Origin of the sequence: Mesorhizobium sp. M8A.F.Ca.ET.161.01.1.1, from assembly GCF_004792105.1 — a bacterium.
GTDB lineage: Bacteria > Pseudomonadota > Alphaproteobacteria > Rhizobiales > Rhizobiaceae > Mesorhizobium.
The window spans coordinates 19,600-134,942 of record NZ_SRTD01000013.1; the positions used below are offsets into that span (position 1 = coordinate 19,600).

The 115,343-nt window shown below is 61.5% G+C and carries 88 protein-coding genes, 10 pseudogenes and 1 riboswitch (1 of these 99 running past the window's edge); of the genes and pseudogenes, 43 read left to right on the plus strand and 55 right to left on the minus strand.

Annotated elements, in window-relative coordinates:
* The 4 genes and pseudogenes from EN804_RS25790 to EN804_RS38850 form a co-directional block, all read right to left on the minus strand.
* Positions 1-1,142, minus strand: a 1,142-nt coding sequence (locus EN804_RS25790; RefSeq protein WP_135921692.1) for a beta-ketoacyl-[acyl-carrier-protein] synthase family protein, incomplete at its 3' end; no start/stop codon positions are given.
* Positions 1,143-1,424: an acyl carrier protein gene (locus tag EN804_RS25795; RefSeq protein WP_126057635.1), complete on the minus strand. Its 282-nt coding sequence runs from the start codon at positions 1,422-1,424 to the stop codon at positions 1,143-1,145.
* A gap of 1,218 nt (positions 1,425-2,642) precedes the next feature.
* Positions 2,643-3,167, minus strand: a complete 525-nt coding sequence (locus EN804_RS38845) for a transposase (protein ID WP_245265439.1) — start codon at positions 3,165-3,167, stop codon at positions 2,643-2,645.
* A 91-nt stretch (positions 3,168-3,258) separates the two neighbouring features.
* A pseudogene (locus EN804_RS38850) lies at positions 3,259-3,633 on the minus strand (IS110 family transposase); the annotation flags it as partial.
* A gap of 701 nt (positions 3,634-4,334) precedes the next feature.
* Between EN804_RS38850 and EN804_RS25805 the strand changes: the two are divergent.
* Entirely contained in the window at positions 4,335-5,252 is a 918-nt protein-coding gene (locus EN804_RS25805) for a LysR family transcriptional regulator (protein WP_024505887.1), read from the plus strand.
* 48 nt (positions 5,253-5,300) lie between these two features.
* Here EN804_RS25805 and EN804_RS25810 read toward each other — a convergent pair whose 3' ends face one another.
* The 11 genes from EN804_RS25810 to EN804_RS25860 all read right to left on the minus strand — a co-directional run bounded on the left by EN804_RS25810 (position 5,301) and on the right by EN804_RS25860 (position 17,216).
* Positions 5,301-6,104 carry a TIM barrel protein gene (locus EN804_RS25810; RefSeq protein ID WP_024505888.1) on the minus strand — a complete coding sequence of 268 codons (804 nt, stop codon included), beginning with the start codon at positions 6,102-6,104 and terminating at the stop codon, positions 5,301-5,303.
* Positions 6,105-6,268: 164 nt separating this feature from the next.
* Positions 6,269-7,330, minus strand: a complete 1,062-nt coding sequence (locus EN804_RS25815; protein WP_024505889.1) for a LacI family DNA-binding transcriptional regulator — start codon at positions 7,328-7,330, stop codon at positions 6,269-6,271.
* A 272-nt stretch (positions 7,331-7,602) separates the two neighbouring features.
* Positions 7,603-8,889, minus strand: coding sequence for a dicarboxylate/amino acid:cation symporter (locus EN804_RS25820; RefSeq protein WP_126063813.1), 1,287 nt, complete (start codon positions 8,887-8,889; stop codon positions 7,603-7,605).
* A gap of 377 nt (positions 8,890-9,266) precedes the next feature.
* Positions 9,267-10,028, minus strand: a complete 762-nt coding sequence (locus EN804_RS25825) for a sulfotransferase (protein WP_024505871.1) — start codon at positions 10,026-10,028, stop codon at positions 9,267-9,269.
* Between the two features lie 289 nt (positions 10,029-10,317).
* The gene (locus tag EN804_RS25830) at positions 10,318-11,106 is read right to left on the minus strand and encodes an ABC transporter permease (RefSeq protein ID WP_029356621.1); all 789 of its coding nucleotides are present in this window, start codon (positions 11,104-11,106) and stop codon (positions 10,318-10,320) included.
* Positions 11,107-11,109: 3 nt separating this feature from the next.
* On the minus strand, positions 11,110-12,024 hold the full coding sequence (nodI, locus tag EN804_RS25835) for a nodulation factor ABC transporter ATP-binding protein NodI (RefSeq protein ID WP_024505873.1): 915 nt from the start codon (positions 12,022-12,024) through the stop codon (positions 11,110-11,112).
* A gap of 260 nt (positions 12,025-12,284) precedes the next feature.
* On the minus strand, positions 12,285-13,610 hold the full coding sequence (nodC, locus tag EN804_RS25840; protein ID WP_032899868.1) for a chitooligosaccharide synthase NodC: 1,326 nt from the start codon (positions 13,608-13,610) through the stop codon (positions 12,285-12,287).
* A gap of 15 nt (positions 13,611-13,625) precedes the next feature.
* Positions 13,626-14,285 carry a chitooligosaccharide deacetylase NodB gene (gene nodB / locus EN804_RS25845; RefSeq protein ID WP_126057632.1) on the minus strand — a complete coding sequence of 220 codons (660 nt, stop codon included), beginning with the start codon at positions 14,283-14,285 and terminating at the stop codon, positions 13,626-13,628.
* Positions 14,282-14,872, minus strand: a complete 591-nt coding sequence (locus EN804_RS25850) for a NodA family N-acyltransferase (protein WP_024505875.1) — start codon at positions 14,870-14,872, stop codon at positions 14,282-14,284. The genes nodB and EN804_RS25850 overlap by 4 nt, the downstream gene beginning before the upstream one ends.
* Before the next feature lie 853 nt (positions 14,873-15,725).
* Positions 15,726-16,934: a beta-ketoacyl-[acyl-carrier-protein] synthase family protein gene (locus tag EN804_RS25855; protein ID WP_135921655.1), complete on the minus strand. Its 1,209-nt coding sequence runs from the start codon at positions 16,932-16,934 to the stop codon at positions 15,726-15,728.
* Entirely contained in the window at positions 16,935-17,216 is a 282-nt protein-coding gene (locus tag EN804_RS25860) for an acyl carrier protein (RefSeq protein ID WP_126057635.1), read from the minus strand.
* Between the two features lie 370 nt (positions 17,217-17,586).
* On the opposite strand from EN804_RS25860, the pseudogene EN804_RS38115 reads away from it, so the two are divergent.
* Positions 17,587-17,715: pseudogene (locus tag EN804_RS38115) on the plus strand (LysR family transcriptional regulator); the annotation flags it as partial.
* Positions 17,716-17,819: 104 nt separating this feature from the next.
* Here EN804_RS38115 and EN804_RS25865 read toward each other — a convergent pair.
* A pseudogene (locus EN804_RS25865) lies at positions 17,820-17,966 on the minus strand (multicopper oxidase domain-containing protein); the annotation flags it as partial.
* 993 nt (positions 17,967-18,959) lie between these two features.
* Between EN804_RS25865 and EN804_RS37340 the strand changes: the two are divergent.
* The gene (locus EN804_RS37340; protein ID WP_024504272.1) at positions 18,960-19,229 is read left to right on the plus strand and encodes a hypothetical protein; all 270 of its coding nucleotides are present in this window, start codon (positions 18,960-18,962) and stop codon (positions 19,227-19,229) included.
* A gap of 594 nt (positions 19,230-19,823) precedes the next feature.
* Here EN804_RS37340 and EN804_RS25875 read toward each other — a convergent pair.
* Positions 19,824-20,765, minus strand: coding sequence for a TauD/TfdA family dioxygenase (locus EN804_RS25875; RefSeq protein ID WP_127389303.1), 942 nt, complete (start codon positions 20,763-20,765; stop codon positions 19,824-19,826).
* Here EN804_RS25875 and EN804_RS38120 point away from each other — a divergent pair.
* From EN804_RS38120 to EN804_RS25890, 3 genes and pseudogenes are all read left to right on the plus strand, one after another.
* Positions 20,671-20,877, plus strand: a pseudogene (locus EN804_RS38120) (pyridoxal-phosphate dependent enzyme); the annotation flags it as partial. The gene EN804_RS25875 and the pseudogene EN804_RS38120 overlap by 95 nt on opposite strands.
* 275 nt (positions 20,878-21,152) lie before the next feature.
* Positions 21,153-21,316 (plus strand): annotated as a pseudogene (locus tag EN804_RS25885) (thioredoxin domain-containing protein); the annotation flags it as partial.
* 41 nt (positions 21,317-21,357) lie between these two features.
* On the plus strand, positions 21,358-22,812 hold the full coding sequence (locus EN804_RS25890; protein WP_024504270.1) for a glutamate synthase subunit beta: 1,455 nt from the start codon (positions 21,358-21,360) through the stop codon (positions 22,810-22,812).
* A gap of 464 nt (positions 22,813-23,276) precedes the next feature.
* Here EN804_RS25890 and EN804_RS38125 read toward each other — a convergent pair whose 3' ends face one another.
* Positions 23,277-23,642: an extracellular solute-binding protein gene (locus EN804_RS38125; RefSeq protein WP_245454714.1), complete on the minus strand. Its 366-nt coding sequence runs from the start codon at positions 23,640-23,642 to the stop codon at positions 23,277-23,279.
* 1,054 nt (positions 23,643-24,696) lie between these two features.
* On the opposite strand from EN804_RS38125, the pseudogene EN804_RS25900 reads away from it, so the two are divergent.
* Positions 24,697-24,917, plus strand: a pseudogene (locus EN804_RS25900) (insulinase family protein); the annotation flags it as partial.
* Between the two features lie 57 nt (positions 24,918-24,974).
* Positions 24,975-26,033 carry a class I SAM-dependent methyltransferase gene (locus EN804_RS25905; protein WP_024504268.1) on the plus strand — a complete coding sequence of 353 codons (1,059 nt, stop codon included), beginning with the start codon at positions 24,975-24,977 and terminating at the stop codon, positions 26,031-26,033.
* Between the two features lie 606 nt (positions 26,034-26,639).
* Here EN804_RS25905 and EN804_RS25910 read toward each other — a convergent pair.
* Genes EN804_RS25910 through EN804_RS25920 form a run of 3 tightly spaced genes read right to left on the minus strand, consistent with a single transcriptional unit; the run spans position 26,640 to position 31,218 of the window.
* A complete protein-coding gene (locus EN804_RS25910) occupies positions 26,640-27,695 on the minus strand; it encodes a hypothetical protein (protein WP_126057630.1) in 1,056 nt (351 codons plus the stop codon).
* Entirely contained in the window at positions 27,692-29,758 is a 2,067-nt protein-coding gene (locus tag EN804_RS25915; protein WP_126057629.1) for a hypothetical protein, read from the minus strand. The genes EN804_RS25910 and EN804_RS25915 overlap by 4 nt, the downstream gene beginning before the upstream one ends.
* Before the next feature lie 2 nt (positions 29,759-29,760).
* Positions 29,761-31,218, minus strand: a complete 1,458-nt coding sequence (locus EN804_RS25920) for a metallophosphoesterase (protein WP_135921656.1) — start codon at positions 31,216-31,218, stop codon at positions 29,761-29,763.
* A gap of 59 nt (positions 31,219-31,277) precedes the next feature.
* Between EN804_RS25920 and EN804_RS25925 the strand changes: the two genes are divergently transcribed.
* Positions 31,278-31,607 (plus strand): hypothetical protein, encoded by a 330-nt coding sequence (locus tag EN804_RS25925; protein ID WP_186815491.1) that lies wholly within the window; start codon positions 31,278-31,280, stop codon positions 31,605-31,607.
* Positions 31,608-31,628: 21 nt separating this feature from the next.
* Here EN804_RS25925 and EN804_RS25930 read toward each other — a convergent pair whose 3' ends face one another.
* Positions 31,629-34,313, minus strand: a complete 2,685-nt coding sequence (locus EN804_RS25930) for an AAA family ATPase (protein WP_126063811.1) — start codon at positions 34,311-34,313, stop codon at positions 31,629-31,631.
* A 671-nt stretch (positions 34,314-34,984) separates the two neighbouring features.
* Here EN804_RS25930 and EN804_RS25935 point away from each other — a divergent pair.
* From EN804_RS25935 to EN804_RS25945, 3 genes are read left to right on the plus strand one after another with little or no spacing between them, the layout of a single operon-like run.
* The gene (locus tag EN804_RS25935; RefSeq protein WP_126057627.1) at positions 34,985-40,948 is read left to right on the plus strand and encodes a DUF3320 domain-containing protein; all 5,964 of its coding nucleotides are present in this window, start codon (positions 34,985-34,987) and stop codon (positions 40,946-40,948) included.
* 13 nt (positions 40,949-40,961) lie between these two features.
* The gene (locus EN804_RS25940) at positions 40,962-42,086 is read left to right on the plus strand and encodes a DNA repair exonuclease (RefSeq protein ID WP_126057626.1); all 1,125 of its coding nucleotides are present in this window, start codon (positions 40,962-40,964) and stop codon (positions 42,084-42,086) included.
* Positions 42,083-44,716: an ATP-binding protein gene (locus EN804_RS25945; protein WP_126063810.1), complete on the plus strand. Its 2,634-nt coding sequence runs from the start codon at positions 42,083-42,085 to the stop codon at positions 44,714-44,716. The genes EN804_RS25940 and EN804_RS25945 overlap by 4 nt, the downstream gene beginning before the upstream one ends.
* 21 nt (positions 44,717-44,737) lie before the next feature.
* Here the strand turns inward: EN804_RS25945 and EN804_RS25950 are convergent, their stop codons facing one another.
* From EN804_RS25950 to EN804_RS38130, 3 genes and pseudogenes are all read right to left on the minus strand, one after another.
* Positions 44,738-45,115, minus strand: coding sequence for a DUF5615 family PIN-like protein (locus EN804_RS25950; RefSeq protein WP_126057625.1), 378 nt, complete (start codon positions 45,113-45,115; stop codon positions 44,738-44,740).
* A gap of 4 nt (positions 45,116-45,119) precedes the next feature.
* On the minus strand, positions 45,120-45,770 hold the full coding sequence (locus tag EN804_RS25955) for a DUF433 domain-containing protein (protein WP_126057624.1): 651 nt from the start codon (positions 45,768-45,770) through the stop codon (positions 45,120-45,122).
* Between the two features lie 533 nt (positions 45,771-46,303).
* A pseudogene (locus EN804_RS38130) lies at positions 46,304-46,826 on the minus strand (SMC-Scp complex subunit ScpB).
* A gap of 898 nt (positions 46,827-47,724) precedes the next feature.
* On the opposite strand from EN804_RS38130, the gene EN804_RS38855 reads away from it, so the two are divergent.
* From EN804_RS38855 to EN804_RS26020, 11 genes and pseudogenes are all read left to right on the plus strand, one after another.
* Entirely contained in the window at positions 47,725-48,186 is a 462-nt protein-coding gene (locus EN804_RS38855; protein ID WP_306283303.1) for a hypothetical protein, read from the plus strand.
* Between the two features lie 662 nt (positions 48,187-48,848).
* A complete protein-coding gene (locus EN804_RS25970; protein ID WP_245454713.1) occupies positions 48,849-49,076 on the plus strand; it encodes a hypothetical protein in 228 nt (75 codons plus the stop codon).
* A 121-nt stretch (positions 49,077-49,197) separates the two neighbouring features.
* Positions 49,198-49,314: riboswitch (TPP riboswitch) on the plus strand.
* Positions 49,315-49,417: 103 nt separating this feature from the next.
* Positions 49,418-51,253 carry a phosphomethylpyrimidine synthase ThiC gene (gene thiC / locus EN804_RS25975; RefSeq protein ID WP_126063809.1) on the plus strand — a complete coding sequence of 612 codons (1,836 nt, stop codon included), beginning with the start codon at positions 49,418-49,420 and terminating at the stop codon, positions 51,251-51,253.
* Positions 51,250-52,251, plus strand: a complete 1,002-nt coding sequence (gene thiO, locus EN804_RS25980) for a glycine oxidase ThiO (RefSeq protein ID WP_126057621.1) — start codon at positions 51,250-51,252, stop codon at positions 52,249-52,251. Before thiC ends, thiO begins: the two co-directional genes overlap by 4 nt.
* Complete coding sequence (thiS, locus tag EN804_RS25985) at positions 52,220-52,417, plus strand: sulfur carrier protein ThiS (protein WP_126057620.1); 198 nt, start codon at positions 52,220-52,222, stop codon at positions 52,415-52,417. The genes thiO and thiS overlap by 32 nt, the downstream gene beginning before the upstream one ends.
* Before the next feature lies 1 nt (position 52,418).
* On the plus strand, positions 52,419-53,192 hold the full coding sequence (locus EN804_RS25990) for a thiazole synthase (protein ID WP_126057619.1): 774 nt from the start codon (positions 52,419-52,421) through the stop codon (positions 53,190-53,192).
* Positions 53,189-53,794, plus strand: a complete 606-nt coding sequence (locus EN804_RS25995; protein WP_126057618.1) for a thiamine phosphate synthase — start codon at positions 53,189-53,191, stop codon at positions 53,792-53,794. Before EN804_RS25990 ends, EN804_RS25995 begins: the two co-directional genes overlap by 4 nt.
* Entirely contained in the window at positions 53,785-54,600 is an 816-nt protein-coding gene (locus EN804_RS26000) for a hydroxymethylpyrimidine/phosphomethylpyrimidine kinase (protein WP_126057617.1), read from the plus strand. The genes EN804_RS25995 and EN804_RS26000 overlap by 10 nt, the downstream gene beginning before the upstream one ends.
* Positions 54,601-55,227: 627 nt before the next feature.
* The gene (locus EN804_RS26010; protein ID WP_245454712.1) at positions 55,228-55,452 is read left to right on the plus strand and encodes a DUF982 domain-containing protein; all 225 of its coding nucleotides are present in this window, start codon (positions 55,228-55,230) and stop codon (positions 55,450-55,452) included.
* Positions 55,453-55,983: 531 nt separating this feature from the next.
* Positions 55,984-56,616 (plus strand): Hsp20/alpha crystallin family protein, encoded by a 633-nt coding sequence (locus EN804_RS26015; RefSeq protein ID WP_126057616.1) that lies wholly within the window; start codon positions 55,984-55,986, stop codon positions 56,614-56,616.
* Positions 56,617-56,645: 29 nt separating this feature from the next.
* Positions 56,646-57,428: pseudogene (locus EN804_RS26020) on the plus strand (sensor histidine kinase); the annotation flags it as partial.
* Between the two features lie 298 nt (positions 57,429-57,726).
* Here EN804_RS26020 and EN804_RS26025 read toward each other — a convergent pair.
* Both EN804_RS26025 and EN804_RS26030 read right to left on the minus strand, forming a co-directional pair.
* A pseudogene (locus EN804_RS26025) lies at positions 57,727-58,009 on the minus strand (transposase); the annotation flags it as partial.
* Positions 57,909-58,121, minus strand: a complete 213-nt coding sequence (locus EN804_RS26030; RefSeq protein ID WP_126057615.1) for a hypothetical protein — start codon at positions 58,119-58,121, stop codon at positions 57,909-57,911. The gene EN804_RS26030 and the pseudogene EN804_RS26025, both read right to left, overlap by 101 nt.
* 122 nt (positions 58,122-58,243) lie before the next feature.
* Between EN804_RS26030 and EN804_RS37350 the strand changes: the two are divergent.
* A pseudogene (locus EN804_RS37350) lies at positions 58,244-58,757 on the plus strand (transposase); the annotation flags it as partial.
* A gap of 314 nt (positions 58,758-59,071) precedes the next feature.
* Here EN804_RS37350 and EN804_RS26040 read toward each other — a convergent pair.
* Positions 59,072-61,654 (minus strand): EAL domain-containing protein, encoded by a 2,583-nt coding sequence (locus EN804_RS26040; RefSeq protein WP_135921657.1) that lies wholly within the window; start codon positions 61,652-61,654, stop codon positions 59,072-59,074.
* A gap of 422 nt (positions 61,655-62,076) precedes the next feature.
* Here EN804_RS26040 and EN804_RS26045 point away from each other — a divergent pair, with 422 nt between their 5' ends.
* From EN804_RS26045 to EN804_RS26050, 5 genes are all read left to right on the plus strand, one after another.
* Positions 62,077-64,548 carry a hypothetical protein gene (locus EN804_RS26045; RefSeq protein WP_245455307.1) on the plus strand — a complete coding sequence of 824 codons (2,472 nt, stop codon included), beginning with the start codon at positions 62,077-62,079 and terminating at the stop codon, positions 64,546-64,548.
* Complete coding sequence (locus tag EN804_RS38700; RefSeq protein WP_245454709.1) at positions 64,529-65,440, plus strand: shikimate kinase; 912 nt, start codon at positions 64,529-64,531, stop codon at positions 65,438-65,440. Before EN804_RS26045 ends, EN804_RS38700 begins: the two co-directional genes overlap by 20 nt.
* Positions 65,409-65,870 (plus strand): hypothetical protein, encoded by a 462-nt coding sequence (locus EN804_RS38140; RefSeq protein ID WP_245454879.1) that lies wholly within the window; start codon positions 65,409-65,411, stop codon positions 65,868-65,870. The genes EN804_RS38700 and EN804_RS38140 overlap by 32 nt, the downstream gene beginning before the upstream one ends.
* A 655-nt stretch (positions 65,871-66,525) precedes the next feature.
* Positions 66,526-66,681, plus strand: coding sequence for a hypothetical protein (locus EN804_RS37355; RefSeq protein ID WP_167531541.1), 156 nt, complete (start codon positions 66,526-66,528; stop codon positions 66,679-66,681).
* Between the two features lie 15 nt (positions 66,682-66,696).
* A complete protein-coding gene (locus EN804_RS26050; protein ID WP_135921658.1) occupies positions 66,697-67,119 on the plus strand; it encodes a hypothetical protein in 423 nt (140 codons plus the stop codon).
* 621 nt (positions 67,120-67,740) lie between these two features.
* On the opposite strand, the gene recQ is transcribed toward EN804_RS26050, so the two are convergent.
* A complete protein-coding gene (gene recQ / locus EN804_RS26055) occupies positions 67,741-69,585 on the minus strand; it encodes a DNA helicase RecQ (protein WP_135921659.1) in 1,845 nt (614 codons plus the stop codon).
* 204 nt (positions 69,586-69,789) lie between these two features.
* Entirely contained in the window at positions 69,790-70,272 is a 483-nt protein-coding gene (locus EN804_RS26060) for a hypothetical protein (protein WP_135921660.1), read from the minus strand.
* Between the two features lie 175 nt (positions 70,273-70,447).
* Between EN804_RS26060 and EN804_RS26065 the strand changes: the two genes are divergently transcribed.
* Complete coding sequence (locus EN804_RS26065) at positions 70,448-71,869, plus strand: coniferyl aldehyde dehydrogenase (RefSeq protein ID WP_135921661.1); 1,422 nt, start codon at positions 70,448-70,450, stop codon at positions 71,867-71,869.
* A 154-nt stretch (positions 71,870-72,023) separates the two neighbouring features.
* Here the strand turns inward: EN804_RS26065 and EN804_RS26070 are convergent, their stop codons facing one another.
* The 8 genes from EN804_RS26070 to uxaC are packed head-to-tail and all read right to left on the minus strand — an operon-like array spanning position 72,024 to position 79,080.
* Entirely contained in the window at positions 72,024-72,362 is a 339-nt protein-coding gene (locus EN804_RS26070) for a cupin domain-containing protein (RefSeq protein WP_135921662.1), read from the minus strand.
* Between the two features lie 10 nt (positions 72,363-72,372).
* A complete protein-coding gene (kduD, locus tag EN804_RS26075; RefSeq protein ID WP_135921663.1) occupies positions 72,373-73,137 on the minus strand; it encodes a 2-dehydro-3-deoxy-D-gluconate 5-dehydrogenase KduD in 765 nt (254 codons plus the stop codon).
* A complete protein-coding gene (gene kduI, locus EN804_RS26080) occupies positions 73,134-73,985 on the minus strand; it encodes a 5-dehydro-4-deoxy-D-glucuronate isomerase (protein WP_135921664.1) in 852 nt (283 codons plus the stop codon). Before kduI ends, kduD begins: the two co-directional genes overlap by 4 nt.
* A 22-nt stretch (positions 73,986-74,007) precedes the next feature.
* The gene (locus EN804_RS26085) at positions 74,008-74,781 is read right to left on the minus strand and encodes a FadR/GntR family transcriptional regulator (protein ID WP_127275634.1); all 774 of its coding nucleotides are present in this window, start codon (positions 74,779-74,781) and stop codon (positions 74,008-74,010) included.
* Between the two features lie 12 nt (positions 74,782-74,793).
* Entirely contained in the window at positions 74,794-76,074 is a 1,281-nt protein-coding gene (locus EN804_RS26090) for a TRAP transporter large permease (RefSeq protein WP_127275635.1), read from the minus strand.
* Positions 76,075-76,077: 3 nt separating this feature from the next.
* Positions 76,078-76,665, minus strand: a complete 588-nt coding sequence (locus EN804_RS26095) for a TRAP transporter small permease (protein ID WP_167531540.1) — start codon at positions 76,663-76,665, stop codon at positions 76,078-76,080.
* Positions 76,662-77,639, minus strand: a complete 978-nt coding sequence (locus EN804_RS26100; RefSeq protein ID WP_127275636.1) for a TRAP transporter substrate-binding protein — start codon at positions 77,637-77,639, stop codon at positions 76,662-76,664. Before EN804_RS26100 ends, EN804_RS26095 begins: the two co-directional genes overlap by 4 nt.
* Before the next feature lie 34 nt (positions 77,640-77,673).
* Complete coding sequence (gene uxaC / locus EN804_RS26105) at positions 77,674-79,080, minus strand: glucuronate isomerase (RefSeq protein WP_135921665.1); 1,407 nt, start codon at positions 79,078-79,080, stop codon at positions 77,674-77,676.
* A gap of 200 nt (positions 79,081-79,280) precedes the next feature.
* Here uxaC and EN804_RS26110 point away from each other — a divergent pair, with 200 nt between their 5' ends.
* Positions 79,281-80,789 carry a mannitol dehydrogenase family protein gene (locus EN804_RS26110; RefSeq protein ID WP_135921666.1) on the plus strand — a complete coding sequence of 503 codons (1,509 nt, stop codon included), beginning with the start codon at positions 79,281-79,283 and terminating at the stop codon, positions 80,787-80,789.
* Between the two features lie 144 nt (positions 80,790-80,933).
* Here EN804_RS26110 and EN804_RS26115 read toward each other — a convergent pair whose 3' ends face one another.
* The 8 genes from EN804_RS26115 to EN804_RS26155 form a co-directional block, all read right to left on the minus strand.
* Positions 80,934-81,341 carry a F0F1 ATP synthase subunit epsilon gene (locus EN804_RS26115; RefSeq protein ID WP_127873378.1) on the minus strand — a complete coding sequence of 136 codons (408 nt, stop codon included), beginning with the start codon at positions 81,339-81,341 and terminating at the stop codon, positions 80,934-80,936.
* Positions 81,342-81,452: 111 nt separating this feature from the next.
* Positions 81,453-83,033, minus strand: a complete 1,581-nt coding sequence (gene atpD / locus EN804_RS26120; RefSeq protein ID WP_189524574.1) for a F0F1 ATP synthase subunit beta — start codon at positions 83,031-83,033, stop codon at positions 81,453-81,455.
* 70 nt (positions 83,034-83,103) lie between these two features.
* A complete protein-coding gene (locus EN804_RS26130; protein ID WP_127275642.1) occupies positions 83,104-83,991 on the minus strand; it encodes a F0F1 ATP synthase subunit gamma in 888 nt (295 codons plus the stop codon).
* A 46-nt stretch (positions 83,992-84,037) separates the two neighbouring features.
* Positions 84,038-85,567, minus strand: a complete 1,530-nt coding sequence (atpA, locus tag EN804_RS26135) for a F0F1 ATP synthase subunit alpha (protein ID WP_127275643.1) — start codon at positions 85,565-85,567, stop codon at positions 84,038-84,040.
* The gene (locus tag EN804_RS26140) at positions 85,567-86,127 is read right to left on the minus strand and encodes a F0F1 ATP synthase subunit delta (protein ID WP_135921668.1); all 561 of its coding nucleotides are present in this window, start codon (positions 86,125-86,127) and stop codon (positions 85,567-85,569) included. Before EN804_RS26140 ends, atpA begins: the two co-directional genes overlap by 1 nt.
* A 246-nt stretch (positions 86,128-86,373) precedes the next feature.
* Positions 86,374-86,769, minus strand: a complete 396-nt coding sequence (locus EN804_RS26145) for a DUF4345 family protein (protein ID WP_127275645.1) — start codon at positions 86,767-86,769, stop codon at positions 86,374-86,376.
* A gap of 94 nt (positions 86,770-86,863) precedes the next feature.
* Positions 86,864-87,559, minus strand: coding sequence for an aspartate/glutamate racemase family protein (locus EN804_RS26150; protein ID WP_135883278.1), 696 nt, complete (start codon positions 87,557-87,559; stop codon positions 86,864-86,866).
* A gap of 50 nt (positions 87,560-87,609) precedes the next feature.
* Complete coding sequence (locus EN804_RS26155; protein WP_135921669.1) at positions 87,610-89,793, minus strand: primosomal protein N'; 2,184 nt, start codon at positions 89,791-89,793, stop codon at positions 87,610-87,612.
* A 91-nt stretch (positions 89,794-89,884) separates the two neighbouring features.
* Here EN804_RS26155 and fsa point away from each other — a divergent pair, with 91 nt between their 5' ends.
* Positions 89,885-90,541, plus strand: a complete 657-nt coding sequence (fsa, locus tag EN804_RS26160; protein ID WP_127275648.1) for a fructose-6-phosphate aldolase — start codon at positions 89,885-89,887, stop codon at positions 90,539-90,541.
* An 80-nt stretch (positions 90,542-90,621) separates the two neighbouring features.
* Here the strand turns inward: fsa and EN804_RS26165 are convergent, their stop codons facing one another.
* The 3 genes from EN804_RS26165 to leuS form a co-directional block, all read right to left on the minus strand.
* Positions 90,622-93,108 carry a DNA translocase FtsK gene (locus EN804_RS26165; protein ID WP_135921670.1) on the minus strand — a complete coding sequence of 829 codons (2,487 nt, stop codon included), beginning with the start codon at positions 93,106-93,108 and terminating at the stop codon, positions 90,622-90,624.
* Positions 93,109-93,439: 331 nt separating this feature from the next.
* A complete protein-coding gene (gene lptE, locus EN804_RS26170) occupies positions 93,440-94,018 on the minus strand; it encodes an LPS assembly lipoprotein LptE (protein ID WP_135921671.1) in 579 nt (192 codons plus the stop codon).
* Complete coding sequence (leuS, locus tag EN804_RS26175; RefSeq protein ID WP_127873374.1) at positions 94,005-96,629, minus strand: leucine--tRNA ligase; 2,625 nt, start codon at positions 96,627-96,629, stop codon at positions 94,005-94,007. The genes lptE and leuS overlap by 14 nt, the downstream gene beginning before the upstream one ends.
* Positions 96,630-96,782: 153 nt before the next feature.
* On the opposite strand from leuS, the gene EN804_RS26180 reads away from it, so the two are divergent.
* Together EN804_RS26180 and EN804_RS26185 are read left to right on the plus strand one after the other, a co-directional pair.
* Complete coding sequence (locus EN804_RS26180; RefSeq protein WP_135921672.1) at positions 96,783-97,445, plus strand: YggS family pyridoxal phosphate-dependent enzyme; 663 nt, start codon at positions 96,783-96,785, stop codon at positions 97,443-97,445.
* 101 nt (positions 97,446-97,546) lie between these two features.
* Positions 97,547-98,596: an aldo/keto reductase gene (locus EN804_RS26185; protein ID WP_135921673.1), complete on the plus strand. Its 1,050-nt coding sequence runs from the start codon at positions 97,547-97,549 to the stop codon at positions 98,594-98,596.
* A 56-nt stretch (positions 98,597-98,652) separates the two neighbouring features.
* Here the strand turns inward: EN804_RS26185 and EN804_RS26190 are convergent, their stop codons facing one another.
* A complete protein-coding gene (locus tag EN804_RS26190) occupies positions 98,653-99,558 on the minus strand; it encodes a LysR family transcriptional regulator (protein WP_135921674.1) in 906 nt (301 codons plus the stop codon).
* Positions 99,559-99,696: 138 nt separating this feature from the next.
* On the opposite strand from EN804_RS26190, the gene EN804_RS26195 reads away from it, so the two are divergent.
* Complete coding sequence (locus tag EN804_RS26195) at positions 99,697-100,878, plus strand: MFS transporter (RefSeq protein WP_135921675.1); 1,182 nt, start codon at positions 99,697-99,699, stop codon at positions 100,876-100,878.
* Positions 100,879-100,932: 54 nt separating this feature from the next.
* Positions 100,933-101,967: an aldo/keto reductase gene (locus EN804_RS26200; protein WP_135921676.1), complete on the plus strand. Its 1,035-nt coding sequence runs from the start codon at positions 100,933-100,935 to the stop codon at positions 101,965-101,967.
* A gap of 126 nt (positions 101,968-102,093) precedes the next feature.
* Here EN804_RS26200 and EN804_RS26205 read toward each other — a convergent pair whose 3' ends face one another.
* Positions 102,094-102,366 carry an usg protein gene (locus EN804_RS26205; RefSeq protein ID WP_023784217.1) on the minus strand — a complete coding sequence of 91 codons (273 nt, stop codon included), beginning with the start codon at positions 102,364-102,366 and terminating at the stop codon, positions 102,094-102,096.
* Between the two features lie 306 nt (positions 102,367-102,672).
* On the opposite strand from EN804_RS26205, the gene acs reads away from it, so the two are divergent.
* From acs to EN804_RS26220, 3 genes are all read left to right on the plus strand, one after another.
* Positions 102,673-104,628, plus strand: a complete 1,956-nt coding sequence (acs, locus tag EN804_RS26210; protein WP_135921677.1) for an acetate--CoA ligase — start codon at positions 102,673-102,675, stop codon at positions 104,626-104,628.
* A gap of 8 nt (positions 104,629-104,636) precedes the next feature.
* Entirely contained in the window at positions 104,637-105,383 is a 747-nt protein-coding gene (locus EN804_RS26215) for an MOSC domain-containing protein (protein WP_127873369.1), read from the plus strand.
* 155 nt (positions 105,384-105,538) lie between these two features.
* A complete protein-coding gene (locus EN804_RS26220) occupies positions 105,539-106,357 on the plus strand; it encodes a sugar phosphate isomerase/epimerase family protein (protein ID WP_135921678.1) in 819 nt (272 codons plus the stop codon).
* 22 nt (positions 106,358-106,379) lie between these two features.
* Here the strand turns inward: EN804_RS26220 and EN804_RS26225 are convergent, their stop codons facing one another.
* The 3 genes from EN804_RS26225 to EN804_RS26235 all read right to left on the minus strand — a co-directional run bounded on the left by EN804_RS26225 (position 106,380) and on the right by EN804_RS26235 (position 110,704).
* The gene (locus EN804_RS26225; RefSeq protein ID WP_135863311.1) at positions 106,380-107,648 is read right to left on the minus strand and encodes a cyclopropane-fatty-acyl-phospholipid synthase family protein; all 1,269 of its coding nucleotides are present in this window, start codon (positions 107,646-107,648) and stop codon (positions 106,380-106,382) included.
* A gap of 361 nt (positions 107,649-108,009) precedes the next feature.
* Positions 108,010-109,488, minus strand: a complete 1,479-nt coding sequence (locus EN804_RS26230) for a pilus assembly protein (RefSeq protein ID WP_135921679.1) — start codon at positions 109,486-109,488, stop codon at positions 108,010-108,012.
* A gap of 346 nt (positions 109,489-109,834) precedes the next feature.
* A complete protein-coding gene (locus EN804_RS26235) occupies positions 109,835-110,704 on the minus strand; it encodes a transglutaminase family protein (RefSeq protein ID WP_127277740.1) in 870 nt (289 codons plus the stop codon).
* 165 nt (positions 110,705-110,869) lie between these two features.
* On the opposite strand from EN804_RS26235, the gene EN804_RS26240 reads away from it, so the two are divergent.
* Positions 110,870-111,535, plus strand: coding sequence for an HAD-IA family hydrolase (locus EN804_RS26240; RefSeq protein ID WP_127277741.1), 666 nt, complete (start codon positions 110,870-110,872; stop codon positions 111,533-111,535).
* Between the two features lie 60 nt (positions 111,536-111,595).
* On the opposite strand, the gene EN804_RS26245 is transcribed toward EN804_RS26240, so the two are convergent.
* Positions 111,596-111,814 (minus strand): DUF1674 domain-containing protein, encoded by a 219-nt coding sequence (locus EN804_RS26245; RefSeq protein WP_127277742.1) that lies wholly within the window; start codon positions 111,812-111,814, stop codon positions 111,596-111,598.
* Between the two features lie 105 nt (positions 111,815-111,919).
* Here EN804_RS26245 and htpX point away from each other — a divergent pair, with 105 nt between their 5' ends.
* The 3 genes from htpX to EN804_RS26260 all read left to right on the plus strand — a co-directional run.
* Complete coding sequence (gene htpX / locus EN804_RS26250) at positions 111,920-112,939, plus strand: zinc metalloprotease HtpX (RefSeq protein WP_135863317.1); 1,020 nt, start codon at positions 111,920-111,922, stop codon at positions 112,937-112,939.
* Complete coding sequence (locus tag EN804_RS26255) at positions 112,936-114,324, plus strand: RsmB/NOP family class I SAM-dependent RNA methyltransferase (protein ID WP_189522216.1); 1,389 nt, start codon at positions 112,936-112,938, stop codon at positions 114,322-114,324. Before htpX ends, EN804_RS26255 begins: the two co-directional genes overlap by 4 nt.
* Positions 114,325-114,471: 147 nt before the next feature.
* On the plus strand, positions 114,472-115,343 hold the 5' portion of the coding sequence (locus tag EN804_RS26260; RefSeq protein ID WP_135921681.1) for a heparinase II/III family protein. The gene runs 853 nt beyond the window's last position; the window shows 872 of its 1,725 coding nt (coding positions 1-872); the start codon lies at positions 114,472-114,474; its stop codon lies beyond the right edge, outside the window.

Consider the following 115,343-nt stretch of genomic DNA (forward strand, 5'->3'; position numbering starts at 1 on the left):
CGCACCTTGCGCTCGCGCGGCACATTGGGTGTGATGTCGAGGTCGCAAGCGGGATCTGGCTCGCGATAGTTGGCGGTCGGCGGCACGACGTCCTCTTGGATTGCCATCACGCAGGCGATCATTTCAAGCGCGCTCGCTGCGCCGAGGCAATGCGCGTGCGTGGACTTGGTGGAAGAGATGGACATCGAATAAGCGTGGTTTCCAAACACACGCTTGATCGCCGCCGTTTCAGTCTGATCATTGCTTTTGGTACCGGTGCCGTGCGCGTTGAGGTAGTCGACGTCCTCGGCATTCAGCCCGGCATCGGCAAGGCAGGCGCGCATCGCCGACGCTGGCCCCTCGACAGATGGCGCGGCAATGTGGAAGGCATCGGCGGAAAGGCCGACGCCGGCGATCTCGGCAAGAATTGTGGCACCACGCCTCGTGGCATGCTCGTAGCTTTCCAGCACGGCCATGCCCGCACCCTCGCCCAGCACCAGGCCCTTCCTATCGGCGGAGAAGGGCCGGCAGGTATCGGGTGAAAGCACGCGCATTGCTTCCCATGCTTTCAGCACGCCCCATGCGAAGGGTGCGTCGCTGCCTCCGGAAACCATTACGTCGGCCCGGCCCAGCTTGATCTGGTCCACCGCCGAGGCGATCGCATGGTTGGCCGAGGCACATGCGGAGGTCACCCCGAAGACCGGCCCGCGCAAGCCGAGGCTCAAGCTCACCTGGCCGGCGGCGGCGCTTGGCATCGTTTTGGGTACAGCGAGGATGCCAACTCGCCTCGCGCCGTCCAAAAGGAGGGCCCGGTAAGTTTCCTCCATCACATCCCAGCCCAAGCCGCCGACGCCCACTGTCGCGCCGAAGCGATGGGCATTCCCCTCGTCGCAGGAAAGTCCGGCCTGCCGCATGGCTTCGCGCGCTGCAAGCACGGCGAGCAAGCTGAAGCGGGCCATGGAGACGAACTGCTTGCGATTGATGTCGTGCTGGGGCAGCGCCTTGATCTCAGCGCCGGTCATGCCCTCCAGGTCATGAAGCTCGGAATTGGCGATCGGGCCGATGGCGGAGCGGCCTTCGCGCATCTCTTTCCACATAGAGGCGGCGTCGGTGCCCAGTCCGCACAGGCCGCCCACTCCGGTGATAACGACGCGCCTGTCCATTCAAGCCTCCTTCGCAAGCAAGCCGCGGACGGCTTCCACGACGTCGCCGACATTCTTGAGATTGGACCAGGCATCGGCCGTGTTCATGTCGATCTTGATGCCGTAGGCCTGCTCCACATCCCAGAGGACGTCCGCCAAACCCAGCGAATCAAACCCGAGCGCGTCCAGTTCCGTGGCGATTGTTATCTCGCCGACGAATGACGTAGGCATTCCCTCACCGCTCTCCGACTCGGCGCGTTTCTTGATCAGGGCAATGACGTCCGTTGCGAATTGATCGGCCATTCTGTTTCCTGTCTTTCTTTCCCGCGTTTCGACCTGGACGCGGCTCAGTTCCTGAGGCGCGCCGCGTCGCGAAAGCCATCACGCTTGGGCAACTGACAAAGCCCAATGCTCATAAAGCCGGATCAGGTCCGGCCGGTGTGTGGCGTAGGTGCAGTATGACGATGTGAGCCGCTACACCGTGCGCGTCTCCCAGTCTGTCCATAGGCTCGGAAGAAGTCGGACCCGGTCAGTTGCAACTCCCTTTCCCAGCACTCCACTGCCCGGTAGAGCGCATGAAAAATCTCCTTTCGGGCGGTTTCTTAAGACGCTCGCCACGCCATGAGGCAGTGGGGGCATCGGTGTGCGTCAGGTGCTTCTGCCCATGCAGGATTCCAGAACATTGATGAAATCGTTTGTTTCGATGAAAGGCATCCACACTTTGGATAGTTGACCACGCGTTTCAAAGATCGTGAACTACATCTCGTCGTTGTGCTCGACGCACTCCCGACAGAGCGCAACCTCATGGGCGCGGCATGCAGGATTAACCGAGCCCAGCCGGTCATGAGTGCGGCCGGCGCTCGGCTGCTCGATTATTTGCGCGATAAGCTCGCGACCATGTCCGCGGAGGTATTCAAACTTAACGCTGCGTCCGGGAGCTCTTGCCCTCCAGTTCGCGACGCTCTCCCGCCCATCCAGTGCTCGTTTATTTCGTCGGATAGTTTGACCCGGCTCTACCGAATCGCCGCTTCAGGATCATTCTTCCCGATTTCGTCACGCTCGTATTTTCTGCCGCGTCCTACACCGATTGGGCGCGAACAAAACTGAGCGCCTTGGAACCCGAACCCGTGCGTCGTGACCGGGAGCATCCGGGGCGAACTCATCCGCTCGGGGGCATCGCATCACCGGACGGCGACAGGCACGGTCGACCGGCATCTCGGCATCGGCTGGGAATTCGTCCATGGTCTGCATTGGCGACGACGCTTCCTGAGGCCACGTAGCCCTTATGCCAAGCTGGGCGCCCGGTTTGCGGCATCCGTGCCTACCCTCTTCGGACCTCGTGGGTTCCAACCGGCGACGAGGCGTGCATAGGCGCCCTCGGCCTGCTCCACCCAGCGGCGCTCTTCTTCCCGGTGGCTCTTTATGTTGTAGGCGTGCGCTCCCTTTTGGCCGCGCACAGCCTTGCTCCCGGCCTTGAGTTCCACATCGCGCAAGCTTCTTGGCATGCAGGGAGGGTCGAGCCTACGCGTAACTCTCGCCCTTCTCAACAGATGACAGATCACGACAGAGAGTTTGCGTGCGGTTGCCACGGCCGCGACATGCTGTCCGCGCCGGGCTCGCACGCCGCAGGGAGAAGGCTCGCAACGGTCCGGGAGCACGAGCGGCCGCCCAGGCCGCCTCGACGAGCATGCCGCGCGCATGACCACGGCCCTGCTTGGTGATCCGCCCATGGTAGGCCGGACCTGGCCGGACTGCTGGACGCTTGGGTTCAACCCGAGATAGGTCACGAGCTTCTGCGGATCGTCGAAGCGCGACACGTCGCCGATCGCCGCCCTTCATCGCCAGCGCGACGGTGATGTCGACGCCGGGAATGGTCATCAGCCGCTTCACGCCTTCATCCTCGAGAGCCGAGCGGACAAGATCGCGTTCGATGACCTGGAGGTCTTCGCCCAATCGGTCGAACTCGCGCAGATGCCCATCGATCGCGAGGCGCTCGTCCTGCGGTACGACCTGCTCGATTACCAGGTCCGACCCTTGGCGCCGCACAGGTCGGCATGCGGGCAGGACGGATCAGGTGGCTATGAAGGATCGACTGGATGACGCTCTTCAATCGAGATCTCTGTCGGACAATCTGATTGCGCCGTGTCACCTGTCGACGCAGAGCCTGCGTCGGCTCGTCCGCAATCCAGACTTCTGGCAAGAAGCCGCTGGCATAGAGCTGCGCAAGAACGTCGGCGTCGATCGTCGTTTTGATCTTGGCATAGGCAACGATAAACACCTGTTTCGGCTTGGCGATCCCCACCTTCTTCACATGCGGCGCAATCACAGCTGCAGCGGACGTCGCGCTGCCGGTGGCCTCGATCACCCCGACATCGTTCGGCGACAGCTTCGCGGCGAACGCCGCCAGCAGATCGCGCCGCATGTCGACGCGGCCGAGTCGCCTGAGCCTGCCCTCCTCCCATGCCACTGCTTCGGCGAAGGCGCGGTGAATATCCAGTCCGATGATAAGCATGCCCGTTCCTCCTTCTTGGCTCGGTCAAAGACGGGAGCTGGCGGGCAACACGACATCTACTGATCCGCGCTCGCAGCGCATCCGGGAAAGTCGCCAGGGGCGGCCATGTAACGAGCTCGGGCTCTCAGCCCACGGTCTATTGACGGCCTGCCTGCACCTTTGTGCTCCCGGTGCCCCACGTCCCGGATGGGCTCACCATAAGGGCGTTCCAAAACAAGAACAGCAGGACGAGAAGACACCACAGATCACATACCGGATAGCGGCAAGGCCAAGCGCTTCGTTCAGATAGGCTTGCGCCAATGGGCTTAGGCCGAGCCTACAACAGCTCTCAAAAACGCTGCCGGACTGCTGCATTGGCTCGCCGATACAATTGGCACAGGCCTCACGGCAGCTTAGGATCAAACCGCCCATCAGTCGCCTCGGACTGGAAAGGTGCACCCTATTAGATTCCACGCCCAGCTAGGTCGGGGCCGCCGAAGACGCTGGTTGATAGCCCGGCGCCATCGGCCCGGCGTTTCAAACTGCCAATCTCTGACCTGCACAGTACGAACGATTGCTCGCTTCGGCAGATCACGCGGCTCATATGTCGGACCTTAACGTCATCCATCATAAACTTTTTGCGACAAAAGATTGCAAGAATGCTAAATTGTTAAAGTCGTTTGTTTCGGTTAAAGGCATCCATCCCATGGATGGCTGATGACATGCGTTTCAAAGGACTTGATCTAAATCTCCTCGTTGTGCTCGACGCACTCCTGACGGAGCGTAATCTCTCGGCGGCGGCACGCAGGATCAACCTGAGTCAGCCCGCCATGAGTGCGGCCGTCGCCCGACTGCGCGATTATTTCCGCGATGAACTGTTTACGATAAGAGGTCGCGAACGATTTCTAACCCCGCGTGCGGCAGCATTTGCCCCCGCAGTTCGCGACGCTCTCCAGCACATCCAGTGCTCGATTATTTCTTCGGATCCGTTTGACCCAGCTCGAGCCGATCGCCTCTTCAGGATCATTCTTTCCGATTTCGTCACGCTCGTGTTTTTCGAAAAGCTTGTGGAGCGTATTTCACGGGAAGCCCCCGCCGTCAGCTTCGAACTGCTGCCTGTCGACGATAGCCCCGATGAGCTTCTCCGGCGCGGTGACGTCGATTTTCTAATTCTACCGGATATGTTCACGTCGAGTGTGCATTCAAGCATTGCGCTGTTTGACGAGAAGCTCGTGTGCGTAGGCTGTCCCACAAACAAGCAGCTGCCACAGCAGCTTACATTCGAGAGATACATGTCGATGAGGCACGTCGCGGTCAGGTTCGGGCGTACGATGAAGCCGTCTATCGAGGAATGGTTTTTGCTTGAGCATGGCCTTAAGAGACGTGTCGAGGTCGCCGTGCAGGGCTTCAGCATGATTCCACCTATGGTGTCCGGCACAGCTCGTATAGCGACCATGCCCTTACGGCTGGTCAGGCATTTCGAAAAAACGTTCCCCCTGCGGGTTATCGAACTTCCGCTGCCATTTCCCACATTCACCGAGACCCTCCAATGGCCGGCCCTCCACAATAGCGATCCGGCAAGCATCTGGATGCGGGAGATAATGATACAGGAGGCATCTCGGATGGCTGCCCCGCTGTGAACCCTCGGAAAATTCAGGCGCACCTATAGTCACTACACCTGTCACCATCTACTTTGACGACAATAGCCCTCGCCGGATAAAGTCGATGCTGGCGGCAAGTGCGCCTGCGAGATCGTCCAGAGAATGGACTTCCTCGATCAGCTCGAACGAGAAAGGTCCCGCATAGCCGCCATCCAGCAGCGCCTGAATCTGGCTGCCATTGTCGGAACCTGCAAGAAAGCGATCGGGGTAAATCCAGAAGGTCGGGTCGTTTACGCTTGAAATGTGCACCAGGCCGGTAAGCTCGCAGAACAGGCATGTCTCCCCGGCCAGGGTGTGGTGGAACGTGTCGTGCACGAGGCGAAAGACGGACTGGCCATCAACCGCGGCAACGGCCTCGGCCGCTTCCTTCTTTGATCGAAGCGAGCAGGTTCGGAAACCCAGCGGCTCGATGAGACCGATCAGACCCCGCGACTGGAGGATTGGCTTGATCTCGTTTAGAGCGAAACGAAGATTGTCCTGGCGCTCGCTATTGGTGGGCCACGAGCTGCGGTTGGCCGGCACCAACACGAGCGTCTCTGCCCCGCACGCCGTCGCATAATCGGCGAGGTTGCTTGCCTCGGCCTGACGCGTTGGAGTCCAGTCGTTGAACCGCTGCAAGGCGTTGACAGAGATGATCGTGACGCCCGCTTCGGTAGCGGCAAACCGAACGTCCGCAGCCGGAATGCCGCGTGCGACAGGATTGCTGAAATGAGGGTAACGGATTTGGACGTCGGTCAGGCCTTGGTCACGGGCAAGCGCGAAAAGCGCACTGACGTCAAGGCGGGGCGCCGCCATGTGATCGAGTGCAAAGCGGGGCGATACCTGGCGCATTGCTTGACTTTCCTTCCATGAAGCGCGGCTGCCATTTCGGCATCCGGCTTCTTTCAAGACGGAACCACGCCGGTTCACAGATCGGACAGAGACGGCCGAGTCAATCGAGCTTTCCTTTCATCGGTGAAAGGAAAATGGGCGCTCATGATAGAAATCCATCAAGGTCAAATATTTTCCGGAAGATAAATGTCGAACGGCAGAAATGTCTGCCCCGGGCTCTCCGCGACGCCGGCTTTGATGGCCCGCTCCATTGCCATTATCAGCTCCTGGCAAAGTCGGCGCATTGGCGTGCCGACCGCCATCGTCAAGATGTCATCCGCAAGCGCCCCACGTGACTGCGGCGTCATTTCACTCACGATCGCGACGAGATCCTGACCGCTCCCCTCTTCTCGGAGCGCGGAAATTGCTCCCTCTATACCCCCGCCGGCCATATAGAAGCCGACGAGCTCTGGTTCCCGCTGCATAAGATCCAGCAATTTTTCGTAAGTGAGCTGCCGTTCATCAAGGTTCACGAGCGGATCAAGCACCTCGAATTTGGGCGCGTTCTCACGAAAATAGGCACGAAAGGCCGTTTCCCGCGTCGCATGCGCCTGGAAGCGATGGCTTCCGACAAACACCGCCACCTTGCCGGGCCGTTTTGCGGCCTTGGAAAACACCCAAGCGGCAGTCCGTCCGACCTTGCTGTTGTTGAGGCCGATGTAGCCCTCGCGCACGCCATCGGCGAAGTCGGATAACAGCGAAAATACCGGGATACCTTTCGCCTTGAGCTCCTCGACTGATGCTGTGATTTTCGGGTGATCGGCCGCCACCATGGCGATCGCCTGGCAGCGGCTTCCAAGGTCCTTAAGAAGCGGGAGCAGGTCACGCGGCAAATGTGACTGCGCGAACTCGATGATCGGAAGGCCGTGGAAGGATTTAGCCATACTGACCGACTCTTCAATATTGCGAGCGAAATCTTGGTAAAAATCGTGGGCAGGTTTTCTCAAGATGAAGCCCAGCTTGTAGTGCGGCAGGTGCTGCTGCAAGCGCTGTTTGATGAGACCGGCAGCATGATAGCCGATCGCGTGCGCGGCCGCATGGACCCGCTGGGCGGTCTCCTCTCGCACCGGAAGGCGGACGTTCAGAACCCGATCGACTGTTGCTACGCTGACTCCGGCTTCGCGGGCGAGATCGGCAATTGTGACGCGCTTTCCCCTAGCGATTCTGATCGGCCGGTCCTCCGTCATCCGGTGCGATCCCGCGACGGCTTGGGGCGGCAAGCTGAAATAGTTACCACACCCCACGGTTGATAACGCATTCGACGAACAGCGCTCCATGCGGACCCAGATGAGTTTCCGTGAACCGTTCGTTTGCTTAGGGGCTTCATGGTGTTGTATTACTCTCCGCGTTAGTACACTATTTCCAGCGCTCTTTGGAGGCCGGCAATTCGACTGCTGTGAAGGCCGTGACTTACACGTCGCGCTATTGCTTGCTTGCGGGGAGCCCGTTTGATGTAACCCTAACCGCGGAAAGCGGCTTCCATCCGGGACTGGTCCAATTCGCCTTCCCAGCGAGCGACAACGAGCGATGCCACCGCATTACCGACTAAATTCGTCAGCGCGCGGCATTCCGACATGAAGCGGTCCACGCCAAGAATTAGAGCCATTCCGGCAACGGGAACACTCGGCACGACAGACAGAGTAGCGGCCAATGTGATGAAGCCGGCGCCGGTGACGCCTGCCGCACCCTTCGAGGAAAGCATCGCAATTAGCAGCAGGAGGATCTGATCGGCAATTGACAAATCTGTGTTCGTCGCCTGCGCGATGAAGAGGGCGGCGATCGTCATGTAGATATTGGTGCCGTCCAGATTGAATGAGTATCCAGTAGGGATGACGAGACTTACGACCGAACGCGCGGCGCCGGCCTTCTCCATCTTCTCCATGAGCGAGGGCAGCGCGGCCTCCGAGGAGGACGTTGCCAGGACAAGCAGCAGCTCGTCCTTGATGTAGCGGACAAGAGAAAAGATCGAGAAGCCGTTGCAGCGGCAGACCACGCCGAGAACCCCGAACACGAAGAGGAAGGCGGTCAGATAGAACGTCGCGACCAGTATCGCGAGGTTGGCCACCGAACCGATTCCGTATTTGCCGATCGTAAAGGCCATAGCGCCGAAGGCGCCGATGGGTGCAGCCTTCATCAGAATGCCGACGAGCTTAAAAATGGGGGCGGTGAGCGCCTGGAGAAAGGTAACGACCGGCCTGCTCGTCTCTCCGGTCATCGCCAGAGCAATGCCGAACAAGACCGAGAAGAACAAGACTTGCAGGATGTCGCCTTCCGCGAAGGCACTGGCAATCGTTGACGGGATGATGTTCATCAGGAAGCTGGTCACGGACTGCTCGTGAGCCGTGGCCACATAGCCCTTAACGGCTTCGACATCGAGCGAGGCCGGATCGATGTTGAGGCCGGCGCCAGGCTGAACGATATTCGCGACAATCAGCCCGACAACGAGTGCAAGCGTCGAGAAGGTAAGGAAATAAACCATCGCCTTGGCGGCAACTCGGCCGACCTTCTGCAGATCGCTCATGCCGGCAATGCCGGTCGCAATTGTCAGGAAGATGACAGGTGCGATAATCATCTTGATGACTTTGATGAAGGCATCGCCGAGCGGCTTCAGGCTTTGGCCGGTTTCCGGATAGAGGTAGCCAATTGCGGCTCCAAGGACCATGGCGGCAAGTACCTGCACGTAGGTCCGGGCAAAATGGCGCTTGCGGGGCGCTGCGATCGCGCGGGGGACTCTTGGAACCAACATCGTTTCTCTCTCCCTGACCGGATCGGGGTGGGGGCTCCTCCTTCTCCCATGCTGCGCTCCGGTCGAGCGCTGCTGTCATCTCGGAGCAAGCGCCGTGCCAACTGGACGCCTGTCCCGTCCAGCGAGATTGGTGCAGTTGCGCACTGGAACCCTCCACCTTGCCGGAATTCTGCACTCGAGGCTCGCCAAAGATCGCGTCTGAGGAAGTGCTTCATCAGAGAGGGAATTGACCAGGTCGCCTTGCGCCCGTGCCCTTTGATGTTCGCCGCAGATCGACTGCCGGTTGCCTTGGTGACTTTGGTTTGTCAGTTTTGGAACGGAATGCGCGCAAACTGCAGGATATCCTACACGCCCATCAGAGCACGCGGTACAAGCGATTAAGCGTAGGAGCGCATTGAATCTCCGAGGTCAAAAAATCTTGAATAAGGTCCGCGTGCGAAGTGAATCCGCAACTCGTCAAAGTTCTCCACCGTTTGATCAAGCGGTCGCGTTTCCTGGCGCTGCAAGATGGCGTTATCTGATGGCTCAAGCGCTGGAACGCCCAGGAAATCCCAAACCGCTCCCAAGCATTGGGCAGGTTCGTGAAGTAGGCTCTCGTATTCCATTACAAGCAGGTTGGTCGACGTGAAGGAGTCCATAACGCGAGCGTGAAAATCGTCGGCGGCTTTGAAATAAGCCTCACAGTCGGCGATTGACAACCTGACGCTCGGTGGCCGAGCGGTATCGTTGTCCGAGCTGAACTTCAGCCACTGACCGCTTTCCCTGGCCTGCACAAAGGATCGGAGCGATTCCAATACGTTTCGGCGAACAACGAGGATGACCTTGAGTGCTGGCCAACGAGCTAATTCCGCAAAGAATGCTGGACGCTCGCGAAACTGAGGTTCATTGATCTTGCAGCCAAGATGCGTCACATTCTTGTAGTCGCGCATAGGGCAGCGCACATAGGCAAGCTCAAGAAGCTCGCGATCCGTGCCTAGCAGGCGATCCGTGCTGGGCCAATTGGGATCATATTCGTTTAGCAACTCACCGTTACTCAGAACGGTCGGATGCTCGTTTAGCAATTCTTCTAAATAGTGTGTTCCGGTCCTTGGCATAGCAAGGATCACAAAAGGCTCAGGAGTTGGTTCGTTGTGGGTCATTGCATGTGTATCCAACTAAATAATGGCCGCGACGGTCTGGGGACGCGCACAAGAAGCTTGGCTGCTATCGCTTGAACGCTCCGGGTGGGTCCGCGCGCCTCACCACCCAGCCTGTACTCCGAGGTGTGGTCGCGAAGATGGGCGCGTGCCTGCAGCGGCTGGGTGGCGCCCGGCTTCGGCGTTGTTGTACCACTCGCGATTCCTGGCACACGCATGCCTCCGGGCCGCTGGGGGCAGTTTGCAATCCGGCATTGCGGACCTCCTTCTCGTTGATGGGCGTAGGTAAGCGTCAACGCATTAGTCGTCGATGAAACAGTCCAGCCGACAGAAAAAAAGGCAATACAGCGAACATGCAAAGTGCGCCTATATGCAGCCCTACATTGTCGCCCAGGCGGCCGAGCATCACCGGACGGATTAGATCGATAGAATTCGCCAGCGGCGAGAAGGCCGCAATCTGCTGAAACACTCCTGGCAATTGGCCGACTGGAAAAACCGCGCCCGAAAGGAACAGCATGGGTGTGATGACAAGCGTCTGATAGAAAATAAAATAGTGATAACTGGGCGCGAGCGCGATGACGAGCATGGCCAGGCTCGCAAAGGCGAACCCGGTGAGAGCGATGACCGGCAGCACGTAGAGAACCGACGTCCACGCGGCATAACCTAGCGCGGCGGCAACAATCGCAATTGTCGTACCGGCCAGAAAGGCCTTTGTGGCTGCCCAGGTCAATTCACCGAGAACGATGTCGCCGAGGGTAAGTTGTGTGTGCAGGATTGCTTCCCAAGTGCCCTGATCGCGCATTCGACCGAAAACCGCGTAAATTGTTTCGAAGGTTGATGCTGTCATCGCGCTCGTCGCAACCATGCCGGCTGCCAGAAAGGCGATGTAGGATGCACCTTCGATGCGGCCTACCAACAGTCCAAGGCCAGTGCCGAGCCCGAAAAGGTAAATCATCGGATCAGCAAGGGTGCCGAGCATTGAAGCAAATGCCACCTTCTTCCATGCCAGATGATTGCGGCGCCACACCGCGATCCAGTTCCAGGCGTTGGCGGGTAGAGCGGCCGCAAAACGTTCACCCATTGCTCACTTCTCCATCTCACGTCCGGTTAACCTCAAGAAAACGTCCTCCAGACTGGGTGGACGCTCTAGAATACGCAGACCCGCTCGACCGCGAAGCTGGATGCGCACATCCTCCGGCTCAGGCGCATAGCAAAAGAGCGTCTCGCCGCTTACCTCGACACGCTGAACGTACGGTCTGATCAGCGAAATCAGCTCCTGTGGATTGCCGCCGAAGATCTCGATCACGTTGCACCCAATGTACTCGTCGATCAGCGCATGAGGACTGCCCTCGGCGATCTTGCGTCCCCGCTCGAGAACACACAGCCGATCACAAAGCCGCTCAGCCTCTTCCATGAAATGGGTGGTCAAAATGATCGTTTTTCCGCTCGCCAGCAGGAAACGAAGTCGCTCCCAGATCAGATGGCGGGCATGCGGGTCGAGGCCGGTCGTGGGCTCATCCATCACAAGCAACTGGGGGTCGTTGATCAGAGCACGTGCCAGCGTCAGGCGCCGCTTCATCCCGCCGGATAGCAGGCCGACACGTGAATCCGCCTTGCTCTCAAGGCGAGCGAACTCGAGGAGCCGTGGGATGACGGCGTTGATCTCTCTTGTACTCATGCCGAAGTAGCGCCCGAACACCAACAGGTTCTCGCGTACCGTAAATTCCAGGTCGAGATTGTCGAACTGCGGGACCACGCCTATGCCCTTGCGGGCCAAGCGGCTGCGTGCCGGCACTGGTAGACCGAGGACTGTTATATCACCCGCGTCAGGCCGGGTCATACCGAGGAGCATACGCGCAATCGTGCTCTTGCCTGCGCCGTTCGGCCCCAGCAGACCGAAGCACTCTCCCGATGCAACGGTGAAGGACAGCCCGTCCACAACGAGCTTGTTTCCGAATAATTTGGTTACGCCGGTAAGGTCGATTGCTACATTGGACATGCGTCTATCTCAAGCGGAATGAGTCCGATTGGCCACCGGCAGCTTACTTGCGAATTCTGGTTCAGAGCAGGCCACCGCCTTGAGATGGCACCTTTGGAAAGTCGCGGCCGGAGCGACGCGTGTATCGCTTCCGCCAAAGAATAACGTCAAGATGCCACGTGTCGCTTCCAGATAGTTCCCGTTCTGACCATAGGTAACTCGAAAGCTTCACCCCGTGTCGACTGACACAACTTACTCGGTCACTCGGCGCTGCAAGGCCGTCAGACTTCACCAGCTGTGAGCGAAAGATCTGCAGTATGAAGTGACTCCGCAATTCCAGAATTGCCCGCAGCATTTGCTCCGGCAAGCGGCATCGCGCTTGTGATTTCCTTTGTGCTCCTGTTGGGCAGGGGAACACTTTTACGCGACAGCCAATCGCTATTGCTCAATGTACACAGGGCGTAAGCCTTCAAGGGGATCAACAGGAATATCCTGATTAACGCGTGCATTGAATAGCCGATGAATCGAAGCTGCCGAGTGCGGAAAGATAACACCGTAGATCTGATTATGGTCATCGTGACAATAGCCAGCACCGTCCACCAATTTACTGTATGTGAAAATAGTAGCTCACCGAGCGCCGTTACTACCGCGATGCCGAGCAACAATGGGCCGAGATTCTCTCCCATCACATCCAAAGTTAGATAGCGATCCAGGCCACGCAGTAGACCTCGCGCAAGCATCGTGTCCCGGAAGGTGCTTCGTGCCCAGCGGAGTTGTTGGCGCAAATAAGGTCCCATCTTGTCCGGAACGACTGTCGCCGCGACGGCACCTGGAACGTACTCGGTTCGAAAGCCTGCTTTCAGCATGAGGATCGTAAGATGACGGTCTTCACCGAAGTCGCTTGGTTTCCCCCTGAACAGCTGCGTCTCGTATTGATCCAGCAGAGAAAGGAGACAAGACCGGCGGTACATTGCACATGGGCCGCAGCAGCACATGACCGCACCAAAGCGACCTTGCGCCGCGCGCTCCTCATTGCAAGCCAGCCAGTATTCCATATCGATCAATCGGGTCAACCAAGTGTCGCTGCGGTTGTATGCCGTCAGCTGGCCCATGGCCGCTCCGACCATGGAATCCCGCATTTTTACTGCAAGCTTTGTGATGACGTCGGACGCAAGTGTCGTGTCAGAGTCGACGCTGAGCACGAAATCTCCAGATGAGCGGCGGATGGCGGCGATCTGCGCCTTGCGTTTGCCAACATTCTCGCGGAGCAGAATGAAATTGAATCTCGGGTCGCCCTCGTAGGCGTGATGTACCGGGATGACGGCATTACGATTTCCAGAACCGTCGTCAACCAGATAGACCTGAAATGTTCCGGCGTAATCTTGATTTGCAATGGAAGCTAAACACGCCGCGAGTGTGCGCGGGTCCTCATTGTAGCAGGGGATAATGACATCCACGCTCGGCCAACGGTCGGATCCGAACAAGCTTTCCGACGGCGGCGTAACATTTTCCGGTTGGGAGTAGACCGCTTGCATGCCTCTGTAAACAGTCGAGAGCACCGCATAAGACGAAACGGCAACAGTACTGGCTGTGGTGAGAAGGTCCATAGGATCTCTGTTTGTTCAGGGGTGTTGAGGAAGTGATCGGATTACAAATCCGCGGCCGTGCAATTCTGGAATTAGGCGTGACAACGCTGTCACCGTCTGGTCGCGCAGACTGGCTTGATTGCCTGGTTGCAATTCGTCGGGAGCGCACCCGTCGTGCAACAGCACGATTGCGCCCGGCCGGATATCGGCGAGCACTCTGTCGACGATGGCGTCAACGCCGGGGCGAGACCAGTCGCGTGGATCAATGGACCAATGGACGGGCGCCAATGCCGCACCCGCTGATGCAGCGATTACTTCTTCGGTCCAGATGCCATACGGTGCACGAAAGTACCGAACCATGGCCTGCGGGCAAGCCATCCCTATGACTCTGTTTGCCTCAACTATCTGGCAGTCGACTTCGACGGACCCGCATTTGGCCAGGTCCGGATGAGTCATCGTGTGGTTGGCTATACCGTGCCCGTCTGTAATAATTCGGCGAACGAGTTCCGGCTCGTCGGCCGCGTAGGCCCCAACAACGAAGAAGGTCGCCGTCACCTGATGTTGCGCCAGCACATTGAGTATCTGCGGTGTGAAAAATGAATTGGGACCATCGTCAAACGTCAGATAGACGCTGCGCTCTGCAGTGCCATCGGCATTGTCACTCTGCCCTTCGCATATGTAGTCCAGAGGCTTCATAGTTCCGGACCGTTCCGGTCGATCAGGGTACCGGACGGCCACTCGTCCATCGAGCGTCCGATCGGCGAAACCAACACGAGTACGTCTTCCAGGCGCGTGGGCGGCAGGTCGGGATGCACATCTGGACGGGTCGATCGTACGCGAACGCCCGACACAATGTTCGCGAGGCCGGCTCTGCAGAATCTTTCGACATGGTTTCGCAGCGCGTGCCGAACCGTGCCGAAAGCGAATGGAACACCCAACTGATGGAGCACTGGGTACGCCACGCGCATCGAAAAACCGATTCCGAGCCCTTCAAGATCCGGACGAACCGCGTACAGGCCCAATTCAGCGACGATCAAGTCGACCTCGCCAACTTTGATGAAGCGCCGCAGCATGCCGATGTGAGCCGCTACCCCATGCGCGTCGTAGCCGATTGCGCGGAATTCCGGCCTCGCGCCGGCCCAACTGCGGCCGCCTTCGAATGGCTCCGCGTTGAAGGCGCCAGTCCGTCCATAGGTCTTTCGAAAAAAGTCGGAGAGTTCGACATGGTCGGCCAGTTGCAGCTCATTTTCCCAGCACAACTTCCAATCGACATTCGGGCGCATGGAAGACCTCACCTTGGAGCTGTCTGGTTGAGATAAATGTCCAAGCATTGGTTAAATAATTGGCATCGCACCAACGGGGCGTAACTTGTGGAGACCGCCGAAAGACCAAGCCGTAATGCAGATGCGACTGACTTTGTGCGCCCCGCACACCAGATGATGCTCCTCGGATCCAACGCAACCATGGGAACTACCTATCTTTCCAACTTGAAGCGCCTCTATGGGACCTGCAGCAAAAACGGTAAAATCCTTTGTTTAGATGAAAGGTATCCACGCTTTGGATAACTGGGCGAATGCGTTCCATATGGCTGGTCAATTATCGTCGTCACGCTCGAGGCACTTCTGACGAAGCGCAAAGCTCACGCCCGCGGCACGCGCGGCCGTTGCCGGGCCGCGCGATTATCTCCGTAAGAGCCGAGCGGAGCTCAGACACGACGATTGATCAGAATCTGATTCGCGGGTTCAGTATCTCTTTCGTGTATCCAGCTCTGGGCTGTCCTTTGGCGGGAGTTAGGTTCGCCCAGGTTCTGAGCCTGGGGCGTCGGCCCGTTCGCCGCACAGGCTCCTTCGCACATCGTCGAGGCCGAGAAAGAGGGGGCCACACAGCTCCCCCTGTACTTTCCACCACCCGACACCAGCGCTCACCCAGGGCGCCGGCCTTGCTCACCTCAACGGATAGCGCACTCGCGCCGCTTCACGATTAAAAGAATTCTACAAGCAGATGCCTGTTTGATCGTGAGACGTCCGCTGCCAATTCCCGCATCGCAGAGGCAGCCAATAGCGCTCGCTTCACATAGTGGTCCGGCAAGCAGCTAGATACGACAGGTGACCTCAAATGAGGCGTCTTGCATGGCTTCTACACCTGCCTGAATGCCAGAACTGCGTTCGTACCGCCCATGGCGAAGGCGTTGCTCATGGCGACGCGCACCTTGCGCTCGCGCGGCACATTGGGTGTGATGTCGAGGTCGCAAGCGGGATCTGGCTCGCGATAGTTGGCGGTCGGCGGCACGACGTCCTCTTGGATTGCCATCACGCAGGCGATCATTTCAAGCGCGCTCGCTGCGCCGAGGCAATGCGCGTGCGTGGACTTGGTGGAAGAGATGGACATCAAATAAGCGTGGTTTCCAAACACACGCTTGATCGCCGCCGTTTCAGTCTGATCATTGCTTTTGGTACCGGTGCCGTGCGCGTTGAGGTAGTCGACGTCCTCGGCATTCAGCCCGGCATCGGCAAGGCAGGCGCGCATCGCCGACGCTGGCCCCTCGACAGATGGCGCGGCAATGTGGAAGGCATCGGCGGAAAGGCCGCCGCCGGCGATCTCGGCAAGAATTGTGGCACCACGCCTCGTGGCATGCTCGTAGCTTTCCAGCACGGCCATGCCCGCACCCTCGCCCAGCACCAGGCCCTTCCTATCGGCGGAGAAGGGCCGGCAGGTATCGGGTGAAAGCACGCGCATTGCTTCCCATGCTTTCAGCACGCCCCATGCGAAGGGTGCGTCGCTGCCTCCGGAAACCATTACGTCGGCCCGGCCCAGCTTGATCTGGTCCACCGCCGAGGCGATCGCATGGTTGGCCGAGGCACATGCGGAGGTCACCCCGAAGACCGGCCCGCGCAAGCCGAGGCTCAAGCTCACCTGGCCGGCGGCGGCGCTTGGCATCGTTTTGGGTACAGCGAGGATGCCAACTCGCCTCGCGCCGTCCAAAAGGAGGGCCCGGTAAGTTTCCTCCATCACATCCCAGCCCAAGCCGCCGACGCCCACTGTCGCGCCGAAGCGATGGGCATTCCCCTCGTCGCAGGAAAGTCCGGCCTGCCGCATGGCTTCGCGCGCTGCAAGCACGGCGAGCAAGCTGAAGCGGGCCATGGAGACGAACTGCTTGCGATTGATGTCGTGCTGGGGCAGCGCCTTGATCTCAGCGCCGGTCATGCCCTCCAGGTCATGAAGCTCGGAATTGGCGATCGGGCCGATGGCGGAGCGGCCTTCGCGCATCTCTTTCCACATAGAGGCGGCGTCGGTGCCCAGTCCGCACAGGCCGCCCACTCCGGTGATAACGACGCGCCTGTCCATTCAAGCCTCCTTCGCAAGCAAGCCGCGGACGGCTTCCACGACGTCGCCGACATTCTTGAGATTGGACCAGGCATCGGCCGTGTTCATGTCGATCTTGATGCCGTAGGCCTGCTCCACATCCCAGAGGACGTCCGCCAAACCCAGCGAATCAAACCCGAGCGCGTCCAGTTCCGTGGCGATTGTTATCTCGCCGACGAATGACGTAGGCATTCCCTCACCGCTCTCCGACTCGGCGCGTTTCTTGATCAGGGCAATGACGTCCGTTGCGAATTGATCGGCCATTCTGTTTCCTGTCTTTCTTTCCCGCGTTTCGACCTGGACGCGGCTCAGTTCCTGAGGCGCGCCGCGTCGCGAAAGCCATCACGCTTGGGCAACTGACAAAGCCCAATGCTCATAAAGCCGGATCAGGTCCGGCCGGTGTGTGGCGTAGGTGCAGTATGACGATGTGAGCCGCTACACCGTGCGCGTCTCCCAGTCTGTCCATAGGCTCGGAAGAAGTCGGACCCGGTCAGTTGCAACTCCCTTTCCCAGCACTCCACTGCCCGGTAGAGCGCATGAAAAATCTCCTTTCGGGCGGTTTCTGTTCTGCCCATGCAGGATTCCAGAACATTGATGAAATCGTTTGTTTCGATGAAAGGCATCCACACTTTGGATGGTTGACACGCGTTTCAAAGATCGTGAACTACATCTCGTCGTTGTGCTCGACGCACTCCCGACAGAGCGCAACCTCATGGGCGCGGCATGCAGGATTAACCGAGCCCAGCCGGTCATGAGTGCGGCCGGCCGGGTCGGGCGATAGGCAGTCATGCCCTGCCCTTCCTGCGGGTCAAGCACTCCGAAAAAACATTTCCCCCATAAATGCTAGATCTTCCGTTGCCTTTTCGCGGGCTTCTGCGTGAGGTGAGGCACGCCATCCATGGCATGTGGCACACGCACGCGATGCCAGTGCACGGTCGTTTTCTCGGCAAGGCCGTTCTCTACCTCGACCCGCACGCGCTCGCCCTGACGGACCCGGATTTCCGGGCCTGGAACGGGCCTTCGGCGCGCAATCGAGCCCGGTTCACCCGGCCCAATGGCGTCCACTTTGGGGGCGCATGCACTGCAGACCCGCTGGACCTGATCCGGGAGAGGATGGGCGCGGCGATTGGAATAGCTATGAAAGCGCATCGGACCGTGGAACTGCGCGCGCAGACTTTCGGAGGAAGGCTCGCTTTTAAACGTTATCGTGCAACTCTGACCGTTCTTCGCCTTGGCGGGTGCCGCGGAAGAATCCCGGGTTCTGCGAGCGCTGCGAGAACACCTGCGGTCGATCCTGTACCACAATCTCGCGAAGCTCGATGCTCTCTACAAACGATGTCTTGGATTCTCACGCCCTTATTTCAGCACTTCGCTCGCTTGCCCGACTCGGCCGCGGTCAGCCTTCACCGCCAATTTTATTGGCGCAGCGACGTTCCTATCGGTTCAGGCGAAGCTTCTTGAACCTGCCGCTCTCTCGTTGCCCTGGCACGATTAATCGTCCTCTCAGTCTGTCATTGGCGGAGTCGCTCCTGAGGCGCGCGCCGGCGAGTTCGAGGAGCGCGTGGCTATCTCCTCGGTCCAGCCGGATTCCGCTGCGCGCTCAGCCAATTCCTGGAAGGCCGATTCCAAGGCGAGCTGGCATTGAAGGCCGCGGTCCGGATGGTCGACTAGCTTGGTTCCACGATCGCAATGCTTGATCGCTTCATTGCAGGCCATGGGCTCTCGCCCTCTCCTTTTGCCACACGAGGCGCCAGCTCACGTGTTGTGCGCCCCGGCAACCGCTTTCACCAGCCGCTCCAGCGATCCCGCGCGCTCCAGCTCCGCAAAGAATGATGCGGCGTGACGCTACCCAGCCGGTGCTTCTCGGCCATTTGCACACATAGGGATAGTCGACCATGAAATCGGACCGAGGCGAGGCGTTGGACGTTTCAGTCTTGGTCTGAATGCGCCGCCCACGAGCCGATCGGCCTTCTCGATGATTTGGCGCACCCTCGTTGTCGACAAGCCATGTTCCTGAGCCAGGTCGGCGAAACTCTTGCCCTTCAGAAAGCCGTCGACCAGGGCTATGTTCCTATCGACGGTCGGCTAAATCCCAGCAGGCGCGCGCAGTTTTCCGGCATCATTCCGTTTGTTCATCCGCTTGTCCGCGCCCCCTGCAAATCCTACCGGGCCAAATCGGTGCTTGGAAGACCCACTCATGTCATGGCCTCGGGAAAGTACAAGGCCGACGGTTATGTGAATACGAAAGATGCTGGCGATCACCATGATCGTTGGTGACCGCTGACCTCCCCAATGTCGGCTTCGACGGCACACCGGGAGCTCTCGGCAATGTTGAATAATTCCGTTTGAAGATGGTTGACTTCGTCGTCGAGGCTCGATCCATCAGGATCGGTATCGACGATTCTATATTTGAGAAACCCAAATTCGTTTGACTCGCGCAATTCGCTGTACGGCGTATCATCGCAAGCGCGGGATTCCGACATCCTGCGAAGTGCCCGCGTTGCTGGAATCGATTTTGCGGAAGTAAAAAGGCCCCGGCGCTGGGTCGGCGCGCAGGGCCTTCAGGCATGTACGAGCTACCAGCATGTCCAGTTATGATCGTGCGCTATCATAATGAACAAACGGTGAATGATCGCTATCCGAGGTGCAGGGCGGGCGAGATGGTGGGGCGGTGGGGGACCTGTACCGCTGCAGCGGGGCCACGAGCAGCGACTCGAGCCATGCGCCACGCTGCAGGACCTCGATTTCGGGCCAAGCCTCGAGCCCGCAACTCGCCTTGCTTCTCGGAAATCATAAGGCTTTGTGGGGCGGTTAAGCAGCGCGATATGGCCGCGGCGATACGAAGTTTTCATCTTTACCCTGTTCAGACGGTCAGGCTGCCTTCGCCGCCGGCTTGGCTGCCTTGACATGGGTTATACTGCGGCGACCGTCGACGCCGATCGGAACGTCACCGTCAACCGTAGCGCGACGCACAACCCGGTGCTGGTCGCCATAGTCGTTGACCGCATAATGCTGGTTAGCACGGTTGTCCCAGATAGCGACGTCGCCTACTTGCCAGCGCCACCGCACGGTATTTTCCGGGGCAGTGACGTAGGACTGGAACACCTCGTAGAGTTTGGCGGAATCGCTCTTGGAAAGGCCGACGAGGCGCTGCACGAAATTGCCGAGCAGCAGCGACTTCTCCCCGGTTTCCGGATGGACGCGCACGACCGGATGCTCGGTCTCGTAGATCGTCGATGTGAAAACTTCCTCGAAGTGCTTCTTCTCTTCGGCTGTGGCGCGCGGGCGCACGGCTGCGTAGTCGTAGGCATTGCTATGAATAGCCCACAGATTGTCCGCCAATATTTTGAGCGGCGCCGGCAGATTCTCGTACGCGGCGTGCGTGTTGGACCAGATCGTGTCGCCCCCCGCCGCCGGAATGACGACGCCACGTAGGACCGAGAATTTCGGATAGGCATCGACGAAAGTCACATCGGTATGCCACTGGTCTGCCCTGCCACCGCCACGGCCGGAATCGAGATTGAGGATTGAGGCCGTGCCGGCTGCCGGCCCCTGCGTGGGATGAGGTACAAGGTTACCCAGACGCCGCGCGAACAATTCCTGCTCCGCATCGTCGAGATGCTCCTGGCCGCGGAAGAAGATCACCTTGTGTTTTAGAAGAAGCTGGTTGATGGCTGCTATCGCTGCGTCCGAAAGGTCTCCACCAAGGCGAACTCCTCTGATTTCAGCTCCAACACGGCTGGTCAGCGGTACAACGTCGGAGTCAGGAATTCTCTTCGTCAAGCTCGAAAGCCAAAATCCCGGCGGATCGATCAAGGATCGCATTGCGTTGTCGATGATCGTTAATGCCGAACAGCGTGGCCAGCTCGCGCCGGGCGGTACAATCATCGAAGCGACCGCTGGCAACACAGGGCTCGGCCTGGCCTGGCGGCACGAAGCGCGTGATCGCGTGTCCAAAAGCTGACAGCGTCAGACAAATGTCAGGTTCATTACAACCAACATCTGGGCACTGACGAGGTTTTTCGAAGCAATGGGCGCTAACTGCGCGCTGAGCGCGTTGGCATGGCTTTTGAGACTGAGTGACTGTGACTGCACTTAATGGGGCAAGACGAGCGATGCGCTCCTCCCTGAACCCGTGTGCCGTCTCTGAGAGGAAACCAGCTCGTGCAGAAACCTTTGGAAATAGCTTTGGACCGCAACGTGGTATTGCAGATGGAGTCCCCGGCTCCTTCGATTAGAGTCGAGAACTGGCTGCATGGCGAGCCCCTCACGAGCTTTGAGCCCGGCAAGTGTACATAGTCGAATTTTGGGCAACTTGGTGCGGCCCATGTGTGGACGGGATGCCCCATCTGATCCAGCTGCAGGGCGTCGCCAGGCGCGCCATCTGGACAGCAGGAGCTGGACTATGGGCAAGGTAACAGGCTTTCTCGAAATCGACCGGCAGGTGCACAAGTACCAGCCGGCCTCCGACCGCATCCGGCATTTCCGTGAATTCACGCTGCCGATGTCGGACAAGGAGGTCGAGAAACAGGCCGCGCGCTGCATGGATTGCGGCATTCCGTTCTGCCACGGGCCAACGGGCTGTCCCATCCACAACCAGATCCCGGACTGGAACGACCTCGTCTACAATGGCGACTGGGACAATGCGATCCGCAACCTGCATTCGACCAACAATTTCCCGGAATTCACCGGCCGCATCTGCCCCGCACCTTGCGAGGAAGCCTGCACGCTGAACCTCGAGGACATTCCCGTCGCCATCAAGACGGTCGAGCAGGCGATCGCCGACAAGGCTTACGAGACCGGCCATATCAGGCCCTATCCGCCGGAGAAGAAGACCGGCAAGCGCGTCGCCGTCATCGGCTCCGGCCCGGCCGGCATGTCGGCTGCCCAGCAGCTCGGCCGCGCCGGCCACGACGTCCATGTCTATGAGCGCGAGAGCCGGCCCGGCGGGCTGATGCGTTACGGCATTCCCGACTTCAAGATCGAGAAGCACTATATCGACCGGCGCATCGAGCAGATGCAGGGCGAGGGCGTCACCTTCCATTGCGGCGTCAATGTCGGCGTCGACAAGCCGGTTGCCGAGCTGCTCGCCGAACATGACGCGGTGCTTTATTGCGGCGGTTCCGAAACGCCGCGCGCGGCCGGCATTCCCGGCGACGATCTCGGCGGCGTGCATGACGCGATGCCCTATCTGGTGCAGCAGAACAGGCGTGTCGGCGGCGAACCGATCCAGTCGGTGGCGTGGCCGTCGCATCCGATCCTCGCCGGCGGCCAGCATGTGGTCGTCGTCGGCGGCGGCGATACCGCGTCCGACTGCGTCGGCACCGCCTTCCGCCAGGGCGCGGTCCGCGTCACCCAGCTCGACATCCGTCCGCAGCCGCCGGAAAAGGAAGACAAGCTTTCGGTCTGGCCCTACTGGGCGACCAAGATGCGCACCTCGTCCTCGCAGGCCGAAGGCGCCGAGCGCGAGTTTCAGGTGGCGACGCTCGAGTTCATCGGCGAAGACGGCCAGCTGACCGGGGTCAAATGCTGCGAGGTCGACGAAAAGCGCAAGCCGATCGCCGGCAGCGAATTCGTCATTCGTGCCGATCTCGCGTTCATCGCCATCGGCTTTGCCGGGCCAGCCGCTCGCGGGCCGGTGTCGGAACTGGCCGGCCAGATGAAGATCGCCATTGACAGCCGCCGCTCGAAGAATGTCGAGGCCAATGACCGGGACTACAGGACCAGCGTCGAAAAGCTCTATGCGGCGGGCGACGTGCGGCGCGGCCAGTCGCTGGTCGTCTGGGCGATCCGCGAGGGCCGCCAGGCGGCGCGCGCCATCGATGAGGCGCTGATGGGATCGAGCGTGCTGCCGCGCTGAGTCCGTCTCGAGACCCTACTTGTGCGGCCACCTGAAGGCGCTTTCCGCCCTTCCGCTGCCCCGGGCAGCTTACGGACTGATCGCCGTGGTCGTTTCGGTTGTGGCCCCGGCCGCAGGCTGCCGCCTTGGCGGCCAAGAAAAATCGTCGGCGCGGCCGGGCGAAGCAGCGCTGGGTTTAAGTGCTTGGGGTGACACGGCGTGATCTCCGCCGTTGGCGGGAACAGGGCAGTGCAATAGTACTGCCCTGTTCCTTTTGATCAGAGGCCAGTGCGGATTTCTTCGGCAAGCGCCCTCAACGTCGTCTCGACGTCATCGCCGTTTGCCATCTTCTGCATCGCCACGGCCCATGCGTTCATGGCTTCGCCGAAGCCGACACGCGGTGTGAAAGCCAGCGCGGCTTGATCCTGTATCTTTTTGAAGCTGTCAACGAAGTTGTTGAACTCGGGCTGCGAAGCGTACTTAGTCTAGGTATCGTCCTGCCAGGTCGACGTGCGCGGCGGATTGACGAGCTGGCCAGCAAGGGCACCCTTGAGCGCCACCTGCTTGGAGGTGGCCCACGGGATGAACAGCCAGGCCGTGCCCTTCTTTTCGGAAGCCGCGTTCATGGCGAGAGCCCAGATCCAGATGTCAGAATCCAAGCTCGTGGCGCTCGGTGCGTGCAGCGGCGGAGCGAAGGCGATCTTGCCGGATGCCGGCTTCCCCGCAACATCGTTCCAGAAGCCGAACATTTTTGAGTCGATCGTCATCGCGGTGCGGCCGGACGAGATGCCGTCCACGACCTGGTTCCAGTTATCATTGGCGAAGGAAGGAGCCGCGCACTTCTTGATCATGTCCGAATGTAGTCGTATCCAGCATCGGTAAGCTTCGGATCACTCAGGTATTTGTCCAGCAGGCGCCACTCGGAGCGAGGTCCTACGCGGGCTGAATGCCAGTGCCGAACACATCCCATGCTGGCGACTTCGTCGTCAGTTGGATCGTCATCTTGTTCCAGTAAGAATCGTCTGGGTAGAGTTCCGGCGTGACCTTGATGCCGGGTCAGCTTCTCGAACTCCGGAAAGTTGCGCAGCGAGAGCATCCGCATAGGGGTGGATGTCGTAGGCCCAAGTTATGCTGGTCCCTTCGAATTGACGCCAGTTCACGGTGTCGGCAGCGGCCGAATTAGTGAGCGATGCCGAAACGGCAAGAAACGCCAAGTCAAAAGCAAGCTGTTTGCGTAGCGACGCGCACCTGTAACGAGTACGGGGAATGAGCGACCCATGTAATCCTCCCTGGGGCATTTTGCCAATTTTTGGGTCCACTCCTCCATCCCGAGTTTGCTCATAGCCACAATAAGCGGTTTCCAACGACCTCGCTCTGAATGCACCAGGCCAACTGGGTAAAAACGGGTAACCGGCACTTAAAGGCGATGTAGTATCGCCACCAGAAATACTGCTCCGTGGTGCTGGCCTTTGCCTGGGGGCGCAACACGGCAACTACCCGCTCAAAACGGTTGGTCCTCTACCTCTTATTCACCGTCGCTTTCCTCGCGGCCTAACCCGGCCGGAATATCCGTTGCCAGAAAAAGGCCTCGCGGCCGGTTCGAGGCGCATCCCTCCTCCGAAGCAGCACGCTCAAGTATCGTCACAAGCCCCGAGCGCTTCGCGTTCGGCGATGTCCAAATTCCGACAATGTCGGATACAGTCAGATCTACTGGATTGCGTTTGAATGGTTTTCTCATTTGGCACAGTACATGCGGGTCATCCGCAAAACACGTGACCGACCAACAAGAGTTCGCATGATCACCTTACCACAACATACAGCCGCCGCGGAACAATCACTTGGCCCCTGATCGCCCGCCCCGGCACCACAACCGGAGTCATCGATGTTCTGACAGGCTGCCCAAGGATACCTGCTGCAACAGGGCTTGCCCTGGTGACGACCACTCCGGCTCCGCCGGTTACCGACGAGGGCAAAGTGACGGATTTCCTGCTTTTCAACGGCATGGAGGTGGCTGTCATTCCCGACCACCGCGCCGCTCGTCACCGATATGGTCTGGTGCAGGATCGGCAGCGCGGATGAGCCGCCGGGGATATCTGCATGTCTTCGAGCATCTGATGCTCAAGGCGCCTCATGACGAGCACGGCTCCGTCGCCTGGAGAGATTGAACCCAAAGGGAGATTCAGATGTCTGAAGCGAATCAGGAAAAGTTGGACGCATTCTTGGGGAAAATGGTCGGCGATCTCGGTGCGATCGCAACGGGCGCGGGAGTCCTGCTGGGGGACAGACTCGGCCTGTTTAAGGCATTGCGCGAAGGCGGCAAGATGACGGCCGCCGAACTTTCGACACGCACCGGCACCCAGGAACGCCTCGTAAGGGAATGGCTTTCCGGGCAGGCGGCGGCGGGTTACGTCGACTACGATGAAGCGAGCGACAAATTCTATCTCAACGCCGAGCAAGAGCTGGTGTTCGCTGATGAAGACAGCCCGGCCTTCATGGCAGGCGCATTCGAGTTCCTGTCCGCGCTGTGGCTCGATGAAGAAAAGGTGAGGCAGGCATTCCAGTCCGGCAAGGGCGTCGGGTGGCACGATCATAGCGCGTGTCTGTTTCGCGGTACGGAACGGTTCTTCCGTCCAGGCTACAATGCCAATCTGATCGACTCCTGGCTGCCGGCCTTGGAGGGCGTCGTCGAGAAGCTCGAACGCGGCGTGGACGTCGCGGATGTTGGATGCGGTCATGGTGCATCGACCGTGCTCATGGCACAGGCCTTCCCCAATTCGCGCTTCGTCGGCTTCGACTATCATGCCCCCTCGATTGAGCGCGCCCGCAAGGCGGCCGAGGTAGCCGGCGTCGGCGTTAACACGCGGTTCGACGTGGCGGCCGCCAAGAGCTATCCCGGAACGTATGACCTCGTCACATTCTTCGATTGCCTTCACGACATGGGCGACCCGACGGGCGCCGCCACCCATGTCCACGGATCGCTCAAGCCGGACGGCACGTGGATGATCGTCGAGCCGTTCGCGCATGATCATCTGGCGGCGAACCTCAATCCCGTCGGCCGCGTTTACTATGCCGCTTCCACTTTCGTGTGCACGCCCGCATCCGTGTCGCAGGAAGTCGGGCTCGCGCTTGGAGCCCAGGCCGGTGAGGCGAGGCTGCGCAAGGTTGTGACCGGCGGCGGCTTCAAGCGATTGCGTCGCGCCGCGGAGACACCGTTCAACATGGTGCTGGAGGCCCGCCCTTAGCGTGGCCGTCGCCAGAAATTGCAGCTCATCGCATTTGATTGAAGATCACCGCCAAAAATCCGGACGCATCGGGGACATTTTCAAGGCGCCTGGGTTCACGCAGAGGTCGCTGCCGAGTTGTGTGCCAAGAGTCCCATACGTTGCGGCTCAGAAAGGACCCGACGCACGGCTACGAACATGCCCATAGTGATGGCCGCTATAATCACATATGCCCACCATGGCGCGTTCACAAAGCTGGTAAGCCACGTCGCACCGAACGCGCTTACGACAAAAACGAGAGCCTCGATAAAATGACTGAGCCTGTACACATTCAGTCGTCTCATCCTCATACCACCCATCCAAAGACTGAGCTTGTTGCGCTACTGCGACAGAGCCTAACATATTGGAGAGCGCTCACTATTTCTATGCTAAACAGTCTCGCCTGAGTATATGTTTTGAGTCGCTAATTATGGAATTCTGCCAGTCTGCATTTCCCCTGATCTGATGTAGAGCAGCTTCTAAGTGGGAATTAGTCCCCCATCGACCGGATCGGGCGACACGAACATGCGCTGAAGGCTTGGCGGAACGGCTACTGGGACCATGATGCTACTCGAATGCAAGATCGTGTCAGAACGTCCCGGGAAGGCTGCAGGCAGGGGATGTCAGGTCAATCAGCCTATAGATATGATACCGCCCATTCGCTGAGACTTCACGATGGGCATAGGAGGTGGGAATTCGTGCCTTGAGATGGACGCGGCTGTCGGAGCAGGCGAGCACGGCAGCAGCGATGGCCTGAACCTTCGGGCCGCTGACAAAAACGTTCACCACCGCACGCGAGCCGAACCCGTCGAGATACGTCTCGAAAGCATCGAGGTGGGCCATCAGCCCGAAAGCCTGGATGTCGCGAACTTCGCCATCTTCGAGCCGGTGGGTTTCACGTACCTTGGCCACCTGTTGATCGAGCAAAGCATCGATATGCGCATTCTTCTCGCTTCTTGGGACGAGGAGCGAGATCCGTTCCGGACTGACGATATCGATCAATCCGTAGAATACGTCGGCATCTCCTCCGATCCCCACGAGCAGGACTTTCTCTTCGCCCATTCCTCCGCTGCCTTGAAGATGAGGGACGGTGACGTATCGGTCCAAGCCGCTGGAAAAATCCTCTTTGCCGATCGCGTTCCCGTAGATACCTTCGGCGTACCCGAATTCGAGAGACTGAATCGACATTTTCTTGAATGCCACCGCAATCAGCCATTGGATGTAGATTCGCGGCATCGTCGAGCACTCGACGAAAACCTTCCGCAGGCTTCCTTCGTATGAGCCACATGAAGCGGCCATCTGAGTGAGCAGGTGATCGAGGAGATTGATGTTCTTCTGATACTCGATGGAAGGCTCGAGGGTGATCGCAGTCACTTCGACGCCCCATCGGGTACCCATAGCGATGAGCTTTCGCCGGTTTTCTTCGACGGCTGGGACGTTCGCTTCCTTCAGAGCAAAGTCCAGAACCACGATTTTGCCGACCTTCAGGTCAAGATGGTTTTCGAACGCGGCGAAACGCGTTTCCCATCCAAGCGCGACGATCGCGATATCTGCCTCCATCGTTTCGCAGGTACCTGCATCTCTCGCCTTCTCAGTGACGGCCAGATGGCCGAAGACTCGATACTCGACAGTTGAAGCGGTCATTCGAGATCGCTCTCGAAAAGCGAGTGCTGGAATTCGGTCTTGAGTGCGGGCCGCGCGACGAGCTCCTTAAACACCGAGTCGGCCCAGTCTTCTGGGAGCCGATGCCTGGTAAAAAGCAGGTCGACCATCTGCGCCGCAGGGATTGTGTTGATTTCGTACGGGCCGCGATAGGAGAACCCGAAGTAAGGTGCAAATCGCCGATGCAATCTGATCAGCATCTCCTTCGATGCGGGGTCGGCGCGGTCCACCTCAAAGTTGCCGGCGGCGGAGACCTCCCGGATAAACCCATCCCTTTCCGCCCGACGCAGGACCTCGTCCAGTTTTCCGCTGGGTTGCTCCAGTCGGTTCACCAGCGAGCGCATTTCCTTTAGATCAACCCTGAAAATGCCTCTCTCTGTCGTTCCTAGAGCATTTTCTTCGGCAAACTCTGTCTGGAGGCGAGCGGTCAGGTAACCCAACGCCCGCACCATGCGCACGCTCTCTTCTTCGTACGGATGTGAAAGCGCCTGAAGTCCATCAAGCTTCCGTTGAGAGGCGGCGTTCACAGCCTGTCTCTGCTGTTCGAGATGAATCTGTAAATCCGAGTTGATGAATTCCACCAGTTTTCGTGGATCACTGGAACTCGGAACACTGCGGCGGAAGATCTCTCCCATTATATCAAGGAAATCGCGTATACAGACGTCGCTCAATGATGTGATGATCTGGTGCCCTACGTACGGGTAGTCATGCAGACGCAGCATCTGGCACGCTTTCAGAAAAGCCCATCCCTGTTTCCGGGCGATCGACCTCTTCAGATTTGAAGCATCCGCCTTGCTCATGGGCCGGCGCTTGATTTCCGGGTTCATGAGCGCGAGCGCCAGCCCTTCGGCATAAGGGCGCGCTTTTCGATCAAGAAGGAATTGCTGCTGATCCGCCGTCCTCAAATTCACGGAGAGGAATTCACGTGCTGCATCAGCGAGTGCCACAAGCTCTTCTCTGCCCTCGGAATGACCCGATATGATAACCCGCTCGATGATGTCATTGACGGAAAGCCGCCCCAGCCGGTTTTTGAGCGAAAACGCGCTGAGCGCATCGTTGCGCTTGAGATCACTCCGCAGATGGTCAGGAAGCGCATAGTAGAGCCGAAGCGACGACACGTTCTCGCACAGCGTGGCGAACTCCCTCGGATCGACTGAATCAAGATTCTCGACGTCCCGGTCAGCATTCGAGAGCGACTGGCCGGGTATGATCGTCCGGATCGTGTCGTAAAGGCCGCCGATGTAGGCGAGGACCCATTTCACATTGCCGCGCGTCTTCCTCACCAAGGTGTTCAGGAACTGCTGTTGGAGCGGTGTCAGTGCCTCACAGTCGTCAATCAGGATCTTGAAGAAGGGCGCCCTGTCACCGGCGAAAGATGGGCCATTTAAAAGTGGGGTGATCGCGGTCGCGACCTTGTTAATGATCGCGCCAGGGTCTGTCGCTCTGAAGCCGGTCGCTCCCTCATCGGCGGCAAAGAAGAACGCGTTGAAGCATTCGTCGACGTACCGGGTTATCCCACCCCGCAGCTCATCTATGCTGAAGAAGTCGAGACGGGCAGGTTGGGGTATGAAGTGCAGCACTTCGCGATGCAGTGCCAAGGCGACGTCCCTATCTTCAGAGGCCCGGTATTTCAAGTGGCTGTCGCGTCTGAGCTGGCTGATGCTCTCGAGCAGGCGTTCGACTATCTTCAGCTCCAGATAGTGAGAGAAGATTACGAATTGCCGCGGGATCACGGCGGCCGTGTCGAAGCGTATCCGCTCCGGAATGAGGTTCAGAACCGCGTTGTCGATTAGGGGCGAAAATGTCTCATTGAGCTGGAAGAAGACGCCATACCAGCCGAGCTTGCCGACTTGGTCCGCGAGACTTTTGTCTTCGAGGATATGAACTGTGGAAAGCGAGCGAAGAATACTGGTCTTGCCGCTGCCTCTCGTCCCTGCGACGAAGACCGGCTTGGCGGCGGCAGAAATCAAGGCCGACTTCTGACTGAACCACAGTATCGGGCGACTTTCGTACTCGATCCTGTTGGGGCCGAACGGATTCTCCATCTCTATTCGTCCCTTACCTTAATGCGCCAAGCCGAGTTTGCCTTCGTGAGGCCGTCTATCTCGACGAAGCGCGCCGCTTGGAGCATCAGAAGAGAGTCTTCCAAATCTAGCCCGAGCTCGGCGGAGGCGGCAATCTCAGTGATCTCGTCCCAGAAGAGTAACCCATTCCCGCGCCTGGTGGCATGGTCGCGCAGTCGGCGCATCAGGTCAAACGTGTCGTTGTTCAGAAAGGCCTTGCCGTTGGACATAGTCGAGATGAAGCAATGTTCGCCTTCCATGACCGTCCCGTCGGCGACATTGGTGCGGTAGGGTATAAGTCGGATGCCGACGAGCTCTCCCTGATCGGTCGTGAAGAAGACGAGCTCATTGAAACCTGACTGTATCTCTGGTGCTGAGATGCAGATCAATTTGCCGTCCGGAAACCTTGGATCGTTGACGATCTCGACCGGATCGGCATGTATGTGTCCATGCAGGTAGACGATAGGCTTGTTGCCCTGCAGCAGCTGAGTTCTGACAAATCCGCTGTTGAGCATCTCCGCGTATGGCGTAATGCGCGGAGTCTTTTGTGGCAGCAGATTGTGATGGCCGATCATGATGCCGTAACGCATGTCGGGCTGCTGGAGCAATTCCTGTAGGCCTGCAAGCATCTCACGCGAGATGTATGGCGTGTCCATCTGACCGTAATACTCGTCGTCGGACGCCTCCTTGTCTGGATCGCTGGGAGGTGTCGCGGGCGAATGTCCCGAGGTGTCCGGCGAGCCGAGATCTACAGGTTCTGTAGAAGGACCGAGTGCCTCGAGACGATCACGAAGGAACGCGGGAAGGTTCTGAAGCTCCCAACTGCCTATCGCTGTGTTGACGAGGATGAAGTTTGCGCCTGCGGATCCTGTCGGAAGTCTGAAGTGCACGGGTTGGTCCACGGGAACGGTCTGCCAACCCAAGCGGGCGGCTAAACTCGCCATTTCGCTGAATTTCTCAGTCGGTCCAAGTTCGCGCGCGTCATCACGGTTCACATCGTGATTTCCCGGTACGAATATCAACGGAAGCGCCTTTGAACTGCGCCCCTGTGCGCGGCAGAGCAACGTGAAATGCTGGAATGCCGAAGCAATGAAAGTCTTGTCGCCACGGCTCGTGAAATCCCCCATGAAGGCGATCGAATCCAAGGGCTCCGAAGTCGTCAGCCGCCGAAGCTTCGTCAAGACGGCACGCAGCGAAGACGCGCGTAGCTTCTGCGTTATTTTCGGAGCGAACTTGCTATCCTTGGCATCGATGTTGCTAGAGGAAGGATGCCAATCCGGATAGTGAATATCGCCTACTTGAAGGATTCGCACCCGTCGCATAACTCGCCCCCCCGCCGAGAGCCATAGACTAATCCGTTCGCTTTTGCCAAGCGCGAAACGATCATCCGACCGCATCGCCTGGAAAGCGCGTTTATCTTTTTGTTGGTAATGGAGAGGCACGACGCAATTGTGCCCCCGGTTGCTTGTCTGCCCACCAAATGGGCACTCAATCTGGGCGCATGGCTTATGATTTCTCGAGTTTGTCCCATAACGAGTTTGAGGATTTGGCCCGCGACCTCGTAGGTCGCGAGATCGACAAGCGTTTCGAGGCCTTTCCCGAGGGACCGGACGACGCGATGGATGGTCGACATGCCCTTGCCGGCGGCGACATTGTGCAGGCGAAGCACTACCAGCGGTCAGGCTTCTCGGCGCTGAAATCCAAGATGAAGAGCGAGCGCACAGCCATTGATGGCTTGGCGCCCTCGCGATACTTCCTCGTCACGTCGGCTTCGCCCGCGGCAGGCGGACACCGGCATGCGCAGCAGGATGAAGCCAGTGAGGGCCAGTAATACACGACAATAGTCATTAGGCTAGAGTACAGTCGCCTTGGGAGGCTGTTCGAATTCAATCCGGCGCTTTTCGGCATCCTTTTTTCGTTTGGTGGTGTCGATACGATATTGGTCAATTCCATCAAGATCGCTCTTCATATCGTTTGGTGTTGGAACTGGAATGGCCTTGGCGGACGCCATGTCATGTCCAGAACGCTCCGAAACTCGCTTCATGGCCCAATAGATTCGCTTGTGGTCTTCGTCCTCGACCACCACACCCTTCAGGCTCTGTGTCTTGACATCGCTGTTAAATCGCTCGACGACTTTACCGAGCAGGATTTCTTCAACGAGCCTCTCCCAGGTTTCCCGAAGATCGCTGTAGAAATCCTTCGCTGACCTTCGCCAAGCATCGGTGGTGAAATCAGTGGCGCCGTCGAAGCTCTTCAGGCGCGTCTTGAGAGTCTCGATGCGCTTCGTGACAGACTGTGCGATCCACGGCTCGTCAGTTTCGCTAATCAAGCCAAAACCGGCAGATTCGGACTTGTTGATGTAGTTTCGAACAAGGGGAATCGGCGGATTGGCCTGCGCAGCTGCGTCAACCACCTCGTTGAAGAACAGAAGATTATGGGTGAAAATAATAATCTGACGTCCTGTGGCCGCTTCTTTTACGAGCCTTGCCGCGACCCGCCTGATCCGAACATGGTCGAGAGATGACACGGGGTCGTCGATGATCATGCCTTGACGCGATGTGTCTCCTCCGACCTCGGCTAAGAAACAGGCCAGGGCAAGCGCGCGCTGCTCTCCTTCGCTTAAGACCTTGCTGTTTGAGATCGCTTTTGCCGCGTTGAGCCCGACCTCGAAATAGCTCTGCCCATCTTGACTACGATCATTAACTGCGAACGGGATGTGCGTTAACGCCAGAGTCTCAATCTCGGCGACGACGCGCTTTTCGAGATCCTGCATGACGAGGCTTCGTCGAAGCGACGTCATCTGCCGTGACACCGAGCCTGTTTCGACAGCATCGCAGCATGAGAGAAGCTTGCGCCGCTCTTCGAGATTCGCCAAGCGCGCGAGAACGATGGTGAGATCGTCGCCCAGTTTTTTCCGATCCTTGAGTGTATCGCGACGAGCTCGATCGGTAGCGCGGTTCCCGTCGTCGGCCGCTGCCTTGTCGTCCGTCAGCGCTTCGGCCTCTAGCGCCTCCGCCTCCGTTCGGAGTTTCGATGCAACTGGCGCCGCAAGTTGCGGGAACGCAGCGTACTCGGACAGCGCAGCCGCAACGACAATTGCATCACGCCTTTTACCTGCCTCGACATAATATGCCGAGATCAGGGCCACCATCGCCTTGCGTGCGGCGGACAGATCGCCAAACTCTCCGAGAGCCGCCTCAACCGCCTCCCCGGTCGCAATGGTGAGTCCTTTGATTTGGCGCAGGGCCTCTTCATGGGCAATAGATGCGACTTGCGCCGCCTTATTTGCGGCGCCCGTTACGAAGTCATTGAAGGATTGGATCCGCCCCGCGGCGTCCGCCGTCATCGGCTCCTGGCAGAGCATGCAACGATCGCCTTCCTGATCTGGCAAGTGCTGATGATCGATGCCAGTGACGCTCGCTAAATAGGCTCGTGCATGGTCGAACATATACCGCCAGGGAGAAAGCCCAACGCCGCTCAACGGCATAGTCGCGAACGCTCCTGAGGCGGCAAGTTGTGCAGCCTGCGCTGTAGAATCGGCTGTTGCATATAGATTGCGATAAATCTCGAGGGCCGCCGCTGAGAGAGCCGCGTCGATCTGTTCAGATGCAGTCAGCAGTTTTTCCAAGGCCGCCTTGGCACGCCGACGCTTTGTCGCCATCGTTGAAGGGTCGCTTGCCAGAGCCTGTTCGAGGCCAGCGAGATCAGCCATGTCCTGCTCTGAGAGGGCAGCGAGGTTTTTGATTTCGGCTGCGGAAGGCATCACGTCCTTTGACTTGATTTCGAGACGAGCCAGCAGCTTTACGACCGCGCCGGCAGCTGTGTACCCACTCGGCAATGGTGTCTTTAGGTTCTTTTCGATCGCTTTGATTTCTTCCCGGAAGTCGGCTTCGAGCTCGGTGCGGTGACGTCCATGGCTTTCGAGAAGCGCGATGGCTGCGGGCAGAAAACCGATACGGTTTTGCTTATCGACGTAGAGGCGAGCGTTCGCGGAGTCGAAAACGGAGATCCGTGCAATTGACGCGGGGGGCAGCGTTCCGTCCTTCCAGGTTATGGGGGTCGGTTCCGTAGCACCCTCTTCGAGAAACCGGACAAGCACTTCGGCTGGCGGTTTGGTGCCGATCTCGAACACGTTGCCAAGAAGATCATCCGCCGTCAGACTACGGCAAAGCTTCTTCGCGATCCGGCAATAGCCGCTCTTTCCGCTTCCATTGTCGCCGTAGATAATGGTGATGCCATCGGTGGCGAAACGCAGTTGCTGCTCTTCGGCGAGGCGGTTCAAATGCTTGACGGGGCCGAGTGAGCAAAGCACCGCGCGCGGCTCGTTCGAACTGTTGGCCCTCAAATGCTCCGCCGAGAGCGGAGAGCATTCGGGCAGATCAGCGGTAAATCCACCGACGTGGCGGACCCGAGCTGTTACACCGGCCTTATCCTCCTGCTCGAGGTTGAAGCCCGGCCGCGCGGCGTGTCTTCTTAAGGCATCCCTAATCCAGTCGGGCTGCTTATCCGCCCATTCCAAAAGTCCAACCTCGGCCATTCCTGCCCCCCGAATCTTACCATCATTATACTTATTGATTAGTCCAGATTCGATGAATTCGCTTGTCTGGACAAATTTTCCTCGCGATCGCACATAGAGTGCTGGAGATGTACCCAATAAATGACCTCCCCCCGCGCCGCTAGGTCAGCAAACAAATGCTTCAGCGATCAAACGTCTCCACAACGACATCAGCAATCAAAGGCATTGGACCGCGCGCACGAATTTAGGTAGCCGGCAACGCGTACGAGGAGATAGAGCTGGAAGTGCGTGCCTTTCGATAGTCTATGGGCGGAATTCGACCGCCTCACCGATAGGCCGATCGAGGTTCGCCGTCACTGTCGGGCTGGGTCCGAGTCCGCGATAGGCGCCACGACAGCGCTCGCGATAGGCGCGCAACGCTTGGTCCATGGCGCCCGGACCGCCACACATTTGCGGATGACGTCCTGCCCGTCTTGGGTTTCAGCAGCGTGCGCCGGCGCTCCGATTTCCGCGACTTTTGGATCCCCTCCAATCGTGACGACCGATTATCGCCTGTCTCCATTTCGACCGTTATCTGGGCGGTAACACTTTTAGAAATCTATGCTGCTGGACATAAGCGGCGACCATACCGAGAATTTACTTTCAAATTCTGGCGGCAAAGTTCTATCGTAAATGAAAATAGGGGATGGGGTATGGAAACGAGTTCGGAGACTGGCGATGCTGCCGGTATATCAGCCGCGCCCGTAATAGAAGTCGTGGCGGACATCGCCGCCAGCTTTACATATGCGTCCTTCCAAAATGCTATTCCGGTGATCCGGTCTATCGCGCTCAACAACCCGACCCAGCAGGGTTTCGAAAAATGCACTCTCGAGCTGACATCGAACCCCCCTTTTTTGCGCGCCAAAAGCTGGACAATTGATCGGATCGTTGCTGGCGACCGGCTTCCCTTAAGCGATCGAAAAATCGATCTCGACGCCGGCTATCTGGCCGGTCTCAACGAGGCTGAGCGCGGGGAGATAACGTTGCGCCTAACCTCAGGAGGCGCAGTGCTGGCCGAGCAGCGCGTTGCGGTGCGCCTGCTTGCCCGCGACGAATGGGGTGGCGTCGTCGATATGGCGCAATTGCTCGCCGCATTCGTCATGCCGAACGACCCGGCGATCGCAGGACTGCTGCGTTCCGCAGCGGAGCTGCTCGCAGCGCATGGTCATCCTTCCAGCCTCGATGGCTATCAAAGCGGCAATCCGCAACGCGCATTCATGCTGGCGGCCGCAATTTATTCGGCCATTGCTGGCCTATCGCTGCATTATGCAGAGCCACCTGCGAGCTTCGAAAGCCGCGGCCAAAAAATTCGACGTCCCTCAATTATTACGGCAGAAAAGCTGGCAACCTGTCTCGATACCAGTCTGTTATTCGCGTCCGCCCTGGAGGCGACGGGCTTGCATCCCGTCGTTTTGATGTTTCAGGGACACGCGGCCGTCGGCGTCTGGATGACACAAAGGACGCTCGCCAACGCCATTGAACCCGATGCCATGGAGGTCCGCAAGGCGCTGGCATCGCGCGAACTCATCGTGTTTGAGACGACAGGCGTGACGCATCGGCCGGCGATGACGTTGGAGGCTGCCCAACACGCAATCGAACAGCGGCTCGACGAAACGCAGGTAGCCACCTTTGTCGCAGCCATCGATATACGCCGCTCGCGCAGCGGCGGCATCACACCGCTTGCTTCGCACGAACCGACGCGCCGCAGCGTGGATGCAGAGGCGGCAACCGAAATCGCGTTGCCGTTGCCAGCCGCACCGGCCGTGGTAGCCCTGCCGGTCGAGATCGTCGAGGTAAAGCCGACGACAGCGGCCGGACGGATCGACCGCTGGCAGAAAAAGCTCCTCGATTTGACACTGCGGAACCGCCTGCTCAATTTTCCGGACTCCAAGAAGACAATTCCGTTTCTTTGTACTGACGTCGGCTACCTCGAGGACCGTCTGATGGCAGGCGCTTCGATCCGGCTGATTTCGCTCCCCGAACAGAATCCACTGGGCGAGCGGGATGCTGTCCTCTATCGCGAGGTGCACGGACGTGACCTCCAGCGTGGCTTTGCCGCGGAAGCGCTTCTGCGCGACGAGCTCCCGTCGACGCTCGATGGGCGTCAATTGGAATCCCGGCTGATCGATCTTTACCGGCAAGTGCGCAACGATTTTGCCGAGGGCGGCGCGAATACGCTCTTCCTGGCGGTCGGCTTCCTGCGCTGGAAGAAGAAGGCCGAGGACGAGCGCAGCTATCGCGCGCCATTGCTGCTCGTACCGGTCAAAATCGAGCGCCGCAGCGCAACATCGCATTTTACCTTGCGCTTCCATGAAGATGAACCGCGATTCAACGCAACCTTGTTGCAGTTTCTCGAACGCGACTTCGAGCTCAAACTGCCACAGTTTTCCGGTGAGCTGCCCGAGGACGAAAGCGGCGTTGATGTGCCGAGGCTGCTCGGTCTTATGCGCCAGGCAGTGCGCGACGTCCCCGGCATGGAGGTGGTGGACGAGACGGCGCTGTCGACCTTTTCCTTCGCCAAGTTTCTCATGTGGAAGGATCTGGTCGAGCGTACCGATGCGCTGCGCGAAAACCGTGTCGTGCGCCATCTGATCGACACGCCGGAGATAGCTTTCGAGGGCAATGGCGCATCATTCCGCGACGAGCGCGAACTCGACCGGCACTATGCCCCGTCCGACATGGTTTTGCTGCTGCCGGCCGACTCCTCACAGACCGCCGCAAGTCTTGCCGCCGCTGAGGGTCGCGATTTTGTCATCATCGGTCCTCCCGGCACTGGCAAGAGCCAGACCATTGCCAACATGATTGCCAACTGTCTTTCAGTTGGCAAAACCGTGCTGTTTGTGGCCGAGAAGACGGCGGCGCTCGATGTGGTGTATCGCCGCCTGCGCGAACATGGCCTGGGCGCGCATTGTCTCGAACTCCATTCCAGCAAGGCGGACCGACGCAACTTTCTCACCCAGCTCAGGATCAGCTGGGAAAGCGGCGTGCGCGTGGACGCAGCGGAGTGGATTGCGATCAACGAGCGGCTTCGCGTCCGTCGCGACGAACTGAATGCCTATGTCGAAGCGCTGCATCGGCACCATGTCAATGGTCTGACGCCTTATCTGGCGCTCGGCATCGCTCTCAAGAACAAGCGGCAGCACGCTCCGAGATTGTCCTGGCCATCGCGCGATTCCCATGACGAGGCAAACCGGCTGGCGCTGGAGCATATTGCCGCCGAAACAGGTCTCGCATTTCAGTCGGTGGAGATGCGGTCGGTCTTGCGTCTTATAGATGTCACCGAGTGGACGTCAGGCTGGCAGGACAATTTGCTCGAAGGGGCAAAGACCCTCAAGAATGCGTCCGAGGTTCTAGCGACCGCACTCGACGCCTTCCTGGTGAGCATCGGCCTGCGCGCCAAAGGCGACGCGTCAAAAGCGGAGCTCGAAGCGCTGCGAAAACTAGCAGCGGCACTCCAGGACAGTGCCGGCTATGACGTCAGCATTGTCTTTGATCGAGATTTCGCCCAGTTGCGGGGAGCCCTCGCCACTCTCAATGAGGCAATCGGAGACTATCGCAAGTCTCGCAAGGACCTGTCGGCCCGCTATGACGAGGCTGCCGTTGCGCGCATACGGGTGGAGGACATAGAGCAGCAATGGCAGCAGGCCGCTTCTGCATTCTGGCCAAACAGTCAGTTGGGCAAACGCAAAGTCCAGAAGCTGCTTCAAGGCTATGTCACAGAGGGGGTAGCCGATCCTCAGCACGACTTGCTGCTGTTGCGCCTGATGCAGGACCGCCGGGCCACTGTCGAAGCCAACATCCTATCTGGGAAGCCGATCGGATTTGCCGCACTTGATACCGACACCCACCGTATCGATCAGATACTCTCGATGGCCGAAAGGCTTCGACAGACGCTACGCCTGCCCGGCCTCGGCACGGAGGATTTCAAAGCGCTCCTGCAAGCAACCGCCCCGAGCCTGCGAAGCGGTGCAGCAGATAGCACGATGCGCTATGGGGCAGCCCGCTTCCTTGCGGCTTCTGCAGCATTCGAGGCTGCCAAGACCCAATTTGCGATCCCTGCTGGAAAGACGCCTTCTTGGGCAGAACATGATAACCCGCTGACCGAATTGACGACTGCGATGGGAGACTTGCTCGACGCCCGTCATCTTCTCCGGGACTGGACTTCGTGGTGCGGCATTCGTCGCAGGGCTGTCAGTCACAATCTGGGAGCGTTGGTCGACGATATCGAGGCGGGTCTAGTGCGACCAGCTGAAGCTCAATCCGCGTTCCGCCTGGCCTATGTACGCTGGTGGCTGCCGGCCACGCTGGATGCCGATCCGGTGCTGCGGAATTTCCGTCGCTTCCAGCACGAGCACGCCATCGAAGATTTCCGGGAAATCGACGATCTTGTCCGCGCTCAAGCAAGCCTTCGCGTCATCAGTGCCATCGCTCATGGTTTGCCGGCTGTGCAAGGCGTCCCGCGCAATTCCGAGTTGGGCCTGTTGCGCCATCAGATGGAATTGCAGCGGCCCAGCCGGTCAATCCGCGAGATGATTGGCGCGATGCCGACGAGCTTTGCCAAGCTCGCGCCGTGCATGCTGATGTCCCCTCTTTCAATCGCTCAATATCTACCGCCCGACCAAGCCCTGTTCGACGTGGTGATTTTCGACGAAGCATCGCAGATCACCACCTGGGACGCCGTCGGTGCCATCGCGCGAGCCCATCAAACCATAATCGTAGGCGATCCCAAGCAGTTGCCGCCCACCAATTTCTTTGGCCGCAACGAGGAGGACGAGGAAGTCGTCGAACACGAAAAGGATCTTGAGAGCATTCTCGACGAAGCCAAAGCGGCCGGCATCCCGGTACGTGACCTGCGCTGGCATTATCGTAGCCGCAATGAGTCGCTGATCGCCTTTTCCAACCATCACTACTATCAGAACCGGCTCATCACATTCCCTTCGCCAACGGTGGAAGATCGGGCAGTTCAGCTGCGAAAAATCACGACCGGCATCTATGACCGTGGCAAAAGCCGCACCAATCGAATCGAAGCCCAAGCGGTAACCGACGAGGCGGTCAGCAGGATGCGGCGTTGGCTGGCCCTACCGGAAAAGGACCGACCCACGCTCGGAGTCATCACTTTCAACGCGCAACAGCAGTCGCTCATCCTCGACCTTTTCGACAAGGCACGCCAGACAGAGCCGGAGCTTGAATGGTTCTTTGCCGACGAGCGTATTGAGCCCGCCATCGTCAAGAATCTGGAAAATGTCCAAGGGGACGAGCGTGACATAATCCTGTTTTCGATCACCTTTTCGCAAGATAATGCCGGCAAGCGCAGCATGGATTTCGGCGCGCTGAATCGGGACGGCGGCGAACGCCGGCTGAATGTCGCGGTGACGCGTGCGCGGCAGGAACTGATCGTATTTTCAGGTTTTGCCGCCGACCAGATCGACCCCAACCGAACCAAAGCGATCGGCGTACAGCATCTCAAAGCCTTTCTCGATTTTGCCGAACGCGGCGCTGTGGCATTGCCAGCGCAGGAACGCGGATCGGTCGGAGCCCTGGAATCCCCTTTCGAGGAGGCCGTCGCTGCCGAGCTTGAGAAGCGCGGATGGACCATCGTTCCTCAAGTCGGCATTTCGGGCTTTCGAGTGGATATAGGGATCCGGCATCCCGATCTCGCCGGCGCCTATCTGGCTGGGGTCGAATGCGACGGCGCGACCTATCACAGTTCTGCCACGGCGCGAGATCGAGACAAGGTCCGCGAGCAGGTCCTGCGCGGCCTCGGGTGGAACATTGTCCGGGTATGGTCAACCGATTGGTGGTTTGATCTCGAAGGTTGCACCGAGAGGCTTCATGCCAGCCTGGCCGCGCTGCTCGAGGAAAGCCGTCGCAAACAGGCTGAACAACAGGAAAGTGAAGCCGCGATCCATTGGGACATGGGACATAAGGTCGACCCCATGGACCCATTGCCAGCCGAAGACCTAGCATCGGCCGGCGAACCGGAACATCCGTCGATAAAATCAGAGCCAGAACTTGTCGCCGCTCCCCTCGCGACGGGAGAGCGCCCATCGGCATCTGCAGGAATTTTGCCTGCGGCCGCGCATTCGACGCATGATACCGTACCGACGGGCGGCCGTTATCGCCTGACTGATCTAACCGGATTTTCCACCAGCCCGGATCAGTTTTATGACTTCGTCTACCGAGGCACGCTGCGGTCCATGGTCGACGCGGTGATCGAGCAGGAAGGACCTCTGCGAGATGACGTCCTTGCGCAGCGCATCGCACGGGCGCATGGCTGGCTCAGAACGGGCAACAAGATTCGGGAGCGGATCGACCTGCATCTGCGCGAGTTCGATAGAACTGAAGAATCCAGCGGCAGCTTCCTATGGAAGAGAGGGACGGTGGTCGACCTGCTTGATTATCGCATGCCGTTCGATGCCGATGCCCGCCGGTCCATTGCCGACATTCCAATCGCCGAGCTGGCCGCTGTCGTCGTTGCGAACGAGGACATTCTGGAACAGTCCGACCCCGCTCTCGACCTTGCACGTCTGCTCGGTGTCGAGCGACTTGCGGCGATTTCACGCTCCCGGCTGGATGAAGCCATCGATCGCGCCCAGCGCAACCTGGCATCGACATAGTCTCGGAGACTCCATGTTTCGATTCATCCACAGCTCCGATCTTCATATCGGCAAGCGGTTCGGCAACATGCCAGAGGATCTGCGCGGGCGGCTCCGTGAAGCGCGCCATGGCGCGATCAGCCGGCTGGCAGAGCAGGCACGCGTCCATGGTGCATCCACCATACTTCTGGCCGGCGATACGTTCGATACCGAAACGCCCACTCCAGCGATGTTGCGGCAGGCCATGGCCGAGATGAGCCAGAGCGCGCCTCTGCGCTGGATATTGCTGCCTGGCAACCATGATTCCCTGTTGGCTGATCAATTGTGGAGTGCAGCGGACAGCGTTGTGCCGGACAATGTCCTGCTGGCGACGCGGCCCGAAACCCTGACCATTGGCGCGGACGTGGCGCTGCTGCCTGCACCTTGCACCACCCGCAGACCCGGTCGCGACCTTACCGAGTGGATGAACAGCGCCGCGACGCCGCAAGGCGCCATCCGGCTCGGCCTTGCTCATGGCGCTATTCAGAACTTTTCCGAAGATTCAGCAGCGTCCGATGTCATTGCACCAGATCGCGCGACTAAGGCCGGCCTCGATTATCTGGCACTTGGCGACTGGCACGGACCCGTCACCATCAATGAGCGCAGCCGTTATAGCGGTGCGCCCGAACCTGACCGTTTCAAGCATGATACACCCGGTCAGGCCCTTGTCGTTTCCATTGCCGGGCCTGGCGCCGTGCCCGAGATCGTGGCCGTTGAAACAGCTAGCTTTTCCTGGAAAACCGCTCCCCTGCATCTGCTGTCTGGCGACGACAGCGCCGCGGCATTTGAAGCGTTGCTTCCACCGGCTCATCTGCGGCGTCAGACTTTGCTGCGAATTGCCGCGTCTGGCCGGGTGCGGTTAAGTGGGCGAACGATCCTTCAAGCGGCGATCGCGGTAGCCGCGCCCGACTTCGCCTATCTGGAACTGGACGGGGACGGGCTCGCGACCGACTGCGAAAGTGGCGATTTGGATCGGATCGACCGCTCTGGTGCCCTTCGCGAGGCAGCGCAGGCACTGTTGGATGAAAGCAGCGACGAAACCCGGTCGGCTGTCGAACGCGACATATCGCGAGAAGCACTGGTTCGGTTGTTCAGCTATTGCGAGGCGATGGGATCATGAAACTTACGGCCCTTCGGCTCCACAACGTCAAACGGTTCGCCGGGCAAGGCGTCGCCATCGAAAACATCGGCGACGGCGTCAACGTGCTTTGCGCGGTCAATGAGTTCGGCAAATCAACCTTCTTCGAAGCGCTGCACGCACTCTTTTTCCAGCCTCACACGGGCACACCCGAAGGCGTGCGACTGTTGCGGCCTTACAGTGGGGGCAATCCGGTGGTGGAGGCCGACATCACCACTTCAGAAGGACGCTATCGACTTGCCAAGCAGTTTTATGGCGGCAGGCTGGCCAGCGTTATTGACCTCGACGGCGGGCGACTGTTGGCTCAAGCCGATGAGGCCGAAGCCTTTATCGGCAAACTAATCCATGGCGGAAGCGCAGGACCGGCAGGATTGCTCTGGGTTCGCCAAGGGGTCACCGGCATCGAAAGGCGCAGCAAAAGCGAGGAGGACGGCGAAAAACGCGTGCGCGAAAGCCTACTGTCCTCGGTTCAGGGGGAAGTTGAAGCCCTGACCGGCGGGCGACGCATGGCCGAAATCGCCGCGGCATGTGAAGAAGAACTCTATAGCCTGGTTACGTCAACGCTGCGTCCCAAGAGCGGCGGTCTCTATGCGGCAGCGCTCGACGAGCGTGACAAGCTGGTGAAAGACGAGCAGCGTCTCAGCGCCGAAGTCACCGGTCTGCGCGATTCGCTCGACAAGCGGCGCATGGCGTTGGCGCGTCTGTCTGAGCTTGAAAACCCCGAAGAAGGCGCCACTCGGCGGGAAGCCATCTCGGCCGCGGAAGCCGCAGTCGAGGCCGCCAAATCGCACAGCGAAGCCTTGAAAGCCGCCGAGGCGGAAGCTGCCCTTGCCGCAATTCACCACGACGCGGCGCAGCAGGCCCTCGATAGTTTTCGGACCGCGCTCAAACGAGCCACGGATTTGCGCCAGCAGTCGACGATTGCGCAGCTTCGCCGCAGTGAGGTTCTCGATCGGCGCGCTTCTGCCATTGCCGAAAACGAACAAGCGATGGGCGAAGTTCAAGCAGCCGAACTGGAAGAGCGCGAAGCACGCGAATTGCTCGCGCGGCTGGATGCGACTCTTTTGGCGCGTGACGCTGCCGAACAACTGGCCGGCTCGGACAACCGGTTGAAACAAGCCGAAGTCGCCAGAACCCAGATCGAAGATGGAGAGGCAGCACTGGCGATGCTGGCGGTGCCGGAACAAGCTGTCGAGCAACTCCAGGCGCTCGAAATCGAGATCGCCAGCCTTCGTGCAGCTCACCTGGCAACCCTGCCGACGCTATGCATGGAATACCGGGACGGCGCCGCCGATTTGGTGACCATCGATGCCAAGCCCTTGCCCCATGCAGAAGACCAAAGCTTTGCTGGCACCGTACGCCTGGATATTGCCGGCATCGGAGCCTTGACCCTGCGATCGAATCGGCCGCAGCAGGCCGACCGGACCATCGAAGACGCCGAAGCGAAGCACCGCAGCCTGCTTGCGTCCCTCGGTGTCGATAGCCTCAGGACGGCACGCCAGCGCCTAGTGGAAGCGCGCGACAAAGCTACCGAACTGGGCTTGGCGCGTCAGCGACTTGCCGATCTCGCGCCCAAGGGGATACAGCAATTACACGAGGAGCTTGCTCGTCTGAGTGCCCTCGGGGCCGGGGACCTCGAACTCAAAGTCGATCCAGAACAGATCCGGCAACATCATGCCGCAGCCGAGCAGCGTGTGGCGACAACACGCAACAGCGTGCGCGAGGCCTTGCCTTTGCGCAGCCATGCCGACGAGGCTGTCATGGCTGCGGAGACGGCTTATGTCACCATCCAGGCGGAACTGACCAGCCTCGAGGTCATATTGGGACCCGATGCAGCGCGCGAGGAAAAGGGGCGCTTGCTGCTCACCGAGGCCACCGCACGACAAAAGCTGCGCGAAGCGGCCGAAATGCGCGCTGCTCCCCTGCGCGACGGCGCTCGCGATCTCACCAGCGCTGAAGCCGTTCTGCGCCGCGCCCGTTCGGTTCAGGATGCCGCCACACAGGAAGCAAGTCAGTTGCGTGTAACCCTGGCCGATCTCAATGGCCATATTCGCACTCGGTCCGACGACGCGGTGGAAGAAGCTTTGCGCGAGGCCACAGAAAAATTGGAAATCGCTGGAGAGCGAGCGAGACGCTTCGAATTCGAAAAAGCCGTCCTCGACCGGCTGCGCACGACGCTGGTCGCTGCGCGCTCGACGGCACGCGATCTTTATCTGAAGCCGGTCATGTCCGAGCTGCGACCGCTGCTTGGATTGCTATTCGATGACATCTCCATAGTGTTCGACGAGAACACACTGTTGCCACAGACCGTTCGCCGCAATGGTCAGGATGAGGATGTCGATAGGTTGAGTGGCGGCATGCGAGAACAGCTTTCGGTTCTGACACGTCTGGCCTTCGCCCGTTTGCTTGCCCGCGACGGCCGACCCACACCGGTTATCCTGGATGACGCTTTGGTTTATTCCGATGACGACCGCATCGAGCGCATGTTCGACGCTTTGCATCGTCAATCACACGATCAGCAGATTCTCGTTTTCTCCTGCCGCCAACGCGCGTTTGCAAAACTCGGCGGTAACATTTTGCAGATGAGCGACTGGCAACCGGGTCGGTCATAAGCGGAGATCGCGCAGCCTCAGCTAGGGCGACGGCAGATCGTATCGTGTTACGATTGCAATGCCGTTTTCGATCTCGATTTCGATAACTTCATTAATCAGGAATTCCTCTGGGCCAAGATCCTCGAGGAGAGCATCGAAGAGCTCTCTCTGTTTTTCAGGCCCGACCTGAGGGACGACGATAATCAGGCCGGCGTGAACCGGTTCTTTGGCATAGAGCTTCCTGAAGTCCTTAGCATTGTTGGTGACGAAGGTGAAATCCTCATCGATAATGAGCGGCATGAGGTCCCAGTCGGTTTCGCCGCTTAGCCCAAGCCAGTTGACGTGGTTTGCTTCATGTCCGCGTTCTTGGGCTACCGCAACCAGAGACGTGTGCAGGCACTCATCGATCAGAAACCTCACGAGGTCACACGCGTCTCGACCTGGCCGACGGACCTGGGTCGCCCTTCAAAACCACGCGCTTCGACGACTTTATTTTCACGCCCTGCTCGACCAGCTTCTTAGGCCGCCCACGAACCGGGTGCGCGGCGACCCACATTCTGGCGAGCTCAATCACGCGCGGCGTTAGCTTCGGATATCCCTCCAGAACCTCCGCTTCATCTGCGCCCTGCGCTAGCATCGTCGTGATCATACGAACAGGGATGCGGGTTCCTTTGAAGACAGGCTCTCCGCCCATCACCCCTTTAACGCGGCCGATGGCGGCCTCCGCTTCATCAAGATCCACGATGCGCGCTTTGAGCTGTTTACGTGCCTCGGCGACGTCGACGATCAGCAGGTCGTCGGCCCTTACGGTCTTGGCCCTTGGGGCAGCTTTGATTTCCTCGAACAGGCGGTAGCGACGATCAGCGGGCAATGTCGCACCCACGCCATACCAAAGCTTGAGCCGCAGCAAATCCTCGCCGGTCAATGCCCGTCGGACGACCCCACCGATGCGCCGAGCAGTGCTTGGCACAGTATCGACAATGCGTTTGTCGATCGCATTGTGCACGGCCTTGATTCCTATCCCGCTGACGGCGGCTGCCTCTGCGGGGGTGTAGATGCGAGCAAGTGTGCCCATTATTCTTCTCCTTATAAAGAATAATATAGGCCGTTTGACCCCCTCCGTAAAGGCACGCGTCTTTGGAATCACGGCGGTTAGCAAAGGCGGTGGTGAGCCGAGAGGCCTCACAAACCCTTGGGGCTCGAGATGGCAGACTCGGCGCAGTATAATTGCGCTAACTATCGAATTTGCAGTTGGCGACAAACGACACACGAGTTCGTCGCGGACTTTTAACTCTGCGAAGGCGCGTCTTCGAGCGCTTTGAAACCCTACACCCATCTGCAGGCCATCTGTATCAAGCTTTGGACCAAAACCGTTTCCATCGCTCACGAGCGTTCTCTCTGGGGGTCTCAAGTGGGGCTTGCCCATGGCCACGAATTTTTGGGCGACAGCGGTGCAGAGGCCGCATACCGCTGCCTGCTTGACGTCGCTGACCGTGTCCATGTCCGAAATTTGCCTACAAATTTCGGACGCCCTTGGGCGCGCTAGATTCGCTATGGAAAGCTGGAAGCACTCGCAAGCCCGGTGGCCACAGCGTCTGCAGCGCCAAGCTATTCCTCCGTATCCAAACCCGCATCCTCATGGCCACTAGCCAACTCTGGCATAATTTCACCAGCAAGCAGCTCATCTCTGCTCAGCAGCCCGGCATCCTCGAGCGCCTCGCAGTCCGGGAGATCGCGAAGCGTGTCGAGGCCGAACTCGAGCAGGACGCTTTTGTCGTCACATAGGTGTAGGGAGCGCCGGGCGTCGGACTGCGCGGGTTCGACGCGATCAGGCCGGTGCCGCAGATGGCCGATCAGGTCGCGACTGATTACTTCCCGAAAACCGACGACAATTCGGCGCGGGTAATCGGCTGGAAGTGCCGATGCACATCAGCATCAGCACGTCCGACCACGTCAGGTCCACGGCACGCCCGCTGCTTCCGCAGGCGCGGATGGCATCGGCATAGGCCGGCCGTGTCAGGTGCTTCCAGCCGCCGGCGACAGCGACGAGGTCATAGGGCCGTCCGCGCAGCTCTCGGATGTCGTCGATGAGAAGGTCACGGGCGAGCTCGCGGGAGAGACTGCACCGCAAGCGCGTCCCGCGCGCGCGAACTGCTCGATCAACTGATCTCAGACGACGACGAATCTCGTCCAGATTCCAAAAGCGGTGGCCGCAGCGGCGCTTTGCGGGCTCGCGTTACCACAGATCGCAGAACTGTGATCTCGCCTTGTGCCCGAGACCGCAATCTGGGCTCGCGACGAAGCATATCGCTTGCGATCATCAAAGGACGCGTCGACGCCGTCGGTTGCCTTTTCCACCGCCGCCTCACACATCGTGTTGGGGCTGAAGAGCTACCTGCAAATCCTCGCAACGGGCGCGGCCGCATCCTTGATTTTACAAATTGACACGTCTTGGTTTTTAGAAAATGCCACGTGCGATGATGGCGCCAAAAAAAAATGTCACGCGAGATGATCATGCCTGAGGTAAATGGTCCGCCAAAGTTGGGAAAGGTATACCGGTTGAATGGTGGATAGGTACGCCGGATAAAAAGGGCTTCGGGTTCCGGAAGACGAACTAATCGACGGATAGGCGCTGCTCGTGAGGGAAACTGCATGCGCATTACGGTTATGACCATCCAGGGATGTCGGATATGATCTTGAATAGTGACATTGCAGGCCAAAGAGCGGCCGAGAAGCTAGCAGAGGGCCTGAAATCGCAGGGCAAGCAGCAATACGAAGAAAGGTCGAGGGAACGCGAACGAGATGTGTCTCGTTAGGTCGCACGTTGCACCAGGGGTGCGTCGGAAGGCACTCCGCCGTGTCCTGAAGAGGTAGCCTGCACTTGAGAATAGCCACGGTGGTACCTTATTTTCGGCTGTGAAGCACACGAGACCCGCGACGTGAGACCCAGTTGCTCAATACCCAGTTGCTGGGTGAGCGTGCATGACTGCCAACGGAAGGTCTTGCACGCACCCTCGCGATCTTGAGCAATGGTCGCCATGACTTTCTTCTTGCAGGCTTTTGAGTGGCCCAGCCTGCAATCACCAGACCCCACCGACTCTAAAGAGCGTGGCAGACGGGATAGTCGAGGTTGCCCGGCACAATTACGCTCAAGGCTTGCGCCGCCCAGAGGACACGCTGAAAAGGCAGCATGGGCGCGCAAGCACGCCATTCACGAGAGGTTCGACATGAAGACTATGCAAGAAAAAGACATTCCGGCATTCGTGCAAGCAGTTGTGGAGGCCGGCTGCAACATTTGCGCGATTGGCAACTTGGGATATGTCTTTGGCGATGCTGATTTGACGCCGGCGCAACGGAGGTCCGTCGAGCCACAGCTGCGCAGGATTGCTGAGATCTACGGCGAACGCGATCATCTCATGGACGAGATAGCTGTATATCTGCGGTCGATCGGACGCCATGTCGAGGTTGAGCCGAAGACAGGTGTTTCCTGATGGCCGCGATCGATCGCGTTCCGTAGTCGCCATTTCTATTGGGTAACGAGCAGCCGTCTTCCAACCTCTGAAACAAAAAAGAGGTGACCCCCAAAGGCCGCTCTCGAGACCGCAAGTCTGAGCCGCTAACGCATTGCGATAACCAGGCTGTCCGAACTGGGCGTCGATGCCTTCCTCGACCAGGTCGCGGTAGGCGGCGATCTCATCTACCGCATGCATAGCCAAGCCAGAGAAGTTTTCGGCAGCGGAATTCTCGGTCGCTTCCCCTTTTATGACTAGAGGGTGCGGCCGATCCGGCCGCGACGATCTCGCAGGGATTGCCATATACGGCAACACGAACACCGGCGGATCAATACTCGGATAATGGCGGCCGGCTATGTAGCGATCGATCGCGCACCAACATATCAATGCAATAGCTTAGTTGCTTTCAAAGGCGGGTCTCTACGAACTGCAAGCAAGCTAAACGATTGCGTCAACTCTTCCTCGCAGAGCGAAAACTCCGCGCCCACGCGATTTCTCTGCTGGAACAGCGGCACATCCTCAGCGCCAGGACACGGCCGCCGCCGTCGGGTTTTACGAAGCCGGTGATTGCATAAGTTGCCCGCAAGATATCATTGGTATCGGGAACGCCGCCGATGCCGCATCCTGAATAGAGCGGCCGCTTGCACCTGCCAGCCCGACGACCAGATCATATCTGCAACTCCATCTACCTGGACGTGGTGCAAATCACCTCGCTGAAGCCGCAAATCGTCGCCTTCGACCAGGATAACCACATCCGTGACCGCCTGAGCTACTCGGTCGATCTCGACGCACATGGCCGATACAGTTTTTCCATCCTTCACGAAGCGAATGAGACTTTGGCCATTCCAGCCCTGGTCTACGGGGCGTGACTTGTCCCCGATGCATGCGCGAGCTCTCCGCTCGGCCGGCCGCCGGACGTCGCCACCGGCCGAAGGCGCCCGAAGGCGCCCGAAGGCGCTTGACAAAGCAGCACCGGCCCATTCAACTTGAGGCATTCACCAGGGGAGTCCCGGTAAGGGGCTGAGATACTGCTGGCTTTCGCGGCGCAGTGACCCGTTGAACCTGATCCAGTTCATACTGGCGTAGGGACGGTGCAAGCGCTTTGCGGGAGTTTACGCCCGAGGTCCTGCTGCAGCAGGTCTACAGAAGCGTCTTTTCATCCTTCCGGCACAGAACTGGGTCTCCAATGCATGAGCAAAGGAGCCTCACGATGAATGCCCTCACCCCCGCCGTGTCGACGGGACCACTGCCCGCCTCGCGGAAAATCCACAAGCCCGGCGTCCTCTACCCGCAGATCAGGGTGCCGATGCGCGAGATTTCCGTCCATCCGACGGCCGGCGAACCGCCCGTCACCGTCTACGATCCGTCCGGCCCCTACACCGATCCATCAGTCCAAACCAGCATCGAAAAAGGCCTTGCCCGGCTTCGCCACGAATGGGTCACGGCGCGTTGCGATGTCGAAGCCTATGACGGCCGCCACGTCCGGCCGGAAGACAATGGATTCGCCACCGGCGAGCGCCTGACACCGGAATTTCCGATACGCAATCGGCCGCTCAAGGCCAAGCAGGGCAAGGCGGTGACCCAACTTGCCTATGCGCGCGCCGGCATCATCACGCCAGAAATGGAGTTCGTAGCCATCCGCGAGAATCTCGGCCGCGAGGTGATGCGCGGCAAGCTGCAACGCGACGGCGAAGCCTTCGGCGCGGCGATCCCAGATTTCGTCACACCCGAATTCGTGCGCGACGAGGTGGCGCGCGGACGCGCAATCATTCCCGCCAACATCAATCATCCCGAGAGCGAACCGATGATCATCGGGCGAAATTTCCTGGTGAAGATCAACGCCAACATCGGTAACTCGGCTGTCACATCGTCGATGGCCGAAGAGGTCGAAAAGATGGTGTGGGCGATCCGCTGGGGCGCCGATACGGTGATGGACCTGTCGACCGGCCGCAACATCCACAACATCCGCGACTGGATCGTGCGCAATGCACCGGTGCCGATCGGCACGGTGCCGCTCTATCAGGCGCTCGAAAAGGTCGGCGGCATCGCCGAGGACCTCAACTGGGAGGTCTATCGCGACACGCTGATCGAGCAGGCCGAGCAAGGCGTCGACTATTTCACCATCCACGCCGGCGTGCGGCTGCACTACATACCGCTGACCGTCGACCGGGTCACGGGCATCGTCTCGCGCGGCGGCTCGATCATGGCCAAATGGTGCCTGCACCATCACCGGGAGAGCTTCCTCTACGAGCATTTCGAGGAGATCTGCGACATCGCCAGAGCCTATGACGTTTCCTTCTCGCTCGGCGACGGCCTTCGTCCCGGTTCAATCGCCGATGCGAACGACGCGGCGCAATTCGCCGAACTGGAAACACTTGGAGAACTCACCAAGATTGCCTGGGCAAAGGACTGCCAGGTGATGATCGAAGGCCCGGGCCATGTCCCCATGCACAAGATCAGGCAGAACATGGACAAGCAGCTCGCAGTGTGCGGTGAGGCGCCGTTCTACACGTTGGGGCCGCTGACGACCGACATCGCGCCGGGCTATGACCACATCACCTCAGGGATAGGTGCCGCCATGATAGGCTGGTTCGGCACCGCAATGCTTTGCTACGTCACGCCGAAAGAGCATCTCGGCCTTCCCGACCGCAACGACGTCAAGATTGGGGTGATCACTTACAAGATAGCCGCCCATGCAGCCGATCTGGCGAAGGGCCATCCGGCAGCGAAAACCAGGGATGATGCCCTTTCGCGCGCGCGCTTCGAGTTCCGCTGGGAGGACCAGTTCAACCTGTCGCTCGACCCCGAAACCGCACGGTCCTTCCACGACCAGACCTTGCCCAAGGAGGCGCACAAGCTGGCACATTTCTGTTCGATGTGCGGGCCGAAATTCTGCTCCATGCGCATTTCCCACGACATCCGTGCCGAGGCTCAGAAGGAAGGCATGGCGGCAATGGCGGCAAAATACCGGGAGGGCGGCGATCTCTACATGCCGGCGGACGAGACTGGCGTACCGGTCGTGCCGGAGGCTCCCAAACCATCATGAGGGTGCTCGTCAAAGGGGCCGGCGTTGCCGGCCTCACCGTCGCTTTCGAACTCGCCGCCCGCGGCGCGACGGTCACAGTCGCCGAGATGCGGCATGGCCTTGGCGGCAACGCGTCGTGGTTCGCCGGCGGCATGCTGGCGCCATGGTGCGAGCGCGAAAGCGCGGAGCAGCCGGTGCTGGATCTCGGACGCGACGCTGCCGACTGGTGGGATGCGGTGCTGTCGGGTCAGGTGACACGGGCCGGGACATTGGTCGTGGCCGCGCCGCGTGATGCCGGTGAGCTTGACCGGTTCGCCAGTCGCACGTCAGGGCATAGGCGCGTCGATGAAAACGAAATTGCGCTCCTGGAACCCGACCTCGCCGGCCGCTTCCGGCGTGGATTGCTCTTCCCCAACGAGGCTCACCTCGACCCACGCCAGGCGATGGCGGCACTTCATGACAACCTTGCGACCATGGGTGTCAAATTCCACTTCGGCTGCGACGCCCGGCCTGTTTCGGGTTTCGCCCGTCAGATAGACTGCATGGGAATGGCAGCGGCCGATGACAGGCTGCGCGGTGTTCGCGGCGAAATGCTGATCCTTCGCACGCCTGATGTCTCGCTGTCGCGGCCGGTCCGTTTGCTTCATCCACGCTTTCCGCTTTATGCCGTGCCGCGCACCGATCACCGTTTCATGATCGGAGCGACGATGATTGAAAGCCAGAGCGCCGGACCGGTGACGGCGCGTTCCATGATGGAGCTGCTGGGCGCCGCCCATGCCCTCCATCCGGCCTTTGGTGAGGCCGAGATCGTTGAAACCGGTGTGGGTGTCCGTCCGGCATTTCCCGACAATTTGCCACGCGTCGAAACAGACGGTGAGATCATCGCGATCAACGGTCTTTATCGTCACGGTTTTCTCCTCGCCCCCGCCATGGCGCGCCAGGCTGCCGGCCTGGTTTTCAGTCAAGACAGAACCAAGGAGCATGCTCATGAAACTGATGGTCAACGGCGAGGCGCGTGAGATTGCCGCCACCACGCTGGCCGAGTTGCTTGCCGCGCTCGACTATGAGGGCGATTGGCTCGCCACCGCCGTCAACGGCGACCTCGTGCACAAAGCCAACCGCACGGAGTTCCAGTTGAGCGACGGCGACCGGATCGAAATCCTCTCGCCCATGCAGGGCGGCTAGCATGTTGGAGCTTTATGGAACCGAGCTTTCGTCGCGCCTGCTTCTCGGCACCGCTCAATATCCTTCGCCGGCCATCCTTGCCGATGCAGTCAAGGCGTCGGGCACGTCGGTGGTGACCGTCTCGTTGCGGCGTGAGATGGCGGGCGGTAGAGCCGGCGAACAATTCTGGTCGTTGATCCGCTCGCTGGGCGCCAGAATCCTGCCCAATACCGCCGGCTGCCTCTCCGTCAAGGAAGCCGTCACCACCGCGAAAATGGCGCGCGAGGTCTTCGGCACCAACTGGATCAAGCTCGAAGTGATCGGCAATCACGACACGCTACAGCCGGATGTGTTCGGTCTGGTTGAAGCCGCCCGCATCCTGTGCGAGGACGGCTTTGCGGTATTCCCCTATACCACCGACGATCTCGTTGTCGCCGAGCGGCTGCTGGAAACGGGCTGCAAGGTCCTGATGCCGTGGTGCGCACCGATCGGTTCCGCCTTGGGACCGGTCAACATGACGGCGCTGCGCTCGATGCGCGGATATTTCCCTGGCGTCCCGCTGATTGTGGATGCGGGGCTCGGACGGCCGTCGCACGCGGCCACCGTCATGGAACTCGGCTTTGACGCCGTGCTCCTGAACACAGCGGTCGCCAAGGCGGCATATCCGGTCGGCATGGCGCGTGCTTTCGGTAAGGCGGTCGACGCCGGTCGTGAGGCGTTCAGTTCGGGAATGCTCGAACCGCGCGACGTCGCCGTGCCATCGACACCGATGGTCGGCAGGGCCGTTTTTTCATGAAGCTCGATCCCTTTTATCTGATCGTCGACAGCGCTGCCTGGATCGAACGGCTGGTCCCACTCGGAGTCCGGCTTCTGCAACTGCGCATCAAGACCGTGGATGAGGCTGGGTTGCGCGCGGAGATCCGCACCGCGAAGGCCTTGTGTGCTCGATACCAGTGCCAACTCATCGTCAACGACCACTGGCGCCTGGCAATCGAGGAAGGCTGCGACTTCATACATCTCGGCCAGGAGGATTTGCAGACCGCTGACCTCTTGGCGATACGGGCAGCCGGCGTAAGGCTCGGACTGAGCACACATGATCATCAGGAGCTGGAAACGGCGATGGCCGCCGAGCCTGACTACATAGCGCTTGGACCCATCTATCCGACCATCCTGAAGAAGATGAAATGGGCGCCGCAAGGGGTCGAACGGATCAGCGAATGGAAGCGCCAGGTCGCGCCGTTTCAATTGGTCGCCATTGGTGGCCTCAACCCTGAGCGGCTCGACGGTGTCTTTGCGGCTGGCGCGGACAGCGCGGCGGTGGTGACCGACATCACGCTCAACGACGACCCCGAGGCGCGCACGCGAGAATGGATCGAAAAGACGGACCAATGGCGCTGAGGCGAGAACCACATGTGCTTGTCGTCGGTGGATCGGACTCCAGTGGCGGTGCTGGAATTGCACGCGATATCGAGACGATCTCTGCCATTGGCGTGCGCACCTGTCTCGCCGTCACAGCGCTAACGGTGCAAACGCATGACGCCGTGATCGAAATCTATTATTCGCCACCTAGCCTGGTGGCCAATCAGATGTGCGCCGCGCTGCAGGCCAACGACGTGGCCACAATCAAGATCGGCATGCTGGCGACTGCCAAGATCATTGTTGCCGTTGCCGCAGTGCTGCGCAAATTTCCGCATGTCCCCGCAGTACTCGACCCTGTGCTGGCCTCCACCTCAGGCCGCGCACTTCTGCAAGCAGGCGCTATCGCTGCCATGAAGCGCGATCTTATGCCGCTTTGCTGCATTGTCACGCCCAACCTCCCTGAACTGGCGCTCCTTAGTGGCTCCGAACTGGCAGTGGATGAGGACGGAGCGCTCCAACAAGGAAAAAGACTGCTGGCCGCCGGCCCTCAAGCCCTGCTGATCAAGGGTGGGCATGCGTCGGGAACCCGGTCGACCGATATTCTGTTACGCTCCGGGCACGAACCCATCCGCTTCGATGCACCGCGCCTTGCCACATCGATGCGCGGGACAGGTTGCATGCTGGCCAGCGCGATTGCGGCGCATCTGGCGAAGCCGAAGCCGCTCGAAGACAGCGTGCGCGAAGGCAAGCTGTTTGTCTTGGAGAGGCTTCAGAAATGCCGGCTGAATAACCACAGCGTTCTGCGTCCAGCCAAGCAGACCCATTTTCCAGAATTTTTCCCGTAGCGAGACTAGAGAAGGGGCTACTGCTTCTCTATGCCATCCTCACAACGCGTTGAGTTTCTCACTGCCAATTATGCGACTTTCGAGGTGCAAATAGCGAATATCGAGTTCTTAGTGACAGAAACGACCGGAATTGGTTGCGTGGATCACCAGGTCGCTACCGATTGGGTCAGCGACTCAATAGAACGTCACATCTCTGTCCACACTCGAGCTTATTTGCCGCAAACGCGTCGAGCCCCGCGTCAATCGGTCTTATAATAGTATCCGGGGCAGCTCCAAAGCTGTGGCATCGGCTACCCGCCGGCCGTGGCGCTTGCTGTTCGAGCGTCGGACGCCGCCTGCCATTGAACATCTGATGGGCTATTGGGTGGCGGCGACACACTCATCCAGGTGCAACTGGCTTTTTCAACTCGGGAACCAGCAGAAGCCTTCGCTGCGTCGCAACATTTGGATTATGTCGTACAGCCCGATCTTCCAGAGAAAACAAGACCTAACGTTCGAAACCTGTCACGCAACCAACCACCGAATGAAAGATCCAGCGTGCGATCGCAGGGAGGTAAGAATAACCGGTCTGGCTTTCCTATCGCCGGTCCAGGTTAAGACCAACGACGTCGTCACGACATCAACACAGTGCGCGAAGCGCTCGTATTCCTGAATCAGTGGCCAAAAGCGCGTCGGGGACCGGTATTCAGTTGCGCGGTGAGAAGCAGCAACGCAGCGATCGCCGGACAGATGACACCCGAGCAGGCGCGGCAAGCATTGTGGGATTTGCCAGGATTGCCGGCGTGCTGGCCAAATCTGATTTCGTCGTTGGTGGCGACTGATTTAAAGCTGCAGGAAGATCACCGCCGGTAACGCGTTGGCCCGCTGCTCGCCAAGACGGAAAGAACGCCGCCTTGTGAGTTCCAATAATGGGCGATGCGGGAATTGCACATGTCTGTGCCCATCTGTCCGGCCGAAATGCAAATGGCGTCACTGGCGAAGGTCAGCGAACGCGGCACGCAGGGCTGGATTCTTTTGACTTGCGGCAAGCCGACATAGGTGCTGGCTTGATGTCTCGGTCACTGCGACGTGTCATGCCGATTCATTCGTCAGCTACCATGACGATGCGGCGCGTCGCCTGCGATCAGTTGATCGAACCGCGGTGCAATTCGGGACGCTTCGTCGATCCCGACAGTTGCGCAAAGGGAAGCCAAATCAGCGACTAGAGGCAACGTGGCTACGGATTCGAAGGGACCCCGCTGTTGCCGAAGAGGTGACTGGTGGAATGTCAAAGATCACCTCGTGAAAGGCCATTTGGGGCCACCTAATGATAAAGCCGGATGCCGCTATCGGGTCCTGGCACGGGAATGACGGTCCGGCCCTACGGTGGATCGAGTTCGGTTCATGTCGCTTCGCAAGGAGGATGTGTTCCGGCGTCTGCCCGAACCCCTCTTTCTCGCATTCTGCGAGGTTGCGCGATCGGGCCGCTCGGTCTCTGTGCTGATCGCCCCTCCTGTTGCCATCGATCGATTCCGCTTCCGGTGCGCACGCACGTGTCGCGCGTGGCAATCATGCAAGGTCGTGAATCATAGGAGGATGTACATGCTTTTGTCGGATTTCGGCCGCATCGGGTTCGATCCGTTTGTGGAAATGCGGCGCATGCAACAGGAAGTAAACCAGCGTTTGGCCGGGCTGACCGCCAGCGCCGCTCAGGAGTTTCCGCCGATCAATCTTTGGACTGGCGAGGACAGCGTGGCGGTGGCCGCGGAACTGCCGGGGATATCACCTGACGAAATCGGCCTCACGGTGCGCGAGAACATTCTGACATTGAAGGGAACGCGCGAGCCTCGAACGGAGGACGAGAAATCCGTCTGGCACCGCCGTGAGCGCGCCTATGGGACCTTCTCCCGGACAGTGCAATTGCCATTCCGCGTCGACCCGGAACGGGTCGAGGCGCGTTTCGCCAACGGGCTGCTCGAAGTCGAGTTGCACCGGCCGGAGGCGGATCGGCCGAAGAAGATCCAGATCAAGGGATAGAGGGAGGCAAGCATGGCTCAGGAACGCGGATCGGCCGTCGCACCATGCTGCTCAATGCCCGCAAGGTGCTTTACGACCATAGTTCGGCCATCACCATCCTTCTCGCCTTCAATGACATAACGGCCCGTCGTATCATCGAGCGGGAGAAGGAAGAACTGCTCGGTCGCACCGAAGACCTGCTTCGGCAGAAAGACGTCCTGCTGCGCGAGATGGAGCATCGGGTTGCCAACAGCCTGCAGATCATTGCCTCGATCCTGTTGCTGAAGGCACGCTCGGTGACGTCGGAAGAGACGCGCCAGCATCTCAAGGACGCCCATCAGCGCGTTCTGTCCGTGGCCGAGGTGCAACGCCATCTCCACACCTCCGCCGGCGTCGACGAGATCGATGTCGGCTCTTACCTACCGAAATTGTGCAGCAGCCTCGCCTCGTCGATGGTCGGCGAAGCCCAGCCGATCACGGTCACCGTAATGGCCGAAGGCGGCAGGATAGATTCGCAAAGGGCAGTCAGTCTGGGACTAATTGTCACCGAACTCGTGCTCAACGCCATCAAATATGCTTTCCCCAAGAAGAGAACCGGCGCTCGCATCCAGGTGAGCTACGAGACCGCGGGCAGTGACTGGAAACTGACGGTTTCGGACAATGGCGTCGGCAAGATCGCCAACGACGTACCGGCTACCGGACTTGGAACAGCCATCGTCGAAGCACTGGTGAAACAACTGGAGGCCAGGGTGGAGATTATCAGCGATATTGACGGCACCAGCGTGTCGGTCACCCGGGCGACGTTCACCTCGCGCGTGCCGCGAGCGGCGTAAAAACCGTTACTACGATGCTGCCTTCCGGACATCGCCTGATGTCCAGGGGATCTTCTGCCGCCACGGCCTTGTCCCCGGAGCGCAGGACTGCCAGTCGCATCGCATAAGCCGAAACCTCTCAGTCGGTTGAGGGCGCTTCCGATGGCCAAGATCCGCTTTTTTGGCGTTCAGCCGGTGGGACCAAGCTCTGAAGCTGACGCTGCGCAGGTCTTTGCGTGGATGACTCGGTGCGGTCGGTAAACTCGAAGTGGCGGTTGTGTGCGTCAAGTTCTGCAAAATGGGGCGGCCACGATGCTGGTCATGCGGCTTGGCGTAGAGCGAGCTTCTTGTGCTCGCGCAGGTCGTCAATGTTGATGTAGGGCCTCCATCCAGTTTTCGTTGGTTTCGACAGCCGGCGCCCTGACGAGGCGCAGGCAGCTTTCGGCGTTGGGGAAGATGCGCACGACATAGGTGCGCCGGCGGATTTCCTCATTGAGCCGTTCAAGCATGTTGGTGCTCTTGAGATGCTTGTGATGCTGGCGCGGCAGGCAAAAGAAGGTCAGCGTGCGCTCGATGGTCTCCTCCACCGTCGTCCATCTCGGCCTCGAGCACCTCCTGCATCACCGCACGGATCATTTCGTGAAGTCCGTCCGGGTCTGAAAGCAGAATGTCTTTGACGGCAGCGCTGGCGGTCTTACTTTCAATCTTGGTCATGGTGGCGTTCCTTCGCGGGAATCGGCGACATGAACAATCACCAGATCCCATGGCGACGGATGGATAGCGGCGCGTGCTCTGGCAGAGTGACGCTGCTAACAAACACCCCGCGGAGGAACACCATGCATGTAGTGGCCGACCGATCCGAAACTCTGACTGCTATCCGGACTGGTCTGGGCGCAATCTTCGTATCGCTGGAGCTCAGCCGTTCAACCTGGCTGATCTCGTCGTTGTCGCCAGGTGGCGGCGAGAAGTTGTCGAAACACAGTGTCCCCAGTGGTGATTTATCCGCCTTGTTCCGTCGCTTCGATAGCGTGCGAGAGAAGGCAAGAGCACGCATGGGGCCAGACTTCCCCGTCGTCGCTATCCAGGAAGCCGGGCTCGATGGCTCCTGGATCCATCGGGTTCTGAGCAAGGCGGGGATCGAGAGCTACGTCGTTGATCCCGCTTCTATCGCAGTGTCTCGTCGCAGTCGCCGAGCCAAAACCGATAAGATCGATGGTGAAACGCTCGTCTCTCCTTGCCTTCAAGCGAGGCGAACCGCGCATATGTGCAATGGTCAAAGAGCCAACACCGGAGCAGGAGGATCGCCGGCGTATCTGTCGTGAACGCAAGGTACTGACGACCGAACGGGTATATAAAACGCCGCTCACTCAGAATGGTCTCGTCGCCCGAGCCCAGCGGCCGTAGGCGGGATGTTGGTGCAGCCGTGAAGAGCAGCGACCGAATGTGAGGTTGATCTGCTCGGTTACGAGCAGAGTCCTGCAAGTCGGGTTCAACCTGGATCCCATAATCGATATGACAAGCTAATCCCACTTTGACCGGCGCTCAGCACACCTAATTTCGAGCCGCGCCGACCTACACACCCGCTATCGACATGATCCGAGTGGCGGCCTGAACTAGGCCGGCAAACTCATGTTCGTTGGCACTGTTTTTCGCTTGCATCCCGGTTAGGCGGGGACAGACGCCCTACTGCGACGCCTGCCCGGCTTGTCCGTGTCTCGCTCGCCTGACGTTTCGGGTTCGGTCTCAATGATCTCGCCCGCCACCACGGCGCGGGTCCGCTCCAGCATCGCGGGGATGTCCCGCGCGGGCAGCGGGCGGCTGAGCAGGAAGCCCTGCGCCTCGGTGCAGCCTTCTCTTCGGACCCGTTCCAGCTGCTCCACGGTCTCGACGCCCTCGGCGGTGGTCTGCATCCCGAGGCTGTTGCCGAGGCTCGTGACCGCTCGAATGATGGCGACGGAACTGTCGATATCTCCGGCGTCCGTGATGAAGGATTGATCGATCTTGATCTTGTCGAATGGGAACGAGCGCAGATAGCTCAAGCTCGAATATCCGGTTCCGAAGTCGTCCATCGCGATATGAACGCCGAGCATGTGGATATGTTGCAGCATCGAGAGAGTCGCCTGGCTGTTGGCCAGCAGCACTGTCTCGGTGATCTCAAGCTCAAGCCGGCTGGGGGGCAGTCCCGAGATATCCAATGCCTCGACGATGGTGGAGAGCAAGCGCGCGTTGCGAAATTGCGCCGGGCACAGATTGACGGCGACCTTGATGCTACCGGGCCAGCTTGCCGCGTCGAGACAGGCTTGCTTGATAACCCATTCACCGATCGGGACGATGAGGCCGATGTCCTCGGCCAGCGGGATGAATTCTCCCGGGGATACGATGCCGCGCGTCGGGTGATGCCAGCGCAGCAGCGCCTCGAAGCAGCTGACCTCGCCGCGGTCGAGATTGAGGAGCGGTTGGTAGTAGATTTCGAACTGCTGCCGCACCACCGCTTCGCGCAGGTCGAGTTCGAGAAACCGCCGCGCCTGCATGCGCGCATCCATTTCCGGTTCGAAGAACCTGTAGGTTCCGCGGCCTTCCGCCTTCGCCCGGTAGAGCGCCATGTCGCCGGTCTTGAGAAGTTGGTCGGCGTCAATGCCATCGTCCGGCGCGATCGAGATGCCGATGCTGGCGCTGATCATAACCCCGTGGCCATCGACGACATAAGGTGCGCTCAGCCCATCAATGACCCGTTGGGCAAGAGCTGTCGCCTCGACCGGCTGATCAACCGCGGTTTGAATGATCACGAACTCATCGCCGCCGAGCCTTGCCACGGTGTCGCCTTCACGGGCCACCTGTTTCAGTCTGGCGGCGACCTCCTTCAGCAAGGCGTCGCCAACCGGGTGCCCCAGCGTGTCGTTGACCATCTTGAAATGATCGAGATCGAGGCAGTGGAAAGCAATCTTGCTACCATCACGCCGCATCTCGACCAAAGCCTCCTCGGCGCGTTCGCGGAACAATATGCGATTTGGAAGCTCGGTAAGTCCGTCGTGGCGCGCCATGTATGAAATCTTGGCTTCGCTCCGCCGCAAGTCGGTCACGTCATGGTGAGTGGCAAGCCACCCGCCGCCCGGCAGTGGCTGATGGATGAGGTCGATGGTGCGTCCGTCCCTGAGTTCCACCAGGCTCACCGTCCGCTCTGCGCGATCGATGGTCTCCGTCAGCTGCTGCACATACTTTTCCGGGTCATGGCCGGCATAGAGGCCCGCCGCGATCCGGAACCGCATCAAATCGATCCACGGCGTGCCGGGACGAGTCAGGGGCTCCGGCACATGGTAGAGATCGGCGTAGCTTTGGTTGCACAGAACCAGCCGCCTCTCCGCATCGAACATGCAAAGCCCTACGGGCATATTGGCGGCGGCCGCGGCCAATTGCTGCCGCTCCAGCTCGGCTTCTCGGGCCAAGGCATCGCTGCGCTCCAGGCTGGCCCGGTAGCCGGCAAAGGCCGAGAACAGCACTCCAACCTCGTCCTGCCGATCCCTTTTCAGCGCAATGAGACTCGAACGGCGCTCGCCCTGCGCCAAGCAACGCATCGCCTCGGTCACGGCGAGGATCGGCTTGCTGACATTGTGGCGTATCCAGGCGACAAGCCCACCAAGACACCCGGCGGCAAAAAGAACTGCCAGCCAAGTCAATCTTTGCGCAACGGTGTAGGTCCTGTCCGCCATCACCGCCGCGGCCGTGCTGCGCTCGCTGGTGAGGGCCAGCAGGTCGTCCAATCGCTGCGTGGCGGCGGCAACGGTCGGGAGCGATACCGTCTCGAACTCCTTGACAGCCATTGTTCGCCCTCCTGTTTCGAGGAGCGGGAAAATCGATGTCAGGGAATCTTCGTAGGCCGTCCATAGGTTGACGAACTGGTCGAACAGCTGCTGCTCGGCCAGCGATCCGGCACTCCGGCGATAGGCGCGCCGACCTTGCAGTATTTCGTCGCTTTCCCTCGCCATCTCCTTCTCAATGCCGGCTATCTGCGCAGCCTCGGCAGTGCGCACGCGCAACGTCGCATAGAGCTGGTGTTCCGCGAGGTTGCGCTTCATCTCGCCGACGATCTGGACCTGGGGCAACCAAACGCTGGTGATCTCGCTCGTGACCTTGTTGAGTGATCGCAGTTGCGCGACCCCAAATACTCCCACGGCCACGACGCACAGCAGCGCCAGCCCAAAGCCCAACGAGAGCTTGGTCCCGACGCTAATGTCCTTTAGCCCTCTCATCTAGAAAACTGCAAACGCAAGACCAGTCCTCGTCAAATAGCATCGAGCTTTAGCGAATAGTAAAAGTATTCCTAGTGTCGCGTCTAAGGTATTAATGCTGGCTTAAGACTGCGTAATCCCCTAGAGGATCGACCAAACCACGTTGTAAAAGGCCGGCGGATGAAGCTCACCGATTTCCATATGATCCGATGACGGGCCTACAATGAGATCGAGGTGCTCGCACCTAGTCTTGGAAGCCGCTTGCAGCTTCTTTCACCGCACCGTGGGATCGGCCTTCGATCCCCTTCGAATGTAGCGAGGCCAGCCCATATTATGCACGACGATGGGGCTTTGAGGCTGGCAGTCGAATCTATGATCGGCAGTGTTCATCAGCCGAGGAAGGAGCGCCGCGGCGCGCGCCGAGGCGGTGCGCGAACTCGAGCGTGATCGCCGAGATCGAGGCGAAGGAGCCGCTCGAAGCGCTCGACACCTTCATGGCGCAGAACGCATCGATGATCCAGGCCCAGCATGCAGCCTCCAGCTTCGATGTCCATCGGGTCCTTCAGGCCATGGACCACGAGCCGAGACCGCCGCAAGGCGATGCCGGACTGATGCGGCTGCCGGTGGTCGACATGCAAGGCCGGCCGCTGGCCAGCGAAGCCGAGTTGCGCTATTCCATTTTCCACCGCTTGACCTCGGGCGCGGTGAAGGTGGTGGCGGTGCAGCTAAAGGGAACTCCGACTGGAGCCATGCTGACACGCACGTTCACCGTGGAGGGCGTGCCCTACCGCATGGACCTGTTCGGCGGCAGCAAACTGAAGCCGCCGCAAAAGAGCCTGAACCAGCTTGCCTCTCACCTGCCTTTCACGGCCGCAGAGGCCCCAAGCGGCAAGCTTTTGGCGATCCCCTATGCCGAGACGGCTCCGGGTACGGCCTTTGAGCAGCTGTCGCGGGCCTGGGCGCCGTTCAAGGAAGCCTATTACTATACCCAGCGCCGCGGATTTGCCGCGCCGCCGGGCATCCCCGACATTGGCCCCCATGATTATGCGCTGGAAGGGTGCTTCAAGCTGTCCCTTCTGCCCGACCATCCCGCAGGCGCAGTGCATCCCTTCCGGTTCGAGGGGCGAGACGGCGAGATCGCCTTGCGGCCGCATGACGGCTGCGGCTTCATTAGGGCCTCACTGGCCGAGCGCATGCCGTCCATTGCCCGGGCTCGCCACGACGCTCCCGAGCGGATGCCTGCCTATGCCGATAAAAGGCAATCGGCGGTACCGCCCTCGGCGCTGCAACATTATCCGCGTAGCGTCGAGGTAGCACAGGAGACCCGCGAGAAGGCTCAGGCTTGGCTCGAAACCCATCAAAGCCTCACCGCCGAGGAGCTGTTCCGGACGGTCACGGGCGGGCATATCGAGGGTTCGAGCGCTATCGCCGTGCCGTCCAGCGACGAATGCCTGCATGTGCCGACGGGCAAGAGCAAGACCTTGACCCGTGACGCTGGCGTGCTTGTCGGACGCTCCCCCTATGACAAGCCCAACCTGCGCCCGTTCGCCGCCGACCGGGTCAGGTCGGCGCGCGATGGCGACCGGACCGCGGCGTTCCTGGATCGGTGCGTGGCCTTCCAATATAGCTTCAACTTCGCGCACAGGTCGGGGGCTGGGCTTGCCGCCGACGATCCGACCTTCTTTGCCAAAGGCATCTTGATCGTTGTGCCCGACGAAATGTGGCCGGCGGACTTCGCCGAGCGCGGGGTCGTGATGTCTGCCGAGGACGTAAAGTGCCATTCGTACTGGCTGGAGGAAAAGGACCGGGTCAAGGCCGACACCGCGCTCGAGTGCGTCGGCATCCTGCAGGCGACGGAGGTGTTCGCGCCCGGCTCTTTGGTTGCGGTTCCAAGCGTCGAACAAAAAATGCTCGACGGCGATTTTGATGGCGACACCGTCGTCATCATTGGCGACCAGCCTCGCCTTTACGAGCATGTGCGCCAGTTCGACGCGCAGCTGCAGGCGCGCGGCATCGCCTCGATGAAGCCGCCGAAGTCGCACACGCCGGCCATTGAGAAAAGCGGCTACCAGTTCACCCGGTCCAAGCAGATCCTGTCGGCCACCGGGCTGGTGCTGGAGACCTACAGCTGCCTGCAGCGCAACGTGCTGGCGCAGCCGCTGGAGGCGCAACGCTGGTTTGCCGAGCGTGCCATCTTCGGCACCTACGAGGGCATTCATAATGAGCTCAAGGCCGACATCCGCGCACTGTTGCAGGAAGATCGGCCGGATGGCCAGGCCCTCCATGAGCTCATCGCCAGGGCGAGGGAAGACAGCAAGGCCGCCAGGCATCCGGTGGCCTGCGAACTGGCCGCGTTGTTAGTGGCCGAGCTCCAGGACTGGAACCTGCAGCTCAATAGCGAGCCGGCTCATGAGCAGTCGGAAGTCAAGCTGCATGAAAGCGCCATCAATCTGTTGAGCGTCGGCATCAAGGTCGGCACTGACGCCTACAAGTCCGATACCGGTGCGCGGGTGTTCATGCAAAAAACCACCGAATTGCAGCGGCTCTTGGAGCAGAGGCCGGGCTTCAAGTCGGCGCCATATGTCAAGGCGCAGGCGGCAAAGCTCCACCAGGGCCGGTTCGACGTCGATGGCAGCCTGGCGGATCTGAAGGACAACCCCACGCTGGCGGCATCGGTCATGGAGGCCTCGATCAGACTCGCCGTCGAAAAGCGCATTCTGCTCAGCGCCTTAGCAATCTCGGCCGAAGACGACCGCGCCAGCACGATAACGCTGAGCAGCGAACAGGCCCTTGAGCGGGCCAGGCTCGAAGCCGCCCCCGCCGAAGCGCAAGAAAGCGCGATTACCAAAAATTGTGCATGCGGTTGCCGAGCTTTTGCGGCAGGACGGCATCGAGGTGAAGGTGCCGCATCTTGACCAACGGTCGGGCGGGCAGGTCTGGATAGCCGACGAGTTGACCGGCCAGAGCGTGAGCACGGCGCCGGAGGCCCAACTGGTCACCAATGCCGTGCGCCATGTCTTCGAGATCCCGGACGAGGCTTTTACGCGCGCCTTCAGGAAGGCGGCACTGGCCTTCGAGGAGCGGGACTGCAGCGAGGTCGAGACCACCAACTGGGTCATCAGGATGGACAGGCCGCGGTTACGCGGCGTTCACACGGCGTTCAGAACCGCGCAGAACTATCGCTTCGAGGTCGAGTTCCCTACGCCGGCCAGTTATCGGGCCGAGCTCGCGCACCGCGCGCAGAGCTCACAGCTAGTCCCCATTCCCCGTGGTGCCTGGGAGATATTACACTGGGACTCGTCAGGAGAAAGCAGGTCGAGGGCGGCAGGGACCTCCAGGTCGCCCATCGTCGCAAGACAACAGATTGCGGTCGCTCGCTCGCCGCAAGCCGGCGAGATCCTCGCGGCCCTCGGTACGCGGCCGGTCGTGCTCGTCGGCATGCCGGCGAGCGGCAAGTCGACCATCGGCGCCCAGCTTGCCAAGGAGTTGGGGGTGGAGTTTGTCGACATCGATAAGCATATCGTCGCCGATCACGGCAATCTGATGGAGATGTTCGCCGACCCTGGCCGTGGCGAGGCGCACTTCAGGGACCTGGAGACCAAAGAGCTCGCCAAGCAGCTGGAGAGAGGCCCCATCGTCATCGCAACCGGCGGCGGCTGCTTTGGCAAGGAGTCCAATCAAGCCCTGATTCTTAATAAGGCGAGGTCGATCTGGCTCGACACCCGAGCTGAAAGAGCTCCGCAGGCGCCTCGAGAGGGACACCAGCCGGCCGCTGCTGCAAGGCGCCGACATCGAGCAGAAGGTTGACCAGCTGTACGAAGAGCGCAGTCCGTTCTACCAAAAGGCCGATATCAGGTTGCCCCTCGTCCCGCCCTTTCAAAAAGACAAGAAGGACGCCCGCATTTGCGTGAAGGAACTCTACGCTTTCCTGTGCAGCGACAGAGAAGCCGCTCTGCCCGCTGCCGAGATATCACATGTCTCCGGTGCTTCCGGCACCGCCATCAGCATGTCCCCAACAGCTCAGCGCATGCACGATGATCATCACAACGGCTACGATTGCGGGGGCGGCGTCGTGGAAACCATCCAGGCGCCGGCGGCACTATTGAGTGAAAGGGAACGGCCGCCGCTCCTCGACACCCTCACCGCCGACCCGCAGCCTTTGCTGGCCGGCAATAACGCACGAGCGAATTTAGCGTCTTCCACGAGAAGCAGGGAACGCTCAAGTCGAGGACGATAGCTTAGGCGTCGCAGGTTTGGTGCAGGGTGCGGGTTCGCACCGAATGCTAATAAAAGTGGGAAACGCATGCATAAGTCGTGAGAAGCCTGATGGCCGAGTTGATCCGGCCTGGATGACACAAACGTACAAAGACGAACCGCCGGTGCCGGGTCGCGCGCCAAATCCTGGTGATCGACCGGAAAGGATCAGCTCCGAGTCTAAACGGCATCGTCAACTTAATGAAGCGCGGATACTATGACAGAGTGACCCAATCCACCGCCGCGCCATTGCGTCGGTTTCGACAGATAAGATGGATTGGGCAGGCGAGCTCAAAAGAGCGATTGTAAATCGCAGTTGTAGCAGTGTAACAAACTGCGTAACAAAAAGCGCGAAAAGATTAGCATTTTCAGCAGGATAGGCGTGAAACCGAATCCCTCCCTCTCCGCCACAACATCAATAACAACCGTCGCATGCCCACAAAAAGTCCGGAAGCCGAGGTCGCCGGGCTAATTCGTTTCGCTTGCATAATGATATTACTTCGCTTAACCGGATTTTGATTAACCAGTTGTGGTCCGCGAGATCACTGCTAAAACCGTCTTGACCGCCCCCGTCCGGGTTCGATGACGCCATATCGAGGGGATTCATAGATTCCCGGTTTCGATCTATGTTGCTCGGCATGGAACGCACTTTCGACATTCCTGCTGTCCTGAGAGCCCCGCCAGCGTGTTTGCGCGAGCGCTACGGCGCCTTTGTCATCCGCATTGCCGAAAGCCTCGCCACGGGCCTTGCGATCGGCGTGGGCTTCGCCATCGTGCGCGCCTTGGCGGGTTAGAAAGTGGTGCGGGTATTGCCGGTCTACACCCCAGAAGATTATCCACTTATCCGGCAACTTCCTGGTGCCGATGACATGCCCCCGACTTGGGAAGAGTGGCACGCGAATTTCGATGCGACGCATATGGAGAGCTTGGAGGGGCTAAGCTACGCTACCATGCGCATCAAGCCCGACTTGTTCAAAGTTTGGTTGGACACCAATTCGCAGGTCGCTTCGGAAGACTCCAGACAACTCTACGCCCAAGAGTTGCTTGATGCGTGCAAGGCGAAATCTGAAACTCGCCAAGAGGACGAACGTGCCCGACGGTTGATCGCTCGCATGGCGAACGACCCGCTCCACACTGACCCCCTGATGTATAAATTGGCTGAGGTCGGTGCGCTGTTCATGATCGTGATGGCGATCGTTTCAGCCGCGTTGATCATGCTGGCGAGGCGCTGACGTGGTCGCGCTAAGGATACCTCCTATTTCATTCATTCGGATAACTTCGCTTCTATTGGAGGAAGGCGCATGATCATCCTGGCCAGCGGGATGCCGTGCCCCCTACCAGTCTCTCGCCGGTTAGGCTCGGCGCCATCAGGCAACTCTTGCAAGGACGCCGAGCCGCTGCATCGCTATCGGGCCGGCGCTGCTCTGGTGGACGAGGCCACGTAGCCGTTCGCGCCTTCATAATCCTCTGCCGGACTAACCTGAGCATCTAATTTAGCCGATACCTGCGCTCGCGCCTTGATTACGCGATGCTGAGTTGGCGCAATAATGAGGGGCGGGTTTTGCGTAGATTCCGACACGTCGCTGCGGCGGCGCATGATCACTAACCTATTGGCGTCGCCGCCTTGGCAATCCTCATCCCGCTCTACATCATCCTCAAATGACAATCCCATAGAAACGCCTCAGATCCCGTCTGCCGAAGACGCATGTCGTCGTCTGGGAGAAGAGAGCGGGTGGGTAAGTTCGATCGCAAACAATCGGTACACCGTCGGAAGTATGGCGGTGGCCGTCGTTTCGGCGGAGGCGGGGTAGCCTAACAGCAGCTGAAGGCAGTCCCATCGCCAAGCCTGATCCTCAGCCTGCCCCGTCGGGCCGATGCCCCGCGATCGCGGCCAGAAAAACCTCGCCAAACTCCTTGAGCTTCGCCCCGCCCACGCCATTCACCTCGGTGAAGGCGTCGAGGTCGCGCGGGCGGCGGGCGGCCATGTCGATCAGCGTGCGGTCGGAAAACACCACATAGGCCGGCACCTGGCGCTCCTTGGCGAGCCGCAGCCGCAGCGCCTTGAGCGCCGCCAGCAGCGAGGCATCCACGCCTTCGGCGTCGGCGGCGGAGCCTTCCCCGGAACGCTTCCTGCCGCGCACGAGAGGGTCCCGCGTCTCGACGCGATACCGGAATTCAATCTCGCCGCGGTCGAGCGCGCGGCCGCTTTCGGAGATGGCGAGACCGCCATGGCCCTCGGGATCCGGCATCAGGAACCCGCCGGCAACCAATTGCCGGATCAGTGACAGCCACACAGTCTTCCTGTGCGCGGCGCCGGTGCCAAAACTGCTCAGCGATTGATGGCCCCGCGCCAGCACCTTCTCGGTCTCATGGCCAAGCAGGATGTCGATGACATGGGCCGCGCCGAAGCGCTCGCCGCTCTGCGCGACCGCCGCGAGGATTTTCCGCGCCTCGGCACTGCCGTCGGCGCGCGGCGCCTGATCGAGGCAGTTGTCGCAATTGCCGCAGGCTTGAGCCTCTTCGCCGAAATAGCCGAGCAGCACCTGGCGACGGCATTGCGCCGTTTCGCAATAACCGATCAGCGTGTCGAGCCGGCGATGCGACCATCTCTTGTGCTCGGGCGAGGCGTCCTCGTCATCGATGAACAGCCGCCGCATGCGGATGTCGCCAAGACCGTAGAGCATATGCGCCTCGGCCTCGCGTCCGTCGCGGCCGGCACGACCGATTTCCTGATAATAGGCCTCCAGGCTGCCCGGCATATCGGTGTGGAAGACATAGGCGACATCGGGCTTGTCGATGCCCATGCCGAAGGCGATGGTCGCCACCATGACGACGCCAGACAAGGTCATGAAGGCGTTTTGATTCGCCTCGCGCGCCTCCTTGCTCATGCCGGCGTGATAGGCAAGCGCTCTCACGCCGTTCTTCTCGAGGAAGGCCGCCATCTCCTCGGTCTTCTTGCGCGACAGGCAATAGATGATGCCGCTCTTGCCCGCATGGCGCTCGATGAACCGCAGCAATTGCCGCTTGCTGTCCTGCTTGGCCTCGATGGCCAGCTTGATGTTGGGCCGGTCGAAACCCAGCACCAGCGTCTCGACCCGCTCGGCGAACAGCCGGGCGGCGATGTCGGTGCGCGTGCTCTCGTCGGCCGTCGCCGTCACCGCGATGATCGGCACATTGGCAAAGATGCCGCGCAACCGAGACAGATCTTCATATTCGGGCCGGAATGCCGGCCCCCATTGCGAGATGCAATGCGCCTCGTCGATGGCGATCAGGCTGACGTCGAGCCTGGAGAGCGCCTCGAGCATGCGCTCGGTCATCAGCCGCTCCGGCGCCAGATAGAGCAGCCGCGTTTGGCCTGAAGCGACACGGCGCCAGGCCGCGACATTGGCCTCGCGATCGAGCGAGGAATTGATCGTATCGGCCGCTACCCCGGCAAGCCGCAGCGCCGCCACCTGATCCTGCATCAGCGCCACCAGCGGCGAGACGACGAGGGCGAGCCCGCCCAGCACCAGCGCCGGAACCTGGTAGCAGAGCGATTTTCCGGCCCCCGTCGGCATGACGGCCAGCACATGGCGCCCGCCGAGCAGCGCGTCCATCACGTCGGCCTGGCCGGGGCGGAAATCGTCGAAGCCGAACACGTCCTTCAGCACGCGCCGCTTGGGATCCTCGGCGCGGATGCTCGCTGCCATTACCTGCATCAGGCGGCCGCCGGACTGGGAACGGCTTTTCGTGGATTGGAGAGGATAGGCAAACCGGTCAAAGCGACCTCCGGGTGAGGGCCTGGAGTAGCGCAGCCTTCATCCGATCACAACGGTCGATATCGCCGATCTGCACCAGCGCCGCGCACGACCGCCTGACAGGTCAGACTAAGGTGATACAGAGATATAGCTCCCTCCCAGGCATCACTCGCCGCTGCTGCCTTGCTCCAATTCGTCATAATAGCGCTGGGCGGCCTTGCCCTTCTCCAACCGATATGTCTCGGACCGGCGATCGAATTCGGCCTTGAGAGCCTTCGACAGTTGCAGCGCATGGAAGCAATAGCCGGTAAGGACCGCCAGCAGCATGATAAACAGGCCTATCGGCAATTGGCCGTCGCTCAGCATGAGGATGCCGATGACGGCTTCCAGCAGCGTGGCGAGAGCCGCCATGACCGTCAGGAAAATCTTCGCCGGCCTTGACCCTTTCAGGAAGTAGTAGCCACCGATGACGTAGGCCACGCTTGAGGCGGAACCCACAATATTCGGCGAATGTCCAAAGGCCAGCAGGACGATCGCGGACAGGATGCCGATCGCGCCGGTTACTAAGAAAATGCCGGCCACTGCCAGCATGTGGTGTTTTCCGCTCATTCCAACCCCCTTGGTGTCGAGACCTTGCCCGTCCGCCATTGCAGCATGCAACCAAGGATTGCACAAGGCCTGCCGAACCACCTTCTGTAAAATCACCAACGCCGCTTATGACATCGGGGGCATCATCGCGCCCCCTTCCCCAACGACACCATCGCTCCCGCTGGATTCCTTCGCTCTGCGATGTAAACTTGGCCAATCAGGCCGGGAGGGCACGATGCTGCAGGTAAGACAGGATGCTCTCGACGAGCGGTTCCGGCTACAGCGCGCCGCTTTCGAGAAGCAACCCTTTGCGGACCTTGGCCTGAGGAAAGACCGTCTCAAACGCCTGCTGGCGCTGACCGAGCGGCATGAGAGCGAAATCTGCGCCACGATCGACGCTGACTTCGGCGGCCGCTCGGCGCATGAGACCCGTCTTGCGGAACTGTTCGTCGTGCGCGCCGGTATTCGCCATGCGCTTGCGCATGTCGGCGGCTGGATGCGGGAGCGTCGTGTCGCCACCACCTTGCCCTTCCTGCCAGGCAAAAACCGCCTTCTGCCGCAGCCACTTGGGGTGGTCGGCGTCGTATCGCCGTGGAACTACCCCTTTCAGCTCGCCGTGGCGCCGGTCACGGCGGCCCTCGCCGCCGGCAACCGCGTCCTGGTAAAGCCTTCCGAATTGACGCCTGCTTTCTCCGAACTGCTGGCCAGATTGGCCGGCGAGCACTTCGCCCCGGATGAACTCAGCGTCATCACCGGCGATGCCGAGATGGGCAAGGCCTTCGTCTCGATGCCCTTCGACCACCTGCTGTTCACCGGCTCGACCGCGGTCGGACGCCAGGTCGCCATCGCCGCCGCCGCCAACCTGACCCCGGTCACGCTCGAACTCGGCGGCAAGTCGCCGGCGATCCTCGACCCTTCCTGCGATCTCGACGCGGCAACAGCCAGCGTCGCCTATGGCAAGCTGCTGAATGCCGGGCAGACCTGCATCGCGCCGGATTATCTGCTGGTGCCCAAGGGACAGGCAGCCACGGTCGCTGCCAAGCTCGCAATCGCGGTGGCGCGGCTCTATCCCTCGCTGCGCGACAACCCCGACTATACCGCCATCATCAGCGACCGGCATTACCAGCGCCTGCGCGCCATGATCGCGGAGGCCCGCGAGGCCGGCGCCGACATCACCGAGATCAACCCGGCCGGCGAAGACCTCGGCACCGCAGGGCGGAAGCTTTTGCCGACCCTGGTCAGCAACGCCGGGCCGGACCTGCGGCTGATGCGCGAGGAGATTTTCGGCCCGGTGCTGCCGATCGTCGAATACGCCACGGTCGACGACGCCATCGACTATGTGAACCGGGCCGACCGGCCGCTGGCGCTCTACTGGTTCGGGCGCGACAGCGGCAACCGCCGGCGCATCCTGCGCGAGACCGTCGCCGGCGGCGTCACCATCAACGACTGCATGCTGCATCTGGTGCAGGAGAACCAGCCCTTCGGCGGTGTCGGCGCCAGCGGCATGGGTACCTATCACGGCGAGTGGGGCTTCCGCACCTTCAGCAAGGAGAAGCCGGTCTTCCAGCAGTCGCGCTTGAGCGCGGGAGCCCTTCTGCGCCCGCCCTATGGCAGGACGTTCGAACGGCTTTTCGGCCTGCTCAGGCGCATCACCTGACACGCATTAAGTTTATATTCACCATGATCCGGCAGGTTTCCGGTCCTGCGGTGATGTTTTGAGTACCGCGGCGCCATTGGCGCCCAGGCAACAAACCCGCGCTTCCTTGGAAGTGCGGGTTTTTTCATTGGCCGGGAAATCGCCGGCGGCCCGGTCAGGCGAGAAAATCGGCGCGGTGTGGCGTGAAACTGTCGACCAGCCGTCCCGCCTCCAGCGCCCTGACGCCGTGCACCAGGCCGGACGGCACGATGAAGCTGCCGCCGGCCTCCAGGATTGCGGTCCGTCCGTCGATGGTCACCTCGAAACGGCCTTCGGCGACGTAGCTTGCCTGGACGTGCGGGTGCGAATGCAGCGCGCCGACGCCGCCCTTGTCGAAGCCGAATTCGACCATCATCAGTTCGTCGGTGGACAGCAGCACGCGCCGGCGATTGCCGTCTGGCGTCGGCATCCAGGCACCCTCGCCTGCTTGCGCGAAAGTCTTAGGCTCGGTCATTGTCATCTCCTCATCGCGCCAGCCAGCCGCCGTCCACTGGCACCACCGCGCCATGCATGTAGTTCGAGGCCGGCGCCAGCAGGAAGACGGCGGCATCGCCAATGTCTCCCGGCTCGCCCCAGCGCCCGGCGGGAATGCGCCCGAGGATGGCGGCACTGCGGTCGGGATCGGCACGCAGCGCCTGCGTGTTGTTGGTCTCGATATAGCCCGGCGCTATGCCGTTGACGTTGATGCCTTTCGCCGCCCACTCGCAGGCGAGCAGACGGGTGATGCCGAGCACGCCATGCTTTGACGCCGTGTAGGACGCGACGCGGATGCCGCCCTGGAAACTCAGCACCGAGGCGATGTTGACGATCTTGCCCTGGCGCCCGCCGGCAAGGACGCGCCGGGCAAAGGACTGGCTGAGCAGGAAGACCGTCTTCAAATTGACATCGATGACATCGTCCCAGTCGGTCTCCGTCAGGTCGACGGCATCGGCGCGCCGGATGATGCCGGCATTGTTGACCAGCCCGTCGAGCGGTCCGCTTTCGCCCCAGACACGATCGAGCATCGGTCCGGCCGCTCCGGTGTCGGCAAGATCGGCGGCAACCGCCTTGAATTCGCCGCCCAGAGCCGCGACCTTGCTCGCCGTATCGGCCATCGACGAGCGGCCGACGCCGATCACCGCGCCGCCGGCGCGCGCGATGGAGACCGCGATGCCTTGGCCGATCCCGGTGTTGGCGCCGGTGACCAGGATGCGTTTGCCGGCCAGGCTGAAGGCAGTGAGATCGCTCACCGCAGCGCGTCCATCGCCACGGCATCGACATCGGTGTAGTCGACATTGTCGCCCGCCATCGCCCAGATGAAGGCGTAGTTGGACGTGCCGGCGCCCGAATGGATCGACCAGCCCGGCGACAGCACCGCCTCTTCGTTGCGCATGACGATATGGCGCGTCTCGTCCGGCTCGCCCATGAAATGGAAAACGCGCGCCGCATCGGGCAGGTCGAAATAGAGATAGGCCTCCATGCGCCGGTCATGCACATGGCACGGCATGGTATTCCAGATAGAGCCCGGCGCCAGCTGCGTCATGCCGACGACGAGCTGGCAGGTCTTTGTTCCCCCGGCATGGATGAACTGGAAGATCGAGCGCTCGTTGCAGGCCTCCTTGCTGCCGAGATCGAGGCGCTTGGCGTCATCGAGGCGGATCAGCCGGCTGGGATGAGCCTGATGCGCCGGGGCGCTGAGCAGATAGAACTTGGCGGGGTCGTCTTTATCTGCCGAAGCGAATGCCACATCGCTGGAGCCCATGCCGAGATAGAGCATGTCGCGCGCCCGCAGGTCGAAGGACTGGCCGCCGGCTTCGATCGAGCCGGCGCCGCCGATATTGACGGCGATCAATTCGCGCCGATCGAGAAAACCTTTGGTGCCGGTCGGCTTGATCGCTTCCAACGGCAATGCCGTCGCCACCGGCACGGCACCGCCGACGATCATCCGGTCGTAGTGGGTGTAGGTCAGGCTGATCCGGCCAAGCTGGAAGAGATCGTCGATATGGAAATTATGGCGCAGTTCGTCCGTTCCCATGGCGGCGGCGGCCGCCGGATCGATGGCGAAGCGCGATGTGTAGTCTGTGTGGTTCTGGCTCATCTCTGTCCTGACTTCCGGTGGATCATTCGCCGGCGGCGGCCCTGGTCGAACTGGCGTAATAGGCCTGCCGCGCCTGCAGGCGTTCGCGGTAGCGCTGCTGGCTGGCGCCGAGATGGGCACGCATCGCCTCGCGCGCGGCCTCGGCATCGCCCGCCGTGATCGCGTTCAGGATCACCAGATGCTCTCGCTGCAGCCCGCGCTGGTAGCTGTCGGACTGCACCAGCTCGGTCGACCAGGGCGAGGTCACGTCGCACGGAATGGCGCGCCGGCCGAGCACGTCGAGCATCTCGACATAGAACGGATTGTTGGTGGCGCTGGCGATGGCGCGATGGAAGGCGAGATCGGCGGGTCCGGTCGGCTGGCCGTCGAGTAGCAGCCGCTCGAACTCGAAGAAGGCTTCCTGGATCGCCGCTTCCTGCGCGGCGTTGCGGCGGATGGCGGCGAGCCCGGCCGATTCGATCTCGATCGCCAGCCGCACCTCGAGCACGTTGAGCGCGATCGAATCCTTGGCCCCCATGTCGGCAGCCAGCGCCCCGAACATGGTCGAGATGTGCTCGGTGACGAAGACACCCGCCCCCTGCCGCGGCTCGACAAGGCCGTCAGCGGCAAGCTTGGCCATCGCCTCGCGGATGACGGTGCGACTGACGCCGAAGGTCTCGGTCAGCTGGCCCTCGGTCGGCAGCTTGTGGCCGGGCAGGATTTCACCCGCATGCAACTGCTTGCGGATCGCCGCCACGACGGTTTCCGACAGTTTGGGTTTTCTCTCGACCCTGAGGTCGTTTGCGATATCGGACACCTGTGTGATCTCCTAATGGAACAGGCTCGGCAGCCACAATGAGATTTCCGGTATGTAGGTGACAAGCATCAGCACCACGAAGGCGGCGCCATAGAATGGCCAGATCGAGCGCATCGCCGTCCAGATCGGAATGCGGCCAATGGCGCAGCTGACGAACAGGACCGCGCCAACCGGTGGCGTGCAAAGGCCGATGCCGAGATTGAGGATGAGGATCACGCCGAAATGCACAGGATCGACGCCATAGGCCATGACCACCGGCAGGAAGATCGGCGTCGTGATGATGATCAGCGGCGACATGTCCATGAAGGTGCCGAGAATGAGCAGCACGATGTTGATCAACAGCAGGATGACCAGCTTGTTGTCGGATACCGACTGCAGAAAGGCGACTAGCGCCGCCGGCACCCTGAGATAGGCGAGCAGCCAGCCGAAGGCCGCCGCGCAGCCGATAATCATCAGCACCATGGCGGTGGTCCGCACCGAGGCCGTCGTCGCCGCGACGAAGTCACCCCAACTCATCGAGCGGTAGATGATCAGCGTGACCAGGAAGGCGTAAACGATAGCGATGCAGGAGCTCTCGGTCGCGGTGAAGATGCCGGACCTGACGCCACCGAAGATGATGGCGATCAGGATAAGGCCCGGAATGGCGGCGACAAGCAGCTGCAAGGCCCGACCGAAGCCCGCGAAGGGCTCCGTCGGGTAGCCGCGGCGGCTGGCGACCCAATAGGCCGTTATCATCAGCGACAGCGCCAGCAGCAGACCCGGCAACACGCCAGCCGTGAACAGATCCGCGATCGAGATCCGGCCGCCGGCCGAAATCGAGTAGATGATCATGTTGTGCGAGGGCGGGATCAAAAGCGCGATGATGGCGCCGACCGAGGTGATGTTGACGGCGTAGTCGATGCCGTAGCCGCGCGCCTTCATCTGCGGGATCATCAGCCCGCCGACTGCCGACGCATCCGCCACCGCCGAGCCGGAAATGCCGCCGAACATGGTCGACGCCGCGATGTTGACCTGCCCCAGACCGCCACGCAAATGGCCGACCAGTGAGCCTGCCAGCGCGACCAGCCGCGCGGCGATGCCGCCACGCACCATGAGGTCGCCGGCGAAGATGAAGAAGGGTATGGCCATCAGCGAAAAAACGCTGACGCCGGAATTGAGCCGCTGGAACACCACGACCGGCGGAAGGCCTAGCGTGAGGATCGTCGCGAAGCTGGCGACGCCCAGACAGAACGCGATCGGCGTGCCGATGACCAGCAGGAACACGAAGGTGCCGAAAAGGACCATCAAGGCCATGGTTCAGACCTCCTCGCCGGTTGCATGGATGTCGGCGTCGACGGGCAGGCCGGCAAAACGCCCGGCCAGCCGTTCCAGTGAAAACAGGCAGACCAACGCGCCTCCCAGGATGACCGGCAGGAAGCTGACGCCGCCCGGCAGGGCGAGCGAAGGCATCACCGTATTCCAGGTCAGCCTCGCCAGTTGCACGCCGTAGACGATCATGCCGGCGCCGAAGGCCAGCACGACAAGATCGGAAATGCTGCGCAGCACCGCCTTGGCCGAGGCAGGCAGGACGTAAAGCAGCACGTCGAAGCCCAGATGCGTGCGCTCGCGCACGCCGACCGCGGCACCCAGGAAGATGAACCAGCCCATCAGCAGCACCGAGAAGGATTCGGTCCAGCTCGGCGAACGGTTCAGCATGTAGCGCGAGAAGACCTGCCAGAAGATGATGATCGTCATCAGCGTCAGGCCGGCGCCGCTGACCCACAACGCCAGCCGGGCAAGCCCGGAGAGAACGCGCTCGGCAGCGAGCCAGAAGCCTCTCGTGGCAGGGGCGTCCGAAGGCAGCGCAGGAGTCCTCGCGCTGCCTGACCTGTTAGCCCCGTTCATTTTTCGGCCTGTATCTTCGCCGCCAGATCCTTCAGTTCCGGCGTCGACAAATATTTGTCGTAGACCGGCTTCATTGCGTCGATCAGCGGCTGCTTGTCGATCTCGCTGACCTTGACGCCGGCCTTCTCGACGATGTCGCGCGACTTCTTCTCCTGCGCGTCCCAGAGCTCGCGCATCTTCACGACGCTGTCCTTGGCCGCCTGCCGCACGATCGCCTGGTCTTCCGGCGACAGCTTCTCCCAGCTTGCCTTCGACATGACCAGCACTTCCGGCACGATCTGGTGCTGGTCCATGGTGTAGTGCTTGGCCACTTCGTAGTGCTTGGCGGATTCGAAGCTCGGCCAGTTGTTCTCGGCGCCGTCGATGACGCCGGTCTGCAGCGCCGAGTAGACCTCGCCATAGGCCATCGGCGTGGCATTGGCGCCAAGCGCGTTGACCATGTCGACGAACACGTCGGACTGGATGACGCGGAACTTCATGCCTTTCATGTCCGCCATCGAGGTGATGTCCTTCTTGGTGTTGTAGAAGGAACGCGCGCCGGAATCGTAGAAGGCGAGGCCGACGAGGTCATGCGCCTCGAACGCCTTGAGTATCTGGTCGCCGATCGGCCCGTCCATGACATGGCGCATGTGCTCGACCGAGCGGAACATGTAGGGCAGCGACGGCACGGCGGTTTCCGGCACGATACCGTTGAACGGTCCCATCGAGACACGGTCGAGGTCGATGACCCCGGCCTGGGTCTGCTCGATCGTGTCCTTCTCCTCACCGAGCTGCGCCGAGTGATAGACCTCGATCGAATAGCGGCCGGCGGTGCGCTGCTTGATGAGGTCGCCCATGTACTTGACCGCTTCGACGGTCGGATAGCCGTCCGGATGGGTATCCGAGGATCGCAGCACGGTCTCGGCATTTGCAATGCCGATCAGCAGCGAACCGAAGGCGAATGTGGCCGCCGTCAATTTCGAAAAATGCAACATGACTTCCTCCCTTTGAAAAATCGGAGCGTCCCGTTCAGAGCCGGTACGCCGTCTTGGCGAGCGTGTAGGCAAGCTCCTTCGCGAGTTCATGAGCCTCGTCCTCGCGCAACCTGTGCTCGGCGACGAGGCGCGCCAGGAACGCGCAGTCGACCCGCCGCGCCACGTCGTGACGGGCCGGGATCGAGGGAAAGGCGCGCGTGTCGTCGTTGAAGCCGACGGTGTTGTAGAAGCCGGCGGTCTCGGTGGTCATCTCGCGGAAACGGCGCATGCCTTCCGGGCTGTCGTGGAACCACCAGGCCGGCCCGAGCTTCAGCGCCGGGTAGACGCCGGCCAGCGGCGCCAGCTCGCGCGCGTAACTGCTCTCATCCAGCGTGAACAGAATGACGGTCAGGTCGCGCTCGAGCCCGACGCAGTCGAGCAGCGGCTTCAGCGCCGTCACATAGTCGGTGCGGGTCGGGATATCGAAACCTTTGTCCCTGCCGAATTTCTGGAAAATTCCAGGCGAATGATTGCGCCAGGAGCCGGGATGAATCTGCATCACCAGCCCGTCATCCCGGCTCATCTTGGCCATTTCGGTCAGCATCTGGGCGCGAAACAGCTTTCGTTCACGCTCGTCCTGCGAGCCGGAGCGAATCCGGTTGAACAGCTCCTGCGCCGCAGCATCGGAAAGGTTGGCGGTCTCGGCCGTAGGATGGCCATGATCCGACGAGGTCGCGCCGAAGCTCTTGAAGAAGGCGCGGCGCTGGCGGTGCGCGTCGAGATAGCCGGCCCAGGTCCCGGTGTCGCACCCGGTGATCTCGCCGAGCCGGTCGAGATTGACCGAAAACCCCTCGAAATCGGGATCTATGACGGCGTCCGGCCGATAGGCGGTGACGACGCGGCCCTCCCAGCCGCTGTCGCCGATCATCTGGTGCCATTTGAGATCGTCGAGCGCACCTTCGGTCGTTGCGATGACCTCGATGTTGAAGCGCTCGAACAGGGCGCGGGGGCGGTAGTTCTCCCACTGCAGCACCGTCGCGATCGTGTCGTAATGGCGATCTGCGGTTGCGGCGCTCAACGGCTCTTCGATGCTGAACAGATGCGCAAGCACATGGTCGAACCACAGCCGGGTCGGCGTGCCACGGAAGAGATGATAGTGCTCGGCGAACAGCCGCCAGATCGCCCTGCCGTCGGTCTCGACGGGCGCGCCATCGAGCGTCGGCACGCCGAGAGCCTCCAGCCGCACGCCCTGGCTGAACAGCATGCGAAAAATATAGTGGTCAGGTACGATGAGCAGTTGCGCGGGATCGGGGAACGGCTCGTTCAGCGCATACCAGCGCGGGTCGGTGTGGCCGTGCGGGCTGATGAGGGGCAGGTCCTTGATGCCGGCGTAGAGATCGCGGGCGATCGAGAGCGGACGCGCCTCGGCTGGAAACAGCAAATCCGCATTCGTCAGTGCCACGGCATCCTCCCAGGGTCGCTATCGGTAGGATCGGCTGGAAATAATGTCAACATACAAAAATCGGATTGTTGTATGATGACTTTTGAGCAATGCTGAGCATTGTCGGCAACCGCCGCCGATGTTACGCCGTTTTGCGATCCGCCCGCGGATTAGCAGCCATTCCCTGACCAGCCGTCCCACGAGATGAGTGCCGCAAACCGATGACAGCCCTTCGCCTTTCCAACCGCACGGCGCAGGCATTGCCGGCCAAGGTCGCCGCGCCTCGATACGATCGTGGCACGGTTACGCCGGGCATTGTGCATCTCGGCGTCGGCGCCTTTCACCGCGCCCACCAGGCTGCTTACATCGATGAATGCCTGGCCGCTGGCGAGACGGGCTGGGGCATAACAGGCGTGTCGTTGCGCAGCGCCGACACCCGCGACGCGCTGGCGCCGCAGGATGGGCTGTACACACTGGCGGTTCGAGGCAGCGGCGGCGAGAAGCTGCATGTCATCGGTTCCATCGGCTCGCTGCTGGTGGCGCCGGAGGACCCGGCCGCGGTGCTGGCCGCGCTGATCGATCCGCGCACCCGCATCGTGACGTTGACCATCACCGAGAAAGCCTATTTGCGGGCGGCCGGCGGCGGGCTGGACACGGCCCATCCCGACATCGTCCACGACCTGGCCAATCCACAAAAGCCGAAGACGGCGCATGGTTTTCTGACCGAAGCGCTCGCCCGGAGGCTGGCCGCCGGCACCCCGCCCTTTACCGTGCTTTGTTGCGACAACCTGCCGGCCAACGGCGCCACCTTGCACAGGCTGCTGGTCGAATTCGCCTCACTGCGCGATGCCAGACCTGGTTCGGCGGGCGGTGCTGGAATTGCCGGCCACATCGCCGATCAGGTCGCATTTCCCTCCAGCATGGTCGACCGCATCGTGCCGGCCACGACCGATGCCGACCGGGCGCGGATATCGGGCGAACTTGGCATCGAGGACGCCTGGCCCGTGATGACCGAGCCTTTCCGCCAATGGGTGATCGAGGACGATTTCCCGGCGGGCCGTCCCGCCTGGGAAAAATTCGGGGTCACCATGGTCGGCGATGTCGCCCCCTTCGAGGACATGAAGCTGAGGCTGCTCAACGGTGCGCATTCGGGCATCGCCTATCTTGGCCTGCTCAGCGGCCATGCCACGGTCGACGGCGCCTTCGCCGATCCGGCGATCCGGCGGTTCGTCGATGCGCTTTGGGAGGAAGCCAGATCGACATTGCCTGACGATGCCGGCCTCGACACATCAGCCTATACGGCCGAGCTTGCCGAGCGTTTTTCGAACACGGCACTTGCCCACCGTACCGCGCAGATCGCCAATGACGGCAGCCAGAAACTGCCGCAGCGCATCATTGCCTCGGCTATCGAGTGCCTGGAAGCCGGCACCGAGCTGGTCCACCTCACGCTGGTGGTGGCAGCCTGGATCGCCGCCTGCGCGGCGCGCGGAAAGAGCTTGCCGAGGGGCCATTTCACCGATCCGCTCGATGCGGAGCTGACGGCGCTTTTGGACCAGCAGCTGCCGGCGAACGAAACCGTGACGGCGGTATTCGATCTGGCCGGCTTCGCCGGGGATCACGCCGAACGCCAGACGCTGATCGAACTCGTGGCCATCCATCTTGTCCATCTGCGGAGGGACGGCACGACCTTGGCCTTCGCCGCGCTCGGCATAGACGGCGAAGGACCGTAAGGCGGAGCTGGACGGGTCAACAGGCGGTACAAGACCTCGATGTCGGCGGTGCGATATCGCCGCCGCAGCTGAAACGCCTGACACCCCAACAAACAAAAAAGCGAGGCAAGGCCCCGCTTTTCATCAAGTCATCTGAACCGAATTTTAGGCCGGCAGGATTGCGCCTTCCAGCGTGGTGAGCTGGCTAAGGAACTGTTCCGCCTTGCTGCGCGACTGATCGTCCTTGGCGTCGGCCGCGTCTTCCCTGGCTTCCTGGATGCGGCGGGCGAGGTCGGCGCGGTCGACATCCTTCACCGCCACAGCCGATTCCGCCAGCAGCGTGCAGCCGGCCGGGACGATGTCGGCGAAGCCGCCGAACACGACATAGCGTTCTTCGCTGCCCGAGGCATTCTTCACCGTGACGACGCCCGGCTTGATCGTGGTCATGACCGGCGCGTGATGGGCCATGACGGTCATCTCGCCCTCGGCGCCCGGAATGACCACGGATTCGACCTCGGCGGAAACCAGCAGGCGCTCCGGCGAGACCAGTTCGAACTTGAAAGCTTCAGCCATGTCAATTTAGCGAGTAGGGAATAGTGAGTAGGAAGTAGGGAGAGAGGACAACCGCCCCGATCACCCAGCTGCTATTCACTACTGACTACTGACTACTCCCTATTCCCTTGATTAAGCCGCTTCAGCCGCGAGGCGCTGTGCCTTCTCGACCGCTTCGTCGATGCCGCCGACCATGTAGAAGGCGGCTTCCGGCAGGTGGTCATAGTCGCCGTTGCAGAGGCCCTTGAACCCCTTGATGGTATCGGCGAGGTCGACCAGTTTGCCCGGCGCGCCGGTGAACACTTCGGCGACAAAGAACGGCTGCGACAGGAAGCGCTCGATCTTGCGGGCGCGGGCCACGGTCTGCTTGTCCTCTTCCGAGAGCTCGTCCATGCCCAGGATGGCGATGATGTCCTGCAGCGACTTGTAGCGCTGGAGGATCGACTGCACCTGGCGGGCAACGGCATAGTGCTCGTCGCCGACGACCAGCGGGTCGAGCATGCGCGAGGTCGAGTCCAGCGGATCGACGGCCGGATAGATGCCCTTTTCGGCGATCGAACGGTTCAGCGTCGTCGTCGCGTCAAGGTGAGCGAACGAGGTCGCCGGCGCCGGGTCGGTCAAGTCGTCGGCCGGCACGTAGATCGCCTGCACCGAGGTGATCGAGCCCTTGGTGGTGGTGGTGATGCGTTCCTGCAGCGCGCCCATGTCCGTGGCGAGCGTCGGCTGATAGCCCACGGCCGACGGGATACGGCCGAGCAGAGCCGACACTTCCGAACCCGCCTGCGTGAAGCGGAAGATGTTGTCGACGAAGAACAGCACGTCCTGGCCCTGGTCGCGGAAATATTCGGCAACCGTCAGGCCGGTCAGGCCGACGCGGGCGCGCGCGCCCGGCGGCTCGTTCATCTGGCCGTACACCAGCGCCGCCTTCGAGCCTTCGCCGCCGCCCTTCTTGTTGACGCCGGATTCGATGAACTCGTGGTAAAGGTCGTTGCCTTCGCGGGTGCGCTCGCCGACGCCGGCGAACACCGAGTAACCACCATGCGCCTTGGCGATGTTGTTGATCAGTTCCTGGATCAGCACCGTCTTGCCGACGCCGGCGCCGCCGAACAGGCCGATCTTGCCGCCCTTGGCGTAGGGCGCGAGCAGGTCGAGCACCTTGATGCCGGTGATCAGGATCTGCGCTTCCGTCGACTGTTCGATATAGGCCGGAGCCGGCTGGTGGATCGAGCGCAATTCGACCGCGTCGACCGGGCCTGCCTCGTCGACCGGCTCGCCGATGACGTTGATGATACGGCCGAGCATGCCCGGGCCGACCGGCACGGCGATCGGGCCGCCGGTGTCGCGCACTTCCTGGCCACGCACCAAGCCTTCGGTGGAGTCCATGGCGATGCAGCGCACGGTGTTTTCACCCAGATGCTGCGCAACTTCGAGCACCAGGCGATTACCGACATTGTTGGTCTCGAGCGCGTTCAGGATCGGCGGCAGATGCTCGCCGAACTGCACGTCGACGACGGCGCCGATGACCTGGCGGACCTTGCCGACAACGCCGGTCGCCTTGGTGGCCACGGCCTGCGTCTTGGCAGCGGCGGCCTTGGCCGGCGCTGCTGCCGCCTTGGCCGGAGCCGCCTTTACTGCCGCTGCCGGAGCCTTGGCCGCCTTCGCGGGAGCTGCTGCCTTGGGGGCTGCCGTCTTCGGGGTCGCTGCTTTCGCCATCGTCTTTACCCTTTTCGTCCTTTGTTTCTCACGCGGTCCGGTTCGCGGGCCAATGACCCGCTGACCGCGCCTAGAGCGCCTCGGCGCCCGAAATGATTTCGATCAGTTCCTTGGTGATCTGCGCCTGCCGCTGGCGGTTGTAGGTGATCGACAGCTTGTTGATCATCTCGCCGGCGTTGCGCGTCGCATTGTCCATGGCGCTCATCTTGGCGCCCATTTCGCCCGCCGCGTTTTCGAGCAGCGCACGGAATATCTGCACCGCGATGTTGCGCGGGATGAGGTCGGACAGGATTTCGCCCGGCTCCGGCTCATACTCGTATACGGCGCTGGCGCCATCGGCCGTTTCTGGCTGAGCCGAAGAGGCGGACGCTGCCGGAATGATCTGCTGCGCGGTCGGAACCTGGCTGATCACCGACTTGAACTGCGAGTAGAACAGCGTGCAGACGTCGAAGGCGCCCTCGTTGAACAGATGGATGACCTTGCGGGCGATCGCATCGGCATTGACGAAGCCGAGCGTCTTGACCTCGCGCAGATCGACGCGTTCGATGATCATCGCGGCATAGTCGCGGCGCAGGATGTCGAAACCCTTCTTGCCGACGCAGATGATCTTGACCTGCTTGCCGTCGGCCAGAAGCCGGCGGATATGGTCGCGGGCATGACGGGCGATCTGCGAATTGAAGCCGCCGCACAGGCCACGCTCGGCGGTGCAGACGACGAGCAGATGCACGTCGTCCTTGCCGGTTCCGGTCATCAGCGCCGGGGCATCGCCCCCGCCACCGACCGCCTGGGTGATATTGGCCAGCACGGAACCCATGCGCTCCGAATAGGGACGCGCCGCTTCCGCCGCCTCTTGCGCACGGCGCAGCTTCGCCGCGGCGACCATCTGCATCGCCTTGGTGATCTTCTGCGTCGCCTTGACCGAGGCGATACGGTTACGAAGGTCTTTTAATGAAGGCATGCTTCAAACCTGATCCCGTCTTGTCTCATCCGGACTGGCACTTCGCTCAGGCGAAGGTCTTGGCGAAGGCGTCGATCTCGGCCTTCAGCTTGGCGCGCAGATCGTCCGACAGCGCCTTTTCCTTGCGGATGGCGTCAAGCACGTCCTTGCCGGCCGAACGCATGTGGCTGAGCAGGCCGTGCTCGAACTTGCCGACCTGGTTGACCGGCAGCTTGTCGAGATAGCCGTTGACGCCGGCGAAGATCACCGCGACTTGCTCTTCCGTCTTCAGCGGCGAGAACTGCGGCTGCTTCAGGAGCTCGGTCAGGCGCGAGCCGCGGTTGAGCAGGCGCTGCGTGGCGGCGTCGAGATCCGAGCCGAACTGCGCGAAAGCAGCCATTTCGCGGTACTGCGCGAGCTCGCCCTTGATCGAGCCGGCAACCTGCTTCATCGCCTTGATCTGCGCCGACGAACCGACGCGCGACACCGACAGGCCGACGTTGACGGCCGGACGGATGCCCTGGAAGAACAGGTTGGTTTCGAGGAAGATCTGGCCGTCGGTGATCGAGATCACGTTGGTCGGGATGTAGGCCGACACGTCGTTGGCCTGCGTCTCGATGACCGGCAGCGCGGTCAGCGAACCGCCACCGAGATCGTCGTTGAGCTTGGCGGCGCGCTCGAGCAGGCGCGAGTGCAGGTAGAAGACGTCGCCCGGATAGGCTTCGCGGCCCGGCGGACGGCGCAGCAACAGCGACATCTGGCGATAGGCGACGGCCTGCTTCGACAGATCGTCGTAGCTGATCAGTGCATGCATGCCGTTGTCGCGGAAATACTCGCCCATGGTGCAGGCCGTGAACGGCGCCAGGAACTGCATCGGCGCCGGGTCGGAAGCGGTGGCGGCGACGATGATCGAATATTCGAGCGCGCCGCGCTCTTCCAGCACCTTGACGAACTGCGCGACGGTCGAGCGCTTCTGGCCGACGGCGACGTAGACGCAGTAGAGCTTTTCCTTCTCGGGGCCGTTGTCGTGCACCGACTTCTGGTTGAGCATCGTGTCGAGGATGATGGCCGTCTTGCCGGTCTGGCGATCGCCGATGACCAGCTCGCGCTGGCCGCGGCCGACCGGGATCAACGCATCGATGGCCTTGAGGCCGGTCGACATCGGCTCGTTCACCGACTTGCGCGGGATGATGCCGGGCGCCTTGACGTCGACGCGCTTGCGCTCGACCGCCTTGATCGGACCTTTGCCGTCGATCGGATTACCGAGCGCGTCGACGACGCGGCCGAGCAGGCCGGGGCCGACAGGCGCGTCGACGATGGCGCCGGTGCGCTTGACGGTGTCGCCTTCCTTGATGTCGCGGTCGGCGCCGAAGATGACGACGCCGACATTGTCGGCTTCGAGGTTGAGCGCCATGCCGCGGATGCCGCCGGGGAATTCGACCATTTCGCCGGCCTGGACATTGTCGAGGCCGTAGACACGGGCGATACCATCACCGACGGACAGCACCTGTCCGACTTCGGAGACCTCGGCCTCCTTGCCGAAATTCTTGATCTGGTCTTTCAGAATTGCGGAAATTTCCGCGGCGCGGATGTCCATCAGCCGACCTCTTTCAGTGCAAGCTTGAGCGAATTGAGTTTGGTTTTGAGCGACGTATCGATCTGGCGCGAGCCCATCTTGACCACCAGCCCGCCGAGCAGCGACGGGTCAACGGTGACGGAAATGGCCACGTCCTTGCCGGCAACGCTCTTCAGCGCGGCCTTGAGTTCGGTCTGCTGGGCCGCGGTCAGCTCATGAGCCGACGTGACTTCGGCGGCGGCCTCGCCACGGGCTTCGGCCGCGATCTGGCGGAACGCCTTGATCATGCCGGGCACCGCGAACAGGCGGCGGTTCTTGGCGACGACGCGCAGGAAATTGCCGGTCAGGCCGGTGATGCCAGCCTTGTCGGCGATCGCCGCGATGGCCTTGGCCTGGTCCTCGCTGGAGAACACCGGGCTGTTGATCAGCCGGGTGAGGTCCGCGCTGCCCGCGAGCAGTGCCTCGAAACCGTTGAGGTCGGCCTCGACCTTGGACACGGAATTCGCCTGCGATGCCAGTTCGAACAGCGAACCGGCATAGCGTTCTGCGACACCTGAGATTGGCGATGACGATTGGGCCACGGACCGTCTTTTCTCTTGTCTGACAGGCCGCAGATTGTTGGCGCGAGCAAAAACTCTGGCTAAATCTTTGACCTTACTGCATTTTTTCAAGCACGGAGGCGCGGCTTCCGCTATCCCCGGCCGAAAGTCGATTGCCGTCTAGCACAGGCATTTTAAGACCGCAATGCGTCGTTCCGCATGGTTTTCAGGCACTATTGTCGCATCCGGCGAAAGATCAGCGTCCTGCGCGCCGGAATACCCTTGGATTCAGGGCACAAAGCCGAAGGCAAAGGCGAGCGGCAAGGCCGCGAGCGCCAATTCCACCACAATGGAAACCCAATTGAAAGGTGTATTGGCGCCATCCGACATCATCGACAGCAGCCGGCCGAAGGCAGTGAACAGCCAGGAGAAGCCGAGCGCCATGTAGACCAGCGGCTGCGCGAGCAGGATGCAGCACAGGCCGACCCCGAGATAGAAGCCCGACATGCGACCGCGCCCTTCGGCGATCGCCGCCGCCTTCTCGGGTTTCGCCTGTAGGCGCAGGATGCGGAACGCCAGACCCGGCGCCAGGAAAAACAGAAGGCCGAGCAGCACGGTGAAGACCGCGCTCGACCAGGCCAGCCATTCGCCCTGGCTCGTCGGCCATGGAAGCGCAAAATCCATCGTGTCCCTCGAAATGCCTATCTTGAAATCGCGGGCATTCTAGCGGAGGAAAAATGCCGCGCCAGATGGCTCAAGGCACTTTAGGAGACCCGCATCAACCGAGCGCGAATTCCACCGCCGCCTCGGCATGGATGCGGGTCGTGTCGAAAACCGGAATGTCGAAATCGCCCTGGCCAATGAGCATGGTGATCTCAGTGCAGCCCATGATCAGGCTGTCGGCGGCCTCTTCGCGGCGCAGGCGGTTTGCCTCGGCGACATAGGCGGCCTTCGAGGCTTCGGAGACAATGCCCTGGCAAAGCTCGTCATAGATGACGCCATGCACCATGTCGCGGCCGGCCGCATCGGGTACGACCGGCGAGAGGCCGTATTTGTCGGCGAGCCGGCCCTTGTAGAAGTCCTGCTCCATGGTGAACCGCGTTGCCAGCAGCGCCGGCCGCTGCATGCCCGCGCGCTTGATCGCCAACGCCGTGGCATCCGCAATGTGAATCAGCGGGATCGACACCGATGCCTGCACCTGGTCGGCCAGCTTGTGCATGGTGTTGGTGCACAAGAGCAGGCCTTGCGCGCCGCCGGCCTCGAGCTTGCGCGCGGCATCGACCAGCAGCGCGCCGGCGCCGTCCCAATCACCATGATGCTGCCGCTCGGCGATCTCGGCGAAATCGAACGACCACATGAGAAGCTTCGCCGAATGCAGCCCACCCAGCCGCTCGCGCACGATCTCGTTGAGCAGGCGATAATAGATGGCGGTCGATTCCCAGCTCATGCCGCCGAGCAGGCCAAGGGTTTTCATGTGATCTTTCCGTTTCTCTCGCCGAGACAGCTGTAGCTGAAATTGCGTCCCTACAGAAAGCTCTGCGGGTCGATGTCGACCTGCACCCGGACCGAGCCGCGCTGCTTCGGTCCATTGGCGAGCATGGCCCTGATAAACCCTTGCATGTCGGCGCGCCGTTCGCCCTGGATCAGCAGGCGGAAGCGGTGGCGGCCACCGAGCAGGGACAGCGGCGCTTCCGCCGGCCCGAGCACGAACAGGTCCGACGCCTCGGGCGCCGCGCGGCGCAGGCCGCGGGCATGGCCTTCCGCCTCCGCCCGCGTCACGGCGCTGACGATGACGCCGGCCAGCCGGCCGAAGGGCGGCAAGGCAGCGCGTTCGCGCTCAGAAATCTCACGCTGGTAGAAAGATTCGGCGTCGCCGGAGACGATCGCCCGCATCACCGGATGGTCGGGCTGGAACGTCTGCAGCAGGCCCAGGCTCTTCTTGCCGGTGCGGCCGGCACGGCCGGTCACCTGGCTGAGCAGCTGGAAGGTGCGCTCGGCGGCGCGCGGATCGCCATTGGCAAGGCCGAGATCGGCGTCGACGACGCCGACCAGCGTCATATCAGGGAAATTGTGACCCTTGGCGACCAGTTGCGTGCCGATGACGATATCGGCCTCGCCATTGGCGATTGCCTCCAGCTCCAGCCGCAACCGTCGTACACCCCCCATGATGTCCGACGACAGCACGATGGTGCGCGCGTCCGGGAAATGCGTGACGACCTCCTCGGCAATGCGCTCGACTCCCGGACCGCAAGCAACCAGGTGGTCGAGCGTGCCGCATTCCGGGCAGGCTTCGGGACGGCGCTCATTATGGCCGCAATGGTGGCAGACCAACTGGCCGCGAAAGCGGTGTTCGACCAACCAGGCCGAGCACACCGGGCAGCCGAAGCGATGGCCGCAGACCCGGCACAGCGTCAGCGGCGCGTAGCCGCGGCGGTTGAGGAACAGCAGCGACTGCTCCTTCTTCTCAAGCGTCCTGCGCATATGGTCGATCAGCACCGGCGACAGGAAGCCGCCACGCGCCGGCGGCGCGCGCCGCATGTCGATCGACTTGAGGTCGGGAAGTGCCGCCTCGGCGAAGCGGGCCGATAGAACGGCCCTGTTGTATTTGCCCTGGCTGGCATTGACTCGGCTCTCGACCGACGGTGTCGCCGACGCCAGGACCACGGGGAAGCCGCCTATATGGCCGCGCACGACGGCCATGTCGCGCGCATTGTAGAAGACGCGGTCTTCCTGCTTGTAGGCGGGGTCGTGTTCCTCGTCGACGACGATAAGGCCAAGCTCCTTGAATGGCAGGAACAGCGCCGAGCGCGCGCCGGCGACGACGCGCACGCCGCCTTCCGCCACTTGCCGCCAGACTTTTTCGCGCATTCGCGGCGGCAGGTCGGAATGCCACTCGGCCGGCTTGGCGCCAAAACGCTGCTGGAAGCGTTCGAGGAAGGCATGCGTCAGCGCGATTTCCGGCAGCAGGATGAGCACTTGGCCGCCCCGCTCGAGCGCGGCCGCCACCGCCTCGAAATAAACCTCCGTCTTGCCCGAACCGGTGACGCCGTCGAGCAGCGCGACATTGAACTCGCCGGCCGCGACATTGGCGCGCAGCATCGACGCGGCCTCGTTCTGGTCCGGCATCAGTTCGGGAACGGTATAGCTTGGGTCAGGCGCGGCCACCACCGGGCGCGGCGGGATCATCACCGTCTCGAACACGCCTTGCGCTTTCAGCCCCTCGATCACCGTCGACGACACGCCGGCGGCGTGCGCGAGGCCGGAGCGCGTCCAGGCCAACCCACCCTCGGCCGTCTCCAGCACGCGCGCCCTGGCATCCGTCATCCGGTCGGGCACAAGCAGGGTGCGCTGCAGCCCCTCGATCCAGGGTTCGGGATCAAAGGCCTCTGGCGCCCTGAGCAGCATGCGCGCCACCATGCCCGGCGCCGACAGCGTATATTGCGCCACCCAGTCGACGAAGCGGCGCATGGCGCGGTCGATCGGCGGGCAGTCGAAAACCTGCTCGATCGGGCGCAATTTCCTGGCATCGACCTGCTCGACCGCGCCGTCCCAGACGATGCCGGCGACCTGGCGCGGCCCAAGCGGCACGCGCACGATCGAACCCGGCACCACCCGCATGCCGGCCGGCACGGCATAGGTGTAGGGACGTTCGGCCGGCATCGGCACCAGCACCGGTGCGGCCGCGACAAAGGGCGAATCTTCGATCATGAGGCGTGACCTTGCCCTGACTTTGGTCTAGATCAAAGAGCAACGCTGAACGCGCCTTCCCAAGCACGACGAAATCGTCAGGAGACCCGCCATGAAATTTTTTGCCGACACCGCCGATATCAAAGAGATCAAGGAACTGAACGATCTGGGACTGCTCGATGGCGTCACCACCAACCCCTCGCTGATCCTGAAATCGGGCGGCAAGATCGCCGAGGTCACCAAGCAGATCTGCGACATCGTCGAAGGGCCTGTCTCGGCGGAAGTCGTGGCGATCGAATACAAGCAGATGATGGCGGAGGCCGAAGTGCTGGCCAAGATCGCGCCTAATGTCTGCATCAAGGTCCCGCTGACGCTGGACGGCCTGAAGGCCTGCAAGACCATCCGCACCGAGATGAACCGCATGGTCAATGTCACGCTGTGCTTCTCGGCCAACCAGGCGCTGCTCGCCGCCAAGGCCGGCGCTTCCTTCATCTCGCCCTTCGTCGGCCGCATCGACGACACCGGCTCGGACGGCATGGAACTGATCCAGGAGATCCGACAGATCTACGACAATTTCGATTTCCAGACCGAAATCCTGACCGCTTCCGTGCGCACCGTGAACCACGTCAAGCAGGCGGCTCTCATCGGCGCCGACGTCATCACCGCGCCGCCGGCGACGCTGAAGGCGCTGGTCAACCATCCGCTGACCGACAAGGGCCTTGCCGCTTTCCTCGCCGACTGGGCCAAGACCGGCCAGAAGATCGGCTGAGCGGTCCGACACCAGATACAAAAAAAGGCCGGGCAACCGGCCTTTTTTTACGCGCCAAGGATCAAGAGCAGCCCGTCCGGTCAGTCCGTGCCGTCATCGGGGGACGCGGCCGCCGGCTGGCGCTTGCCCGTCATGATCTCGCGCTTGCCGACATGGTTCGGTGCGCCGACCAGACCTTCCTTCTCCATCCGTTCGACCAGTGAAGCGGCGCGGTTGTAGCCGATGCCGAGGCGGCGCTGGATGTAGGACGTCGAACATTTCTTGTCGCGCAACACCACCTTGACCGCCTCGTCATAGCTGGAATCGCCGTCCTCGGCGGCAACGGCTCCCTTGTCGAAGACCGCTCCCTGGTCGCCTTCCTCTTCCTCTTCATCCTCGTCGGCCGTCACCGTCTCCAGATATTCGGGGCGGCCCTGCGCCTTCAGATGCGCCACGACATGCTCGACCTCGGCGTCGGACACGAAGGGGCCGTGCACACGGGCGATGCGCCCGCCGCCCATCATGTGCAGCATGTCGCCCTGGCCGAGCAGCTGTTCGGCGCCCTGCTCGCCCAGGATGGTGCGGCTGTCGATCTTGGAGGTGACCTGGAAGGAGATGCGGGTCGGGAAATTGGCCTTGATCGTGCCGGTGATGACGTCGACCGAAGGCCGCTGCGTCGCCATGATCAGGTGAATGCCGGCGGCCCGCGCCATCTGCGCCAGGCGCTGGATGGCGCCTTCGATCTCTTTGCCGGCGACCATCATCAGGTCGGCCATCTCGTCGACGATGACGACGATGTAGGGCATTGGCGCGAGGTCGATTTCCTGCTGTTCGAACAGCGGTTCGCCGGTGCCCTTCTCGAAGCCGGTCTGCACGGTCATGACGACCGTCGCACCCTTGTCGCGGGCTTGGGCGGCGCGCTCGTTGTAGCCGTCGATGTTGCGCACGCCGAGCCGCGCCATCTTGCGATAGCGGTCCTCCATCTCGCGCACCGCCCATTTGAGCGCGGTAACGGCCTTCTTGGGGTCCGTGACGACAGGGGTCAGAAGGTGCGGGATGCCGTCATAGACGGACAGTTCGAGCATCTTCGGGTCGACCATGATCAGCCGGCATTCTTCCGGCTTCAGCCGGTAGAGCAGCGACAGGATCATGGTGTTGATGGCGACCGACTTGCCGGAGCCGGTGGTGCCGGCGACGAGGAGATGCGGCATCTTCGCCAGCTCGGCGATGACAGGTTCGCCGCCGATCGTCTTGCCAAGGCAAAGCGCCAGCTTGCAGCTGGTTTTGCGGAAGCCCTGCGATTCGATCAGTTCGCGGAAATAGACGGTCTCGCGGGTCTCGTTCGGCAGCTCGATGCCGATGACGTTGCGACCGGGCACCACGGCGACGCGCGCCGAGACCGCCGACATGGAGCGGGCGATGTCGTCGGCGAGACCAATGACCCGGGAGGATTTGACGCCAGGTGCCGGCTCGAATTCGTAGAGGGTGACGACCGGACCGGGGCGTACGTGGATGATCTCGCCGCGCACGCCGAAATCCTCCAGCACGCTTTCCAGGAGATCGGCATTCTGCTCGAGCCGCTCCTGCGACATGTAGAAGCCTTGGCCCTCGGGTGGCTGCTGCAACAGCTCCTCCGAGGGAAGCTCGTAGCCTTCGCCCGTCTCCGGCTGGGCAACCTTGCCAGCCATGGGCAGCGACGGTGCACGCGCTGCGGGAACGGCTTCGCCCACGCGTTGCACAATCGGCGCCGAGGCGGCGCTGCTTGCGGCAGGTGCGACTGCGGCCGCCATCCGAGCCTGCCGGGCAGCCCTGCCAGCCGGAACGGACGGCTCGGCCACGGCCTTGTTGGAGTTGGCCGGAAAGACGTCGGGCTGGGCGGACGGTGCCTGGCCGGGAACGCATTCGATGACACGGAACAAGGCGGTGACATCGGCCGCGGCGGACGCGGAGACGTCGGCTCGCGCCGCGGCAAGCGGTGGAGCCGCGACCGGTGCGCGCGGAGCCGGGCTGACCTGCCGGACCGGCGACGTCACATCGACCAGAAGGGGCGCCAGGCCCTCGAAGAAGGCGTGATCCGAAAGATAGGGCCGCCGGGCTTTTTCAGCGGTGGCTGCTTTGGCCGGCGCGCCATTCCCGGCGACGGGTGCCGGACGCGTGGCCGCTGGTGCCGTTGCGGGCACCTTCGGAGCCGCCGGCACAACGCCTTTCGACGTCTCGCCGCCGCGCGCTGGCTGAGCGGACCCGGCCGGTGACGCCCCGCGATGCATGACGGCGCCAGGCCCGGCCTGCTGCGTCGGGAGCGCCTGCGGGCGACCCTCCCCGGCAACCTCGTCCTGCTGGCGATGCTTGGGCTCATAGTCCGGCGTGCGTGTAAAACGCACATTGGGCGCAAGGAAAAAATACTCTTGCCAGGCAGGGCTTTCGGTGTCGCCGCCGAAATCGGCGACCCGCTCGGAATGACCTGCGTGAGAAGCGCCGGGCTGGCGAACATCCGCCTTGCCGCGCGGGCCGCCGGAACGCTCTCCTTGGGGGTCATCGGGCGAAACTGCGTGCAACGAATTGACCCGAGAAAAACGCCTGGCTTCCATGCTCAAGACTCACTGTGAAATGTCTGCTGAGCAATAGGGAGCGAGTGGTTAACAGTTGCTTCCTGTCAGCGTCGCTGGAGCGATCGAGACGCATCTTTCGCGGCGACGCCGCACGATGAGGATTCGAGCAGCCGATCGTGTTTCCACGACCGGTTGCTCATCCGAATGCGGCGATCGGAAAAAGGGCGAGCCTTTGCTCGCGTGACAACCAGCGGGCGGAGATTTACATGCCGCCAAACAGCACGGCTGCCGACGAGTCCGATCGCCGGGAACAGGAAATGAGATCAAGGAGAGAGGGGCGATTCGGCCTCTTCTGATGCGGCGACTCGCGCTAGCTGGCCGTCTTGCCGTGCCGGGCCAGATCCTGGGCGATGGACAGTTGCAGGGCTTCGGCCAGTTCGCGCGCGGCACGGTTCTCGGCGTCGATCTGCGCACGGTAGGAAGCAAACTCCTGACGCGGCCTGTCGAAGGACGAGGTGATCGCCCGCTTGCCGACCGCGATCACCGCGCCGGTTTTCGCATCGGTTAGCGTGTAGCCGGCGGTCAGCGTCACCGAACCGGCGGTCGGCTCGTCTTGATCGGTTCCAACCTGGACCAGCACCGAGGATTCAACGGCTTCGGTCACGCCGAGATCGAGCGAATAAAGCGGCGAGGCCGGTTCGCCGGCGCCGCGCCCGAACCCGAAGATCAGATTGTTGCGCACCTGCTGGGCATAACGCGTCCGGACCGGCTTGACGGCAATCGACGCCAGCTCGGCATTGGCGGTCGAGCCGGTCGACAGCGGCGCGCTGGAATAGAGCGGCCGCACCTGGCAGGCCGAGACGAGCGCAAGCGAACCGACAAGACCGGCAAGCGCGATGCGGCGCAGCAGACCGCTCAACTCTGTCTTTTCCCGATCAGGCAACGACATTGACGATCCTCTGCGGCACGATGATCACCTTGCGCGGAGCCTTACCTTCAAGTGCTTTCTGCACGAAGTCGAGAGCCAAGACCGCTTTTTCGACCGCACCTTGGTCCGCGTCGCGGGCAATTGTCAAATCGCCCCGCTTCTTGCCGTTGACCTGCACCGGATAGGTGACTTCGTTGTCGACGACCAGCGCCGGATCGAAGACCGGCCACGGCCGTTCGGCGAGCAGATCGGTGCCGCCCAGCACCTCCCAGCACTCTTCGGCAAGGTGCGGCATCACGGGCGCGATCAGATGCACCATGATCTCCACGGCCTCGCGGCAAGCGCTTTTCAGCGCCGTATCAGCCTTGCCTTCCGTCACCTCGTTGAGCGGAGTGGTCAGCGCGTTGGCCAGTTCATAGATGCGGGCGATGGCACGGTTGAAGGCGAGCTTCTCGATGTCTTCGCCGACCGCCTTCAGGATTTTGTGCGCGGCCTTGGAAACCGCTCCGGCGTCGCCATCATTGGCGGCCTTCGGTGCGATGCCTGCCAGCGTCTCGGCCGCCGTCGACACCAGCCGCCAGATGCGCTGCATGAAGCGATGCGCGCCGGCCGCACCATCGTCGGTCCACTCGACATCGCGTTCGGGCGGCGAATCCGACAGCATGAACCAGCGTGCCGTGTCGGCGCCGTAGCCATCGGTGATGTCTTCCGGGCTCACCGTGTTCTTCTTCGACTTCGACATCTTTTCGAGCGGGCCGATGGTGACCGCCTCGCCGGTGGCGATGTCGATGGCGCGGCGCTTGCCGTCGACATCCTCCAGCCGCACTTCGGCCGGCGCCAGCCAGCGGCCGTTCGATGCCGAACCGACACGGTAGGTTTCGTGCACGACCATGCCTTGCGTGAACAGGCCCTTGAACGGCTCGGCCAGGTCGACATGGCCGGTCTCGCGCATGGCGCGGGTGAAGAAGCGTGAATAGAGCAGATGCAGGATCGCATGCTCGATGCCGCCAATATACTGGTCGACCGCCAGCCACTCGTTCGCTGCCTTGGGATCGGTCGGGTCATGCGCCCACGGCGCCGTGAAGCGGGCGAAATACCAGGACGAATCGACGAACGTGTCCATCGTATCGGTTTCACGGCGCGCGTCCTTGCCGCATTGCGGGCACTTAACATGCCGCCAGGTCGGGTGACGGTCGAGCGGATTGCCCGGCCGGTCGAAATCGACATCGTCCGGCAGCTTGACCGGCAGGTCGGCCTTCGGCACCGGCACCACGCCGCAATCCTCGCAATGGATCATCGGGATCGGGCAGCCCCAGTAACGTTGCCGCGAAATGCCCCAGTCGCGCAGGCGGAAGTTCACCTTGCGCTCGGCCATGGGGCGATTGCCGATGGTCTTTTGTTCCAGCAGCCTGGCGACCTCGTCGAAAGCTCGGTCCGGAGTCATGCCATCAAGGAAGCGCGAGTTGATCATCGCCCCATTGTCGGTATAGGCCACGTCGATCACCTGGAAAGCCGACGGGTCCTCGCCGTCCGGCATCACCACGGGCACCACCGGCAAGCCGTATTTGTTGGCGAAGTCGAGGTCGCGCTGGTCATGCGCCGGGCAGCCGAAGATGGCGCCGGTGCCATATTCCATCAGCACGAAATTGGCGACATAGACCGGCAGCGTCCAAGTACCGTCGAAGGGATGGACGACGCGGATGCCGGTGTCGAAGCCCTTCTTCTCAGCCGTCTCCAGCGCCGCCACCGAAGTGCCCATATGGCGGACTTCGTCGATGAATTTCGCCAGCGCCGGATTGGTCTCGGCGGCCTTTTTGGCCAGCGGATGATCGGCGGCGATCGCCATGAACGAGGCGCCGAAAATGGTGTCGGGCCGCGTCGTGTAGACCTCAAGCTCGTGCTCGCCGGCAATTTCCGAGGCCAGCGGCCAGCGGATCAGCAGACCTTCCGAACGGCCGATCCAGTTCTGCTGCATCAGCTTCACTTTTTCGGGCCATTCGTCGAGGCCATCGAGCGAATCCAGCAGGTCCTGCGCGAAATCGGTGATCTTGAAGAACCACTGCGTCAATTCGCGCTGCTCAACCAGCGCGCCGGAGCGCCAGCCGCGTCCGTCGATGACCTGCTCGTTGGCGAGCACCGTCATGTCCTCCGGGTCCCAGTTGACCTTGGAGGATTTGCGCGTCACCAGCCCCTTCTCGACGAAGTCGAGGAACAGCATCTGCTGGCGGTGGTAGTAATCGACATCGCAGGTGGCGAATTCGCGCGCCCAGTCCAGCGACAGGCCCATCACCTTGAGCTGCTCGCGCATAGTGGCGATGTTCTGGTAGGTCCACTCCTTGGGATGAACCTTGTTCTGCATGGCGGCGTTTTCGGCCGGCATGCCGAAGGCGTCCCAGCCCATCGGATGCAGCACGTTGAAGCCCTTGGCCCGCTTGTAACGCGCCACCACGTCGCCCATCGTATAGTTGCGGGTGTGGCCGATATGGATCCGCCCCGACGGATAGGGGAACATTTCCAGCACGTAGTATTTCGGGCGCGGATCGTCATTGTGCGCTTCGAAAAGCTTCTTTTCGGCCCAGGCCTTCTGCCATTTGGGTTCTGACGCGCGCGGATTGTATCGTTCGGTTGCCATGGGACGTTTTTCACTTAAAAGCATGCGGACTGCGGGCAAGAGCCCGGCAGTTCGCGAAATGTGGTCCGGGTGTTCACCATGGTTTGGCAAACCCGTCAACCATATGGGCATCGCGTCCGACAAAAACGCGGGTCAAAACAGCGGGATTTGCATATGGGCGACACCGTTCAGCAGTTTTTAGCGGTCAAGGCGAGGATCGCCGCCGCCGAGCAGGAGGCCGGCCGTGAAGCCGGCGCGGTGACGCTGGTGGCGGTCTCCAAGACCTTCGACGCCGTCGATATCCAACCCGTGATCGAGGCCGGCCAGCGCGTCTTCGGCGAGAACCGCGTCCAGGAAGCACAAGGCAAATGGCCTGACCTGAAGGAGGCTTTCCCCGACATTGAATTGCACCTGATCGGCCCGCTGCAGTCGAACAAGGCCAAGGAGGCGGTAGCGCTGTTCGACGTCATCGAAACGGTGGATCGCGAAAAGATCGCCGCCGAGCTCACCAAGGAAATTGTCCGGCAAGGTCGGGCGCCAAAACTCTATGTCCAGGTGAATACCGGTTCCGAACCGCAAAAGGCCGGCATCGAACCGCGCGAGGCGGTCGCCTTCGTCAAACGCTGCCGGGAAATCCACGGCCTCACCATCGAAGGCCTGATGTGCATCCCGCCGGCTGACGAGAATCCCGGCCCGCACTTCGCCTTGCTGGAAAAACTGGCGCGGGAGGCCGGCGTCGCCGGACTGTCGATGGGCATGTCGGGCGATTACGAAACGGCGATCGCCTTTGGCGCCACCAGCATACGAGTCGGCTCCGCCATCTTCGGCAGCCGCTAGCCGTTGGGCCAGATCAACGAGGTCGCTGCACCAGCACTGGAAACGAAACGTACCGTTCTTATTTGTTTTGTGTCATCACACATTTCTCTGGAGCTTTCGCCATGCGCTACAATCAGCTTGGAAATACCGGGCTTTTCGTTTCCGAACTTTGCCTCGGCACCATGACCTTCGGCGCCGCCGGCCAGAACGCCCAATGGGGCCTGATCGCCAGCCTTGACCAGAAGGGCGTCAATGAGATTGTCGGCCACTCGATCGCCGCCGGCGTCAACTTTTTCGACACGGCGGACGTCTATTCGTTCGGCGAGTCCGAACGCCTGCTCGGCCAGTCGCTCCGGGATCTCGGCATTGCCAGGTCGACCGTGGTCATCGCCACCAAGGTCCATGCCGCCACGGGCGACGGGCCGAACCAGCGCGGCTCCTCGCGCGGCCACATCATGGATTCGGTCGATGCCAGCCTCGAACGGCTGCAGCTCGACCATATCGATCTCTATCAGTTGCACGGCACCGACGCTGTGACGCCGATCGACGAAACGCTGCGGGCACTCGATGATCTCGTCTCCAGCGGCAAGGTCCGCTATGTCGGCGTGTCCAACTGGCAGGCCTGGCGCATCGCCAAGGCGCTCGGCATCGCCGACCGCAAGGGCTTTGCCGGCTTCGAGACCATCCAGTCCTATTATTCGATCGCCGGCCGCGACCTCGAACGCGAGATCGTGCCGCTGATCAACGAGGAGAAGCTCGGCCTGATGGTGTGGTCGCCGATGGCCGGCGGCCTGCTCTCCGGCAAATACGGCCCTGGCGCGCCGGGCAATGGCGAGGGTCGCCGCGCCTCCTTCAACTTCCCGCCGGTCAACGAGGAGCGCGCCTGGGCAGCGGTCGCCGTCATGCGCGAGGTCGCCAGGAAGCATGATGTCAGCGTCGCCACCGTGGCGCTCGGCTATGTCCTGGCCAAGCCTTTCGTCATGAGCGTGATCATCGGCGCCAGCCGCATGGAGCAGCTCGAACAAAACCTCGCCGCCACCAGCCTCAAGCTCGATGCCGACGATCTCGCCAGGCTGGATGAGGTGAGCGCCTTGCCGGCCGAATATCCCGGCTGGATGGTCGAGCGCCAGGGCGCCGGCCGGCGTCCGGCGCCCTTCGTCCCTAAGGCATAGCCTGCGGGAAAGCCGGCCTTTTCGAAGCCGCGTATCCCATGGACGCGCGGCTCCAACTACAGCCGAACCGTCTCGGCCAGGAAATCGAGAAAGGCCCGCACCCGTGCCGGCAGATGGCGGCCTTGGCCGACATAGACGGCGTGCGTCGCCTCCTCGTCGCCCGGGTTGAAATCCTCCAGCAGCGGCACCAGCCGCCCGGCGGCGATATCGGCCGCCACATGCCAGCGCGCCAGCCGGGAAATGCCCACCCCGGCCAGCGTCATCAGCCGCATTGCCTCGCCATCGCTGACCAGCGCGTTGCCGGTGATCGGGATCATGACGGCATTGCCCTGCGCGTCGAGGAACGGCCAGCCGTCAATGTGCCTTACGAAGCCGAAGCCCATCCGGTTGTGTGTGTCGAGATCGTCTGGCGTCAGCGGCGTGCCATGCGGCTCGAGGTAGGAAGGGGCCGCAACGACGACCACCGGGCTCTGCCCGAGCTTGCGCGCCACCAGCCGTGATTCGCCGAGCGGCCCGGCCCGGATCGCTACATCGGCGCGTTCGGCCATCAGGTCGATGACACTGTCGGTCAGCACCAGATCGACCGAGATTTCGGGATAGCGTTCGAGGAAGCGCGGCAGCAGCGGGATCAGCCGGTGCACCCCGAACGGCACGTAGGTGTTGACGCGCAGCCGCCCGCGCGGCGCGGCGCCCGCGGCCGCCTCACGCTCCGCCGCCGCCATGTCGGCAAGGATGCGTAGCCCGCTTTCATAAAACGCCGCCCCTTCCGGCGTCAGCAGCAGCTTGCGCGTCGAGCGGCTGACCAGCCGCGCCCCAAGCCGGGCTTCCAGCCGCGCGATCAGCTTGCTGACGGCCGACGGCGTCATGCGCAGCGCGCGCGCCGCGGCGGAAAAGCTGCCTGCCTCGACAACGCGCACGAAGACTTCGATCTCGCCGGAACGGTTTATGTCGGGTCTGGCCATCTGTGAATCTATTTCACAGAAAATATGCCCTGATCAAGTCTGGTTCACAGCACTCGGCAACACGATCTTCCCGGTCGGGGCGCGGGTTGGACAGGCGCTCATCGCCTGAACGGCCCGTCTTTCAAAGTGGAAACCGCCATGCCTCTTGCTCTCTATGCCCTCGCTGCCGGTGCCTTTGGCATCGGTGTCACCGAATTCGTCATCATGGGCCTGCTCATCGATGTCAGTAAGGATCTTGGTGTGTCGATCTCGGCCGCCGGCCAATTGATCTCGGGTTATGCGCTCGGTGTCGTCATCGGCGCACCCCTGTTGACCATCGCCACCGGCAACTGGCCGCGCAAAACCGTGCTGCTGGCGCTGATGGCGATCTTCACCATTGGCAACCTCGCCTGTGCGCTGGCGCCCGATTACTGGACGCTGATGGGTGCGCGCATTGTCACCGCCTTTGCCCACGGCACGTTCTTCGGCGTTGGCTCAGTGGTCGCCACTGGTCTGGTCGCGCCCAACAGGAAGGCTTCGGCGATCGCGCTGATGTTCACCGGCCTGACCATCGCCAACATCCTCGGCGTACCTTTCGGCACCTGGCTCGGCCAGGCTTTTGGCTGGCGCGCGACCTTCTGGGCAGTGACCGCGGTCGGCCTCGCGGCCTTCGCCGTCATCCTGGCCCTGGTGCCGCGTGGCCAGGCGACGCCGGAGAAGAGCGACTTGCGCGCCGATCTCGCCGTGCTGCGCCGAACGCCCGTCCTGCTCGGCCTCGCCACTACGGTGCTGGGCTATGCCGGCGTCTTCGCCGTCTTCACCTACATCGCTCCGTTGCTCACCGAGATCAGCGGCTTCGGGGAAGCGGCCGTGTCGCCGATTCTGCTCGTCTTCGGCGGTGGCCTCATCGCCGGCAATCTCGCAGGCGGCAAGGTCGCCGATCGCTGGCTGGTGCCGGCGGTGCTCGGCAGTCTCGTGGTGCTGGCGCTGGTGCTTGCCACGATGAGCTTCGCCATCCACAGCCAGGTCATGGCCGTGATCTATGTCGGCCTGCTCGGTGCGGCCGCCTTCGCCACCGTGGCGCCACTGCAGATGTGGGTGCTGGAAAAGGCGCAAGGCGCCGGCCAAAGCCTGGCCTCATCGTTCAACATCGCCGCATTCAATCTCGGCAATGCCGCCGGCGCCTGGCTTGGCGGCGCGGTCATCGCCCATGGCCTTGGACTGGGTTCGCTCACTTGGGTCGCTGCCCTGCCGCCGCTCGCGGCACTCGCCGTGGCCGGACTGGCGCTGCGCCTCGATCGCGGCGCCATATCAGGCGCGCCCGCCTCCGTCCGGTTGTGACATCTCCGACATCCGAATCGCCTCACTTCTTCACAAACCACCAGGAGCAAGAAAATGGACTATCGACGTCTCGGCGCATCGGGTTTGAAAGTCCCGGCGCTTTCATTCGGCGCCGGAACCTTCGGCGGATCCGGCCCACTGTTCGGCGCCTGGGGCAACAGCGACGCGCAAGAAGCGCGGCGGCTTATCGACATCTGCCTCGAGGCCGGCGTCAACCTCTTCGACACCGCCGACGTCTATTCGAACGGCGCCTCGGAAGAGGTGCTCGGCGAGGCGATAAAAGGCCGCCGCGACGCCGTTCTGATCTCGACCAAGACCGCGCTGCCGATGGGCGACGGCCCGGCCGACCACGGCTCGTCACGCTCGCGGCTGATCAAGTCGGTCGATGCCGCGCTGAAGCGTCTCGGCACCGACTATATCGACCTGCTGCAGCTGCACGCCTTCGATGCCGGGACGCCGATCGAGGAAGTTCTGGCGACGCTGGACGGCCTGGTTCGCTCCGGCAAGCTGCGTTATGTCGGTGTTTCCAACTTCTCCGGCTGGCAAGTGATGAAGTCGCTCGGCTTGGCGCAGACGCACGGCTACCCACGCTATGTCGCGCACCAGGTCTACTATTCGCTGCTCGGCCGCGACTATGAATGGGAGCTGATGCCGCTCGGCCTCGACCAGGGCGTCGGCGCGTTGGTGTGGAGTCCGCTCGGCTGGGGCCGCCTGACCGGCAAGATCCGCCGTGGCCAGCCCTTGCCGGAAAAGAGCCGCCTGCACGAGACCGCGAGCTTCGGCCCGCCGGTCGAGGACGAACATCTCTACAGGGTCATGGAGGCGCTTGACGCGGTGGCTGAGGAGACCGGCAAGACGGTTCCGCAAATCGCCATCAACTGGCTGCTGCAGCGCCCGACCGTTTCATCTGTTATCATCGGCGCCCGCAACGAGGAGCAACTGCGCCAGAACCTCGGCGCCGTCGGTTGGACGCTGACGCCGGAGCAGGTCAAAAAACTCGACGCGGCAAGCGAGGTCACCGCGCCCTACCCGTACTTCCCCTATCGCCGCCAGGAAGGCTTTGCCCGGCTGAACCCGCCGGCCATGTGATTGATAGGCGCTAACAGGTTACGTCGCGGGACAGCGCCCCCCTCTGTCCTGCCGGACTGTCCGGCAGGACAGAGGGGGGCGCCGTAGGACGCCTTCCTCGACAGCCATCGTCGCCCTATCCGACCCTCAGTGCAGGACGAACTCCCCATCCACCTTGCGCCATTCATTCGGGGCGATCAGCTTCTGGTGCGTATAGACCACCGAATGCAGCGGCCCATCCAGCTTGGCTTTCCAGAATTCGATGAACCGGATCAGCACCGGGAACTTCGGAGCGATGTCGTAGTCCTGCCAGACGAAGCTCTGCAGAAGATGCGGGTGGTCGGGAAAATGATAAAGAATCTTGGCCGTGGTCAGGCCGTAGCCTTTGAGCATCAGGTCCATTTCAAGATGGTCGCGCATTGCGGTCCCCAAGGTTGATTCTCCTTTCCTCCCAGGCACCAATTGTGCGCGCCGTTACTTAACTGTCTATTGATTTTTCTTGATCGCAAAACGAACTTTTCCCACAAAAACATGCAGTTAGCAGCGAACCGTTTCGAGTGCTGACAGTCTCGAAAAGCGCCCCTGCGGCATCCCGCCGCGCGAATCCAACGTCTAATGTTGCCGTCGCGGCGGAACTGGTAATAATGCCGCCGAATTCGCGGCTGCGTCGCCGCGATCCCGCGGGCATTTCAAGCTGGCGGATTGGTTCGGGAGGAAAGCCAAGAAATGTCCGAGGTTCATGTCCATCGCGTCAAGCCGGCGTGGAAGAAGAACGCCCTGATCGACAATGACACCTACCTAAAATGGTATGCCGACAGTGTGAAAAACCCGGACAAGTTCTGGGGCAAGCACGGCAAGCGCATCGACTGGTTCAAGCCCTTCTCCAAGGTTAAGAACACCTCCTTCGACGGCAAGGTCTCCATCAAGTGGTTCGAGGATGGCCAGACCAATGTCTCGTACAATTGCATCGACCGCCACCTGAAGAAGCGCGGTGACCAGACCGCCATCATCTGGGAAGGCGACAACCCTTACGACGACAAGAAAATCACCTACAGCGAGCTCTACGAGCATGTCTGCCGGCTCGCCAATGTGATGAAGAAGCACGGCGTCAAGAAAGGCGACCGCGTCACCATCTACATGCCGATGATCCCGGAGGCGGCCTACGCGATGCTGGCCTGCACGCGTATCGGCGCCATCCATTCGGTCGTCTTCGGCGGCTTTTCGCCGGATGCGCTTGCCGGCCGCATCGTCGACTGCGAATCGACCTTCGTCATCACATCGGATGAAGGCCTGCGTGGAGGAAAACCCATTCCTCTCAAGGACAACACCGACAAGGCGATCGACATCGCCGCCAAGCACCACGTCATGGTCAAGAACGTCGTGGTCGTGCGCCGCACGGGCGCCAAGATCGGCTGGGCGCCGGGCCGCGATGTCTGGTATCACGACGAAGTCGCGACGGTGAAGTCCGAGTGCAAGCCGGAGAAGATGAAGGCGGAAGATCCGCTGTTCATCCTCTACACGTCGGGCTCGACCGGCAAGCCGAAAGGCGTGCTGCACACCACCGCCGGCTATCTCGTCTATGTGTCGATGACGCACCAATATGTCTTCGACTATCATGACGGCGACATCTACTGGTGCACCGCCGATGTCGGCTGGGTGACCGGCCACAGCTACATCGTCTACGGGCCACTCGCCAACGGCGCCACCACGCTGATGTTCGAAGGTGTGCCGAACTACCCCTCACAGTCACGCTTCTGGGAGGTCATCGACAAGCACAAGGTCAACATCTTCTACACCGCGCCCACGGCGTTGCGCGCGCTGATGGGCGCCGGCAACGACCCGGTGAAGAAGACGTCGCGCAAGTCGCTGCGTGTGCTGGGCTCCGTCGGCGAGCCGATCAACCCGGAAGCCTGGGAGTGGTATTTCAACGTCGTCGGCGACGGCAAGGTGCCGATCGTCGACACATGGTGGCAGACCGAAACCGGCGGCATCCTGATCACGCCGCTGCCCGGCGCCACCGACCTCAAGCCGGGTTCGGCGACGCGGCCCTTCTTCGGCGTCAAGCCGCAGCTGGTCGACGGCGAGGGCAAGGTGGTGGAGGGTGCGGCCGATGGCAATCTCTGCATCACCGATTCCTGGCCCGGCCAGATGCGCACCGTCTATGGCGATCACGACCGCTTCGTGCAGACCTATTTCTCGACCTACAAGAGCAAGTATTTCACCGGCGACGGGTGCCGCCGCGATGCGGACGGCTATTACTGGATCACCGGCCGCGTCGACGACGTCATCAACGTCTCCGGCCACCGCATGGGCACCGCCGAGGTCGAATCGGCGCTGGTCAGCCATGAGAAAGTCTCGGAAGCCGCAGTCGTCGGCTATCCCCATGATATCAAGGGCCAGGGCATCTACAGCTACGTCACCTTGATGAGGGGCGTCGAAGCGACCGAAGATCTGCGCAAGGAACTTGTCGCCCATGTCCGCAAGGAGATCGGCGCCATCGCCACGCCCGACAAGATCCAGTTCGCGCCCGGCCTGCCCAAGACCCGCTCGGGCAAGATCATGCGCCGCATCCTGCGCAAGATCGCCGAGGACGATTTCGGCGCCCTTGGCGACACCTCGACGCTTGCCGATCCGGCCGTGGTCGACGACCTCGTCGCCAACCGGCAGAACAAGAAGGGCTGACGCCCGCCATGGCCGCGATCGGCTGCGTTGCCGAACTCTGGCGCTATCCGGCGAGTTCGCTCGCCGGCGAGCGGCTGGAGGCGATCGCGGTCGGCACCGACAGTATCGAGGGCGACCGTATGTTCGGCCTCGTCGATACGTCGGACAACGAGATCGCCCGGCCCGATCGTGACGCCAAGTGGCACAAGGTGCCGCGCATCAGGACCCGGTTGAGCCATGATCGCGTACTGGAAATCGCCGTTCCCGGCGGCGACTGGCTCAGCGCGCCAGGCCCCGAATGCGACCGCGCGGTGTCGAACTATCTTGGCTTTGCCGCCTCGATTCGCCCGTTCGGCCGCGAGAACGCCCCGCCCGCCTATGCCGGCCCGCTGACGCAGGCGCGCTACAAGAAGGCGCCGATCCATCTCCTGACCACGGCCTCGCTGGCGCGGCTGAAGGCACTGCATCCCGATGGTGCCGCCGATCCGCGCCGCTTCCGCCCCAACATCGTCGTCGACATGGCTCCAGTCGACGGCTCGTTTCCCGAAACCGAATGGATCGGCCGCAAGCTCGCCATCGGCGACCTCGTCTTGACCATCTCCGAGCCGTGCCGCCGCTGCGGCTTCACCATCATTGCCCAGGACGGTTTCGACAATGATCCCGGCATCCTGCGCAATCTGGTGCGCTACAACGCCCACAATCTCGGCGTCTATTGCACCGTCGACCAACCCGGCCGTGTCGATATCGGTGCGCCGATGCGTTTCGTGGCGGCATAGCCCCGTAGCGCGCCGCCCTGGTGCGATAGAGATGTGGCCCCCCTCTTCACGCTGCCTGTAATACGCATGACAGAAAACCGCGCCATACAGCTGGCGCGGCTCGCCTTGTCGCTTCCGTCGTCCGCCAATTTCAGATCCCACCAATCGGAGTGCCTATGACTTCCTTGCCCATCCTTGGCGCGGCCATGACCCTGGACGACCTTGAGATCCACCGCGACTGGCTTTTCGAAAGGCAGCGTGACCTCGAATTGCAAAGCTTCGCCGAGGCCAACGTTCTCAACGGCGACTGGTCACCGCTCGCCTCCCGCGCCAGAAAGCTTCTCGACGGCCACAAGGGGCGGCTCGGGATTCACGGACCTTTCTGGGGCTTCACCATCGCCTCGCAGGACCCCGATATCCGCAGCGTCATCAGCAAACGTCTGCTGCAAGGTCTCGAAGTCTGCGCCTCCGTCGGTGCGACGCACATGGTCGTCCACAGCCCCTACACGACCTGGTCCTACAACAACCTCGACAACAATCCCGGCGAGCGCGAAAAAATCACCGAGTACTGCCACCTGACACTGCGCGACGCCGTCAAGCGGGCCGAAGACATCGGCTGCACCATGGTGCTCGAAAACAACGAGGACAAGGATCCGCACATCCGCGTGGCCTTGGCCGACAGCTTCAAGTCGCCCGCGGTCGCGGTCTCCATCGACACCGGCCACGCCTACTATGCCCATGGCTCGACCGGCGCTCCGCCGGTGGACTACTTTGTGCACGCCGCCGGCAACCGCCTGCAACATGTCCATCTGCAGGATGCCGACGGCTACGCCGATCGTCATTGGAGCCTCGGCGAAGGTACGATCCAATGGCGTTCGGTCTTTGCCGCGCTCGCCAGGCTCGAAAGCAATCCGCGCCTCATCATCGAGATCAGGGACAAGTCCCGGATACCGGCTTCGGCGGCCTATATCGCCTCGCTCGGCATCGCCGAATAAAGCCCGAGCTCGGCGCGCGGCGCTACCGGTAGAGATCCGCCCGCGTCGGCGGCAAGCCACTTGGACCCCGCGCGCGCTTTGTGGCGACGGTCTGGAATATCTGAGCCGAGGCGCGTTCGAAGGTGATGGAGCAACCGCTCAGGTAAAGCAGCCACAGCCGCGCCTTGGCTTCGCCGACCTCGGCGATCGCCTCGCCGAACCGCGCCTGCAGACGCTCGGCCCACAGCCTGCAGGTGCGGGCATAGTGCTCGCGCAAATTCTCGACATCGTAGACGAGGAAGCCGTGTGCTTCGAGATTGCCGAGCGTCATGCCGATCGTGTCCAGCTCGCCACCCGGGAAGATGTATTTGATCAGTGCCTTGTATTCCGGCCCCTTGCGCAGGGTCTTCTTGATGTCGCCCTTGCTGCGCCTTGTGATGGCGTGATGCAGATAGATGCCGCCCGGCTTCAGCAGCCGGTGGACGGCGGAGAAGTAGGCTGCATGGTTTGCCAGGCCTAGATGTTCGAACATACCGATGGACGATATCTTGTCGAAGGTGCCGGTCAGCTCCGCGTAGGACTTTATCTCGATGGTGATCTTGTCCTCCAGACCCTCGGCGCGAATGCGCTCGCGGGCTAGCGAGGTCTGGGCTTGCGACAGCGAAACGCCGTGTCCGACGACACCATAATTTTTCGCGGCGTGGATCAGCATCGCGCCCCAGCCGCAGCCGATATCGAGCAATCTTTCACCGGGTTTCAGCCGAAGCTTGCGGCAGATATGGTCGAGCTTGTCGACCTGCGCCTCGTCGATGCCGTTTGCGAAATCCTGGAAATACCCGCAGCTATAGACCATGCGCTCGTCGAGAAAGAGCCCATAGAAGGCATTCGAGATATCATAGTGATGCTGGATCGCCTCCTTGCTGGAGCCGCTGACGAACGGGTTGCGACCGGCGAGATCTACCCGCGACGTCATCTGCTTTCTCGAAAACAACACCGCCGGCAAGTCACGCAGAAGCGCCCGTTTCGGCAAAGTCTTCAGCTTCGGCCGCAGCTTGCCCGTCGAAGGCAGGGCATAGAAATCGAACAGCGATCCGTCTTCGATGTCGACTGCCTTGGAAATCCACATCTCGATAAGGGTCGACAGGGACGGTCGGCGAACGATCTGCCAGACAATGTCGTGGTCGTTGATGATCAGCACGGGGCCGGTGGCGGGGCCGATCCGCTCACCTGTCCACAGCCTGACCGCGAAGCTGGGTTTCACCGCCTCGACTACCGTTCTAACGATGCGCGCCGCTCTTTCGGTGGCGTCCATGTCCTTCCCCCCGCGGTCGATGGCTCAATCTTGTCCGTTTAAGACCTGGATCGCAAGCCGGAGCATGCGGCGCCATCTTCCGGCAAGGACGCCTTTTTCAGCAGGGCACTTGTCATTTGCTGCAACGCACCCCATCATGAAGGTGTGTTCAACGAACTGAAAGGAGGTGATCCGATGTCGAGTGATTTCGTTTTCCAGAACGTGGCCTCAGCGGATTGCACTTTCGGGAAGCAGTCTTCCCGTTAAGGCGCGAGATGCGCGGCGGGTGACGTGAACGTCACCGCCATTGAGCCGCGCCATGGACGGAAACACGGAAGGCCGCCGGCTTCGAAAGAAGCGGCGGCCTTTTCCTTTTCGCGGATTATTGGGTCAGTATGACCTTTTCGGTGTTGCGGATGATTTCCTGAAAGGCATCGTCCAATTCACTTCCGGTGGACACCTCGAAATAATGTTTCTCGGTGGCGGAGGAGTCTTTCGACGAACAATCCTTTAGCACCGCCTTTGCCTGGTCCCGCTCGGTTGCCGACATGTCCTTATCGTTCAGGTCGAAGCCGATGGTGAAAATCTCGATGCCGTCATTTTTCATGTTGCCGCACAGCGTTTCAGCATTGCCGCGCGCAAGGTTACCCTGGCCGTTGTAGCTCCCGGCGGCACCCGCGAAGGCCGTATTGAACTGGCCATCGGTCATCAGGATTGCGACCTTGGCAATCCTCTTTCCATTGGCATTCGAAGCGCCGTTGCCGAGGCCGGCATTCTTGATCGCGCTGCGCCATTGCGGCGACAGCATATAATAGGTCCACTGAATGGCGATTGCGCCGGCTGTATAACCACCGGCCCGGAAGTCGTCGATCGAATCAAGCAATGCATCGGAATCCGCGGTCAGCGGGATCACTTGCGCGTCAGGACACCTGTTCATTCCTTCGCCGCCGAGATGATCATCCCGATTGACCAGGGCATAATATTTCTTGCCGTTCCTGTCTGTGCGAACAGTGTCTGGGCCGTCGGCGCTCAAATCCGCGTCGCCGTTTTTGTTCTTGCGCTCCGTAGCGCAATTATCCGGGCGCGGCATGGCCGCACCAACAATGGAGATGTAGTCGCTGAAGGACGGCAGCAGATTTTTGCCCGTCTTGGCAACCAGAAGCGAACTGCCGGCGACGGGTGGCAGTTCAGAACTCCCTTGCTTTTCGGCATAGACGTTCTCCGCCAGTTTGCCGGCGTTCACGCCAGATGCATAAGGCACAATCGCGACACGAACGCGGGGGTTCTTCGAGTCCTGGTTCTCGAGCATCGTCTGGACGGCATTTCGCGCAGCTGCTTTCAGGTCGCCGATCTTGTTGACGTTGCCCCGTTTGGCCATCGATCCCGTTATGTCGAGCATCATGGCCACCTCTATCTGCTTGTCGGAATAGAGCGCTGTGGTGGAAGCGCCGACGCGCTGCATGGCACCGGTGCTGAACAACGGGAAATAGAGGTCGACATCGACGTGGGCATCCGCCTGGACCGTATTGGCGGTCCTGTCGACGATCAGCTTGTCGAGCACGATCTGGCCGGCGTGCAGCATGCCCGCCGTGCTGTTGGCTTCCAGAAAAGCCTGCACGGATTTGTTGGCGTCGGCTTCCTTGATGGCACCGGTGGTCAGGTCACGCGCCGTCGATGTTACAGCCGCATCGACCACGCCCTGCAGGCTCGATTTGGCATTGTAGAGCTGGGTCACATTGACCGAAAAGCCCGCGACCAGCGCCAAGACCGAGGCGGCAAAGCCGAACAGGACCGCGAAATTTCCACCGCGATCCCTGGCCAACTCGCCGACCGCGTGAACAAGACCCCCGTAATTCCGCATCCAACAGCCTCCGCTTGCCTCGGCCTCGTCGCCGCGGACAGGGCAGTGCAGGATTCCAGCCGGATGACGCGGCGATCGGACCGCAGACCAGGAGTTCGCCAGCAGAACATTGTTTTTGTTGGATTTTCACAGCGCAGGAAGGTGAATGACCGGTAAACGTCGGACTGTATTCGCGCGCGCGTTTACCGGACGCTTACCATGCGAGACCAAAGACCTCGTGGGGTGTGCGGCGACGTCTTGTTGCGGAACAGCGTCTCTGTGCCGCAACGGGTCAACTGTACCGGGACAGCTGTGTTGAGATTCAGGTGAGGCAATCGCAGGCCGCCTCATCCGAATATCGACATGCCTAGGCCAGCATCTGTGCGCTGGCCGTCCTGTCGATACCGTGGTGGGGTGGATTGAACAGCCTGCCTTCCTGCTCGTAGGTCCATACCTTGAACAAGGTAAGCCGGTGTGGGCCGAAACTGTGCAGCAAGGGAACGTCGGTGGCATCGCGGCCGCGCGCGATGACGACGCGACCAATTCTGGGCCGGTTATGGCGCGGATCGAACGTGTACCACTTGCCGTCGAGGAATGCTTCCATCCAGGCTGAGAAATCCATCGGCGCCGGATCGGCCGGCACGCCGATGTCGCCGAGATAGCCGTTCACGTAGCGCGCCGGAATGTTCATGCAACGGCAAAGCGTGATCGCCAGATGGGCGAAGTCGCGGCACACTCCGACACGTTCCTCGTGCGCCTGCGCGGCGGTGCGAGTCGAACGCGCATAGCCGTAGCCGAAAGACAGCCGGTTGTGGACATAATCGACGATTGCCTGTACCCGCGCCCAGCCGGAGGGAAGATGGCCGAAAAGCTGCCAGGCGAGATTGCTCAAATGATCTGTCTCGCAATAGCGGCTGCCGAGGAGATAGCCGAGCACCTCGTCGGGCAATTCGGCGACCGGCATTTCCCTGGCCAGCGTATTGATCTCGTCCGTCTCGCCGCTGTCCTCGATCACCGCGTCGTAGAGGATGCGAAAGCCGCCGGCGGGGGCAGTGAAGCGGCGGCAGGCATTGCCGTGCAGGTCATGGTAGAGCCGAGTCGGCACCGAAGGCGACGTCAGCACCCGCGTCTGCCGCTTGATATCGGCCTGCCTGTCCCGGTGAATCTCGAGCAGCGAAATCACCGGCGTCGGCTCTGTGCATTCAATGGCGATTTCGTAGCCGAGCCGTATCAGCATCGCGTCCCCCTTCGATGGTCATGGAGATAGTGTGGCTGAAACGCGGTTGGGGGATGGTGGTTCCCTGGACCGTCCGAAAAGGCGTTCTCGCGCCTTTCCATGCCGGCGCCTGGAAGATACGGTTGCGCTCTTCCCCAAGGCACACCCCGCAATCCAAGGAAAATCATGTACCCAGGCAAGAAATTCGCCGCCTTTCTCTTTGACATGGACGGCACGCTCATCAATTCCATCGCCTCGGCGGAGCGGGTATGGAGTGATTGGGCACGACGGCACGGCCTCGACGTCGCCGCCTTCCTGCCGACCATCCATGGCGTGCGGGCGATCGAGACCATCACCGCCCTGGCGCTCCCGGGCGTCGATCCGACGCACGAAGCCGACCTGCTCCTGAAGGCGGAAGCGGCCGATCTGGATGGCATTCTCCAGATCGCCGGCGCCGTTGCGTTCCTCAATTCGCTGCCACCGGAGCGCTGGGCGATCGTAACCTCGGCGCCACGCTCGCTGGCGCTTGCACGCATGAAGGTCGCCGGCATTCCTGTCCCAGCGGTCCTCGTCGCGGCGGAGGATGTTTCCCGCGGCAAGCCGGCGCCCGATTGCTTCCAGCTCGGCGCGAGACGGCTTGGCTTCGACGCGCGCGATTGTCTGGTGTTCGAGGATGCGCCGGCCGGCATTGCGGCGGCCGAGGCGGCGGGCGCTTCGGTCATGGTGATCAACGCCACGCACCAGCACGCGCTGCAGACCCCGCATGCCGCGATATCGGCCTATGACATGGTCGGCCTCACGGTCGACGAGCAAGGCTGGCTGGCGCTCGAGCCCCAGCGCAGTGCCGCTTAGTCTGGGCGCACCAGCTATGGCGAGATACGCCGGCCGGCCTCAGCTGAATATCGACACACTCTAAAAGTCGCTGGTCAGGCCTTTGATCTCCCAGTCGCCATAGCGGCCGGGCTCCTTGCCGCCACGGCCACCGATCTCTTTCGGCAGGGCGGCTTCCTGCGCGAGATAGTCGGTGCGTCGTGCGTCGGCTTCCGCCAGCGCCCGGCGGGCGGCTGGCGTCAAATCTTTCCGCGGCGCATTGCCATCGCCGGCGGGCGTTTTACTGGTTTCGTCGTTCATGCGATATTTCCCGCGGATTGAAACAGGAACAGGCGTTTCCCATCATATAGCGATGACCTCGCAAGGATCGACCCTTTTTCACCACCATCGCGACAGGAGCAGACGATGAACACCATTCGCACCGCCATGCTTCTCGCCGCCATGACGGCGCTGTTCATGGGCGTCGGCTTTTTGATCGGCGGCTCGGGCGGCATGATGGTCGCGCTGGTGGTCGCCGCCGGTACCAATCTGTTCAGCTATTGGAACGCCGACAAGATGGTGCTGTCGATGAACCGCGCCGTCGAGGTCGACGAGAAGAACGCGCCGGAATATTACGCCATCGTCCAGGCACTGGCCAAGCAGGCCGGGCTGCCGATGCCGAAAACCTATCTGATCGACAATCCGCAGCCGAATGCCTTTGCCACCGGCCGCAACCCGCAGAACGCGGCGGTGGCCGCCTCGACGGGCCTGTTGCAGCGGCTGACCCACGAAGAGGTCGCCGCCGTGATGGCGCATGAGCTCGCCCACGTCCAGCACCGCGACACGCTGACCATGACCATCGTCGCCACCTTTGCCGGTGCCATCTCGATGCTCGGCAATTTCGCCTTTTTCCTCGGCGGCAACCGCGAAAACAATCCGTTCGGCTTTGTCGGCGTGCTGGCGGCGATGATCGTGGCGCCCTTCGCGGCCATGATCGTGCAGATGGCGGTCAGCCGCACCCGCGAATATGAGGCCGACCGGCGCGGCGCCGAAATCTGTGGACACCCGCTGTGGCTGGCCTCCGCGCTTGACAAGATCGCCCGCGGGGCCGAACGCATTCCCAACCCCGACGCCGAGCGCAATCCGGCAATGGCGCATCTCTTCATCATCAACCCCCTGCATGGCGAGCGCATGGACAGTCTGTTCTCCACCCATCCGAGCACCGACAACCGCATCGCCGCGCTGCAGGCGATGGCGCGCGAAATGGGCGATGGCGCTGCGCGGGCCACGCAGCGCCAGACACAGACGCCGCCGCGGGCGGACGAGCCGCAGGCGGCCGGACCGTGGGGCAAGCCGGCCGAACCGGAACAACAGGCCGAACCGGCCAGCCCGAAATCCAATCCGTGGGGCCGCAACCCGACCGGACCCAAGGGCCGGTGGTCGTGAGCGTGGCGGGCAGAGCACCTCGACGCACGGTTTCAGGCGATCAGGAACACAATGCCGGCGGCGAGTTCGTTGCCGGCCTTGCCGCGCGCAAGGCGGCGGCGCGGCTGCTGGCCGCCGTCATCGACGCCCGCACGCCGCTTGATGGCCTGACCGACCACGAGAACGGCCATCCGCAATACAAGGCGCTCGATTTGCGCGACCGTGGCCTTGTGCGCGCCATACTGGTCACCGCGCTGCGTTACCGCATGACCATATCGGGATTGCTGGCGCGGCGCCTGGAAAAGCCGCTGCCGCCCAACGCGACCGCCTTGTCGCACATACTGCATGTGGCGGCGGCCCAGATCCTGTTCCTCGACATTCCCGACAGCGCGGCCGTCGACCTCGCCGTGACGCACGCCAAGTCCGACCCCCGCACGCAGCGTTTTTCCGGCCTGGTCAACGGCGTGCTGCGCACGCTCGCGCGCGCCAAGGAGGCCGAACTTCCGGCAGTGCTTGCCGCCACCGACGAAGCGCCGAAATGGTTTTCCGACCGGCTGAAGGCGGCCTACGGCGCCGAGAAGGCTGGGCAGATCCTGGCCGCCCATCGCCACGAGGCGCCGGTCGACTTCTCGGTCAAGGCCGATGCCGAACTCTGGGCCGAAAAGCTCGGCGGCATAGTCCTGCCAACCGGCACGGTGCGCGTGGAGAAGCTTGCCGGCCCTGTCACCGAACTGCCTGGCTTCGCCGAAGGCGCCTGGTGGGTCCAGGATGCGGCCGCCAGCTTGCCGGCAAGACTGTTCGGCGATGTCGGCGGATTGCGCATCGCCGATCTCTGCGCCGCGCCCGGCGGCAAGACAGCTCAGCTGATCCTGGCCGGCGCCAGGGTCACCGCCGTCGATACCTCGAAGAACCGGCTTGCGCGGCTGGAGCAGAACCTCGACCGCCTCGGACTGTCCGCCGAAATCGTCCAGGCCGACCTGCTCAAATACGAGCCGGCGGCGTTGTTCGACGCCGTGCTCCTCGACGCACCATGTTCCTCGACCGGCACGGTGCGGCGGCATCCCGACGTGCCGTGGACCAAGACGGCGGCGGACGTCGAAAAACTCGCCGACCTGCAGCGCAGGCTGCTCGCCCGCGCCGTCACGCTGGTCAGGCCCGGCGGCCGGATCGTCTTTTCCAATTGTTCGCTCGACCCGCTCGAAGGTGAAGAACTGCATCGTTCCTTCCTCAAGGACGCGGCTACGGTCATTGACGATCCGCTGCATCAGGGCGAGATCGCCGGCATCGATTCGTTCCTGACGCAGCAAGGCACGCTGCGCACCACGCCCGCCGATCTCGACCTCGGCGCGCCGGAGCGCTCCGGTCTGGACGGCTTCTTCGCCGCGCGTATGCGCCGCGCCGGCTAAGCGTGTAACCGCCCGGATTTGTTGACTTTTTTAGGGCAAGTCAGGGTTAAGACCGGGTTAACTGGACCCGTTGCCAGGAATTCGCCTTCGCACGCTACGTTCAATCATGTAAACTTGTGCCGGGGTAGAGGACGACCAGGAGGGCTTTTGGCACTTGCTGCCGGCAACACGACGCGTCTGTGGACGCTGGTCGCGAAGGAGTTCTGGCGCAAGACGCGCCGGCGCCTGCGTGCCGGGCCGGTTTATCGCTGGCGCTATTCCGGCCGCACGCCCGAACGCGTCCTGATCGCGCCGCCTGACCTGCGCCTCGCCGATCCGCAGATCGCACTCGAGATCTATTACGGCCGCTATCCCCTGTCTGGCCATCTGGTCGAGACCGGCGGCAAATCCCCTTTCCAGATCAATGTCCCCAATCACGGTTGGCAGAAGACCCTGCATGGCTTCCGCTGGCTGCGCCACATGCGCGCCGCCGGCACGGAGCTGGCCGCGGCAAACGCCCGCGCGCTCGTTTCCGACTGGATCACCATGCATGGCAGCCATATTTCGGGCATTGCCTGGGAGCCAGGCACGACGGCCAAACGCATCATCGCCTGGCTGCAGCATTCTTCCGTCGTGCTGCAGGGCGCCGAATTTCCCTTCTACCGGGCCTTCCTGAAATCGCTGGCGATGCAGATCCGCTATCTCAAGTCCATGGCGCGCGAAATGCCCGACGGCAAGGACCGGCTGCGCGCTCGCATCGCGCTGGCATTCGCCGCCCTGTCCCTCCCAGCGCCGGCCTCGGCGCTGCGCGGCGCCACCCGCAACCTCGCCGACGAACTCAATCGCCAGATTCTTGCCGACGGCGGCCATGTCTCGCGCAACCCGATGGCGGTGCTGGAAATCCTCGCCGACCTTCTGCCGCTGCGGCAGACCTATGCCAACCAGGCCGAAGCGCCGCCGCAGGCGCTGATCGGCGCCATCGACCGCATGCTGCCGGCGCTGCGCTTCTTCCGCCATCAGGACGGCAGCCTCGCCCGCTT

Excerpts from the sequence above, each read along its gene's own strand:
- EN804_RS25940 (WP_126057626.1), top strand. The coding sequence starts at position 40,962 with ATGTTTCGATTCATCCACAGCTCCGATCTTCATATCGGCAAGCGGTTC.
- EN804_RS25825 (WP_024505871.1), bottom strand. The coding sequence starts at position 10,028 with ATGACCCACAACGAACCAACTCCTGAGCCTTTTGTGATCCTTGCTATG.
- EN804_RS38855 (WP_306283303.1), top strand. The coding sequence starts at position 47,725 with ATGGTCGCCATGACTTTCTTCTTGCAGGCTTTTGAGTGGCCCAGCCTG.
- EN804_RS26150 (WP_135883278.1), bottom strand. The coding sequence starts at position 87,559 with ATGAAAACCCTTGGCCTGCTCGGCGGCATGAGCTGGGAATCGACCGCC.
- EN804_RS26165 (WP_135921670.1), bottom strand. The coding sequence starts at position 93,108 with ATGGAAGCCAGGCGTTTTTCTCGGGTCAATTCGTTGCACGCAGTTTCG.
- EN804_RS26030 (WP_126057615.1), bottom strand. The coding sequence starts at position 58,121 with ATGACCAAGATTGAAAGTAAGACCGCCAGCGCTGCCGTCAAAGACATT.
- EN804_RS25910 (WP_126057630.1), bottom strand. The coding sequence starts at position 27,695 with ATGACCGCTTCAACTGTCGAGTATCGAGTCTTCGGCCATCTGGCCGTC.
- thiC (WP_126063809.1), top strand. The coding sequence starts at position 49,418 with ATGAATGCCCTCACCCCCGCCGTGTCGACGGGACCACTGCCCGCCTCG.
- EN804_RS37340 (WP_024504272.1), top strand. The coding sequence starts at position 18,960 with ATGTTCCTGAGCCAGGTCGGCGAAACTCTTGCCCTTCAGAAAGCCGTC.
- EN804_RS25990 (WP_126057619.1), top strand. The coding sequence starts at position 52,419 with ATGTTGGAGCTTTATGGAACCGAGCTTTCGTCGCGCCTGCTTCTCGGC.
- EN804_RS26215 (WP_127873369.1), top strand. The coding sequence starts at position 104,637 with ATGGCCGCGATCGGCTGCGTTGCCGAACTCTGGCGCTATCCGGCGAGT.
- EN804_RS25915 (WP_126057629.1), bottom strand. The coding sequence starts at position 29,758 with ATGGAGAATCCGTTCGGCCCCAACAGGATCGAGTACGAAAGTCGCCCG.
- EN804_RS26065 (WP_135921661.1), top strand. The coding sequence starts at position 70,448 with ATGCTGCAGGTAAGACAGGATGCTCTCGACGAGCGGTTCCGGCTACAG.
- htpX (WP_135863317.1), top strand. The coding sequence starts at position 111,920 with ATGAACACCATTCGCACCGCCATGCTTCTCGCCGCCATGACGGCGCTG.
- EN804_RS25815 (WP_024505889.1), bottom strand. The coding sequence starts at position 7,330 with ATGACGGAGGACCGGCCGATCAGAATCGCTAGGGGAAAGCGCGTCACA.
- EN804_RS26040 (WP_135921657.1), bottom strand. The coding sequence starts at position 61,654 with ATGAGAGGGCTAAAGGACATTAGCGTCGGGACCAAGCTCTCGTTGGGC.
- EN804_RS26000 (WP_126057617.1), top strand. The coding sequence starts at position 53,785 with ATGGCGCTGAGGCGAGAACCACATGTGCTTGTCGTCGGTGGATCGGAC.
- EN804_RS26240 (WP_127277741.1), top strand. The coding sequence starts at position 110,870 with ATGTACCCAGGCAAGAAATTCGCCGCCTTTCTCTTTGACATGGACGGC.
- EN804_RS26235 (WP_127277740.1), bottom strand. The coding sequence starts at position 110,704 with ATGCTGATACGGCTCGGCTACGAAATCGCCATTGAATGCACAGAGCCG.
- EN804_RS26245 (WP_127277742.1), bottom strand. The coding sequence starts at position 111,814 with ATGAACGACGAAACCAGTAAAACGCCCGCCGGCGATGGCAATGCGCCG.
- EN804_RS26190 (WP_135921674.1), bottom strand. The coding sequence starts at position 99,558 with ATGGCCAGACCCGACATAAACCGTTCCGGCGAGATCGAAGTCTTCGTG.
- EN804_RS25795 (WP_126057635.1), bottom strand. The coding sequence starts at position 1,424 with ATGGCCGATCAATTCGCAACGGACGTCATTGCCCTGATCAAGAAACGC.
- EN804_RS26155 (WP_135921669.1), bottom strand. The coding sequence starts at position 89,793 with ATGATCGAAGATTCGCCCTTTGTCGCGGCCGCACCGGTGCTGGTGCCG.
- nodI (WP_024505873.1), bottom strand. The coding sequence starts at position 12,024 with ATGTCCAATGTAGCAATCGACCTTACCGGCGTAACCAAATTATTCGGA.
- atpD (WP_189524574.1), bottom strand. The coding sequence starts at position 83,033 with ATGGCGAAAGCAGCGACCCCGAAGACGGCAGCCCCCAAGGCAGCAGCT.
- thiS (WP_126057620.1), top strand. The coding sequence starts at position 52,220 with ATGAAACTGATGGTCAACGGCGAGGCGCGTGAGATTGCCGCCACCACG.
- EN804_RS26015 (WP_126057616.1), top strand. The coding sequence starts at position 55,984 with ATGTCGCTTCGCAAGGAGGATGTGTTCCGGCGTCTGCCCGAACCCCTC.
- EN804_RS26195 (WP_135921675.1), top strand. The coding sequence starts at position 99,697 with ATGCCTCTTGCTCTCTATGCCCTCGCTGCCGGTGCCTTTGGCATCGGT.
- thiO (WP_126057621.1), top strand. The coding sequence starts at position 51,250 with ATGAGGGTGCTCGTCAAAGGGGCCGGCGTTGCCGGCCTCACCGTCGCT.
- EN804_RS25905 (WP_024504268.1), top strand. The coding sequence starts at position 24,975 with ATGTCTGAAGCGAATCAGGAAAAGTTGGACGCATTCTTGGGGAAAATG.
- EN804_RS26205 (WP_023784217.1), bottom strand. The coding sequence starts at position 102,366 with ATGCGCGACCATCTTGAAATGGACCTGATGCTCAAAGGCTACGGCCTG.
- EN804_RS26220 (WP_135921678.1), top strand. The coding sequence starts at position 105,539 with ATGACTTCCTTGCCCATCCTTGGCGCGGCCATGACCCTGGACGACCTT.
- nodB (WP_126057632.1), bottom strand. The coding sequence starts at position 14,285 with ATGAAGCCTCTGGACTACATATGCGAAGGGCAGAGTGACAATGCCGAT.
- EN804_RS26225 (WP_135863311.1), bottom strand. The coding sequence starts at position 107,648 with ATGGACGCCACCGAAAGAGCGGCGCGCATCGTTAGAACGGTAGTCGAG.
- leuS (WP_127873374.1), bottom strand. The coding sequence starts at position 96,629 with ATGGCAACCGAACGATACAATCCGCGCGCGTCAGAACCCAAATGGCAG.
- EN804_RS26180 (WP_135921672.1), top strand. The coding sequence starts at position 96,783 with ATGGGCGACACCGTTCAGCAGTTTTTAGCGGTCAAGGCGAGGATCGCC.
- EN804_RS26200 (WP_135921676.1), top strand. The coding sequence starts at position 100,933 with ATGGACTATCGACGTCTCGGCGCATCGGGTTTGAAAGTCCCGGCGCTT.
- EN804_RS38125 (WP_245454714.1), bottom strand. The coding sequence starts at position 23,642 with ATGATCAAGAAGTGCGCGGCTCCTTCCTTCGCCAATGATAACTGGAAC.
- EN804_RS26110 (WP_135921666.1), top strand. The coding sequence starts at position 79,281 with ATGACAGCCCTTCGCCTTTCCAACCGCACGGCGCAGGCATTGCCGGCC.
- EN804_RS25860 (WP_126057635.1), bottom strand. The coding sequence starts at position 17,216 with ATGGCCGATCAATTCGCAACGGACGTCATTGCCCTGATCAAGAAACGC.
- kduI (WP_135921664.1), bottom strand. The coding sequence starts at position 73,985 with ATGAGCCAGAACCACACAGACTACACATCGCGCTTCGCCATCGATCCG.
- EN804_RS26095 (WP_167531540.1), bottom strand. The coding sequence starts at position 76,665 with ATGAACGGGGCTAACAGGTCAGGCAGCGCGAGGACTCCTGCGCTGCCT.
- fsa (WP_127275648.1), top strand. The coding sequence starts at position 89,885 with ATGAAATTTTTTGCCGACACCGCCGATATCAAAGAGATCAAGGAACTG.
- EN804_RS25820 (WP_126063813.1), bottom strand. The coding sequence starts at position 8,889 with ATGTTGGTTCCAAGAGTCCCCCGCGCGATCGCAGCGCCCCGCAAGCGC.
- EN804_RS25935 (WP_126057627.1), top strand. The coding sequence starts at position 34,985 with ATGGAAACGAGTTCGGAGACTGGCGATGCTGCCGGTATATCAGCCGCG.
- EN804_RS26130 (WP_127275642.1), bottom strand. The coding sequence starts at position 83,991 with ATGCCTTCATTAAAAGACCTTCGTAACCGTATCGCCTCGGTCAAGGCG.
- EN804_RS25855 (WP_135921655.1), bottom strand. The coding sequence starts at position 16,934 with ATGGACAGGCGCGTCGTTATCACCGGAGTGGGCGGCCTGTGCGGACTG.
- atpA (WP_127275643.1), bottom strand. The coding sequence starts at position 85,567 with ATGGACATCCGCGCCGCGGAAATTTCCGCAATTCTGAAAGACCAGATC.
- EN804_RS25830 (WP_029356621.1), bottom strand. The coding sequence starts at position 11,106 with ATGGGTGAACGTTTTGCGGCCGCTCTACCCGCCAACGCCTGGAACTGG.
- EN804_RS26115 (WP_127873378.1), bottom strand. The coding sequence starts at position 81,341 with ATGGCTGAAGCTTTCAAGTTCGAACTGGTCTCGCCGGAGCGCCTGCTG.
- EN804_RS25930 (WP_126063811.1), bottom strand. The coding sequence starts at position 34,313 with ATGGCCGAGGTTGGACTTTTGGAATGGGCGGATAAGCAGCCCGACTGG.
- EN804_RS25850 (WP_024505875.1), bottom strand. The coding sequence starts at position 14,872 with ATGCGCCCGAATGTCGATTGGAAGTTGTGCTGGGAAAATGAGCTGCAA.
- EN804_RS26090 (WP_127275635.1), bottom strand. The coding sequence starts at position 76,074 with ATGGCCTTGATGGTCCTTTTCGGCACCTTCGTGTTCCTGCTGGTCATC.
- lptE (WP_135921671.1), bottom strand. The coding sequence starts at position 94,018 with ATGTCGTTGCCTGATCGGGAAAAGACAGAGTTGAGCGGTCTGCTGCGC.
- EN804_RS26230 (WP_135921679.1), bottom strand. The coding sequence starts at position 109,488 with ATGCGGAATTACGGGGGTCTTGTTCACGCGGTCGGCGAGTTGGCCAGG.
- EN804_RS26185 (WP_135921673.1), top strand. The coding sequence starts at position 97,547 with ATGCGCTACAATCAGCTTGGAAATACCGGGCTTTTCGTTTCCGAACTT.
- EN804_RS25945 (WP_126063810.1), top strand. The coding sequence starts at position 42,083 with ATGAAACTTACGGCCCTTCGGCTCCACAACGTCAAACGGTTCGCCGGG.
- EN804_RS26145 (WP_127275645.1), bottom strand. The coding sequence starts at position 86,769 with ATGGATTTTGCGCTTCCATGGCCGACGAGCCAGGGCGAATGGCTGGCC.
- EN804_RS25810 (WP_024505888.1), bottom strand. The coding sequence starts at position 6,104 with ATGCGCCAGGTATCGCCCCGCTTTGCACTCGATCACATGGCGGCGCCC.
- EN804_RS26100 (WP_127275636.1), bottom strand. The coding sequence starts at position 77,639 with ATGTTGCATTTTTCGAAATTGACGGCGGCCACATTCGCCTTCGGTTCG.
- EN804_RS25805 (WP_024505887.1), top strand. The coding sequence starts at position 4,335 with ATGCGTTTCAAAGGACTTGATCTAAATCTCCTCGTTGTGCTCGACGCA.
- recQ (WP_135921659.1), bottom strand. The coding sequence starts at position 69,585 with ATGCAGGTAATGGCAGCGAGCATCCGCGCCGAGGATCCCAAGCGGCGC.
- EN804_RS26060 (WP_135921660.1), bottom strand. The coding sequence starts at position 70,272 with ATGGCGGACGGGCAAGGTCTCGACACCAAGGGGGTTGGAATGAGCGGA.
- EN804_RS26070 (WP_135921662.1), bottom strand. The coding sequence starts at position 72,362 with ATGACCGAGCCTAAGACTTTCGCGCAAGCAGGCGAGGGTGCCTGGATG.
- nodC (WP_032899868.1), bottom strand. The coding sequence starts at position 13,610 with ATGGACCTTCTCACCACAGCCAGTACTGTTGCCGTTTCGTCTTATGCG.
- EN804_RS25995 (WP_126057618.1), top strand. The coding sequence starts at position 53,189 with ATGAAGCTCGATCCCTTTTATCTGATCGTCGACAGCGCTGCCTGGATC.
- EN804_RS25955 (WP_126057624.1), bottom strand. The coding sequence starts at position 45,770 with ATGGGCACACTTGCTCGCATCTACACCCCCGCAGAGGCAGCCGCCGTC.
- EN804_RS37355 (WP_167531541.1), top strand. The coding sequence starts at position 66,526 with ATGGAACGCACTTTCGACATTCCTGCTGTCCTGAGAGCCCCGCCAGCG.
- EN804_RS25925 (WP_186815491.1), top strand. The coding sequence starts at position 31,278 with ATGGCTTATGATTTCTCGAGTTTGTCCCATAACGAGTTTGAGGATTTG.
- acs (WP_135921677.1), top strand. The coding sequence starts at position 102,673 with ATGTCCGAGGTTCATGTCCATCGCGTCAAGCCGGCGTGGAAGAAGAAC.
- EN804_RS25890 (WP_024504270.1), top strand. The coding sequence starts at position 21,358 with ATGGGCAAGGTAACAGGCTTTCTCGAAATCGACCGGCAGGTGCACAAG.